This window comes from Citrobacter sp. Ce129, assembly GCF_030334545.1.
GTDB lineage: Bacteria > Pseudomonadota > Gammaproteobacteria > Enterobacterales > Enterobacteriaceae > Citrobacter > Citrobacter europaeus.
This window is the reverse complement of the sequence record NZ_JAOWDS010000070.1, coordinates 1-87,887: the sequence shown is the minus strand read 5'-3', so window position 1 is coordinate 87,887 and position 87,887 is coordinate 1. Positions and strand designations below refer to the sequence as shown.

The 87,887-nt window shown below is 51.0% G+C and carries 88 protein-coding genes and 3 pseudogenes; 51 read left to right on the top strand and 40 right to left on the bottom strand.

Annotated features, from left to right (window positions below):
- Nucleotides 1-167, bottom strand: a pseudogene (locus OGV77_RS18470) (MFS transporter); the annotation flags it as partial.
- Between the two features lie 75 nt (nucleotides 168-242).
- Entirely contained in the window at nucleotides 243-1,301 is a 1,059-nt protein-coding gene (locus OGV77_RS18465) for an alpha/beta hydrolase (protein ID WP_286502948.1), read from the bottom strand.
- Nucleotides 1,302-1,565: 264 nt separating this feature from the next.
- Between OGV77_RS18465 and OGV77_RS18460 the strand changes: the two genes are divergently transcribed.
- From OGV77_RS18460 to OGV77_RS18440, 5 genes are all read left to right on the top strand, one after another.
- On the top strand, nucleotides 1,566-2,450 hold the full coding sequence (locus tag OGV77_RS18460) for a LysR family transcriptional regulator (RefSeq protein ID WP_075146276.1): 885 nt from the start codon (nucleotides 1,566-1,568) through the stop codon (nucleotides 2,448-2,450).
- A gap of 226 nt (nucleotides 2,451-2,676) precedes the next feature.
- Nucleotides 2,677-3,585 (top strand): LysR family transcriptional regulator, encoded by a 909-nt coding sequence (locus OGV77_RS18455; RefSeq protein WP_043016096.1) that lies wholly within the window; start codon nucleotides 2,677-2,679, stop codon nucleotides 3,583-3,585.
- A 133-nt stretch (nucleotides 3,586-3,718) separates the two neighbouring features.
- Nucleotides 3,719-4,225, top strand: a complete 507-nt coding sequence (locus OGV77_RS18450; protein ID WP_043016095.1) for an SRPBCC family protein — start codon at nucleotides 3,719-3,721, stop codon at nucleotides 4,223-4,225.
- 278 nt (nucleotides 4,226-4,503) lie between these two features.
- Nucleotides 4,504-5,355 (top strand): aldo/keto reductase, encoded by an 852-nt coding sequence (locus OGV77_RS18445; RefSeq protein ID WP_087051478.1) that lies wholly within the window; start codon nucleotides 4,504-4,506, stop codon nucleotides 5,353-5,355.
- 26 nt (nucleotides 5,356-5,381) lie between these two features.
- A complete protein-coding gene (locus tag OGV77_RS18440) occupies nucleotides 5,382-6,371 on the top strand; it encodes an aldo/keto reductase (protein ID WP_087051479.1) in 990 nt (329 codons plus the stop codon).
- 34 nt (nucleotides 6,372-6,405) lie between these two features.
- Here the strand turns inward: OGV77_RS18440 and OGV77_RS18435 are convergent, their stop codons facing one another.
- Entirely contained in the window at nucleotides 6,406-7,299 is an 894-nt protein-coding gene (locus OGV77_RS18435; protein ID WP_087051480.1) for a LysR family transcriptional regulator, read from the bottom strand.
- A 147-nt stretch (nucleotides 7,300-7,446) separates the two neighbouring features.
- Between OGV77_RS18435 and OGV77_RS18430 the strand changes: the two genes are divergently transcribed.
- A complete protein-coding gene (locus OGV77_RS18430) occupies nucleotides 7,447-8,214 on the top strand; it encodes an SDR family oxidoreductase (protein ID WP_286502947.1) in 768 nt (255 codons plus the stop codon).
- A 35-nt stretch (nucleotides 8,215-8,249) separates the two neighbouring features.
- On the opposite strand, the gene OGV77_RS18425 is transcribed toward OGV77_RS18430, so the two are convergent.
- The 5 genes from OGV77_RS18425 to ycgZ form a co-directional block, all read right to left on the bottom strand.
- Nucleotides 8,250-8,801 carry a helix-turn-helix domain-containing protein gene (locus OGV77_RS18425; protein WP_075146281.1) on the bottom strand — a complete coding sequence of 184 codons (552 nt, stop codon included), beginning with the start codon at nucleotides 8,799-8,801 and terminating at the stop codon, nucleotides 8,250-8,252.
- Nucleotides 8,802-8,830: 29 nt separating this feature from the next.
- The gene (locus OGV77_RS18420) at nucleotides 8,831-9,046 is read right to left on the bottom strand and encodes a hypothetical protein (protein ID WP_087051484.1); all 216 of its coding nucleotides are present in this window, start codon (nucleotides 9,044-9,046) and stop codon (nucleotides 8,831-8,833) included.
- Between the two features lie 131 nt (nucleotides 9,047-9,177).
- Entirely contained in the window at nucleotides 9,178-9,444 is a 267-nt protein-coding gene (locus OGV77_RS18415; RefSeq protein WP_043016088.1) for a biofilm development regulator YmgB/AriR family protein, read from the bottom strand.
- 34 nt (nucleotides 9,445-9,478) lie between these two features.
- Nucleotides 9,479-9,751 carry a hypothetical protein gene (locus OGV77_RS18410; RefSeq protein WP_043016087.1) on the bottom strand — a complete coding sequence of 91 codons (273 nt, stop codon included), beginning with the start codon at nucleotides 9,749-9,751 and terminating at the stop codon, nucleotides 9,479-9,481.
- 44 nt (nucleotides 9,752-9,795) lie between these two features.
- Nucleotides 9,796-10,032 (bottom strand): regulatory protein YcgZ, encoded by a 237-nt coding sequence (gene ycgZ, locus OGV77_RS18405; RefSeq protein WP_043016086.1) that lies wholly within the window; start codon nucleotides 10,030-10,032, stop codon nucleotides 9,796-9,798.
- Between the two features lie 316 nt (nucleotides 10,033-10,348).
- Between ycgZ and OGV77_RS18400 the strand changes: the two genes are divergently transcribed.
- From OGV77_RS18400 to OGV77_RS18320, 17 genes are all read left to right on the top strand, one after another.
- Nucleotides 10,349-11,560, top strand: coding sequence for a diguanylate phosphodiesterase (locus OGV77_RS18400; RefSeq protein ID WP_043016085.1), 1,212 nt, complete (start codon nucleotides 10,349-10,351; stop codon nucleotides 11,558-11,560).
- A 221-nt stretch (nucleotides 11,561-11,781) separates the two neighbouring features.
- The gene (locus tag OGV77_RS18395) at nucleotides 11,782-12,513 is read left to right on the top strand and encodes a MerR family transcriptional regulator (RefSeq protein ID WP_087051485.1); all 732 of its coding nucleotides are present in this window, start codon (nucleotides 11,782-11,784) and stop codon (nucleotides 12,511-12,513) included.
- 319 nt (nucleotides 12,514-12,832) lie between these two features.
- Nucleotides 12,833-13,363 carry a Csu type fimbrial protein gene (locus OGV77_RS18390; protein ID WP_003833507.1) on the top strand — a complete coding sequence of 177 codons (531 nt, stop codon included), beginning with the start codon at nucleotides 12,833-12,835 and terminating at the stop codon, nucleotides 13,361-13,363.
- Nucleotides 13,364-13,377: 14 nt separating this feature from the next.
- Entirely contained in the window at nucleotides 13,378-14,100 is a 723-nt protein-coding gene (locus tag OGV77_RS18385) for a fimbrial biogenesis chaperone (RefSeq protein ID WP_087051487.1), read from the top strand.
- Between the two features lie 55 nt (nucleotides 14,101-14,155).
- Nucleotides 14,156-16,441 (top strand): fimbria/pilus outer membrane usher protein, encoded by a 2,286-nt coding sequence (locus tag OGV77_RS18380; protein WP_087051488.1) that lies wholly within the window; start codon nucleotides 14,156-14,158, stop codon nucleotides 16,439-16,441.
- A gap of 13 nt (nucleotides 16,442-16,454) precedes the next feature.
- Complete coding sequence (locus OGV77_RS18375; RefSeq protein ID WP_043016081.1) at nucleotides 16,455-17,423, top strand: Csu type fimbrial protein; 969 nt, start codon at nucleotides 16,455-16,457, stop codon at nucleotides 17,421-17,423.
- Nucleotides 17,424-17,745: 322 nt separating this feature from the next.
- The gene (locus tag OGV77_RS18370; protein WP_043016080.1) at nucleotides 17,746-19,020 is read left to right on the top strand and encodes a Glu/Leu/Phe/Val family dehydrogenase; all 1,275 of its coding nucleotides are present in this window, start codon (nucleotides 17,746-17,748) and stop codon (nucleotides 19,018-19,020) included.
- A gap of 327 nt (nucleotides 19,021-19,347) precedes the next feature.
- The gene (gene dhaK, locus OGV77_RS18365; protein ID WP_087051490.1) at nucleotides 19,348-20,418 is read left to right on the top strand and encodes a dihydroxyacetone kinase subunit DhaK; all 1,071 of its coding nucleotides are present in this window, start codon (nucleotides 19,348-19,350) and stop codon (nucleotides 20,416-20,418) included.
- 11 nt (nucleotides 20,419-20,429) lie between these two features.
- A complete protein-coding gene (gene dhaL, locus OGV77_RS18360) occupies nucleotides 20,430-21,062 on the top strand; it encodes a dihydroxyacetone kinase subunit DhaL (protein ID WP_043016078.1) in 633 nt (210 codons plus the stop codon).
- 10 nt (nucleotides 21,063-21,072) lie between these two features.
- Nucleotides 21,073-22,503, top strand: a complete 1,431-nt coding sequence (dhaM, locus tag OGV77_RS18355; RefSeq protein WP_075146285.1) for a dihydroxyacetone kinase phosphoryl donor subunit DhaM — start codon at nucleotides 21,073-21,075, stop codon at nucleotides 22,501-22,503.
- Between the two features lie 172 nt (nucleotides 22,504-22,675).
- A complete protein-coding gene (locus OGV77_RS18350; RefSeq protein ID WP_043016076.1) occupies nucleotides 22,676-24,394 on the top strand; it encodes an alpha,alpha-trehalase in 1,719 nt (572 codons plus the stop codon).
- Nucleotides 24,395-24,602: 208 nt separating this feature from the next.
- Entirely contained in the window at nucleotides 24,603-25,625 is a 1,023-nt protein-coding gene (locus OGV77_RS18345; RefSeq protein ID WP_043016075.1) for an ABC transporter substrate-binding protein, read from the top strand.
- Between the two features lie 26 nt (nucleotides 25,626-25,651).
- A complete protein-coding gene (locus OGV77_RS18340; protein WP_414437096.1) occupies nucleotides 25,652-26,611 on the top strand; it encodes a FecCD family ABC transporter permease in 960 nt (319 codons plus the stop codon).
- Nucleotides 26,608-27,369, top strand: a complete 762-nt coding sequence (locus OGV77_RS18335) for an ABC transporter ATP-binding protein (protein WP_043016073.1) — start codon at nucleotides 26,608-26,610, stop codon at nucleotides 27,367-27,369. The genes OGV77_RS18340 and OGV77_RS18335 overlap by 4 nt, the downstream gene beginning before the upstream one ends.
- A 9-nt stretch (nucleotides 27,370-27,378) precedes the next feature.
- Nucleotides 27,379-28,191, top strand: coding sequence for a class I SAM-dependent methyltransferase (locus tag OGV77_RS18330; protein ID WP_043016072.1), 813 nt, complete (start codon nucleotides 27,379-27,381; stop codon nucleotides 28,189-28,191).
- On the top strand, nucleotides 28,188-29,045 hold the full coding sequence (gene modD, locus OGV77_RS18325) for a ModD protein (protein ID WP_087051492.1): 858 nt from the start codon (nucleotides 28,188-28,190) through the stop codon (nucleotides 29,043-29,045). Before OGV77_RS18330 ends, modD begins: the two co-directional genes overlap by 4 nt.
- Nucleotides 29,046-29,067: 22 nt before the next feature.
- A complete protein-coding gene (locus tag OGV77_RS18320; RefSeq protein WP_080625325.1) occupies nucleotides 29,068-31,038 on the top strand; it encodes a TonB-dependent receptor plug domain-containing protein in 1,971 nt (656 codons plus the stop codon).
- 562 nt (nucleotides 31,039-31,600) lie between these two features.
- Here the strand turns inward: OGV77_RS18320 and OGV77_RS18315 are convergent.
- Nucleotides 31,601-31,855, bottom strand: coding sequence for a GlsB/YeaQ/YmgE family stress response membrane protein (locus OGV77_RS18315; RefSeq protein ID WP_003020908.1), 255 nt, complete (start codon nucleotides 31,853-31,855; stop codon nucleotides 31,601-31,603).
- A 201-nt stretch (nucleotides 31,856-32,056) separates the two neighbouring features.
- On the opposite strand from OGV77_RS18315, the gene ycgR reads away from it, so the two are divergent.
- Entirely contained in the window at nucleotides 32,057-32,791 is a 735-nt protein-coding gene (gene ycgR, locus OGV77_RS18310; RefSeq protein WP_043016069.1) for a flagellar brake protein YcgR, read from the top strand.
- 11 nt (nucleotides 32,792-32,802) lie between these two features.
- On the opposite strand, the gene emtA is transcribed toward ycgR, so the two are convergent.
- The gene (gene emtA, locus OGV77_RS18305; protein WP_016153365.1) at nucleotides 32,803-33,414 is read right to left on the bottom strand and encodes a membrane-bound lytic murein transglycosylase EmtA; all 612 of its coding nucleotides are present in this window, start codon (nucleotides 33,412-33,414) and stop codon (nucleotides 32,803-32,805) included.
- A gap of 98 nt (nucleotides 33,415-33,512) precedes the next feature.
- Here emtA and ldcA point away from each other — a divergent pair, with 98 nt between their 5' ends.
- Together ldcA and OGV77_RS18295 are read left to right on the top strand one after the other, a co-directional pair.
- Complete coding sequence (gene ldcA / locus OGV77_RS18300; protein WP_087050933.1) at nucleotides 33,513-34,427, top strand: muramoyltetrapeptide carboxypeptidase; 915 nt, start codon at nucleotides 33,513-33,515, stop codon at nucleotides 34,425-34,427.
- Nucleotides 34,428-34,524: 97 nt separating this feature from the next.
- Nucleotides 34,525-36,258 (top strand): potassium/proton antiporter, encoded by a 1,734-nt coding sequence (locus OGV77_RS18295; RefSeq protein ID WP_047410620.1) that lies wholly within the window; start codon nucleotides 34,525-34,527, stop codon nucleotides 36,256-36,258.
- Between the two features lie 93 nt (nucleotides 36,259-36,351).
- Here the strand turns inward: OGV77_RS18295 and dadX are convergent, their stop codons facing one another.
- Together dadX and OGV77_RS18285 are read right to left on the bottom strand one after the other, a co-directional pair.
- Nucleotides 36,352-37,422: a catabolic alanine racemase DadX gene (gene dadX / locus OGV77_RS18290; RefSeq protein ID WP_043016066.1), complete on the bottom strand. Its 1,071-nt coding sequence runs from the start codon at nucleotides 37,420-37,422 to the stop codon at nucleotides 36,352-36,354.
- 12 nt (nucleotides 37,423-37,434) lie between these two features.
- Nucleotides 37,435-38,733 carry a D-amino acid dehydrogenase gene (locus tag OGV77_RS18285; RefSeq protein ID WP_043016065.1) on the bottom strand — a complete coding sequence of 433 codons (1,299 nt, stop codon included), beginning with the start codon at nucleotides 38,731-38,733 and terminating at the stop codon, nucleotides 37,435-37,437.
- Nucleotides 38,734-39,055: 322 nt separating this feature from the next.
- On the opposite strand from OGV77_RS18285, the gene OGV77_RS18280 reads away from it, so the two are divergent.
- Nucleotides 39,056-40,588, top strand: coding sequence for a SpoVR family protein (locus tag OGV77_RS18280; RefSeq protein WP_043016064.1), 1,533 nt, complete (start codon nucleotides 39,056-39,058; stop codon nucleotides 40,586-40,588).
- Between the two features lie 31 nt (nucleotides 40,589-40,619).
- Here the strand turns inward: OGV77_RS18280 and fadR are convergent, their stop codons facing one another.
- Nucleotides 40,620-41,339 carry a fatty acid metabolism transcriptional regulator FadR gene (fadR, locus tag OGV77_RS18275; RefSeq protein WP_043016063.1) on the bottom strand — a complete coding sequence of 240 codons (720 nt, stop codon included), beginning with the start codon at nucleotides 41,337-41,339 and terminating at the stop codon, nucleotides 40,620-40,622.
- A 236-nt stretch (nucleotides 41,340-41,575) separates the two neighbouring features.
- Between fadR and nhaB the strand changes: the two genes are divergently transcribed.
- The 3 genes from nhaB (at nucleotide 41,576) to OGV77_RS18260 (ending at nucleotide 44,244) form a co-directional block, all read left to right on the top strand.
- Nucleotides 41,576-43,120, top strand: coding sequence for a Na(+)/H(+) antiporter NhaB (gene nhaB, locus OGV77_RS18270; RefSeq protein WP_286502946.1), 1,545 nt, complete (start codon nucleotides 41,576-41,578; stop codon nucleotides 43,118-43,120).
- Nucleotides 43,121-43,261: 141 nt separating this feature from the next.
- Nucleotides 43,262-43,792, top strand: coding sequence for a disulfide bond formation protein DsbB (dsbB, locus tag OGV77_RS18265; RefSeq protein WP_043016061.1), 531 nt, complete (start codon nucleotides 43,262-43,264; stop codon nucleotides 43,790-43,792).
- A gap of 110 nt (nucleotides 43,793-43,902) precedes the next feature.
- Complete coding sequence (locus OGV77_RS18260) at nucleotides 43,903-44,244, top strand: TehB family protein (RefSeq protein WP_016153372.1); 342 nt, start codon at nucleotides 43,903-43,905, stop codon at nucleotides 44,242-44,244.
- A gap of 29 nt (nucleotides 44,245-44,273) precedes the next feature.
- Here the strand turns inward: OGV77_RS18260 and ycgN are convergent, their stop codons facing one another.
- The 3 genes from ycgN to OGV77_RS18245 all read right to left on the bottom strand — a co-directional run bounded on the left by ycgN (nucleotide 44,274) and on the right by OGV77_RS18245 (nucleotide 45,835).
- A complete protein-coding gene (ycgN, locus tag OGV77_RS18255) occupies nucleotides 44,274-44,720 on the bottom strand; it encodes a cysteine cluster protein YcgN (RefSeq protein WP_003020944.1) in 447 nt (148 codons plus the stop codon).
- A 92-nt stretch (nucleotides 44,721-44,812) separates the two neighbouring features.
- Nucleotides 44,813-45,472, bottom strand: a complete 660-nt coding sequence (locus OGV77_RS18250; RefSeq protein WP_043016060.1) for a fumarylacetoacetate hydrolase family protein — start codon at nucleotides 45,470-45,472, stop codon at nucleotides 44,813-44,815.
- A 69-nt stretch (nucleotides 45,473-45,541) separates the two neighbouring features.
- Nucleotides 45,542-45,835 (bottom strand): YcgL domain-containing protein, encoded by a 294-nt coding sequence (locus OGV77_RS18245; protein WP_043016059.1) that lies wholly within the window; start codon nucleotides 45,833-45,835, stop codon nucleotides 45,542-45,544.
- Nucleotides 45,836-45,961: 126 nt separating this feature from the next.
- On the opposite strand from OGV77_RS18245, the gene minC reads away from it, so the two are divergent.
- The 3 genes from minC to minE are packed head-to-tail and all read left to right on the top strand — an operon-like array spanning nucleotide 45,962 to nucleotide 47,775.
- Nucleotides 45,962-46,669 carry a septum site-determining protein MinC gene (gene minC, locus OGV77_RS18240; RefSeq protein WP_043016058.1) on the top strand — a complete coding sequence of 236 codons (708 nt, stop codon included), beginning with the start codon at nucleotides 45,962-45,964 and terminating at the stop codon, nucleotides 46,667-46,669.
- A 23-nt stretch (nucleotides 46,670-46,692) separates the two neighbouring features.
- Nucleotides 46,693-47,505: a septum site-determining protein MinD gene (gene minD / locus OGV77_RS18235; protein WP_003020956.1), complete on the top strand. Its 813-nt coding sequence runs from the start codon at nucleotides 46,693-46,695 to the stop codon at nucleotides 47,503-47,505.
- A gap of 3 nt (nucleotides 47,506-47,508) precedes the next feature.
- Nucleotides 47,509-47,775, top strand: a complete 267-nt coding sequence (gene minE, locus OGV77_RS18230; RefSeq protein ID WP_001185666.1) for a cell division topological specificity factor MinE — start codon at nucleotides 47,509-47,511, stop codon at nucleotides 47,773-47,775.
- An 86-nt stretch (nucleotides 47,776-47,861) separates the two neighbouring features.
- Here minE and OGV77_RS18225 read toward each other — a convergent pair whose 3' ends face one another.
- A complete protein-coding gene (locus OGV77_RS18225) occupies nucleotides 47,862-48,779 on the bottom strand; it encodes a LysR family transcriptional regulator (RefSeq protein ID WP_043016057.1) in 918 nt (305 codons plus the stop codon).
- 103 nt (nucleotides 48,780-48,882) lie between these two features.
- On the opposite strand from OGV77_RS18225, the gene OGV77_RS18220 reads away from it, so the two are divergent.
- From OGV77_RS18220 to OGV77_RS18205, 4 genes are all read left to right on the top strand, one after another.
- A complete protein-coding gene (locus OGV77_RS18220; RefSeq protein WP_047410579.1) occupies nucleotides 48,883-49,965 on the top strand; it encodes a tartrate dehydrogenase in 1,083 nt (360 codons plus the stop codon).
- A 251-nt stretch (nucleotides 49,966-50,216) separates the two neighbouring features.
- A complete protein-coding gene (locus tag OGV77_RS18215; protein WP_043016055.1) occupies nucleotides 50,217-51,818 on the top strand; it encodes a BCCT family transporter in 1,602 nt (533 codons plus the stop codon).
- 45 nt (nucleotides 51,819-51,863) lie between these two features.
- A complete protein-coding gene (yeaW, locus tag OGV77_RS18210) occupies nucleotides 51,864-52,988 on the top strand; it encodes a carnitine monooxygenase, oxygenase subunit YeaW (protein WP_043016054.1) in 1,125 nt (374 codons plus the stop codon).
- A 71-nt stretch (nucleotides 52,989-53,059) separates the two neighbouring features.
- Nucleotides 53,060-54,025, top strand: coding sequence for a PDR/VanB family oxidoreductase (locus tag OGV77_RS18205; RefSeq protein WP_087050934.1), 966 nt, complete (start codon nucleotides 53,060-53,062; stop codon nucleotides 54,023-54,025).
- 48 nt (nucleotides 54,026-54,073) lie between these two features.
- Here OGV77_RS18205 and rnd read toward each other — a convergent pair whose 3' ends face one another.
- From rnd to yoaA, 5 genes are all read right to left on the bottom strand, one after another.
- A complete protein-coding gene (gene rnd, locus OGV77_RS18200; protein ID WP_043016052.1) occupies nucleotides 54,074-55,189 on the bottom strand; it encodes a ribonuclease D in 1,116 nt (371 codons plus the stop codon).
- 84 nt (nucleotides 55,190-55,273) lie between these two features.
- A complete protein-coding gene (gene fadD / locus OGV77_RS18195; protein ID WP_123915245.1) occupies nucleotides 55,274-56,959 on the bottom strand; it encodes a long-chain-fatty-acid--CoA ligase FadD in 1,686 nt (561 codons plus the stop codon).
- 204 nt (nucleotides 56,960-57,163) lie between these two features.
- The gene (locus OGV77_RS18190) at nucleotides 57,164-57,748 is read right to left on the bottom strand and encodes a Slp family lipoprotein (protein ID WP_043016050.1); all 585 of its coding nucleotides are present in this window, start codon (nucleotides 57,746-57,748) and stop codon (nucleotides 57,164-57,166) included.
- Nucleotides 57,749-57,842: 94 nt separating this feature from the next.
- The gene (tsaB, locus tag OGV77_RS18185) at nucleotides 57,843-58,538 is read right to left on the bottom strand and encodes a tRNA (adenosine(37)-N6)-threonylcarbamoyltransferase complex dimerization subunit type 1 TsaB (protein ID WP_087050936.1); all 696 of its coding nucleotides are present in this window, start codon (nucleotides 58,536-58,538) and stop codon (nucleotides 57,843-57,845) included.
- Between the two features lie 59 nt (nucleotides 58,539-58,597).
- Nucleotides 58,598-60,508 carry a DNA repair helicase YoaA gene (yoaA, locus tag OGV77_RS18180; RefSeq protein ID WP_087050937.1) on the bottom strand — a complete coding sequence of 637 codons (1,911 nt, stop codon included), beginning with the start codon at nucleotides 60,506-60,508 and terminating at the stop codon, nucleotides 58,598-58,600.
- 140 nt (nucleotides 60,509-60,648) lie between these two features.
- Here yoaA and OGV77_RS18175 point away from each other — a divergent pair, with 140 nt between their 5' ends.
- Nucleotides 60,649-60,993 (top strand): RidA family protein, encoded by a 345-nt coding sequence (locus OGV77_RS18175; RefSeq protein ID WP_003020984.1) that lies wholly within the window; start codon nucleotides 60,649-60,651, stop codon nucleotides 60,991-60,993.
- Nucleotides 60,994-60,999: 6 nt separating this feature from the next.
- Here the strand turns inward: OGV77_RS18175 and OGV77_RS18170 are convergent, their stop codons facing one another.
- Complete coding sequence (locus OGV77_RS18170; protein ID WP_003020986.1) at nucleotides 61,000-61,179, bottom strand: YoaH family protein; 180 nt, start codon at nucleotides 61,177-61,179, stop codon at nucleotides 61,000-61,002.
- A gap of 83 nt (nucleotides 61,180-61,262) precedes the next feature.
- Between OGV77_RS18170 and pabB the strand changes: the two genes are divergently transcribed.
- The 4 genes from pabB (at nucleotide 61,263) to pdeD (ending at nucleotide 66,486) form a co-directional block, all read left to right on the top strand.
- Complete coding sequence (gene pabB, locus OGV77_RS18165; protein WP_087050938.1) at nucleotides 61,263-62,624, top strand: aminodeoxychorismate synthase component 1; 1,362 nt, start codon at nucleotides 61,263-61,265, stop codon at nucleotides 62,622-62,624.
- Nucleotides 62,625-62,627: 3 nt separating this feature from the next.
- A complete protein-coding gene (locus tag OGV77_RS18160) occupies nucleotides 62,628-63,206 on the top strand; it encodes a CoA pyrophosphatase (protein ID WP_005122183.1) in 579 nt (192 codons plus the stop codon).
- Nucleotides 63,207-63,389: 183 nt separating this feature from the next.
- The gene (gene sdaA, locus OGV77_RS18155) at nucleotides 63,390-64,754 is read left to right on the top strand and encodes an L-serine ammonia-lyase (protein ID WP_043016046.1); all 1,365 of its coding nucleotides are present in this window, start codon (nucleotides 63,390-63,392) and stop codon (nucleotides 64,752-64,754) included.
- A gap of 130 nt (nucleotides 64,755-64,884) precedes the next feature.
- Nucleotides 64,885-66,486 (top strand): cyclic di-3',5'-guanosine monophosphate phosphodiesterase PdeD, encoded by a 1,602-nt coding sequence (gene pdeD / locus OGV77_RS18150; protein WP_043016045.1) that lies wholly within the window; start codon nucleotides 64,885-64,887, stop codon nucleotides 66,484-66,486.
- A 6-nt stretch (nucleotides 66,487-66,492) separates the two neighbouring features.
- On the opposite strand, the gene yoaE is transcribed toward pdeD, so the two are convergent.
- Both yoaE and OGV77_RS24915 read right to left on the bottom strand, forming a co-directional pair.
- The gene (gene yoaE, locus OGV77_RS18145; protein WP_043016044.1) at nucleotides 66,493-68,052 is read right to left on the bottom strand and encodes a CNNM family cation transport protein YoaE; all 1,560 of its coding nucleotides are present in this window, start codon (nucleotides 68,050-68,052) and stop codon (nucleotides 66,493-66,495) included.
- Nucleotides 68,040-68,198, bottom strand: a complete 159-nt coding sequence (locus tag OGV77_RS24915) for a protein YoaL (RefSeq protein WP_370766360.1) — start codon at nucleotides 68,196-68,198, stop codon at nucleotides 68,040-68,042. Before OGV77_RS24915 ends, yoaE begins: the two co-directional genes overlap by 13 nt.
- A 313-nt stretch (nucleotides 68,199-68,511) precedes the next feature.
- Here OGV77_RS24915 and manX point away from each other — a divergent pair, with 313 nt between their 5' ends.
- The 5 genes from manX (at nucleotide 68,512) to mntP (ending at nucleotide 72,715) form a co-directional block, all read left to right on the top strand.
- Entirely contained in the window at nucleotides 68,512-69,474 is a 963-nt protein-coding gene (gene manX, locus OGV77_RS18140) for a PTS mannose transporter subunit IIAB (RefSeq protein ID WP_005122176.1), read from the top strand.
- Nucleotides 69,475-69,532: 58 nt separating this feature from the next.
- Nucleotides 69,533-70,333 (top strand): PTS mannose/fructose/sorbose transporter subunit IIC, encoded by an 801-nt coding sequence (locus tag OGV77_RS18135; protein ID WP_003021004.1) that lies wholly within the window; start codon nucleotides 69,533-69,535, stop codon nucleotides 70,331-70,333.
- A 12-nt stretch (nucleotides 70,334-70,345) separates the two neighbouring features.
- Nucleotides 70,346-71,197 carry a PTS mannose transporter subunit IID gene (locus OGV77_RS18130; RefSeq protein ID WP_003833769.1) on the top strand — a complete coding sequence of 284 codons (852 nt, stop codon included), beginning with the start codon at nucleotides 70,346-70,348 and terminating at the stop codon, nucleotides 71,195-71,197.
- Between the two features lie 60 nt (nucleotides 71,198-71,257).
- On the top strand, nucleotides 71,258-71,716 hold the full coding sequence (locus OGV77_RS18125; protein WP_047410567.1) for a DUF986 family protein: 459 nt from the start codon (nucleotides 71,258-71,260) through the stop codon (nucleotides 71,714-71,716).
- Between the two features lie 432 nt (nucleotides 71,717-72,148).
- The gene (gene mntP / locus OGV77_RS18120) at nucleotides 72,149-72,715 is read left to right on the top strand and encodes a manganese efflux pump MntP (RefSeq protein WP_141110904.1); all 567 of its coding nucleotides are present in this window, start codon (nucleotides 72,149-72,151) and stop codon (nucleotides 72,713-72,715) included.
- On the opposite strand, the gene rlmA is transcribed toward mntP, so the two are convergent.
- The 6 genes from rlmA to mgrB form a co-directional block, all read right to left on the bottom strand.
- On the bottom strand, nucleotides 72,712-73,521 hold the full coding sequence (gene rlmA / locus OGV77_RS18115; protein ID WP_047410564.1) for a 23S rRNA (guanine(745)-N(1))-methyltransferase: 810 nt from the start codon (nucleotides 73,519-73,521) through the stop codon (nucleotides 72,712-72,714). The two genes, mntP and rlmA, sit on opposite strands and share 4 nt — an antisense overlap.
- 63 nt (nucleotides 73,522-73,584) lie before the next feature.
- Complete coding sequence (ftsI2, locus tag OGV77_RS18110) at nucleotides 73,585-75,330, bottom strand: peptidoglycan DD-transpeptidase FtsI2/PBP3(PARA) (RefSeq protein WP_043016040.1); 1,746 nt, start codon at nucleotides 75,328-75,330, stop codon at nucleotides 73,585-73,587.
- A 219-nt stretch (nucleotides 75,331-75,549) separates the two neighbouring features.
- A complete protein-coding gene (gene cspE / locus OGV77_RS18105) occupies nucleotides 75,550-75,759 on the bottom strand; it encodes a transcription antiterminator/RNA stability regulator CspE (RefSeq protein WP_001062678.1) in 210 nt (69 codons plus the stop codon).
- Nucleotides 75,760-75,771: 12 nt separating this feature from the next.
- Nucleotides 75,772-75,915 (bottom strand): DUF2627 domain-containing protein, encoded by a 144-nt coding sequence (locus OGV77_RS18100; RefSeq protein ID WP_006684179.1) that lies wholly within the window; start codon nucleotides 75,913-75,915, stop codon nucleotides 75,772-75,774.
- 635 nt (nucleotides 75,916-76,550) lie between these two features.
- Nucleotides 76,551-76,835, bottom strand: a complete 285-nt coding sequence (locus OGV77_RS18095; protein ID WP_043016039.1) for a YebO family protein — start codon at nucleotides 76,833-76,835, stop codon at nucleotides 76,551-76,553.
- Nucleotides 76,836-76,909: 74 nt separating this feature from the next.
- The gene (gene mgrB, locus OGV77_RS18090; RefSeq protein WP_003034977.1) at nucleotides 76,910-77,053 is read right to left on the bottom strand and encodes a PhoP/PhoQ regulatory lipoprotein MgrB; all 144 of its coding nucleotides are present in this window, start codon (nucleotides 77,051-77,053) and stop codon (nucleotides 76,910-76,912) included.
- A 164-nt stretch (nucleotides 77,054-77,217) separates the two neighbouring features.
- Between mgrB and OGV77_RS18085 the strand changes: the two genes are divergently transcribed.
- Nucleotides 77,218-77,457, top strand: a complete 240-nt coding sequence (locus tag OGV77_RS18085; protein ID WP_003034975.1) for a YobH family protein — start codon at nucleotides 77,218-77,220, stop codon at nucleotides 77,455-77,457.
- 112 nt (nucleotides 77,458-77,569) lie between these two features.
- Here the strand turns inward: OGV77_RS18085 and kdgR are convergent, their stop codons facing one another.
- Entirely contained in the window at nucleotides 77,570-78,361 is a 792-nt protein-coding gene (kdgR, locus tag OGV77_RS18080; RefSeq protein ID WP_003833778.1) for a DNA-binding transcriptional regulator KdgR, read from the bottom strand.
- Nucleotides 78,362-78,535: 174 nt separating this feature from the next.
- Between kdgR and OGV77_RS18075 the strand changes: the two genes are divergently transcribed.
- The gene (locus tag OGV77_RS18075) at nucleotides 78,536-79,909 is read left to right on the top strand and encodes an MFS transporter (RefSeq protein ID WP_087050941.1); all 1,374 of its coding nucleotides are present in this window, start codon (nucleotides 78,536-78,538) and stop codon (nucleotides 79,907-79,909) included.
- A gap of 50 nt (nucleotides 79,910-79,959) precedes the next feature.
- Here OGV77_RS18075 and OGV77_RS18070 read toward each other — a convergent pair.
- The 4 genes and pseudogenes from OGV77_RS18070 to OGV77_RS24910 form a co-directional block, all read right to left on the bottom strand.
- Nucleotides 79,960-80,127: pseudogene (locus OGV77_RS18070) on the bottom strand (isocitrate/isopropylmalate family dehydrogenase); the annotation flags it as partial.
- A 182-nt stretch (nucleotides 80,128-80,309) separates the two neighbouring features.
- On the bottom strand, nucleotides 80,310-80,522 hold the full coding sequence (locus tag OGV77_RS18065; RefSeq protein WP_286502945.1) for a hypothetical protein: 213 nt from the start codon (nucleotides 80,520-80,522) through the stop codon (nucleotides 80,310-80,312).
- A gap of 243 nt (nucleotides 80,523-80,765) precedes the next feature.
- A complete protein-coding gene (locus OGV77_RS18060) occupies nucleotides 80,766-81,155 on the bottom strand; it encodes a HumD family translesion DNA polymerase (protein ID WP_502873704.1) in 390 nt (129 codons plus the stop codon).
- A gap of 2 nt (nucleotides 81,156-81,157) precedes the next feature.
- Nucleotides 81,158-81,373 (bottom strand): DNA polymerase V, encoded by a 216-nt coding sequence (locus OGV77_RS24910; protein WP_502873705.1) that lies wholly within the window; start codon nucleotides 81,371-81,373, stop codon nucleotides 81,158-81,160.
- Between OGV77_RS24910 and OGV77_RS24905 the strand changes: the two are divergent.
- Nucleotides 81,302-81,717 (top strand): annotated as a pseudogene (locus OGV77_RS24905) (DinI family protein). The gene OGV77_RS24910 and the pseudogene OGV77_RS24905 overlap by 72 nt on opposite strands.
- 324 nt (nucleotides 81,718-82,041) lie before the next feature.
- Nucleotides 82,042-83,982: a tetratricopeptide repeat protein gene (locus tag OGV77_RS18045; protein ID WP_286502944.1), complete on the top strand. Its 1,941-nt coding sequence runs from the start codon at nucleotides 82,042-82,044 to the stop codon at nucleotides 83,980-83,982.
- A gap of 343 nt (nucleotides 83,983-84,325) precedes the next feature.
- On the opposite strand, the gene OGV77_RS18040 is transcribed toward OGV77_RS18045, so the two are convergent.
- The 4 genes from OGV77_RS18040 to OGV77_RS18025 form a co-directional block, all read right to left on the bottom strand.
- Nucleotides 84,326-85,438 (bottom strand): DUF3800 domain-containing protein, encoded by a 1,113-nt coding sequence (locus OGV77_RS18040; protein ID WP_286502943.1) that lies wholly within the window; start codon nucleotides 85,436-85,438, stop codon nucleotides 84,326-84,328.
- Nucleotides 85,439-85,522: 84 nt separating this feature from the next.
- Nucleotides 85,523-86,137, bottom strand: a complete 615-nt coding sequence (locus tag OGV77_RS18035) for a hypothetical protein (RefSeq protein WP_286502942.1) — start codon at nucleotides 86,135-86,137, stop codon at nucleotides 85,523-85,525.
- Between the two features lie 265 nt (nucleotides 86,138-86,402).
- Complete coding sequence (locus OGV77_RS18030; RefSeq protein ID WP_286502941.1) at nucleotides 86,403-87,638, bottom strand: tail fiber domain-containing protein; 1,236 nt, start codon at nucleotides 87,636-87,638, stop codon at nucleotides 86,403-86,405.
- A gap of 9 nt (nucleotides 87,639-87,647) precedes the next feature.
- Nucleotides 87,648-87,887, bottom strand: a 240-nt coding sequence (locus OGV77_RS18025) for a DUF6453 family protein (protein WP_286502940.1), incomplete at its 5' end; no start/stop codon positions are given.

Sequence of the window (87,887 nt, the reverse complement as noted above, 5' to 3'; positions counted from 1 at the left end):
CCTGCCAGCCCCTCCGTCACGCCTAAATCGCGGGCAATCGGCGTGAGCAGGCTGACGGGCATAAATTCAGAAGCAATCAGCACAAACACGCACAGGGTCATGGCAAAAATACCGCCCCAGTATGCGCGCTGATGATGAGATGATGGTGTTTGGTTTAGCGTCGACATAGTGAAATTTCACGAAGATCAGGATAAAAGCCACCCGCCAGAGGCCGGTGGCTTTGCATCAATTCAGGAGAGGGTTTATTTCAGTTTGGTCTGGAAAAATTGTTCGAACTTCGCGAAAGGTATTTTTCCGGCCACGTTATCGTAGAGGTCCACATGATTTGCCCCTGGCACCACTACCAGTTCTTTGTCTTTACTGCCAATCGCCTTGAAAGCATCTTCAGCAAAATAGCGTGAATGCGCTTTCTCACCGGTCACAATAAGCGTTGGGATGGTGATTTCACTGGCGTAGCTCAGCAGCGGCATATTCATAAACGACAGTGGCATCGTTGCCGTCCACGCCCCGGTCGAGTTAACGGAACGCTCGTGGAAGCCGCGCGGCATGCGATAGTAATCGAAGAACTCTTTCAGTATCGGATGCGGATTTGCCGGCAGCGTTTCTGGCAGAACGCGCTCGCCCGCGCTGGCCTTGCCGTTGCTGTCGACGTTAATATCATGAGCACCGTGTGCGAACGTGCCGCTCTGCGCATCCTTCCAGCGCTGTTCATTCAGATATTGCAGAACAGCACGACGGTCGGCGGTGGAATAACGGTCTTTGCCATCCCCCACACCATGGCCCATCGCCCGGCTCATGTCGTACATCACGCTGGTAGCCACCGCTTTAACGCGGGTATCCATCGCGGCATCGTTCAGCGCCATGCCGCCCCAGCCACAAATACCGAGCAGCCCGATACGGTTGCGATCCACCTCTTTTTGCAGCCCTAAGAAATCCACCGCCGCGCTGAAATCTTCAGTGTTGATATCCGGTGAGGCGACGTTTCGCGGATAGCCGCCGCTTTCCCCGGTGTAAGAAGGATCGAACGCCAGGGTAACTAACCCTTGTTCCGCCAGCGTCTGCGCATACAGGCCGCTGGATTGCTCTTTCACCGCGCCAAATGGCCCACTGACCGCAATCGCCGCCAGCTTGCGATCGCCACGGTCTTTAGGCAGGTAAAGATCGCCCACTAAGGTGATGCCATATCGGTTCGGGAACGAGACTTTACGATGTTCGACTTTCTGGCTCTCGGCGAACGTTTTATCCCATTTATCTGTCATGGACACAGGGGCATTAGGATTGGTTGAATCAGCATAACTCATTGTCGTGACTCCACTTAATGATGCGAATAACAGCATGGCCGGCATCGCGGTTTTTAGCGTTAGGGTGAAGGCTTTCATAAAAATCCCCATAAAAAACAACAGAGAGATACAGGTTTCCGACGGACAACGCTGCGGTGCTTTGCTTTGATGGGGTCATTATAGTGAGCAGAATTAGTGCTGATTAGGGGGCGATTACTGCTAAGATTGATACCATATTGTTATAAATCAATACTGAATTTGCTGTCATTCCGGGGGGATTTTTCAATGGCGAAAAGGGAGAACTACAACGAGCTGTACCTGTTTATGCAGGTGGTGCGAGAAGGCAGCTTTACCGCAGCGGCTCAGCGGCTGGGGCTTGCTCAGTCAGGAGTCAGCCGTTCTGTTCGCGAGCTTGAAGAAAGGCTGGGCGTCCAGCTGCTGGTGCGTACCACGCGTAAACTATCGCTGACGCAAGCAGGCGAGCAGCTCTACCAGAAGACGGCATCTGGATTTGATACGTTAGATCTTGGGCTTGCCACGCTGGCGCACTATCGAGAGACGCCCTCCGGTACGGTACGTATCAATGCCAGCCAGCACGCCATTGATAAATGCCTGCTGCCAAAGCTGGCGGTATTTAAACAGCGCTATCCTGATATCAGACTGGAACTGATGAATGAGAGCCGGTTCGTCGATATCATCGAAGAGCGATTCGATGCTGGTGTCCGTCTGGGGCCTGAAGTCGGCCAGGGCATGGTCGCGGTGCGCATCACGCCCGATATGGAGATGGCGATTGTGGGGACTCCGGAACATTTTCGTCGCTACGCTTTTCCGCAAACCCCGACAGATTTAAAGACGCATCCCTGTATCGCCTATCAGTTTGCCGACGGCAGCGTATACCAGTGGGAACTCACTCAGGATGATAAAAAAATCACTCATCAACCCGAAGGGCAATGGGCCTTATCCGACAGCTATATGGAAGCAGAGGCCGCCCGACTGGGCCTCGGATTGGCCTATGTTCCTGTTGAACTGGTCGCGCATGATTTAGAAAGCGGTAAGCTTATCAGGGTGTTGCAGCGTTACAGCCTGCGAATGGAAGGATTGTTTCTCTATTATCCCCATCGCAACGTCTCTCCCGCCCTGCGGATGGTCATTGATACATTGAAAATCTGAACGTTAACAACGCCCGACTCTTCACTGTGCAAAATTGTGTCAGGTAGTCCCTCTGCTTTCAATTCCAAGGTCTGCTTTGAGCTGAAGAGCGGACTTATCCGTACAAGGCCTACCATCCAGAAATGGAAGTTCCCCCAAAAGGAAAACACTCGCAAACCTTCTAGACAACCTTTTCCCGAGCATTTAGCCTGAATTAAAATTTTAATATCTGTCAGGCTAGTTCATTATGAAAAATGATATCAGAACCCTCGACCTTAACCTTCTTAAGGCCCTTGATGCATTACTGGATGAGGGAAGCGTGACTCGGGCTGCACAGCGCCTCTCACTGACGCAGCCTGCCGTCAGTGGTATGCTTATTCGCTTGCGTGATTACTTTGACGATCCACTCTTTGTTCGCACCAGCCACGGTATGGTCCCCACAATGCGGGCCAACGAACTTTCTACGCCGGTAAAACAAATCCTCACCGATATCGCTATCCTGCTGAAACCAAAGAAATTTGATCCCGTGACGGTGGAACTGACTTATACCATCGTCGCAACGGACTATGCACTTAAGGCTGTTGTCGTTCCGTTGATGGCTGAGCTAAAACAACGTGCACCGTATATTAAAATCGCCGTGCGGCCCGTGGACAATGAGCGAATGTATCAGCAGTTATCTCGGGGTGAAGTTGATCTGGCTTTGATAACACCGCAAACAACCCCCGAAGACCTGCATGGAAGAGCGCTCTATGAAGAAGATTATGTCTGCGTAGCACGACGTCATCATCCTCTGGCAGCGAGTTCAGAAATGACGCTCGAACAATTTTGCAAACAGGAACATATTCTGGTGTCTTCAGAAGGTAACTTCACCGGTGTTACAGATGAAGCACTGGCTAAGCTCAGTCTGACACGACGAGTAGGCATGTCAGTTAATAGTTTTCAGGTGATACCTGATATATTACAAGTGACTGATATGATTGCAGTTGTACCTCACCGCATGGTCCTGACTAACAACGATCTCATCATTCTCCCTTTGCCCCTGAAAGTACCCGGCTTTACCAAGAGCATGGCCTGGCATGAGCGAACCCATCGTGACCCAAGTCATCAGTGGATTCGTGCTTTATGCGCAGAAGTAAGCCAACATCCCGCGTCCTGATATAATTTATCTTATTAAGAATATAAATAATGACAATTCGCCTTATAACTCCATTGCACCAATAATCACTGTCATCACGTTACTGCCGTAATGACACACGCAGTGCACTCAACTATAGCAATTGGAGAAATTTATGAACGCGATTAACTGGCCAGAAGGCTTTGTTCCGGGTTTTACCGATAACTTTGTTTCTAATGAAATGATCATCTCAGGTCTGAACGTCAATGATGTCTGGCCGCTCCTGAGTCAGCCATTGCTATGGCCGGAATACTATAAAAATTCCGCCGATGTGCGCTTTTATGACAACAAAGGTCCAGAATTGGAAAATGGGGTTCGCTTCTACTTCAGCACGTTTGGTTTCCCAGTTGAAGCTCAGGTTGTGGAGTTTGTTCCACCTGCTGAAGGTAAACCTGCTCGTCTGGCATGGCACGGATGGGCCGGTGAAAAAGATACCGCTCAACGACTCGATGTCCATCATGCGTGGCTACTGGAGGATCTTTCCGGTCACAGGGTCCGTATCCTAACGCAGGAAACACAGAACGGAGTCCCGGCAAAAGATCTGGCAAATACCCGCCCGAACCCAATGCTTAATGGTCATCAGGAATGGCTTGACGGCCTGATTCGAGCAGCAAAGAAATAATAAACCGCTTTCCACAGTCATATCACTGAGGCTGCACTTCCCCGCAGCCTCAAGAATATTTGCCCGTTTGCTATTGCACTTGATTACAGGTAAATCATGTAACCCCCGCAAGTGACACCGCGCGGCCATATCTGTAATGTCCCCTCCTGGCACAAAGCCGACCTTGAGCCCCTCCAAATTAATGAGCCCACCTAATAAACCCTAGCTAATTACCCCATCTAATCGAATAAATCAGTTTGCGTTATGCTTTTCCAACACAACAACTGAAGGATAACGTCGTGCAAACTGTAAAACTGAACAACGGGATTGAAATGCCCCTGCTGGGCTTCGGTGTCTTTCAGATGACGGATGCCGCTGAATGCGAAAGAGCCGTTATTGATGCCATCGATACTGGATACCGTCTGATCGATACCGCCGCGTCTTACCAGAATGAAACCCAGGTCGGGAACGCGCTGAAACAGACCGGCATCGCCCGTGATGAACTGTTTGTCACCACCAAACTGTGGCTGCAGGATACTAATTATGAAGGCGCGAAAGCCCAGTTCGAACGCTCTCTGAACCGACTGCAGCTTGATTACGTTGACCTGTATCTGATTCACCAGCCTTACGGCGATGTCCATGGGGCATGGCGTGCGATGGAAGAACTGCAGCAGGCTGGCAAAATTCGTGCTATCGGCGTAAGCAACTTCCATCCTGACCGACTGGCCGACCTTATCGCCTTCAACAAAGTTGCCCCTGCGGTGAACCAGATTGAAGTTAACCCCTTCAACCAACAGTTGCATGCGGTTCCATGGAATCAAAGCCGCGGCATTCAGCCGGAAGCCTGGGCACCGTTTGCAGAAGGTAAAAACGGCCTGTTCCAGCACCCGGTGTTGACGGCAATTGGCCAGAAGTACGGCAAAAGCGTAGGCCAGGTTGTGCTGCGCTGGATCTTCCAGCGAGGCATCGTTTCACTGGCAAAATCTGTGCGCAAAGAACGCATGGCAGAGAACATTAACATTCTCGATTTTGAACTCAGCGCTGAAGATATGCTGCAGGTTACCGCTATCGACACCGCAACGAGTGCATTCTTTTCCCATCGCGATCCTGCCAGAGTTGAATGGCTGGCTGGCCGTAAGCTTGATGTTTAAGTCGCGATAAAAGAGGTATTCATACAATGCAAAAACGTTATCTGGGTCAATCCCGACTCGAAGTCTCCGCGCTTGGGCTCGGTTGCATGGGCTTAAGCCACGGCTACGGCCCGGCGACCGATACCCGGCAGGCTATCGAACTCATTCGTGCAGCGGTTGAACGTGGCGTCACCTTCTTCGATACCGCTGAAGTGTATGGCCCCTTCCTTAATGAAGAGGTGGTAGGCGTTGCCTTAAAACCGTTTCGTGACCGCGTGGTTATCGCCACTAAGTTTGGATTTACTTTTGGCGACGACAACAAGCAGCAGATTTTAAACAGCCGTCCGGAGCATATCCGTGAAGCCGTTGAAGGATCATTACGCCGTCTAAAGACTGATGTCATTGATCTGCTGTATCAACACCGTGTCGATCCGGATGTCCCCATTGAAGATGTTGCGGGTACGGTAAAAGACCTGATCGCTGAAGGCAAAGTTAAACATTTCGGTCTGTCCGAGGCGGGTGCGCAAACCATTCGTCGTGCGCATGCCGTGCAACCGGTCACTGCGCTGCAAAGCGAATACTCGATGTGGTGGCGCGAGCCTGAGAAGGAGGTCCTGCCGTTACTGGAGGAACTGGGCATTGGTTTTGTGCCCTTCAGCCCATTAGGCAAAGGCTTCCTGACGGGATCAATTAAGCCAGGAACCACTTTTGGGAAAGATGATTACAGAAGCCAAGTGCCGCGTTTCGCCGAGCAGGCGATTGAAGCCAATGAAAAGCTGGTCTCATTGCTGGGGGAACTGGCGGCAGAGAAAGGCGTGACGTCTGCACAAATCGCGCTGGCATGGCTGCTGGCACAAAAGCCGTGGATTGCTCCTATTCCTGGTACCACCAAACTGCACCAGCTGGAGGAAAACCTGGGGGCTGCCGACATCATCCTTTCGCAGAATGACTCACGGCAGATAACCCAGGCGCTTGAAACGATTAAAATCGTCGGCGAACGTTACTCTCCTGAGCATCAGGCTCGCGTAGGCCGTTAATACCCGAACGGGTCCGCTGAGATTGTCGGACCCGTTATTCCTGGTAGCGAAGTGCATCGATCATCAGCGCAAAAGCGGGTGGATGCTGTTTACGACTCGGGTAATAAAGATAGTATCCGGGGAAAGACGGACACCAGTCCTGCAGAATCTGAATAAGCTCTCCTGACTGTAGATAATCCTGCACCCTGTCTTCAGGTATACAGGCGATACCAAAACCGGATAACGCCGCATCAATTCTTTCCGCCTGCAGATTAAACGTGACCTGCCCTTCCACTCTGACCCGTAACGGTTTCCCATCCTTCTCAAACTCCCAGTGGTAAAGCCCACCGGCCGTCGGCAGGCGCATATTGATGCACCGGTGATTTTGTAGCTCGTGCGGCGTTTCAGGGGCAGGATTTGCAGCGAAATAAGACGGCGCTCCTACCACAGCCATTCTCATGTCAGGGCCAATCCTTACCGCAATCATGTCCTTATCCACACTTTCGCCCAAGCGGATCCCGGCATCAAAACGCCCCTCAACAATATCGACAAAGCCGTTATCCACCACCAGTTCGAGATTGATTTCCGGGTATTCCCTGAGGAAGGGTTTTAGCTTCGGCCATACCAGACTTCGCGCGGCATGCTCCCCGGCAGATAAACGGATATTGCCGGAGGCGGTGCCGTTCAGTTGAACCAGTGATTCCAGCTCCTGCTCAAGATCGGCAATACGCGGTTCAAGGCAGGCAATGATTCTCTCACCGGCTTCCGTAGGGGCAACGCTTCGTGTCGTACGGGTCAGAAGGCGGATATTCAGCCTTTCCTCCAGGGCCTTCATCGCGTGGCTGAGTGCAGACTGAGAAACGCCCAGTTTACCCGCTGCTTTGGTAAAACTTCGCTCCCTTGCCACCACAAGAAAGATTTGCAGTTCATTGAAGTTTTCTTTGAGCATCGGCGATTTCCTTATGGCGCATTCCCTTCATCGCACACTCATGAAGGGTGTTCATAGACACAATCATTTTAGCCCTATTACTGACCATAATGATAATTGATATTCTGACCGTATCGAAAATAAGTCTGAATTATCATAAGGTTTATTATGAAAATACTCGTTGCAGGGGCGACAGGAAGTATTGGCCTTCATGTCGTGAATAGCGCTATTGAAATGGGCCATCAGCCCGTGGCGCTGGTCAGAAATAAACGTAAAGTAAAATTGCTTCCTCGGGGAACGGCTGTTTTTTACGGCGATGTTTCAATGCCTGAAACACTCACCGAATTACCGAAAGTTATTGATGCCATCATCTTTACGCTCGGTTCCGATGGCCAGGGGCGTATAGGTGCCAGAGCGATAGACTACGGCGGAGTACGTAATATTTTACGCATATTTAAGGATACGCCTGTTCGTATCGGCCTGATGACCACGATTGGCGTGACTGAACGGCTCAGCACCTGGAATCAACGCACTGAGGTTCATGACTGGAAAAGACGTGCGGAACGTCTGGTCAGGGCAAGTGGTCATCCCTATACCATCGTCAGACCCGGCTGGTTTGATTACAACAATGATGATGAACACAGAATTGTTATGCTTCAGGGGGATCGTCGCCATACGGGAACACCGGAAGATGGTGTGATATCCCGCGAGCAAATCGCCGAGGTTCTGGTCAGTGCCCTGACCCACGACGAGGCAAAAAATAAAACGTTCGAGCTGATGGCTGAACGAGGTGAAGCACAACAGGATCTTACCCCACTGTTTGCAGGCCTGCGGGCTGATGATCCGCAAAAAAATGATGGGGTTCTGGACATAGACAATATGCCTCTGCGTGAAGAACCTGAGTGCATTATTAACGAGCTGAACCTGTACAGGTAAAAAAATACCGCTCAGCTCGTTAAGATTATCGATGCTCAGGCATGTTCCAGCCAGTTGCGGAATACCTGCGCTCGCAGTATTCCCTGAAAATCAATCAGCCCAGAACAGCCAAGTTTCTTGATCAGATTCTGCCTGGCCTGGTAAATCGTTTTTAAGTGTAGATTTAACAAGGCGGATATCTCAAAAATAGTTCGACCTTCTCCTAACTGCGTTAAAATAAATTTATCTCGTGCGGTCAAAGAGATACATGCTTTCGATTGATTCTCGTGCTCACCACCAGCACGAGTGATATCAATAATAAATTGTTTAATTGAGCCAACGCCAATATCCACTGGAAGTCTGTAAAGTGAAATATCATTGAGATACTGATACTGATGACCATCAATCAACAGTACCAAACGATGCGTATTCAGATCATATTTTTGCTTTTTTACCGCATCAAAGTGATTGGCGGTGAAGAAAACAAGACGCGTCTGGTCATCTTCGAAAAATATATCGGCAAGAATATTCTTTAACCCTTGCCTGATAAAAATATCATCAAGCCATAACTCTGCGTTTCCAACTTGTTCCTGAACGATGTTCATCATTATGGCCTCAATGAAAAATCACAATAAACCTAACCGTGTTGTACTACTTTGTCGGGTTGAAGATGAGCCAAAATCTGTGTATAAAGATCGGTTAAAATCGCATTCTTCTCATTCTTCAACTGAATACTAAAAGCCTGAACAAGAACATCATTATTGATATAACCTTGTTTTAACATTACCTTACGCTCTATATTTTTATACAACGCACAGCAAAAAATAAAGCTTTCCGGAATAGAATTGGCCATATCAACCCCATAAAATGTAGTCATAAAAATGAGAGGGTGCTATGTATAGTCTTAATCAAAAAAATGCTCAGCATGAATGCTTTAAGCATATAACAAAGGTACTGTACATATTATATTAATATGAAAATTTATTAGACATCGTCAGCTGTGTAACGCAACACTATTTCCAGGGTTTTTCTGATAACATCTGCCTGGACAACGTCAACTGTTGACTCCAGAGAACCAATCAGGCTTAAAATGATATTTTTATTATTAACATTATCACCAGCCAGAATTACATTTGTTACCGCCTGCCCCAATACCACAGACTCATCTGCTAATAGCTCACCTGCATTATGGAAGTAACTTGATAAAGCTTTATCCGTCATTACACTGTGGACATTAATTTCATGAAGCATGGTAACCTCGCTTGTATAGTCTGGAAGATTATCTTTAATGTAATTTAGGGTTTTTGCTGGCACTGAAAGCACTCTCATCTCTGGTTTTATCCGGTTTTCTGCTTATCTTTCCCGGATTAATGTTTGTGAAATCATTGATAACGCTGTCAATTAATTGCTTGCGTGCGCTATCCATTTCACTGGCCTGCATAAGTCGCAGTTGCTTAATCACTGCAGCTAACGAAACGTCTGTATGCATTCGCAAAATTTCTAGCACAGCCAAACCTGTAATTTCATGTTTCAAGCGTTCACTGTCAGTTTTATTCATAACGACGTCAGTATTTACTCCGATTCTGTATGTCAGACTTCCTTTTATTCAAAAAGCAAGCCAATTAACGCATTGTAATGTTTCTGTTCGTTCTCCCCTGATGCTTTTTCAAGACGGCTCAGAAGCTTGGTGCAAAGTGATTTGCGGTTCAGATTTCGCCCATCTTTGAGTATCTCAGTGACGATTTCTCCCAATGTTTCCTGTTGGGTTGGCAGATGCGCCTTTGCAAAGTAACGAGAAATCGCGCTTGCAGAATCAGTGCGAACGGTATGCTGCTGCATGTCATGCTCCTGTAACAAAATGCTGGTGAATATTAAGTTTTATAACAGTAGCAAAGTTGTACCAAAAATGTGTACAACGCAGCTCGTTAATTTTTAGCAATAAGTGCTAAGTCAATGTAATCAATGAGTTGTATAAGTTTCATTCTACATGAAATCAAATTCAATTGTACAACACACATCGTTTAACGAATGAATTTGATCATTTTAGGGGTCTTTGTTTGTAAAAATAAAGTTAGAATAATGTATTAAAATCAGGACATAAGCTGGTTTGTCTGATACTGTCCATACCTCTTCCCCCCATGATCCCGGACTGTCCATGCTCACGACCATTATTTACCGTAGCCATCTACGTGATGACGCCCCCCTCAGAGCGCTTGAGGATATGGTGGCAGCCGCAAACCTCAAAAACAGGCGATCTGATGTTACGGGGATTTTACTCTTTAACGGTCGCCACTTTTTCCAACTGCTTGAAGGCCCTGAGGAGCAGGTAAAGGAGATTTATCGTTGTATATGTAACGATCCACGGCACCACAATATCGTTGAGCTGATGTGTGATTACGCGCCTGCAAGAAGATTCGGAAAGGTGGGGATGGAGTTATTTGATTTACAAAAACATGAACGCAATGACGTCCTGCAAGCGGTACTTAACAAGGGAACATCTAAATTTCAGCTCACGTATGATGACAGGGCATTACAGTTTTTCCGCACATTTGTCCTTGCGACGGAAAAATCGAGCTATTTTGAAATACCTGCGCCTGATTACTGGAGTTTTGTTGCCGACGACTCTTGTACTCTCCTGGATGAAAGCACACTCCCGTCCGATATCGATTTCAGCTTTGCTTTTCAACCAATTATCGATCCTATGTCGCAACGCGTCATTGCCCTTGAAGCACTTATTCGTGGTAGAGACGGTGAAACGCCCGCAACTTATTTTGACAACTTAAATCCTGAGGAACTGTATACCGCGGATCTGCAGAGCAAAAAGACTGCTTTTGCAATGGCAAGCGCGCTGGGACTTAACGACAAAATGCTTTCAGTCAATCTGCTCCCCATGACCCTGGTAAATAAACCCGATGCAGTCAGCTTTCTGATAAACGAAATCGCGGCGCACGGACTGGTGCCTGAACAAATCATTGTAGAGTTTACCGAAAGCGAAGTTATTTCTCGTTTTGATACGTTCGCGCAGGCTGTGAAGTCACTCAAGGCTGCGGGGATCTGTGTGGCGATAGATCATTTTGGGGCAGGTTTTGCCGGGCTTCAGCTTCTGTCTCGTTTTCAACCCGACCGAATTAAGATAAGCCGCGAGCTCATCACGGATGTGCATAAAAGTGGACCAAGACAGGCCATCATTCAGGCAATTATCAAATGCTGCACTTCGCTGGAAATCATGATTTCCGCAGTCGGCGTTGAAAAACCTGAAGAGTGGATGTGGCTTGAGTCCGCAGGTATTGAAATCTTCCAGGGTAACCTTTTTGCACAAGCCTGCCTGAATGGTACGCCGTCTGTTGCATGGCCAGAGAAAAAATGATTTCTCAGCATAAGAACACCTAAGACATTGTTAGCAAACAATAATTCTCACCCCCTCTCTCATGCTGAACTTAAAAATTCAGCATTTCACCCTGCGTGATAGTAAAGTAAATCTTAATTTTGCTAGAATTCTCTGTATGTTTTGTACAATTTGATGCATCTTGTACAAAGTAACAGGAACCGCATATCGGTGACGGAGAATCAGGAGTGTCTGGGGGAACTATGGCTTATTACAGCATTGGAGATGTCGCAGAACGTTGCGGGATAAATCCTGTCACCCTCCGGGCATGGCAACGACGTTACGGCTTACTCAAACCTCAACGCAGCGAAGGTGGCCACCGTCTCTTTGATGAAGAAGATATTCAACGTATTGAAGAAATAAAACGTTGGATTAACAGTGGCACACCCGTTGGCAAAGTAAAAGCATTACTGGAAACCAGTACCCGTCAAACTGACGACGACTGGAATCAATTGCAAGAAGAGATGATGAGTATTCTTCGCATGGCGCATCCACCGAAGCTGCGAGCCAAAATTATCGCACTTGGTCGCGTCCATCCCGTAGATGCACTGATTGATCACGTTTATCTTCCCGTACGTCAACGGCTAATGCTTGATCATAATACATCCCGCATTATGAACAGTATGCTTGATGGCGCGTTGATTGAATATGTTGCCACACTGCTGTCTGAAACGCGGCGCAAGTCAGGGAAAGATGCCATCCTGATGGCCTGGGATGTTGAAGACAGAACCCGTCTGTGGCTCGAAGCCTGGCGCTTATCGCAATCTGGCTGGCATATTGCCGTTCTTGCTGAACCCATTGAATCGCCAAGACCAGAACTTTTCCCAGGGCAGACGCTTTTTGTCTGGACCGGTATTACGCCAACCCGCAGACAAAATGAGCTGCTACAACACTGGAATGAGCAAGGTTATAAAGTCGTTTTCCACAGCCCATAACCAACAGGTAATACGGTACTGAATTAAGGAAGATAAAACCTACGATTCTCATATTTTGGGTGGTCATTTGAGTACCATCCACTGAATATGCTGCCCCCTGGCCTTTTGACTAAACACCCGGCATAGCATAAAAACCAAACAACATACTCACCCGTTGGTATTATTTTTTTGTAGACGCCATCACCTTTTTCCTAAGTAAAATTCATTAGATCAACTGGCGTACGCCTAATACTTATTCTAGGGTTAAATTATGTCTTCTTGTGCCACATTATTGTTTTTCTAAAGTAATAAATGTGGTTATTTGAAAAAGGTAAAGGATATGGCTCTAGTCTTAGACAAACGCTTAATTCTTTGTTGCTGCGCCTTTTCCATTATATCAGTGGCAAATGCAGCAACCGTTAACGGAACATTTCAGGTGCTGATGACGATTCAGAAGGCCTGTACCGTAACTGCTGGTTCGGCTTCAAATATCACGCTTGGTCCGGTGAATACCACGGCGACAAATACCAGTGCAAGCAACACTATTTCAATTAATTGCTCAAAAACCACGCCCTATTTTATCGGCCTGGCACCGTCGGCTGCCAATGGAGGGACGACGACGGGCTCAGGCGCCATGTCCTCTGTGGCTAACGCTGCCACCAATACCGACAAAGTGCCCTATCAGCTAAATCGCACGTCAGCAACAGGTCCGGTGTGGGGTAATACCGCCACCGACACCGCGCCTGGAAATGGCGTAGCGGCGACGGGGACCGGTCTGGCGCAAACCTATACTGTTTATGCCACCGCACCGAGCGCCAACTTCACTCCTGACGACTATGCCGACACGGTAACGGTTAACGTTAACTACTAACTTCAGGAAGCTACATGAAAGTAAAACTGCCTGTTAAGCAGTGTGCCTGCGCATGCCTGTTAGGGATGGTGGCGAGCGTTAACCCCGCCGCCGCCAGCGGGCTGCAAATAGCCCCGGTTACATTAACGTTGCAAGCAACGCAAAATGCCGATGGTATCTGGCTGAGTAACGCAGGTGAAAATGTGCTCAACGCCCAGGTTCGGGTTTTTCGCTGGAGCCAGAGCGCTTATGACGACAAACTTTCTCCCTCTCAGGGGCTGGTCATTAGCCCGCCGATGCTGGCATTAGCCCCTGGAGAACGTCAGTTGATTCGTGTTATTCGCACAAGCCCTCCCTCGGTGCATGCCGAAGACGCTTATCGTTTGTCGATAGATGAGTTGCCGCCTGCAAAAGTAGAAAAAAATAAGCTTCAGTTTGTGCTGCATTATTCCGTTCCCGTTTTCATTCAACCGACATCAGCGGCACAAACGCAGGCAAAACTGCAATGGAAATTACAACAACTGAATGGCAAAAAATTTATTGAAGTCAGCAATCAGGGAAATGGGCATGCGCAATTATCCGCTGCAACATTTATAAGCCCTGACGGTGCTAAAAAAGTCATAACACCCGGACTATTAGGCTACGTTTTACCCGGCTCAACAATGCGCTGGATAGTCTCCCCGTCGGCCAGTAATAATCATTATGGCGGGAAAGTTGAAGTCACAATCAATGGCCAAAAAACAGTACAAGATCTGTAACAGATCCTGGCTTCTGGTGAAATATTGCTTTCTCAATGGAGTATTAATTTCGGGAATGGTTTGCGCACAAACGCTGAATAATAACCAGAACGAAAATAGTGTTATTAATAGCACTTCGCAGATTACGGGGGTCGATTTGTATCTCGACGTCACCTTAAATGGAAATCCCGTTGGGCTGGTACATTTTGGCTACGATAATGGAAAGCTTTATGCGGGAGCAGATACCCTGCGTAAAATGGGGTTCCGCTTTGCTCCAGATGCCACTAACGCCGTCTGCCTGAATGTTATCCCCCAGCTAACCATTGACTACAACGTTCAATTGCAAACGCTCTCGCTTACTGTGCCACTCAGTTCACTCGATCTTGCGATCACGCAGCTTAACTCGCCCACTGAAACCTCGCCAACGGCGACAACATCACGCGGGGCGCTCCTCAATTATGATATCTATACCCAACAGGGGGATGAAAGTGCAATCAACACTTTCAGTGAACTTCGCGCCTTCAATGCTGCCGGCGTGCTCAGCACCACCCAGTTGACGCAGTACTCCACCGAGGAATATGCCGATAACAGCTTTGAGCGCCTCGACACCAGTTGGCGTACGTCATTTCCTGATTCGATGTTGGCGCTCACCGTTGGCGATACCCTGACAAGTTCACTCATCTGGTCCCGACCGACGCGTATCGGCGGTATTCAGATAGGAACCGATTTTGGTTTGCAGCCCTATAAGCCAACTACCCCGCTCCCTGCATATCTGGGATCCGCGACGTTGCCGTCAAACGTTGAGCTGTACGTGGACGGCGTCAGGTACTACAACGGAGAAGTCCCCGCAGGTAGTTTTCAGATTAACACCATGCCTAACATCAGCGGCGCGGGTACGGGTCAGGTAATGATGACGGACGCACTGGGCAGAACGAGCGTACAAAATTTCTCGTTCTACAACGATCAGCAACTCCTGCGGGAAGGATTAACTGCCTGGTCGGCTGAATTGGGCACGGTACGCGAAAATTATGGTTACTCCTCTTTTGATTATGCCAGCGCACCGGTATTGAGCGCTACATGGCGCCGCGGGTTTAGCAATACGTTCACCGCCGGGACTCATACGGAAACCAGCGATGGACTGATTAACGCGGGCTTCAGTAACGACTGGATCCCGGGAACCCGCAGCGGCACGTTTTCGACCTCACTTGCCGCAAGTACCGACTCAGGAAAGAACGGGTTTTTGTACAGTTTTGGTTACCGTTGGTCCGGTGAACGGTTTAATTTCAGTACCAGTACCACAGCAACTTCCGGCGATTATCGCGATGTCGCCACCCATTACGGTGAGCCGCCACCGACGCTTAACAGCAACACAGTCATTGGCTATTCGCTGGAAGCTGCCGGTAATGTCAGCCTGAGCTACCTGCAGTTTCGTTATCCACATGAAAATGCGGTGCGCTACGCCAACGCCAGTTGGTTTAAATCTGTTACAGACAACATCTCACTGAATGCCGGATTCAATCAGAACATTGACGATAACCGCGATCGCAGTCTCTATTTGATGGTGACGATCGCTACCGACAACAATCTGAGCGCCAGCAGCACCCTACAACGTACCAACGATGAAACCGGCTACCAGCTCAACGCCAGCCTGACGCCTCCTGCCGACGGTGGGTGGGGCTGGAATCTGGCCGCCAGTCAGCAGGCTTCCCGGCAAAGTGGCCAGGGCGAAGTGGGATATCTGGGGCGTTATGGTAAAGCGTACGCAGGATTTAGCCGTTTACCCGATAACCATTATGGTTATGCAGGCGCAACCGGATCGCTGGTGGCCATGGGAGGCGGCTTGTTTGCAGCAAGAGAAATCAATAATGGTTTTGCCGTCGTATCAACTGACGGTGTGCCTGATGTTCCGGTCAAATTGCAAAATAACCTGATTGGTCGCAGCGACGACCAGGGGCTACTGCTGGTCACGCCCCTCAACAGCTATCAAAAAAACCTGATTAGTATTGACCCAATGGATCTCCCCGCCAATATGCGGATTGCACGCGTTGAGACGAACGCAACGCCTGCCGATCGTTCCGGTACTCTGGTTAGCTTTGGCATCACTCCCGTACGCGCTGCGCAGGTCATCCTCGTCGACAATCAGGGTAAACCAATTCCCGAAGGCAGCATGGCATACGCCGTCAGCACTACGGGCCAGTCGTCTGTCGTTGGTTTTGATGGGATGACCTGGTTCGACACGCTGGAGCAGCACAATACGCTGCGCGTTGATACGGACACCGGCAGTTGTCGCGTGCAATTTGACTATCCCGCGTCAGCAAAAGGGATTGTGCAAATAGGCCCACTGGTTTGCCGATCATACTAACAGGAGTGCGCTCATGAGGTTAAGACATCTGTTACTCATCGCTGCCGTTCTCTTTTTCCCGGCGATCGGTCATGCGGTAACCTGCTCGGTGAGCAACGTGCAGCCCATAAATTTGGGTTCAGTCAATCCGTTGTCTGCGACAGGCGCAACGTCATCAATGACGTTCAATTACACCTGCGCCAAAGAACTTGGCGACACGCTGGCTGGGATCAATCTCTGTTTTAATATTGGCGCCTCAGCTGTCAGTGGCCAGGTTACCCCGCGAAATATGTCGTTAAGCGGTACGCCTGCCAGAACACTGGCATACCAGCTTTACCAGGATGCCGGGCGCACCAGGGTATGGGGGAGCCAGTATCAGTCGGGAACAACTTTTCCCATGGTACAGCTTAGCCTGCTGAATCTGACGCCGGTAACGGGTTCACTGACGGTATCAGCGCAGATCGTCACGCCACAAACTTCAGCCGTCCCCGGAAACTATCAGGATAGCTATACGACGGCGACAGCCCTCGTCACCCTCAATCCCGGATTACTTTTCCCGCCGACCACCTGTGGCGATACCGTTGCCGCCAGGCTTCCTTTCACCGTATCGGCGACTGTCAGCAAGCAGTGCAATATCACCTCTGCAACCGATATTAGCTTTGCGCCAACCAGAGCGACCGGGCGTAACCTTACGGCGTCAAATACCGTGGGCGTAGCATGTTCCAATAACACGCCTTACACCATCGGCCTTCAGCCCTCCAACGGCAATACGGCAGGCAGCGGCGTGATGGCGGGCACGGGGTCAAATACGGATAAAGTCCCCTATCAACTCAGTTCGACTCCGGGACCGTCCGGCACGATCTGGGGCAATACATCACTCAATACCGTCGCGGGCAACGGTACGGGGACAACCACAACCTACCCGGTTTATGCCACCGTTCCCAGCGCGAACTACACACCAGACAACTATGCCGATACTGTCACCATCGCAGTGACCTACTGACGCGCAGCTTAATAGCAATAAAGCAAACACATTTTATTATCATATTATTTACTTTTAGAGGTGCGTCATAAATCTGACAAATTACAATTTTTACAATTCACGCATATTAAGTCATACAAAACGCAAAATAACCGCGATATCGCCACAATAGAAGAATAACTATTCACACTCAAACCAAAGCCCACACTATTCATGCCGATAAGTCGTGTTGGCCAGGCAGGCTGTTCCATGAAAAAAATGTTAAATTTAAGTTTATATGGTGAGATTCACTGTATACCACGGCCAAATTAAGAACATATTACTTTTATAACTAAGGTTTATCATGGATAAGTTATCTTACGCTTCAGATAGCAGCACATCTGCCTGGAATACCTACCTGCAACAAATCGAGCGTGTGGCCCCTTACCTGGGCGAACTTTCCCATTGGGTGGATACCCTGCGCCACCCAAAACGCGCGCTGATTGTCGATATCCCGGTGCAGATGGATGACGGCTCTATCCGTCATTTTGAAGGGTATCGCGTGCAACATAACCTCTCCCGCGGTCCGGGCAAAGGCGGTGTGCGTTATCATCCTGATGTTGATCTTAATGAAGTGATGGCCCTGTCCGCATGGATGACCATCAAATGCGCGGCGTTAAACCTGCCGTACGGCGGCGCTAAAGGTGGCGTGCGCGTCGATCCGTTCTCGCTGTCCGAAGGGGAACTGGAGCGTTTAACCCGCCGTTATACCAGTGAAATTGGTATTATCATTGGGCCGCAGAAAGACATTCCTGCGCCGGATGTAGGTACTAACGGAAAAGTCATGGCCTGGATGATGGATACCTACTCCATGAACCACGGCACCACCGTGACCAGCGTGGTCACCGGTAAACCTATTCACCTCGGCGGCTCGTTAGGCCGTGATAAAGCCACCGGTCGCGGCGTTTTCGTCAGCGGTCTGGAAGTCGCTCGTCGTGCGAACATTGAAGTTGAAGGCGCTCGCGTGGCGGTACAAGGTTTCGGTAACGTCGGCAGCGAAGCCGCCCGCTTGTTCGCCGCAGCGGGTGCGCGTGTAGTCGCGATTCAGGATCACACCGCAACGCTGTTTAACTCAACGGGTATTGATATGGCCGCGTTGTCTGCCTGGCAGTTAGAGCACAAGCAGATTGCCGGTTTCCCGGGCGCTGAGACCATCGCCAGCGAAGCCTTCTGGAGCCTGGAGATGGATATTCTGATCCCGGCCGCACTCGAAGGCCAGATCACCCGTCACCGTGCGGAAACGCTGACCTGTAAACTGGTACTCGAAGGTGCCAACGGACCGACCTATCCGGACGCCGACGACGTTCTGGCCAGCCGCGGTATCGTCGTTGTTCCTGACGTTGTTTGTAACGCCGGCGGCGTAACCGTCAGCTACTTCGAATGGGTTCAGGACATGGCAAGCTTCTTCTGGAGCGAAGAAGAGATCAACAATCGCATGGACAAAATCATGACCGATGCGATGGTGCATGTGTGGGAAAAAGCAGCAGAGAAATCCTGCTCCCTGCGTACCGCTGCCTACATTGTTGCCTGTGAACGCATTCTGCTGGCACGAAAAGATCGCGGAATTTATCCGGGCTAAGGCTGGATCTTTTCCTGTGCATAAACCACCTGCCTCGCAGGTGGTTTTTTTTCAGCAAAATCTGGCGTGTAACTGTTCTACCACCTAACACTGCCCAACATCTCATTTTCGCTGATTTTCGCATCATGACGTTTCAATATGGAACAATAGTTGGTGGTGACGTTTCGTAATGAAACGCTCCGCGCAACAATTTTCTTTTACAAACCCATGTGCAAAATTACCTTATCGGCAGCGAGCGGTCGCCGTGACGTTGTACAAACCGATACCCTACATCAGATGCCTGCCCGAAGCTGGCAGCCATCCAGGACTGTCTGCGGAGCATAAATAATGAAAAAATTGATCAACCGTGTTGAAGACGTACTGAATGAACAACTCGCCGGACTGGCGAAAGCTTACCCCTCCCTGGCACTGCATCAGGACCCCGTGTATGTCACCCGTGCAGATGCGCCGGTGATGGGCAAAGTGGCGCTTCTTTCCGGCGGCGGCAGCGGACACGAGCCTATGCATTGCGGCTTCATTGGTCAGGGCATGCTCTCTGGCGCCTGTCCGGGTGAGATTTTTACCTCACCCACGCCGGATAAAATGTTCGAATGCGCTATGCAAATTGATGGCGGCGAAGGCGTGCTGCTGATAATCAAAAATTACACCGGCGACATTCTTAATTTCGAAACCGCTACCGAGCTGCTGCACGAAAGCGGTGTCAAAGTCACCACCATGGTGGTAGATGACGACGTAGCGGTGAAAGACAGTCTGTATACCGCTGGTCGACGTGGTGTGGCGAATACCATGTTGATCGAAAAACTGGTCGGCGCGGCCGCCGAACGCGGTGACTCACTGGAAGCCTGTGCGGCGCTGGGTCGTAAGCTGAACAACCAGGGCCACTCCATTGGCATAGCCATTGGCGCCTGTACCGTTCCGGCCGCCGGACAACCTTCGTTCACCTTGCAGGATAACGAAATGGAGTTTGGTGTAGGTATCCACGGGGAACCGGGCATAGACCGCCGCGCCTTCTCCTCTCTCGATCAGACCGTTGATGAAATGTTCGATACTCTACTTGAAAACGGCAACTACAGCCGTACGCTGCGCCACTGGGACAACGTCCAGGGCGCGTGGCAGGAAGGTAAAGAAAGCAAACGAGCGTTGCAAAGCGGCGATCGCGTCATTGCGCTGGTTAATAATCTCGGCGCGACGCCGCTGTCAGAACTGTTCGGCGTGTATAACCGCCTCGAAAGCCGTTGCCAGGATGCAGGCATCATCATTGAGCGCAACCTGATCGGCTCTTACTGTACCTCTTTGGATATGACCGGCTTCTCAATCACCCTGTTACAGGTGGATGACGAAACGCTGAGCTTATGGGATGCGCCGGTTCACACCCCTGCTCTCAACTGGGGTAAATAAGGAGATTCATGATGTCCCTCAACAGAACGCAAATTGTTAACTGGCTCTATCGTTGCGGTGAGATCTTCACCACCGAAAGTGATTTTCTCACCGGACTTGACCGGGAGATCGGCGATGCCGACCACGGTCTGAACATGCACCGCGGATTTAGCAAAGTAGTCGAAAAGCTGCCGTCCATCGCCGATAAAGACATCGGTTTTATTTTGAAAAACACCGGTATGGTGCTGCTCTCAAGCGTCGGCGGAGCCAGTGGCCCGCTGTTTGGCACCTTTTTTATCCGCGCCGCCCAGGTGACTCAAGCTCATCAAAGCCTGACGCTTGAAGAGCTGTATCAAATGATTCGTGATGGAGCAGAAGGTGTGGTTAGCCGTGGGAAAGCTGAACCTGGCGACAAAACCATGTGCGATGTCTGGCTGCCGGTTGTGGAATCTTTACGCCAGTCCTGCGAGCAGAAACTGAGCGTACAGGCGGCGCTGGAAGCGGCAAGCCAGCAAGCGGAAGCCGCAGCGCAAAGCACCATCACCATGCAGGCCCGTAAAGGCCGTGCCAGCTATCTTGGTGAGCGCAGCATTGGGCATCAGGATCCTGGCGCAACGTCCGTAATGTTTATGATGCAAATGCTGGCTCAGGCGTCCAGAGAGTAAGGATAAAGCGATGGTAAACCTGGTTATTGTTTCTCACAGCGCCCAACTGGGCGAAGGCGTCGGCGCGCTGGCCCGGCAGATGTTAATGGGTGATGGTTGCAAAATCGCCATTGCCGCAGGCATTGACGACCCTGAAAATCCGATTGGCACCGATCCGATTAAGGTGATGGAAGCCATCGAGTCCGTGGCCGATACGGATCACGTGCTGGTGATGATGGATATCGGTAGTGCGTTACTGAGTGCGGAAACCGCACTGGAACTGCTCGACCCTAACATTGCCGCCAGAGTGCGGCTGTGTGCCGCGCCGCTGGTTGAAGGCACGTTAGCCGCGACGGTTAGCGCCGCCGCGGGCGCTGACGTCGAGCGGGTCATCCGTGACGCCATGAACGCCCTTGACGCCAAATGTGAGCAACTGGGTTTACCTTCGTCATCCACCGCAAAACCGACATCGGCTGAATTTGCGCCGGATGCAAATGCTCATTCAGTTGCCATTGTGGTGAAAAACCCCAACGGCATCCACGTTCGTCCCGCTTCACGGCTGGTTTCCACACTGTCTGGCTTTAACGCCGACATGTGGCTGGAGAAAAATGGCAAGTGCGTGGTCCCAGATAGCCTGAACCAAATAGCTCTGCTGCAGGTGCGTTGTAACGACACGCTGCGCCTGATTGCCAAGGGTGAACAGGCTGAGGATGCGTTGGCCGCATTTAAACAGCTCGCGGCTGAGAATTTCGGTGAATCGCTTGAGCCCGTACATGCTGATAACGTAGCGACTCACGTCCCCTCACTGGCAACGGGGACGGCATTTTGTTACACGCCGTACTCACCACAGGTAAGCCTGCAGCCTGCAGCATCATTGCAGACTGAGCAGCAGCAATTACGGGCCGCCATTCAAAGCACGCTGAATGACTTAAATGCGTTAACCGCACTTGCCGAAGAGAAATATTCCGCCGATATCGCCGCGATTTTCTCCGGTCATCACACGTTGTTAGACGATCCTGAACTGTTTGATATGGCCTGCGGCGTAATGAGTGAAAAGCAGTGCAGCGCCGCCTGGGCATGGCATCAGGTGTTAAGCGAACTCAGCCAGCAGTATTTACAGCTCGACGATCCCTACCTGCAGGCGCGGTACATCGATATTGAAGATTTATTATCTCGTTCTCTTCAGCATTTGACGGGAGAGACCGAGCAAATTCCCGCGTTCATCCGCCCCACTATTCTGGTCGCTGATGTCATTTATCCGTCTACGGTGCTGCAACTGGATCCGAAGGCCATCAGGGGCGTCTGCCTGCGGGACGGCAGCGAAGCATCCCACCCGGCGATTATCGCCCGCGCAATGGGTCTGTGCTGGCTGTGCCAGCAGGGTGATGCTGTCGATAGCATCAAGATGGGTGACACTCTGACCCTTGACGGCGTGGCGAAGCGGATAAGCCTCGCGGGCTGAGGCCATTTGCACGCCCTTTCCCGATAAAGGGTGTGCATCGTTTCTAATCGCGTCGGGAAATGTCTGTTTATTCGCAAAATGGGGAGCCGATCACGCGCAACGGCCGATCCTGAACTAAGGTTTTCTCATGGTAAATGCCGCTACTTCGGCACACCGCTAAGGAGATTAACCGATGATAACGCCAGCAACTCGCCATCCTGGCCTGCTCTCTGTTGCGATAAAACTGACGCTCGCAAGCACCTTTTTTGCCCTTTCCTCTTTTGCCGCCAACGCCGAGGACGCGCCAGCCGCTACGCCTTCGCCGCCTGATATTCTGCTTGGCCCTCTGTTTAACGATGTACAAACGGCCAAACTGTTTCCTGACCAGAAAACCTTTGCAGACGCGGTGCCCAACAGCGATCCATTAATGATCCTTGCCGATTACCGGATGCAGAAAAATCAGTCCGGATTCGACCTACGCCATTTTGTGCAAGTAAATTTCACCTTGCCGAAAGAAGGCGAGAAATACGTCCCCCCGGCAGGGCAATCATTACGCGAACATATTGACGGACTGTGGCCGGTACTCACTCGTTCGACAACCGACGCAGAAAAATGGGACTCGCTGTTGCCGCTCCCGGAGCCGTATGTGGTACCGGGCGGGCGTTTTCGCGAAATCTATTATTGGGACAGCTATTTCACCATGCTGGGGCTTGCCGAGAGCAATCACTGGGATAAAGTCTCCGACATGGTGGCAAACTTCGCTTACGAGATTGATTCCTGGGGACATATTCCTAACGGTAACCGTACCTATTATCTGAGCCGTTCTCAGCCGCCGTTCTTTGCCTTTATGGTTGAACTGCTGGCGCAGCACAACGGGAATGACGCGCTGAAAAAATACCTCCCGCAGATGCTCAAAGAGTACAGCTACTGGATGGAAGGTGTCGAAACGCTCCAGCCCGGTCAGCAAAATAAGCGCGTGGTTAAACTGGATGACGGCACCATTTTGAACCGCTACTGGGATGACCGCGATACGCCAAGGCCAGAGTCCTGGGTGGAAGATATCGCCACTGCCAAAAGCAACCCGAACCGACCGGCCACCGAAATCTACCGCGATCTGCGCTCTGCCGCCGCGTCTGGTTGGGACTTTAGTTCCCGCTGGATGGATAACCCCAGTCAGCTTGGCACCCTGCGCACCACCAGCATCGTTCCGGTCGATCTCAATGCGCTGATGTTCAAAATGGAAAAGATGATCGCCCTCGCCAGCAAAGCCGCCGGTGATGACGCCAAAGCTGCTCAATATGAAGATTTGGCCAATGCCCGACAAAAAGGGATCGAAAAACACCTGTGGAACGACAAAGAAGGCTGGTATGCCGATTACGATCTAAAGAGCCACAAAGTACGCAACCAACTGACTGCCGCCGCCCTGTTCCCGCTGTATGTTAATGCGGCGGCTAAAGATCGCGCCGGTAAAGTCGCCACGGCAACCCAGGCGCACCTGTTGCAACCTGGCGGTCTGGCTACTACATCGGTGAAAAGCGGCCAGCAGTGGGATGCACCCAACGGCTGGGCCCCGCTCCAGTGGGTCGCAGCATCCGGGTTACAGAATTACGGTCAGGATAACGTCGCCATGGACGTAACCTGGCGATTCCTCACCAATGTTCAGCACACCTACGATCGCGAGAAAAAGCTGGTTGAGAAGTATGACGTGAGCACCACAGGCACAGGCGGTGGTGGCGGTGAATATCCGTTGCAGGATGGTTTCGGCTGGACCAACGGCGTAACGCTGAAAATGCTCGACCTGATTTGCGCCAAAGATAAACCCTGTGACAGCGTACCCGCATCACGACCAACCCCAGCAAGTGCCAGTACTCCCCCAGCCGAACCTAAAAAACAGACTCAACCGACGCCTTAAGGTCATTACCTGAGCCGTTTTACGCCCTGAATCCGCGCTATGCCGCGGATTTTTTCTGTCTTATTTTCCGCCATTTAAGCTGTCTCTATGCCCTCTAGCCCTTATGGGGTATCCGGGGTTTTCATCCGTGAGAATTTGATTCTGAACATGTTTTTATTCGCTGTATATGTAAATATATAGCGAATTTGTAACCTTCAGGATACCGATAATGGCACTGACAAGACGGATGTTTGCCCAGCTTGTGGCATCTGCACTGCTGCTACGCCATCTTCCCGCATTGGCGCAAACGCCGCTAACCGTTGCCGTTGGAGGCACGCCAGGGCCGAATATAACCCAACGCGTGGTCAGCGCGGGGGCGCCCGCCGACATACTGCTGCTGGCCGTCGCGCCGGAAAAACTGGTAGGGCTTTCCTCCTTTGATTTATCTCGCCAGACCGCCATCCCGTTCCACGATGATATTCGGGCATTGCCGAAACTGGGCAGGCTGGCTGGGCGCGCCAGTACCCTCTCACTTGAAGCGTTACTGGCGCTTAAACCCAACCTGGTTGTTGACTGCGGCAATGCCGATGAAACCTGGCTTTCTCAGGCCAGACAGGTGAGCGCGCAAACGCAAATTCCCTGGCTGTTGATTAACGGTGAACTGCGACGTACCCCGGAACAGTTACTCGCCGCCGGTGAAGCACTGGGAGTCGACTCGCGGGCCAGAGCTCAGGCCAGACTGGCTCGTCGGTTTATTGATGAAGCACTCGCGTTTTCCCACTCTTCCGGAGCAAAGCTGCGTTTTTATGCCGCGCGCGGCGCCAGAGGGCTTGAGACAGGGTTACAAGGTTCATTGCATACCGAAGCGGCAGAACTGCTGGGCTTACACAATGTGGCGCAAATCCCAGGGCGACAGGGACTCACGCAGGTTTCAATGGAAAATCTGCTGAGCTGGCAGCCCGATATTATTCTGGTGCAGGATGCGGTGACGGCGCAGTACCTGAGGGAAGATCCGGTCTGGCAAGGGGTTAAAGCGGTTGCCAACCAACGCATTCTGTTTCTCAGCGGTCTACCGTTTGGCTGGCTGGATGCGCCTCCTGGCATCAACCGTTTACTGGGATTACGCCGCCTGCACGCCTGGCTTGATCCTCAGGTTAACGCGAGCTTTAAAACCGATATGCAGCGCTACAGCGAACTGTTCTGGCATACCACGCTAAGCGATGCACAGTATCAACGTCTGGTGGCTGTCTGATGAAAACATCTACCCTCGGTTTTCTGATGATTGCTGCGGTGGTACTTTGCGCGAGCGTCGCCGCGGTCTCTGGTGCTTATCGCCTGGATGCACAGCAGGTCGTGAATCTTATTGCCGGTACAGATAGCGTCCCGATGCAGGACAAAATCGTCTTCTGGCAAATCCGTCTGCCGCGCATTCTGGCTGCATTGCTGCTTGGCGCGGCGCTGGCAGGCGCAGGAACCACCTATCAGGGCATGTTCCGCAACCCGCTAGTCTCGCCGGATATCCTCGGCGTGGCGGCGGGTGCAGGTTTAGGTGCCTGTACGGCAATCCTGTTCGGATTACCGATCCTGTTTATTCAACTGTATGCGTTCACAGGCGGTTTATTCGTGGTCGCCGGTGTCTGGTTGATTACCCGGCGAGTCAAGCGCCACGACCCGGTGTTAACGCTGGTTCTGGTCGGGATTGCGCTGGGTACGGTATGTGGCGCGGGGATTTCACTCATCAAAACGCTGGCCGACCCGTATACCCAACTCCCGTCTATCACCTTCTGGCTGCTTGGCGGTTTATCGACGATCACTTCGCACGATCTGTGGTTCTCGGCACCGCTGATCTTCGCAGGGCTGGTCCCGCTATTGCTGCTGCGCTGGCGCATGAACCTGCTCACCCTGTCGGATGATGAAGCACGATCGCTTGGGATCAACGTCTCCCGATTGCGACTGGGACTGATCGTCTGCGCAACGTTAATTACCGCCTGTACCGTCGCCATCGCGGGCATCATCGGCTGGATTGGACTGGTTGTGCCGCACATTGGCAGACTCATCAGTGGCAATAACCATCAGCAGTTGCTCCCCGTGTCCATGGGGATCGGCGCCATTTTGCTGCTGCTTACCGATACCCTCGCCCGTACGCTGAGCAGCACGGAAATTCCGCTGGGGATCCTGACTGCATTTATTGGGGCGCCGTTCTTTTTGCTGCTTTTGCTGCGGGGAAACCGGCCATGACGCTATTAATCGTGCGCCACGCGTCGCTGGGGTACCACAGTCAACAGCCCGTGTTACGCGATGTCTCATTTCAGGTTTCGCCCGGCTCCGTCTGTTGTCTGATTGGCGCCAACGGCAGTGGAAAAACGACCCTGATGCGCACCATTCTCGGGGTTCTTCCGCCGCTTCACGGTGACATTCTTCTTGATGGCATCGCGGTGAATCATCTCAACGATCGGCAACGCGCCGCGGCCATCGCCTGGGTTCCTCAGGCGCATGACGGCGCATTTGCCTTCAGCGCGCTGGACATGGTGATGATGGGACTGGCCCCGCAACTGGCGGCATTTGCGGTTCCCGGGGCTAAAGAACATGAAATTGCCCATCAACAGCTGGCGATGCTGGGGATCTCTCACCTGGCGTCTCGACGCTGGAACACACTGAGCGGCGGAGAGCGGCAGTTGGTGTTAATTGCCCGCGCGTTGGCGCAACGTCCGCGCCTTTTATTGCTGGATGAACCTGCTTCCAGCCTGGATTTTGGGCATCAAATCCGCCTGCTCGACACGTTGGTGACGCTGAAAAATTCGGGTATGGCCCTGCTGATGTCGACCCATCACCCGCTGCATGCCCGGGCAATCGCCGACAGCGTGGTACGCGTCGAGCCAGACGGTGAAGTGTCGCAGGGACGTCCTGAACACCAGCTCGCCGCAGATCGTCTGGCTGAATTGTATCGCGTTACACCGTCACAAATTGCTCACCACCTCTTTGGCTCACATAATTAAGGGATAAGAATGCTCATTGACGACATTGATTTTGCCGATCTTTACCGTAAACAGTTACAACTGGCGAACAGAACCGAGAAAAAGCCGGAGCACTGGGATAAACGTGCGGAAAAAATGGCGGAGAATTGCGCCTCATTAACCGACAGCTATCTGCTGCAGCTGTTGGGGAAGATCGACCTGAAAGGCGCAGAGTCGCTGTTTGATATGGGCTGCGGGCCCGGTACGGTCTCGCTGGCGCTGGCTAAAAAGATGCCAATAATTTACGGCGTAGATTACAGCCAGGGAATGCTTAGCGTAGCTACCCGCCGCGCCGTACAAATGAATGCCCATCACGTACAGTGGGTGCAGAGGGCCTGGGAAGAGCACTGGGATGATTTACCCCAGTGCGATATCGCCGTCGCCTCGCGCTCCACGCTGGTTGCCGATATGCGCCAGGCGATGACCAAACTGAATAATCAGGCCCGGCTGCGGGTTTATACCACTCATCTCGTCAGTTCATCTTTCGTTTCCCCCACCATTCAACGTGCGCTGGGCCGCGAAGTGATTGAGCTTCCCAACTATATCTATGCGCTTAATGTCCTGTATCAGATGGGGATCCACGCGCACGTTGATTTTATCCGCGGACCCAACTGCCAGCAGGACAACAGCACCTGGACACGTTTTCTCGAAAACGTGCGCTGGAGTATGGGGGAGCTGAGCGCCGACGAGATCGAACGTCTGGAAGCCTGGTATCAGCAGCAGGATCCTCGCGCGATTGCCCCCGCCAGTCGTGACTGGGCGCTTATCTGGTGGGACAGCGTACCGCAGGAGGCGCTGAGATGATCTACTTTTCGCAGGCGCAAACCGACGCGCTGCTGCTGGAAGATATTCAGGGCGGGGATCTGACCACCCGCGCGCTGGGTATCGACGCGCAACCTGGCGTTATGGCGTTTTACCATCGCCAGGGCGGATGCGTTAGCGGCACCGCCGTTGCCAGACAAATGCTCACCTCATTAGGTTTAACCGTCAGCGACGGGGTGGCCGATGGTGAACAGGTCAGCGCCGGACAGCAATTGATTCGCGCGCACGGAAATGCGGCGGCGCTGCACCAGGGTTGGAAAGCGGTACAAAATGTCCTGGAGTGGAGCTGCGGGGTTTCGGCCTATCTTGAGAGCATGTTGAGCCAACTACGCCAACGCTATCCTGATGGGCAGATTGCCTGCACCCGCAAAGCCATACCCGGCACGCGTTTGTTGGCGACTCAGGCAATACTCGCCGCCGGGGGCATTATCCATCGCGGAGGATGCGCCGAGACGGTACTGCTGTTCGCTAATCACCGCCGTTTTCTTACCAACTCAAACGACTGGACAGGCGCGATTGCGCGCTTACGCAGCCATGCGCCAGAAAAAAAGATCGTCGTCGAAGCGGATACGCCAGCTGAAGCATTAGCCGCGCTACGTGCCGCCCCCGATGTTCTGCAACTCGACAAATTTACCCCTGAGCAGGCAACAGAAATTGTCCGTCTGGCCCCTTCTCTGGCCCCCCATTGCACGCTGGCGCTGACTGGCGGCATTACCCTCGCCTCGCTGGCGAGTTATCTCGACTGTGGCATCAGACTTTTCATCACTTCCGCGCCTTACTACGCTCCGCCTGCGGATATCAAAGTTAGCCTGAGCCCGGACACACGTGGCATATAACATTTATAAATGGACTAAAAGAATGAATTTCAACAAAAGTTGTCTTTACACAGCCCTGTCGTTTGCTTTCGCGCATAGTGCTTTTGCTGGGCAGGAAAGCGAAACCATGACCGTCTGGTCAAGCCCGGCCTCCGCGGCAACCACTACGGTTCTCGGCCAGGAAACGATCCAACAGCTGGATAAACAAAACGTGGCGCAGGCGCTGAGCGTCGTCCCCGGCGTAGTGCTGCAAAAATCAGGCAACCGTAATGAGCAGCAGGTAAAGGTGCGCGGGTTTGACAGCCGTCAGGTTCCCGTCTTTTTTGACGGTGTGCCGGTGTACATCCCCTATGACGGCAACCTCGATTTAGGCCGTTTCCTGACATCCGATATCGCTTCGGTTGAAGTCTCCAAAGGCTACTCGTCTCTGCTACAAGGGCCTAACCAGATGGGCGGCGCTATTAATATCACCACCAAAAAGCCCACTAAACCAATTGAAGGCAGTATTGGTTATCGTCAGGGCTGGAGTCGTAGCAAAGACAACGCCCACGATATGCACGCTTCATTTGGCGCCAGTAACGATCTGGGTTACATCCAGCTCAGCGGCAGCCAGCTGAAGCAGGATTTCCTTGGCTTACCGCACGGCGTGGACAATCCGGTTGCGGGCAGTCACGGCAAGATTGCCAACTCCTCCGCCGATGATAAACGCGGCATCGTGAAGCTGGGCTTTACCCCTCGCGGCGATGATGAGTATGTGTTGACCTATATTAATCAGGACGGTGAAAAAGATAACCCACCGTACGCCGGAACCAGCAGTCAGAAATCACGCTACTGGCAATGGCCGCAGTACGATAAAGAGAGCTATTACTATCAGGGAACTACCCATCTGGGCGACCGTTTTACCCTGAAAAGCCGTCTGTATCGCGATACTTTTGAAAATACGCTGATGATGTATAACTCGCTTGCCGATCTGAAAAATAAGAAAGGCAGCTATAGCCATTATTCGGACTACAGCGATGGGGCTGGCCTGCAGCTCACTGCGGATATGCGTGAAAACGATCTGCTCTCTTTCGCCGTAAACTGGAAGGATGATGTTCACCGCGAGAAAGGGGCGCCGAATGCGGCTTACGACCGTTACGAAGACCGTACCTGGTCTGTTGCCAGTGAATACCAGTGGGCAGCCGCGGACAATGTCGATGTGGTGGCGGGAATAAGCTATGACTGGCGCGACAGTCTGGAAGGCATGAAACACGAGAAAAACGGCAGCGTCACTCACTACGATGACAACAATCAGTCGGCCTTTAACTGGCAGGTGATGACCAAATACCACTTTGAAAATTCAGACACACTGGCGCTGTCCTACTCTGACAGAACGCGTTTCCCAACGTTGAAAGAGCGCTACACGACCTCAAAACCGGCTTATAACCAGGTGGCGCTGGTCAATCCGCAGTTGAAACCGGAACGCGCCCGCAGCGTAGACCTGACCTGGAATGGTTCACTTAGCCAGAACTGGGGCTTTGAAGCCAGCGTCTATTACAACCGCATCAGCGACGCGATTCTGTCGCACAACATTGATGCCGACACTATCCAGAATCAGAACAGTGGTCGGGTGGATTACACCGGCCTTGATGCCGGTGTTAAAGGTAAGGTCTTTGATATGCTGGACGTCGGGCTGAGCTATGGCCTTATCCATGCAGACGTCAAACGCAGCGACATCGGCAAAATAACCGATTTGCCGACGCAAACCCTGACCGCCTGGATGACGCTGAAACCGTGGGATCCGCTGAGCATTACGCTTTCTGAAGAAGCCCGCTCGTCGAGCTATAGCAATAGCGACGGCTCGCAGAAAGCCGCGGGTTTCGCCATTACCCATTTACGCGCTGACTACGCCATCGGTCACGGGTTTAGCGTTAACGCTTCGGTCAATAATCTGTTCGATACGCAGTACGTTTATAGTGAAGGATTTATTGAAGAAGGCCGCAATTACTGGGCGGGGATTGAGTATCAATTCTGATATAGCGATGCAGAGAAAAGGCCCCTCTCGGAGTAATGCTGTTCAGTTAACGCCTTAGTTTCAGAAAGTATCGCCTGTGTGGGTAGAAGTTATGAATATGCACTCTCAGATAAAGGGTTCCGTTCACCTCATATCCATAGTTTCTCTGAAACGCCGATTTCTGTGAACGTGTAAAGGGCGTTCTTCGCCACGCCCTTTACAATCCCGGCTCCCGGCGGGAAAATCGATGAGTCGTTGACGGCTGACCGGGTCTGTCCGCAGGGATGCGGACAGAGGGGACGGCCTAAGACGAATGACAAAATTGCCAGGAGCAATTTTGAACAGCGCTTGCGCTGGCCCCCAAGGGGTGAGCCCCAAGGATGGGGCGAATAATCGCGCAGCGACGATTTTCCCGCCGGGAGCCTGGGATGCAAGGGAAGTGGCGGCGAGCCTCCCTTGCACGTACACGGGTGTCTGCGGTTCAGAGAAATGACACCGTTGAGGTGAACGGAACCCTGAGCAAGAATCACATGTTCACCTTACATGCTTAACTGAACGGCATTACCGCTCGGGGGCCGTTCGATTAATCTCGTCGTACAAGCCGGAAGACACCCAGCACGACAATCGCGCCGACCACGGCCACCAGGAAGCTGTGGAGATTAAACCCGCTGACATCGCCGCCGATACCAAACATCGTTGCCAGCCATCCACCGACCACAGCACCGACAACACCCAGAATACAGGTCAGGATAAATCCACCGCCATCGCGCCCCGGCATAATCAGTTTGGCGATAACCCCCGCAATCAGACCAAAAATAATCCAGGCAATAATTCCCATTTTCAGGCCCTCTTTCCAGTGAACGCACGCGCAAGACATTCCTGCGCCAGCCTTTAAAGTATAGGCAAACCATCGCTATATGCTGTTTTCACGCAGACTTAATTCATTGGCGTTGGTAAAAAATTTCATCCATTTGTATTAAGTTCCGTTGATTGATGCCGATAATCCAACGATAAACCAGGCATCCAGGAGTCATTAGGTGTGAGTAACTACAATGAGCAGTTCCTGAAGCAAAATCCGTTAGCGGTGTTAGGCGTACTCCGGGACTTAAATTCGCAGCAGGTTCCGCTGCGTATCTCCTGGGCGGGTGGCCAGTTCATCAGCAAAATATTGGCGGTCAACCCAGACGAACTGATCATGGATTTTGGCAGTCAGGAATACGAAAACCAGGCCGTGCAGCGTGCCAGCCAGATAACAATTATCGCCGAAACGCAGGGAGCCAAAGTGGAGTTCACCCTGCCACAGCTGAAAAAAGGCGAATACCAGCGACTACCCGCATTTATCTCATCGTTACCGCCTTCCCTGTGGTTCGTCCAGCGTCGGGAATATTTCCGCATCGGCGCTCCGCTGCATCCTCCCTATCGTTGTACGGTAAAAATGCCGGACAACAGCACACTCTGTTTTCGCTTATTCGATTTGTCGCTTGGCGGTATGGGCGGGCTGTTAGAAACGCCGAAACCAGAGGGGCTGGTAGAAGGCATGCGCTTCTCGCAGGTTGAACTGAACATGGAGCAATGGGGGGTGTATAACGTTGACGCTCAGCTTATTTCCATTAGCGAACGCAAAGTTATCGACAGTAAAAACGAAACCATTACCACTCCCCGCCTGAGCTTTCGTTTTCTCAACGTCGGCCCGGCGGTGGAGCGGAACTTACAGCGGATTATTTTTTCCCTTGAGCGCGAAGCCCGGGAAAAATCGAACAAAGTGCGCGATTAACATCACCTGAATTACATTACATCCAGCGCCTGCTGAAGCTTCCAGATATAGCGCGGAGCCTGCGGCGCCGGATGATTGTCCGCAACATGTTCAATAAATTCATCCGGACTGAGATCGTTGATCTTATTGATGGCTTTCTTCCTGTCGGAAGAGAACGTTCGCAGCAGTGCCCCCGCGCCGTTGGCGTACGATACCACCAGCGCATATTGCATCACCTGCGGATCTTCGATCCCGGCCAGCGGCCCGGTCTCCAGAATGCTCAGGTAGGCGGCCCCCATCGAGATATTGCGCTCAGGATTTTTCAATTCGCTGGTCGACGGTTCTCCGCTCCATCCCATACGACGATAAACATCGCGTCCTGAAGTAGAGGCTTTTAACTGCATCAGGCCGATCGCATTAGACTTACTGACCGCATTCGGGTTACCGCCTGATTCAATAGCGATGATGGCGGTAATCAATTGTGGACTGACACCCCAGGCCGCACCGGCTTTTTCGCTAATCGGCATCCATTGCATTGCGCGTTTAACCGGAACTTCAGCATTCCACGGCGGATTTTTGTAATCCTGTTTTGAACTACAGCCCGCAAGTAATACAACCAAAAAAGCAAACCATCTCAATTTCACGTCATCTATCCTTATAGCCGGAACCTGTCGCTGAGGTGACAACGACATACCTACGCGGCATGATATACATTTGGTTTTAGTTGTAGCAAGGAAATGCCATGTCCCGGTTTCACTTAATTGCCCCGTCGGGCTACTGTATCAACCAGCAGGCCGCCTTACGCGGGCTTGCGCGTCTTACTGAGGCCGGTCATCAGGTCGACAATTCAGCGGTTATTGCGCGCCGCAGCCAGCGTTTTGCGGGTACAGAAGCAGAGCGTCTGGCTGATGTGAACTCGCTGGTAAATCTGAAAACGCCCGATACCATTGTGATGGCGGTACGCGGCGGCTATGGCGCGAGCCGTTTACTGGAAGATATTGACTGGCAGGCGCTGGCGGACCGCCAGCAACACAACCCGCTGCTGCTGTGCGGGCACAGCGATTTTACGGCGATCCAGTGTGGTCTGCTGGCGCAGGGGAATGTGATTAGCTTCAGCGGCCCGATGCTGGCGGCTAACTTCGGCGCCGAGGAGATGAACGCATTCACCGAGCACCATTTCTGGCAGGCTCTACGCAATGCCCAATTCACCCTCGAATGGCAGGGTAACGGCCCGGCGTGTGCGACAGAAGGGACGCTATGGGGCGGAAACCTGGCGATGCTTATTTCGCTGATGGGTACGCCGTGGATGCCGGCTATCAAAAACGGCGTTTTGGTGCTGGAAGATATTAACGAGCATCCGTTTCGCATTGAGCGCATGCTGCTGCAACTGTATCACGCGGGAATACTGGCCCAGCAAAACGCCATTATCCTCGGCAGTTTTAGCGGCAGCGCGCCTAATGATTACGACGCAGGTTACAATCTTGATTCAGTTTGTGATTTTCTGCGCGCCAGGCTGGCGGTTCCGTTGATCGACGGCCTTGATTTTGGCCATGAACAACGCACTGTCACCCTGCCTTTGGGAGCCAGAGCGATGCTGAAAAACGATAAAAACGGCACTCAGCTCACTATTAGTGGGCATCCGGTATTAAAATCGTAAAAAAAGCGGTTAAGAGGGCTAAGTAAAACGCTGTTTCTGTCGTTAATATGTTAGGGTTTATTAATACGAAACAGCGTAATTCAGGAGTAACCGAACGTTGGATGCCGCAGCAATTATCAGCCTTTTTATTTTGGGTTCCGTTCTCGTCACCTGCAGTATCTTACTCAGTTCATTTTCATCACGTCTTGGTATCCCTATTCTGGTGATATTTCTCGCTATCGGTATGTTAGCGGGCGTCGACGGCGTGGGCGGTATTCCTTTCGATAATTACCCTTTTGCCTACATGGTGAGTAACCTGGCGCTGGCGGTTATCCTCCTCGACGGCGGGATGCGCACCCAGGCCAGCTCTTTTCGCGTCGCTTTAGGCCCGGCGCTATCGTTGGCAACCGTCGGGGTGCTGATTACCTCCGGACTCACTGGCATGATGGCCGCGTGGCTGTTCCATCTGGATCTTATCGAAGGGCTGCTGATTGGCGCGATTGTGGGTTCAACCGACGCAGCGGCGGTCTTTTCCCTGCTTGGCGGTAAGGGTCTTAACGAACGTGTTGGCTCTACGCTGGAAATTGAATCCGGTAGTAATGATCCGATGGCGGTTTTTTTGACCATCACGCTTATCGCCATGATCCAAAATCACGAGACCGGTTTAAGCTGGATGTTTGCGGTGCATATTATCCAGCAGTTTGGCTTAGGCATCATGCTGGGACTCGGCGGCGGCTATCTGCTCCAGCAAATGATTAACCGTATTTCGCTGCCTGCCGGACTTTATCCGCTACTGGCGTTAAGCGGAGGGATCCTGATCTTTGCCCTGACCACTGCGCTGGAAGGCAGCGGTATTCTGGCCGTTTATCTGTGTGGTTTCCTGCTGGGTAATCGCCCCATCCGCAACCGGTTTGGTATTTTGCAAAACTTCGACGGTCTGGCCTGGCTGGCGCAAATCGCCATGTTCCTGGTGCTCGGACTGCTGGTTACGCCGTCTGACCTGCTGCCTATTGCAATCCCTGCGTTAATTTTGTCTGCGTGGATGATATTTATTGCCCGCCCGCTTTCGGTGTTCGCCGGACTGCTGCCATTTCGAGGCTTCAATCTGCGCGAGCGCATTTTCATCAGTTGGGTGGGTCTGCGCGGCGCAGTTCCGATCATCCTCGCCGTCTTCCCAATGATGGCAGGTCTGGAAAACGCGCGCCTTTTCTTTAACGTCGCATTCTTCGTGGTTCTGATCTCGCTGCTGTTTCAGGGAACGTCGCTTTCGTGGGCCGCTAAAAAAGCCAAAGTGGTGGTCCCTCCGGTCGGCTGGCCCGTGTCGCGCATTGGTCTGGATATTCATCCGGATAATCCCTGGGAGCAGTTTGTTTATCAGCTCAGCGCGGATAAGTGGTGTGTGGGCGCCGCGCTGCGCGACCTGCATATGCCGGAAGAAACGCGAATTGCCGCCCTGTTTCGTGACAACGTGCTATTTCACCCCTCCGGCAGTACGCGCCTGCGCGAAGGCGATGTATTGTGTGTTATTGGCCGCGAGCGCGATCTCCCTGCTCTCGGCAAGCTGTTCAGCCAGTCCCCGCCGGTGTCGTTGGACCAGCGCTTCTTCGGTGACTTTATTCTTGAAGCCAGCGCAAAATATGCCGATGTGGCGCTGATTTATGGCCTGGATGATGGCACAGAGTATCGTGATAAGCAGCAAACGCTGGGGGATATTGTCCAGCATCTGCTTGGCGCCGCGCCGGTCGTCGGTGACCAGGTTGAATTCGCTGGCATGATCTGGACGGTTGCCGAGAAAGAAGATAATGCGGTACTGAAGGTCGGTGTTCGCGTTGCTGAAGATGAGGATGAGTAACGCGGATATTTTTTGCCGGGTAGCGGCTGCGCCGTACCCGGCCTACAAAATGAGGCCTGATAAGCGCATCGCTATCAGGCAGTCCTACAAAAGTTACACCGTCACCACCGGCACGCGCAGCGCCAGAGAACACATCAATTCGTAACCTACCGTACCCGCGGCGCTGGCTACATCGTCAATTTTAATCTCTTTGCCCCACAGCTCTACCGGCGTCCCTATCCCCGCCTGCGGACACGGCGTCAGGTCTACCGCCAGCATATCCATTGAGACTGTTCCCACCGTAGTGGTACGTACGCCATCCACCAGCACCGGTGTCCCGCCTGGCGCATGGCGCGGATAACCGTCTGCATAGCCGGTCGCTACAATGCCAATACGCTGCTCACCGATGGCGGTGTAGCGTCCTCCGTAACCCACCCGGTCTCCGGCTTTCAGCGTTTGTATGCCGATTATCTCGCTGCTCAGAGTCATCACCGGTTTGAGGCCGGTATTGGCGATGTCCTGCCATTGTCCCGACGGCGATGCGCCATACAAGATAATACCCGGACGAACCCAGTCATAATGTGCTTCAGGGTGCCACAACGTGGCGGCCGAATTGGACAGCGAGCGTCTGCACTCCAGCCCTTCTGTCGCCTGCGCAATACGCGCCATGGCCTCCCGGATACCTTCCGGGTGCTCTGCATCGGCAAAGTGTGACATCAGCGTCATTTCACCAACGTTGGGCATCGCCCGCAGCTGTTGCCAGACCGTAGAAACTCTGTCCGGTAAGAAACCCAGCCGGTTCATGCCGCTGTTCACCTTCAGGTAAACATCCAGCGGCGCGTTGAGGCGCGCATTCTGCAACGCTTTTAGCTGCCAGTTACTGTGTACACAGGTGGTCAGACGATATTTGTCATACACCGTTAAATCTTCGGCGTGGAAAAAACCCTCCAGCATGAGTATCGGGCCTTTCCATCCGCGCTCGCGCAGGGTTATCGCTTCTTCAAGATTGAGCATGGCAAAACCGTCGGTTGTGCCCAGCGCATTCCAGACGCGTTCAATGCCGTGTCCGTACGCATTGGCTTTCACCACCGACCAGACGCGAGCGTCCGGCGCGGCCTGGCGGGTGATGCTCAGGTTTTGTTTCAACGCCTGCAGGTCAATGCTGGCCAGTATCGGGCGAGTCATCTCACGTCCTTATCAGTTATGTGCGCCATGTAAATGCCGTGGGCGAGATGGAGTAAACCCCGGGCTGTAGCGCGCCACGCTCAGATCGTCGTAAGGAATGGCTGGTGTGCGGCCAGAAAGAATGTCGCTCAGCAACTGACCCGAGCCGCAGGCCATAGTCCAGCCCAGCGTACCGTGGCCGGTGTTGAGTAGTAGATTCTTAAAGCGGGTTCGCCCAACCACCGGTGTACCGTCCGGAGTCATCGGACGAAGCCCGGTCCAGAAAGTTGCCTGTTCCACATGACCACCACGCGGGAAGAGATCGCGTACAACCATCTCCAGCGTTTCACGACGAGGTTGTAGCAATTCCGTATTGAAGCCGACAATTTCCGCCATGCCGCCCACACGAATACGGTTATCAAAGCGGGTAATGGCGATTTTGTAAGTCTCATCAAGGATAGTAGAAACCGGCGCGCCGTCATCTTGCGCCACCGGAATGGTCAACGAATAGCCTTTGAGCGGATAGACCGGAATATCAACGATGCCTTTCAGCATCGCCGTAGAGTACGAGCCAAACGCCATTACATAGGCATCTGCTTTGACTATCTCTTCGCCGCACTGAACGCCGTAAATCTGCTCACCATCGCTCAGCAGCTTATCGACCGGCGTATTAAAACGAAACTTAACGCCAGCCTGCTCCGCCATCAGCGCCAGACGCTGGGTAAACAGCTGACAGTCACCCGTTTCATCATTCGGTAAACGCAGACCGCCCGTCAGCTTGTGCGCCACTTCCGCCAGCGCCGGCTCGACTTCAGCCAGGCGGCTTGCTTCCAGCAACTGATAGGGTACGCCAGCGTCTTCGAGCACGGCGATGTCGCGGGTGGCGTTCTCATACTGTTGAGCGGTACGGAAAAGTTGCAGGGTTCCGCCCTGGCGCCCTTCGTACTCAATACCGGTAGAAGCGCGCAGCGCTTTCAGGCAATCACGGCTGTATTCCGCCAGACGCACCATGCGTCCTTTGTTTTCCATGTAATGGCTGGTGTCGCAGTTGCGCAGCATTTGCCACATCCATTTCAACTGGAACTGGGTCCCGTCGAGGCGCACGGCCAGCGGAGCATGGCGCTGAAACATCCATTTAATTGCCTTCAGCGGTACACCTGGCGCCGCCCATGGTGCTGCATAACCTGGAGAGATTTGCCCCGCGTTCGCCGCACTGGTTTCCAGTGCCGGACCGGGCTCACGATCAATGACGGTGACATCGTGTCCAGCCTGACTTAAGTACCAGGCGCTGGTCACGCCAACGACACCACTTCCCAGTATGACAACTCGCATAGCCACTCCGTTAACAGTAAAAGAACAATCATCTAATTACATCTTGATAACTCAGTTGAAAATATTATTCAACATATGGCTTTTTTATGGTGACTTATCTCACATATAGCGGTGACAGCGGGGAACTCCCTGCTTTGGCATCTCCTGCTGTGCGTTATTTTTATCCAGCATAAAATTTTGCGACCATACCGTTTTTCGACGCCTCGCTAACGAGAAATCGCAAAGAAAAAATTTCAGCCGCAGCACGTTTTTTAACACCATGATCTATGCTTGAAATGAGGTACTCCAGACAGAGAGTGCCGCCAACAATGAGGGTGCGCGAATGGCTACGATTGATTCCATGAACAAGGACAGCACACGGTTAAGCGATGGACCCGACTGGACGTTTGATCTGCTGGATGTCTATCTGGCGGAAATAGACCGCGTGGCGAAACTCTACAAACTGGATACCTACCCGCACCAAATCGAGGTAATCACCTCCGAACAGATGATGGACGCTTACTCCAGCGTCGGGATGCCAATCAACTATCCGCACTGGTCGTTTGGTAAAAAGTTTATCGAAACCGAGCGCTTGTATAAGCATGGTCAGCAGGGGCTGGCCTATGAGATCGTTATCAACTCCAATCCGTGTATCGCGTATCTGATGGAGGAGAACACCATCACCATGCAGGCGCTGGTGATGGCGCATGCCTGCTACGGACATAACTCCTTCTTCAAAAACAACTACCTGTTCCGTAGCTGGACGGATGCCAGTTCCATCGTCGATTACCTGATCTTCGCGCGAAACTATATTACCCAGTGTGAAGAGCGTTATGGCGTGGATGAAGTCGAAAAGCTTCTCGACTCCTGTCATGCGCTGATGAACTACGGCGTGGACCGCTACAAGCGTCCACAAAAAATCTCGCTACAGGAAGAGAAAGCCCGGCAGAAAAGTCGTGAAGAGTATCTACAAAGTCAGGTGAATATGTTATGGCGCACGCTGCCGAAGAAAGAAGAAGAGAAAACCGTTTCACAAGCCCGGCGTTATCCTTCTGAGCCACAGGAGAACCTGCTGTACTTCATGGAAAAGAACGCCCCACTGCTGGAATCCTGGCAACGCGAAGTCCTGCGTATTGTGCGTAAGGTCAGCCAGTATTTTTACCCGCAGAAACAGACGCAGGTGATGAACGAAGGTTGGGCTACTTTCTGGCATTACACCATCCTGAACCACCTTTATGATGAAGGTAAAGTCACCGAACGGTTTATGCTGGAGTTTTTGCATAGCCATACCAACGTGGTGTTCCAGCCGCCGTACAACAGCCCGTGGTATAGCGGGATAAACCCGTATGCCCTGGGTTTTGCGATGTTCCAGGATATCAAACGTATTTGTCAGTCGCCGACCGAAGAGGACAAATACTGGTTCCCGGATATAGCGGGCTCAGACTGGCTGGAAACTCTGCACTTCGCGATGCGTGATTTCAAAGATGAGAGCTTCATTAGCCAGTTCCTGTCACCGAAGGTTATGCGTGATTTCCGCTTGTTTACCGTACTGGATGACGATCGTCATAATTATCTGGAGATTTCAGCGATCCACAACGAGGAAGGATATCGCGAAATCCGCAACAGGCTGTCGTCGCAATATAACCTGAGCAACCTGGAGCCGAATATTCAAATCTGGAACGTCGATCTGCGCGGCGATCGCTCGCTCACCTTGCGCTATATTCCGCATAACCGCGCTCCGCTGGATAAAGGACGCAAAGAGGTGCTTAAGCATGTGCACCGGCTATGGGGTTTTGACGTGATGCTGGAGCAGCAGAATGAAGATGGTAGCGTGGAGTTGCTGGAGCGTTGCCCGCCGAGGATGAACGGTCTGTAAAAACAAAACCCCTCGAATGAGGGGTTTTTAATTAGCGTCCCTGAATAGCTAAATCGCCCGGCAGGTTCTTCTGCATACGATGCCAAATCTCGCCGCTGTCGTGACCATAGCGACGCACCGTTTCATAAACCTGCTCATGAGCGCCATGCTCGCACAGTTCTGACAGCTTATGGTAGAAGCTCAGCGCCAGCGCGCGCGCTTCCGGATTGGCAAAATAATGGCGGCCAATGCGGGTATATAATCCTTTCATACCATTAAGGATCAAACCGTAAATCGGATTACCGGAGGCAAATGCCAGACCGCGGAAAATGTTATAGTCCAGATCGGCGAACGCATCAGCATGGTCGGCCACCTGATTTGCCGTCGCCAGAACCTCCTGCGCTTTATCAGGATGCTGGCGAAACGCGGTACGAATAAAGATCGTCGAGATGTTGGTACGCACGGACAGCAGATTATCGATAAGCTGCGGAACGCTCTCGTGATCGAGACGCGCCAGCGTTTCAAGGATATTCAGCCCGGAGGTTTCCCAGAAGTTATTCACCTTCGTCGGTTTGCCGTGTTGAATGGTCAACCAACCGTCACGCGCCAGACGCTGTAATACCTCGCGTAACGTGGTACGTGTCACTCCGATCAGTTCAGAGAGTTCACGTTCAGCAGGCAAAATAGTGCCAGGTGGGAAGCGGTTATTCCAGATACTTTCAATGATGTACTCTTCCGCGAACCCAGCCGGGCTTTGCGCCTTAATGACCATAGTAATAATTCCATTACACAGCAAAACATAGTTACAGTTATCATACCAGACGGGTTACATAGCTGATAGCTGACGCAATGAAGAAAAAGTAGATCAAGGCTTCATTTTCCAGATAACGCTAAAGCGCAGCCAGCCTTGCCCGTCGCGTGAATAGCTTGCCTGTACTCCCTCCTCCCGCTAAGCTTTGCGGTCAAACATAAAAATATGATTTCATTTTTAAAGGTAGGGAAATCACCATGGAGCTATCATGGGGTCGCGCTATGTGGCGCAATTTTTTAGGTCAATCACCTGACTGGTACAAACTTGCACTGCTCGTCTTCTTAGTCGTTAACCCGATTATATTTTTTATTAATCCTTTTATTGCGGGCTGGCTGTTGGTGGCCGAGTTCATCTTTACGCTGGCGATGGCGTTAAAATGTTATCCGCTGCTACCAGGTGGGCTGTTAGCTATCGAAGCAGTCATCATCGGTATGACCAGCGCCACGCATGTGCGTGAAGAGGTTGCCGCTAACCTTGAGGTGTTATTGCTGCTGATGTTTATGGTGGCTGGCATCTACTTTATGAAACAGCTGCTGCTGTTTATTTTCACCCGCCTGCTGCTTACGATTCGCTCCAAAACGCTGCTGTCGCTGGCTTTTTGCGTTGCTGCCGCCTTCCTTTCTGCGTTTCTTGATGCGCTGACCGTCGTTGCCGTGGTGATCAGCGTCGCGGTCGGTTTCTATGGTATTTACCATCGCGTCGCCTCTTCCCGCGCGGAAGACAACAACATGCTCGATGACAGCCATATCGATCAGCACAATAAGGTCGTACTGGAGCAGTTTCGTGGTTTTCTGCGTAGCTTGATGATGCACGCGGGCGTCGGTACGGCGTTAGGCGGCGTAATGACGATGGTCGGCGAACCGCAAAACCTGATTATCGCCAAAGCGGCGGGCTGGCATTTTGGTGACTTCTTCCTGCGCATGTCGCCGGTCACCGTACCTGTGCTGATTTGCGGCCTGTTAACCTGTGTGCTGGTCGAGAAATTACGCTGGTTTGGCTATGGCGAAACGCTGCCGGAGACCGTCCGCGATGTCCTGCAACAATTTGACGATCAAAGCCGTCAGCAACGTACTCGTCAGGATAAAATCAAACTGATTGTTCAGGCTAATATCGGCGTCTGGCTGGTGGTTGCTCTGGCCCTGCATCTGGCAGAGGTTGGATTAATTGGCCTGTCCGTCATCATTCTGGCAACGTCGTTGACCGGCGTTACAGACGAACATGCTATTGGCAAAGCGTTTACCGAGTCGCTGCCGTTCACCGCCCTGCTGACCGTGTTCTTCTCTATTGTTGCGGTTATTATCGATCAACAGCTCTTCTCGCCTATCATTCAGTTCGTATTGCAGTCCTCTGAGCATGCTCAGTTGACGCTGTTCTATCTCTTTAACGGCCTGCTGTCTTCAATCTCTGATAACGTTTTTGTCGGCACCATCTATATTAACGAAGCCAAAGCAGCGCTGGAACAAGGGACCATCAGCCTCAACCAGTACGAACTGTTAGCGGTAGCGATTAATACCGGGACCAACCTGCCTTCCGTGGCTACACCAAACGGTCAGGCGGCATTCCTGTTCCTGCTGACCTCCGCGCTGGCACCATTGATTCGCCTCTCTTATGGCCGCATGGTGTGGATGGCTCTGCCGTATACTCTCGTCCTGACGCTCGTTGGTCTGCTTTGCGTCGAGTTCACGCTGGTACCGGTGACCGAGTGGATGACTCAAACGGGCTGGTTAGCTACACTTTCATAACAATTAACCGGGCAAATCACTGCCCGGTTTGACTTTTTGCATGATAATTATCCGATTACGCAAATTTTCAATTCCCGCTAGTGGCGCATAAATTGAATTGGTTTAAACTGCGGTCTCTACGCATGTTGCAGGGAAATTATTATGTTGCGATTTTTAAACCAATGCTCCCGAGGTCGTGGAGCATGGTTATTGTTGGCGTTAACCGCCTTTGCGCTGGAACTCGTTGCGCTGTGGTTCCAGCACGTCATGCTGCTAAAACCTTGCGTGTTGTGTATTTACGAACGTAGCGCATTATTCGGCGTGATGGGTGCGGGGCTGGTGGGGGCTATCGCGCCAAAGACACCGCTGCGCTATGTGGCGATGATAATCTGGATTTACAGTGCCTGGCGTGGGCTTCAGTTAGCGTATGAGCACACCATGATTCAGTTGCACCCATCACCGTTCATGACCTGTGATTTTGCAGCCCGCTTCCCGAGCTGGCTGCCGCTGGACAAATGGCTGCCGCAGGTGTTTTTAGCATCCGGTGACTGTGCTGAACGCCAGTGGTCTTTTTTAACCCTGGAAATGCCACAGTGGCTGTTGGGGATCTTCGCCGCTTACCTGGTGGTCGCCGTGCTGGTATTCATAGCACAGCCGTTTAAACCGAAAAAACGTGACCTCTTCGGTCGCTAACAGAGACGCTCCTTCGGGAGCGTTTTTTTTGCCTTAAATCCATTGCCTGCTGGCATCCATAAGATGTATATTAAATATATCTTATAGATGCCACACGAAGGAGATGTCTTATGTCCCATTTACGCATCCCGGCAAACTGGAAAGTGAAACGCTCTACTCCCTTCTTTACCAAAGACAACGTCCCGGCAGCACTTCTTTCTCACCATAACACCGCAGCAGGCGTGTTTGGTCAGCTCTGTGTAATGGAAGGTACGGTAACGTATTATGGCTTTGCCAATGAAGACGCAAAAGAGCCCGAAGTGAAGGTAGTGATTAATGCCGGTCAGTTCGCGACCAGCCCACCGCAGTACTGGCATCGTGTTGAATTAAGCGACGACGCACAATTCAACATTAACTTCTGGGTGGAAGATGACAACCACTCCGATGAGATGTATCAGGCGAAAAAGTCTTAAACCTTAACGCCTGCTAATCGATGGGCGGCTCAGTCCGCCCATGAAGGTTTGTTCAGGATATGATCCTGCCAGTCACGTACTTCCGATTCTTTCACCGCAATATGACGAACTGAGATACGTTCACCGTGCATCGCCGCTTTAGACCCCGTCAGCAACGGATGCCACTCCGGCAGCCCTTTACCTTCCGCGAGCAGACGATAAGCGCAGGTCATTGGCAACCATTCAAAAGTCGGCAAATTATCGCGCGTCAGTTTGATGCAGTCAGGCTCGTACTCGAATCGACGTTCGTAATTACGGCACTGACAGGTTTTGATATTGAGTTGCTTACACGCGACGTTGGTAAAGTAGATTTCGTCGGTGTCTTCATCCATCAGCTTATGCAGGCAGCATTGACCACATCCGTCACATAATGACTCCCACTCGGCATCGGTCATTTCATCAAGGGTTTTACTTTGCCAGAAAGGTATGTCGCTCATCAGGGTTTCCGCTATTGCATTAAAGCTGCACCTTATAACCAGTCTGGCACGCTGATGCAAGTTTTGCCGCCCGAAAAGGCGGCAAGCAGAGATTACAGTACGCGGGTCGTCAGCGTTTGACCGTTAAAACTGATCGCCAGTTCATCACCGCTGCTTAATGGCCCCACGCCTGCTGGCGTGCCCGTCAGCACAACATCACCCGCTTTGAGGGTAAAGAAACGACTCATATAGGCAATCAAAGGAACGATTTGATGGATCATATCCGCCGTGGAGCCGTGCTGACGCTGTTCACCGTTGACCGTCAACCCGAGCATCGTATCCTGTGGATCGCCGTTAAATTCCGCTACGGGAATAAATCCTGACAGCGGGCAAGAGTTATCAAAACCCTTCGCTTTTTCCCATGGCTGCCCCGCTTTCTTCATTTTGCCCTGGATATCGCGCAGGGTCAGATCCAGTGCGACGCCATAACCCGCGATGGCTTTGCGCACATGATCTTCCGTCGCCTGTCGCAGGGTCGCGCCAATCAGCACAGCCAGCTCAACTTCATGGTGAACCGACCCCATATCAGATGGGATCACCAGCGGCTGGCGTAAATCGCACAGTGCGGTTTCCGGTTTAATAAACAGCACCGGCTCTTCGGGGGGGGTTCCGCCCATCTCTTTAATATGGTTAGCATAGTTACTTCCTACGCAAACCACCTTACTCACCGGATAATCCAGCAGAGCACCATGCCAGTTGTGATGTTGATACATTACTTTCCCCTAACGTAGTCATAGATTTCAGGTACTGCATCGATGGAACGTGCTGCTGGCGGATGCAGTTTAACGTTTAGCGTCTGGTGTATTTTGTTTTGTCGCAGCCAGATGCTGTTTAAGTAAATCTTCTGGCGGCGGTGGTATTTGTAAATAATAGCCCTGCTCGGCCAGGGCCTGTTTTACTTTTTCAAGATCGGCATTAACCAATTTTTTTCGACCATCAAGCGGTAACATCATTGCCAGCGTCGGCTGACCAAATCCTTTCATCAGTTCTTCAGGAACGCGTGAGAAATCGTCTTTTTTTTCGACATATAAATAGGTCTGGTCACGTTTGCTGCTTCGGTAGATCACACAAAACATATCTTTTACTCTGAATTCACGGAATGGTGGCTTGCCTCAATATAATACTGACTATAACATGCCTTATAGTCTTCGGAATATCACCCCGCGCTGGGGATGATAAATAGCAAATTGAGTAAGGCCAGGATGTCAAACACGCCAATCGAGCTTAAAGGCAGTAGCTTCACCTTATCAGTGGTTCATTTACATGAAGCAGAACCCGAGGTTATTCGTCAGGCGTTGGAAGACAAAATCGCGCAGGCGCCGGCTTTTTTAAAACATGCTCCCGTGGTGGTTAACGTGAGTGGTCTTGAAAGCCCGGTCAACTGGTCAGCGCTGCAGAAAGTTGTTACGTCTACCGGATTGCGCATTATTGGCGTTAGCGGATGCAAAGACGCCAGACTCAAGGCTGAAATCGACGAAATGGGCCTTCCTTTACTGACTGAAGGTAAAGAAAAAGCTATTCGTTCTGCACCTGTTGAGACCCCGGCTCCCGTTGCTCCGCCGCAAAACGTTACTCCCATCACAAAAACACGATTAATAAATGTGCCGGTTCGTTCCGGTCAGCGCATTTATGCTCCACAATGTGATCTGATTGTTACAAGCCACGTCAGTGCAGGCGCAGAGCTTATCGCTGATGGTAATATTCATGTTTATGGCATGATGAGAGGCCGTGCGCTGGCAGGCGCAAGCGGCGATCGGGAAGCGCAAATTTTTTGTACCCATCTGACGGCAGAACTGGTGTCTATCGCAGGTGTTTATTGGCTGAGTGATAAAATCCCAGCAGAATTTTATGGCAAAGCGGCCCGTCTGCAATTAGCAGAGAACGCTTTGACAGTTCAACCGTTGAATTGATCCCTTTTTAACAAGGAATTTCTATGGCACGCATTATTGTTGTTACTTCGGGTAAAGGGGGCGTTGGCAAAACCACCTCCAGCGCGGCCATCGCTACAGGTTTGGCCCAGAAGGGAAAGAAAACTGTCGTTATTGATTTTGATATCGGCCTGCGTAACCTTGATCTGATTATGGGTTGTGAACGCCGCGTCGTTTATGACTTCGTCAACGTTATTCAGGGCGATGCGTCGTTAAATCAGGCGTTAATCAAAGATAAGCGTACCGAAAATCTCTTTATTCTTCCGGCCTCACAGACTCGCGATAAAGACGCGCTGACGCGTGAAGGCGTCGCGAAAGTTCTGGACGACCTGAAAACGATGGAATTCGACTTCATCGTCTGCGACTCCCCGGCGGGTATTGAAACCGGTGCGCTGATGGCCCTGTATTTTGCCGATGAAGCGATTATCACCACTAACCCGGAAGTTTCCTCTGTACGTGACTCTGACCGTATTCTGGGTATTCTGGCGTCGAAATCTCGTCGTGCGGAAAACGGTGAAGATCCGATTAAAGAGCATTTGTTGCTGACGCGCTACAACCCTGGCCGCGTAAATAAAGGTGACATGCTGAGCATGGAAGACGTACTGGAAATTCTGCGAATCAAGCTGGTTGGCGTGATTCCTGAAGATCAGTCAGTCCTGCGCGCGTCTAACCAGGGTGAGCCGGTTATTCTCGACATCAATGCCGATGCCGGTAAAGCCTATGCTGATACCGTAGACCGTCTGTTGGGAGAAGAACGTCCTTTCCGCTTCATTGAAGAAGAGAAGAAAGGTTTCCTCAAACGCCTGTTCGGAGGATAAGTTATGGCATTACTGGATTTTTTTCTCTCGCGGAAAAAGAGCACAGCGAACATCGCTAAAGAGCGACTGCAGATTATTGTTGCGGAACGCCGTCGTAGTGACGCCGAGCCACATTATTTACCGCAGTTGAGGAAAGATATTCTCGAGGTTATCTGCAAGTATGTACAAATTGATCCTGAAATGGTCACTGTACAGCTTGAGCAAAAAGACGGCGATATTTCTATCCTCGAACTTAACGTGACATTACCTGAAGCCGAAGAATCTAAATAACGGCTTTGCTCAGAGAGTCATCGTTACAAAAAAGGCAGATTATTCTGCCTTTTTTATTTTCTGTTTCTTGCCAGGCTGCTGCACCTTTATTCCAAAGTAAACTTTGGATAGTTTTCGGTAAAATAGCGGCGCAAATACTCAACCGTAATACGGATTTTTGCCGACGTCGCCAGCCGGGAAACATAAACCGCCCAAATATTTGCTGGTTGATAATACTCGGGCAATATGTGTATCAGGTTGCCGCTGGCAATGTTGTCGCAAACGTCCCACCATGACCGCAGAGCTATTCCCTGCCCATCAAGGCACCACTGATGTACCACTTCGCCATGATTAGACGACAGAGGCCCCGTAACTTTAATCGAATGCGCGCCCTCTTTATTGCGCATTTGCCAGATACCAAACGGATGGTCGCGCTCTTTGATGACCAGACAAGGAAAAGTGGAGAGATCGTTGAGTTGCTTCGGCGTCCCATGCTGCCTCACAAATTCCGGCGAGGCGCACAGAATACGGTAGTTAGTCGCCAGCTTGCGGGCAATCAGGTTCGGCGCGATATCATCCCCGATACGAATATCAAGATCGACGCCCTCATTCACCATATCCACCAGGCGGTCTTCAACATCGAACCGCAGTTCTAATTGCGGATACTCTTTTGCCAGCGCAGACAGCGCCGGAGCCACCACCCGGCGGCCAAAACCAAAGCTACTAATAATACGTAGCATCCCCTGCGGGATCTGCCTGGCATCTGATAGCTCATCCATCATCTGATCGACATCCTGCAGGATCCGCTGCGCCCATTCGTAGATCCGCTCCCCCTCTTCCGTGATGGTTACGCGCCGCGTTGTCCGGTGCAGCAGCACTACATTCAGCGTTTGCTCCAGCAGGGCAACGCGCTTACTGATAAAAGCAGGTGAGACGCCCAGCTCTTCGGCAACGGCGGCAAATCCAGCACGACGGGCAACCAGCATAAAGACGCGTAAATCATTTAGCAGCGGAAGATTATTCATGATCTGTGTTTTATGTTTCACCAGTTAGGGGGATTAACTATTAATCAGTCAATTATAGGATAAGGGGAAAGTCAATTTTGATGGCGTACAAGTGAGAGCTGCTATGAAGAAAACCTGGCGTATCGCCGCTATCCCCGGAGATGGCATTGGTAAAGAAGTTCTGCCTGAGGGCATTCATGTGTTGCAGGCAGCCGCCGAGCGTTGGGGGTTGTCGCTCAGCTTTGAGCAAATGGAATGGGCCAGCTGCGAATACTACGCCCATCACGGCAAGATGATGCCGGATGACTGGCATGAGCAGCTGCAATCCTTTGATGCTATCTATTTTGGCGCGGTTGGCTGGCCGGACACCGTGCCTGACCACATCTCATTATGGGGTTCGCTGCTTAAGTTTCGTCGCGAATTCGACCAGTACGTCAACCTGCGCCCGGTGCGCCTGTTTCCGGGCGTCCCTTGCCCACTGGCTGGCAAGCAGCCAGGCGACATTGATTTCTACGTCGTACGCGAAAACACCGAGGGAGAATACTCTGCCCTCGGCGGACGCGTGAGCGAAGGTACCGAACACGAAGTGGTTATCCAGGAATCGGTCTTCACCCGTCGTGGCGTGGATCGTATCTTGCGTTACGCTTTCGAGTTGGCGCAAAACCGCCCACGCAAAACCCTGACCTCAGCAACCAAATCGAACGGCCTGGCCATCAGCATGCCTTACTGGGACGAACGCGTGGAAGCAATGGCGGCTAACTATCCCGAGATCCGCTGGGATAAACAGCATATCGATATATTGTGCGCCCGCTTTGTGATGCAGCCGGAGCGTTTTGACGTCGTGGTTGCCTCCAACCTGTTTGGCGACATCCTCTCCGATCTTGGCCCGGCCTGTACCGGAACGATTGGCATTGCGCCTTCTGCCAACTTAAATCCGGAGCGCACCTTCCCGTCGCTGTTCGAGCCGGTACACGGTTCGGCCCCCGATATCTACGGCAAGAATATCGCCAACCCTATTGCGACTATCTGGGCTGGCGCCATGATGCTCGACTTCCTTGGCAACGGTGATGCCAGCTACAAAGCCGCCCACGACGGTATTCTGGCGGCAATTGAGCAGGTCATTGCCAGCGGCCCGAAAACGCCAGATATGAAAGGCAACGCCACCACCCAACAGGTTGGTGAAGCCATCGCTCAGGCACTGCGTTAGAGGTCAAACCACGAAATATGAGCCGCGTCACTGACGCGGCTTTTTTATGCGTTTTATGCCGCCAATAACCTGCGCCAATTCACCTTTTATTATTTCCGTTCCGTGTTTTATTGCTTCACGCATCGGGCAATTGTTTAATTCATGTAAAAAACAAATAATAAAATTGTTAAATACAAAATCACTGATTCCCTACAGCATGATAACAACGACAGGCTAATGCCATACGCGGGCAACTGTGCCCAGGAGATCCCATGTTGAGCAACGTAAAGAAAAAAGACATGCCGCTGATAGCCATCAGCCTGGTGGCTATTCTTTTCATCGCCGCCACGCTTAGTCTCTTCCCTCAGCAGTCTGCACAAGTCGCAAATACTCTTTTTAACGGCGTTACCCGGATGCTGGGTTCCGCCGTGCAGATCCTCGTTCTGATGGCGATGGGTCTGGTCGTCTGGCTGGCTACCAGCAAATACGGCAACATTCGTCTGGGTGAAGGGAAAGCGGAATACAGCACGCTGTCCTGGCTGTTTATGTTTATATGTGCCGGATTAGGCTCCTCAACACTCTATTGGGGTGTTGCTGAGTGGGCCTATTATTACCAGACTCCGGGTCTGAATATCGCGCCGCATTCGCAAAAAGCGCTGGAATATAGCTTACCCTACTCCTTTTTCCATTGGGGGATCAGCGCCTGGGCGACTTATACCCTGGCCTCACTAACAATGGCCTACCACTTTCATGTGCGTAAAAACAAAGGGCTGAGCCTGTCCGGAATTATTGCCGCTATCACCGGCGTCCATCCGCAGGGCGTGTGGGGTCGCCTGGTTGATTTGATGTTCCTGATCGCAACAGTTGGCGCGTTAACCATCTCTCTGGTTGTCACCGCCGCCACCTTTACCCGCGGTTTATCTGCCCTCACGGGTTTGCCGGATAACTTCACCATGCAGGCGTTTGTGATCCTATTCTCTGGCGGCATTTTCTGCATGAGCTCCTGGATTGGCATCAATAACGGTTTGCAACGTCTGAGCAAAATGGTCGGCTGGGGGGCATTCTTACTGCCGCTGCTGGTGCTGATCGTCGGCCCGACCGAATTTATCACCAATAACATCATCAACGCCATTGGTCTGACGACACAAAACTTTTTGCAGATGAGCCTGTTCACCGATCCACTTGGCAACGGTGAGTTCACCCGCAACTGGACGGTGTTCTACTGGCTGTGGTGGATCTCCTACACCCCAGGCGTGGCAATGTTTGTCACTCGCGTATCCCGTGGTCGCAAAATCAAAGAGGTTATCTGGGCGTTAATCCTCGGTAGTACCGTTGGCTGCTGGTTCTTCTTCGGCGTGATGGAAAGCTACTCAATCCACCAGTTTGTGAACGGTGTGATCGACGTACCGCAGGTTATGGCGACACTGGGCGGTGAAACGGCCGTACAGCAAGTGTTGATGTCGTTGCCAGCCGGGAAACTATTCCTGGTGGCGTATCTGGCGATCATGATTATTTTCCTTGCCTCGCACATGGATGCCGTCGCCTATACCATGGCCGCCACCAGCACGCGTAACCTGCAGGAAGGGGAAGATCCGCAGCGTAGCTTACGACTGTTCTGGTGCGTGGTCATCACCCTGATCCCCTTATCGATTTTATTCACCGGCGCATCCCTGGAAACCATGAAGACCACGGTGGTTCTGACCGCACTTCCCTTCCTCGCCATTCTGTTGGTGAAAGTCGGCGGTTTTCTTCGCTGGGTACGGCAGGACTATGCCCACGTTCCTGCGCATCAAATTGAAAGTCATCTTCCCGAAACGCCAGTTAACGCCCCCGTTGCGCCACCGGCCGGGACATTACTCAAAGGCGACAATTAAGCGCCAGTATAAAACCCTCTTACTCACAAATTAAAAGGTATTCCAATGAGCAATCTAAGCCCTGAGTTTATTCTGCCGCAAAATTTCTGTGCCAACCCGCAGGATGCCTGGACTATCCCTGCCCGGTTTTATACCGACCACCAGGCCTTCGAGCACGAACAAGAGAAAGTGTTTGCTAAAAGCTGGATTTGCGTCGCCCACAGTAGCGAGCTGGCAAAGCCCAATGATTATGTTACCCGTGAAGTGATTGGCGAGAACATCGTGCTGGTACGGGGTCGCGATAACGTGCTGCGCGCGTTCTACAACGTTTGTCCGCATCGCGGTCATCAGCTGTTGAGCGGCGAAGGGAAAGCGAAAAATGTAATTACCTGCCCTTACCACGCATGGGCGTTCAAACTTGACGGCAATCTGGCGCATGCGCGTAACTGCGAAAATGTCGCCAACTTCGACAGCGAAAAAGCGCACCTTACCCCTGTACGTCTGGAAGAGTATGCCGGATTCGTGTTTATCAACATGGATCCGAACGCAGGCAGCGTAGAAGAACAACTCCCTGGTCTTGCAGACAAAGTTATCGAAGCCTGCCCTGACGTGCATGATCTGAAACTGGCGGCGCGCTTTACGACCCGTACCCCGGCAAACTGGAAGAATATTGTCGACAACTATCTGGAGTGCTACCACTGCGGCCCGGCCCACCCAGGTTTTTCCGACTCGGTTCAGGTTGACCGTTACTGGCACACCATGCACGGCAACTGGACGCTGCAACACGGTTTCGCCAAACCGTCAGAGCAGTCATTTAAGTTCGAAGAAGGTGTTGATGCCGCCTTCCACGGTTTCTGGCTGTGGCCATGCACCATGCTCAACGTCACGCCAATCAAAGGCATGATGACCGTTATCTATGAATTCCCGGTGGATGCGGAAACCACGCTGCAAAACTATGACATTTACTTCACCAACGAAGAGCTGACCGAAGAGCAGAAACAACTGATTGAATGGTATCGCAACGTCTTTCGTCCTGAAGATTTACGTCTGGTTGAAAGCGTGCAAAAGGGGCTGAAATCGCGCGGGTATCGCGGTCAGGGCCGCATTATGGCGGACACCAGCGGCAGCGGCATCTCCGAGCATGGCATTGCCCATTTCCATAACCTGGTCGCGCAGGTGTTTCAGGAATAACCCGGGGCTGTAACGACAGACACCGGCGCGTAGTTGAACCGCGCCGGACAGATTTTTTAGGGAGTGCCGCAATGTCTGATTATCAAATGCAAGAAGTCCGGGTCAGTCGGATTGAGACCATTACCGCGCAGGTAAAACGCTTCACCCTAATGGCGACCTCAGGCCAGCCGTTGCCTGCGTTTCAGGGTGGCAGCCATATCATCGTACAGATGCGCGATGGCGAGAACCTATACAGCAATGCGTACTCGCTGATGAGTTCACCCTTCGATACCAGCGCCTGGCAAATCGCCGTACGACTGGAGGAGGCGTCCAAAGGCGGCTCGCGATATCTGCATCAAAAGGTGAAACCCGGCGACACGCTCACGATCTCCACGCCAAACAATCTGTTCGCCCTCGCCCCTCAGGCACAACAACATCTGTTGATTGCCGGAGGTATCGGCATCACACCGTTTTTATCGCAGATCCCGGAGCTGGAACACTCTCAGGCAGAATGGCAGCTACATTATTGCTCTCCCAGCCTGGACAACTGTGCATTTCATGACGAACTCCTGCAGTACCCCAGCGCCGGTCGCATTCATCTGCACCTCTCAAGCGCAGGCACCCGCCTTGATTTAGCACGCCTGCTGGCCGATGTTGAACCCGGCACGCATATTTATACCTGTGGCCCAGCGGTGCTCAACGATGCCGTCAGAGAAGCGGCTTCCAGCCATGGGCTGGACAGCAATACGCTACATTTCGAACAATTTGCGCTGGAAGATAAAAGCGGCGACGCCTTCACCCTGGTGCTGGCGCGTTCCGGGCGCGAGTTTGTGGTTCCGGAAGAGATGACCATTTTGCAGGTTATCGAAAATAACAAAGCTGCACGCGTTGAGTGTCTGTGCCGGGAAGGCGTGTGCGGCACCTGCGAAACAACGATTCTTGAAGGGGAAGCGGATCACCGCGATCAATACTTTAGCGACGACGAAAAAGCCAGCCAGCAGAGCATGCTCATTTGCTGCTCTCGCGCCAAAGGTAAGCGCCTGGTACTTGATTTGTAGCGTTCGCAGGCCGGGTCAGCAATGGCGCGACCCGGCGAGTCTGGTGACTTACTGCGGATATTCCTGCAGCAGCGCGTTGAGACGATCGGACATCAGTTCGCCACGCCAGCCGGAAACCAGCTCCGGCAGGGTCTGCTGCGGCTTTAATTTCCAGTGCCAGTTGAGCAACTGGTTGATCTGACGGCGGGAAGCCAACAGTTCGACGCTAAGATTTTGTTCCGCACTCACTTCGGCAACCAGCGCCTTGATGGCTTTGAACGCCTTGCGATATCCTGGCATATCCATCAAATTCAGTAGCGGCTGCGGCAACGACTCTTCAGGTAAAGCCTGGGCCTTTTCTACCAGCGAGATCAGCGTTTTGCCGTGGAAGCGAATTTCGCTTCCGGAAAGACCCAGGCTATCCAGTTCACCCAGGCTGCCCGGCATATAACGTGCCACCGCCCACAGATGTTCTTCACGCACCACGAAGTTTACCGCCAGATCGCGCTCGCGCGCTTTACGCAGCCGCCAGTCGGCAAGCAGTTGCAGGCAGGCTAACTGACGGGTACGAAGTTGCCAGGCGTTGGTGATGTCGCGCCAGGCATCTTCAGGTGCCAGAATCTCCTGGCGACGCTGTTGCATCAAGCGGCATTCGTCCAGCGCGGCTGGCAGCCAACCGCTGGTTTCAGTTTCAGCCATCAGCTTTGAGGTGATCGGTAACAGATACCAGACGTCAGCCGCCGCATATTCGCACTGACGTTCGGTCAGCGGTCTGGCCAGCCAGTCGGTACGCGACTCGCTTTTGTCGAGCGCCACGCCCGTAAACTCTTCCACCATCGCGGCAAAGCCCCACGACAGCGGACGACCGCAAAAAGCGGCCAGAATTTGTGTATCAATTAACGGCTGCGGAAGTTCGCCAAAAGCGTTGAGGAACACTTCCAGGTCTTCACTGCCCGCATGCAGGAATTTGGTGATGGCGGTATCACGCAGAATATCGCGCAACGGCGACCAGTCGGTGATCCCCTGCGGATCAATCAGAGCAACGTGTTTGCCATCAAACAGCTGGATCAGCCCCAACTGCGGATAATAGGTACGTGTGCGAACAAATTCGGTATCCAGGGCTATCGCCGGAAATTCACGGACGGCTTCGCACAGCGTGGCCAACGCGTCGTCCGTGGTGATCATTTGATAATTCAAATCGTGCTCTCTTAGGTTTACGCCAAAAAAAACGCCGGATTACCCGGCGTTTTCTGCTGGCTGACTTAACGCTCAGCCTTTATTGTCCACTTTGGCGCGCGCTTCGTCACGTAATTCTCGTCGCAAAATTTTACCGACGTTAGATTTCGGCAACTCATCGCGAAACTCAACCAGCTTCGGTACTTTATAGCCCGTCAGGTGACGACGACAGAAAGTAACCAGCGCTTCATCGGTTAACGAGGCGTCTTTCTTCACCACGAAAATTTTCACCGCTTCACCGCTGCTGCCGGACGGAACGCCAACTGCAGCTACTTCCTGCACGCCAGGATGTTGCATAACCACGTCTTCAATTTCGTTCGGATAAACGTTAAAGCCGGAGACCAGGATCATATCTTTCTTACGATCGACAATACGCAGGAAGCCTTCGTCATCCATCACCGCAATATCGCCAGTGTGCAGCCAGCCATCTTTGACGATTTCGTCAGTGGCGTCTGGTCGCTGCCAGTAGCCCAGCATCACCTGCGGACCTTTCACGCACAGTTCGCCCGGTTCTCCCGGCGGCACTTCGTTGTCGTCGTCATCCACCAGTTTGACCTCGGTGGAAGGAACCGGTAACCCGATACTGCCGCTATGGTAGTCGATATCGTGAGGGTTGACGCTCACCAGCGGGGCGCACTCCGTCAGACCATAGCCTTCCAGCAGATACTGCCCCGTCAGCTTCACCCAACGTTCAGCTACCGCTTGTTGAACCGGCATGCCGCCGCCTGCTGAAAGGTGCAGTGACGAGAAATCCAGTTGCTGAAACTCTTTGTTATTCAGCAGCGCGTTAAACAGCGTATTGACGCCGGTCATCGCGGTAAACGGATACTTCGCCAGCTCTTTGACCAGTCCTGGGATATCACGCGGGTTAGTAATCAGCAGGTTTTGACCACCCAGCTCAATAAACAGCAGGCAATTCATCGTCAGCGCAAAAATGTGATACAGCGGTAGAGCCGTTACCACCAGTTCTTTGCCCGGATGCAGCAACGGGCCGTAGGTGGCGTTAACCTGCTCCAGGTTAGCCAGCATGTTGCGGTGCGTGAGCATCGCGCCTTTCGCCACGCCGGTTGTCCCGCCGGTATATTGCAGGAACGCCAGATCTTCCGACACCACTTCGGGTTTCACATACTGCATGCGATAACCGTTTTGCAGCGCACTGCGAAACGAGATGGCATCCGGCAGGTTATATTTCGGCACCAGCCGTTTGATATACTTGACGACAAAGTTGACCAGCGTCCCTTTTGCGGTCGACAGCTGATCGCCCATACGCGTCAGGATCACGTGTTGTACCGACGTTTTGTCGACCACTTTTTCCAACGTGTGGGCAAAGTTGGACACGATGACAATCGCCGACGCGCCGCTGTCATTAAGCTGATGTTCCAGCTCGCGAGGCGTGTAAAGCGGGTTAACGTTCACGACGATCATGCCGGCACGTAAAATCCCAAACAGTGCGACCGGATATTGCAGCAGGTTCGGCATCATCAGCGCGACGCGATCGCCCTTTTTCAGCCCCAGGCCTTGTTGTAAATAGGCCGCAAATGCCCGGCTCCGCTCTTCAAGCTTGCGGAAGGTCATCACCTCCCCCATGTTTACGAACGCGGGCTGATCGGCATACCGTCTTACTGAGTGTTCAAAGAGTTCCACCAGGGATTGATAACGGTCAGGATTGATCTCCGCAGGAACACCAGCGGGATAACGGTTAAGCCAAACCTTTTTCAATACATCACCTCTAAAATGCGTATTCGTCGTCATCACAACCCCAGGCAATAAACAAACTGTTAACATAATATTAACTCAGCGTACCAGTTTGTTTATTACACAACGACAAGGTTGCGAAGCACGTCACTATTTATTTTTCTTATATCCACGTTAATGCAGAAACAGCGGACGAGCCGCTGTTTCTTTTACCAATAAAACAAAGAGTTACTCAGTGACTATGGTCTGAACCTGTGCCGGGCCAGGATTGTACCATCCCCATCCGCCGTAGCCACCGTAAGGCCAGCCACGCGCACCGTAGAACCAGGGGTCGATAGGCTGAGGCGGCATAACAATTTGCTGAGTAATATGCCAGCGTTTATAACCGGTTACCTGCATCAGCATGAATTTATACGGCGTATTACCGATTTTTCCGTCCACCGTACCGCTAATCGGACCGACGACGGTAACCAGTTGCCCGCGAAAGTCCACCGGGTCGAGGAAGCCATTTACATCAGCATATATCCGCCCGCGGGAGGCTTCGCCCAGCACGGGTCGCGCTCCGCTATCAAGAGGAACGGTGGCTATTTCCAGACGAGATTTCCCCTGCTGGTTCTGAATATCCACCACTTTGCCGCCGAAACGCGCCTCCTGACCGACATACAGCTGCGGCGCATTCATTACCCGCACCAGATCCTGCTGCGGCGTTGGGCTCGAACCTTTAATTGCGTCCGGGATGGTGACGCAGCCGCTAAGCATTAACGCTAATGCTCCCGCCAACACACCTTTCAAGAACTGCTTTTGCACCGCCATATTGCGACTCCCTTTTCTTAGCTTCTGCCCCGGCCTGTTCACCATGTTGCGTACTGACGCCTGCGCGAATTAACCGGGGATGTACTACTAAGATTCATTCTTTACCGGGAAGTTTCTTCCACGCGACGGTGTTACGTAAATAAACCGGTTCAGCATGTTCAACCGCCACGGTGTTACCGGCAGCCAGCATTTGCGTGGCAACAGGCAGCATATCTTCAGCGGCCGGAAGCAAAACGTCGCCATCGCGGAGCATCAGACCGCTATCTTTGCCAAGTTCAGGCCACGCAGGCCAGCCCGTGCCGACCGTTACCCACTCGCCAGACAGCTGCAGTAAACGCTCATGCACCTGCTCGGGGGTTAACACCGCTTCGGTTTCTTCGCCGCGCCAGTTTCCGTTGTCATCACGCTGGTATTCAGCCCAGTAGACTTCGCCCATTCGCGCGTCAATTGCAGCCAGTACACGGGTCGTACCCGACTTACGCCAGGCTCCCTGCGCCATTGTCGCCAGGGTGGAGACGCCGATCATGGGTAAATTCGCGCCTAACGCCAGCCCCTGAGCAATGCCAATCCCAATACGTACGCCGGTGAAACTGCCGGGACCGCGACCAAACGCCAGGGCGTCGATATCGGTTAACGTAAGATCGCCAGCGGCCAGGATTTCCTGGACCATCGGTAAAATTCGTTGGGTGTGTTCTCGTGGGCAAAGCTCGAAATGAGCCTTGACAGTACCGTCATTCCACAGGGCAACAGAGCACGCCTCTGTGGCGGTATCGATAGCCAGAATTCGCATGGGTGTTTATGATCAGGTCAAATAAATTTGGCGCGCATCTTACCACACTCCGTTACAAATTACTCAGTCGTTGGTATGGCAAGAAAGCGAACAGCGCGAGCAATGTCACGCGTACGCGGCGCAGGAGGAAGGCTCGCCAGGAAGGTGGCGCCGTAAGGCCGCATCACCAGACGATTGTCGCAAATCACCAGCACTCCACGATCGTCGGCGTCACGAATCAAACGGCCTACCCCCTGTTTCAGGGTGATGACCGCATCCGGCAACTGAACGTCTTCAAACGGATCGCCGCCGCGCAAACGACAGTCTTCCATCCGTGCTTTTAACAACGGGTCGTCCGGCGAGGTGAACGGTAGTTTATCGATAATTACCAGCGACAGCGTATCGCCACGCACGTCCACGCCTTCCCAGAAGCTGCTGGTGGCAACCAGTAACGCATTACCTGCGCTGACAAATTGCTGTAGCAGTTGTCCTTTGCTGGTTTCGCCCTGCAGCAGTACAGGGAGCGTCATGGTGGCGCGGAATTGTTCAGCCAGATCGCGCATCATCGCGTGTGAGGTACACAGCATAAAGCAGCGACCGTTATTCGCTTCGATAATGGGACGCAGCATGGATGCCAACTGACGCGCAGCCCCCGGCTGATTGGTTTGCGGGAGATTACGCGGCACGCACAGCAGCGCCTGGCGGGTGTAATCAAATGGACTTGGCAGCAGCATCGACTCGGCATCTTCAATACCCAGCCGCGCGGTGAAGTGGTGAAGATCATCGTTTACCGACAGCGTCGCGGAGGTAAAAATCCAGCAGCCCGGCTTTTGTTCCATCACTTCTTTAAATTTATCCGCCACCGTGAGCGGCGTCAGCGCAAGGGTGAAATGGCGGGAGGTGCATTCATACCAGTAGCTGAAGCCCGGCTGGTTGATCTCTTTCAGGCGCTTCAGACGAGCGCGGTAAAGCGTGGCGCGTTCAAACGCGGCATCCAGCAAGGCCGAACGTCCGAGAGACAGTTTCGCCACGTCGTAACACAGCTCCAGCGTGTCATCGAGCAACAAAAACGCGCGTTGTACGCGCTGGTCAGCCAACAGTTCCCGCAGGTTTCCACGATAGCCCGGCTCGCCAAGCTGTAGGCGAAAGTCCTGAGCGCTTTGCGCCAGACGGTCGGCGCATTTTTGCAGCTGCTGAGTGTCTTTCAGCTCGGTGCGATAGGCAATGGTGATGTCTTTCGCCAGATCCAGCAGTTGGCGACTGGAGAGCGATTGACCAAAGTACTGGCTGGCAATATCCGGTAACTGGTGAGCTTCATCGAAGATCATCACCTCCGCTTCAGGGATCAGCTCGCCAAACCCACTCTCCTTCACCACCATGTCAGCGAGAAACAGATGGTGGTTTACCACAACCACATCTGCCTCCATTGCTTTTTTGCGCGCTTTAACGACAAAGCACTCTTTATATAGCGGGCAGTCGCTGCCAAGACAATTGTCGTTAGTGCTGGTCACCAGCGGCCAGGCCTGAGAGTCTTCCGCCACGCTAACGCAGGTGCTGATGTCGCCATCAAGGGTTTGATTTGACCATGAGCGCAGAAGGATGACGTCGCTCAAAGTTTGCACCGGCAGGTCGCCGCCCGCCAGCGCCTGTTGTTCGAGACGCTCAAGGCACAGATAATTTGAACGCCCTTTCAGCAGCGCCAGTTTACCGGTGAACTCCAGCGCTTTCGCCACGGTGGGTAAATCCCGGCTGTAAAGCTGATCCTGTAACGCCTTCGAGCCCGTGGAGACAATCACCTTCTTTCCGGCACGCAGCGCAGGGGCAAGATAAGCGTAGGTTTTACCCGTTCCGGTTCCGGCTTCTACAACAAGCGGCTGTGATTGTTCGATAGCATGACTGACTGCGAAAGCCATCTGCCGCTGTGGTTCACGCGGTTTAAAACCGGGTATCGCTTTAGCCAACTGACCGTCTGCTGCAAAATCGTCCGTCACACTGCCCCCTGTTCATTTGAACAGGGATTATGTCAGGCCAGCGGCTCTTTCGCCAGTTGAAGAGGTGACGTGGGCACAACATTATGGCAGTCTTGGCGCAACCCAAAGCTATTTAAAAACCCGTAAATGAGGAATGATTTATGACGATTGTGCGCATTGATGCCGAAGCGCGTTGGTCCGACGTGGTAATCCACAACAACACGCTGTATTACACCGGCGTGCCGGAAAATCTGGATGCAGACGCCTTTGAACAAACGGCAAATACGCTGGCGCAAATTGATGCGGTGCTGGAAAAACAGGGCAGCAACAAGTCACGTATTCTTGATGCCACCCTGTTCCTGGCGGATAAAAACGATTTTGCCGCCATGAACAAAGCCTGGGACGCGTGGGTTGTTGCGGGTCACGCGCCGGTACGTTGTACCGTTCAGGCCGGGTTAATGAACCCGAAATATAAAGTTGAGATCAAGATTATCGCTGCGGTATAAGCGGCGTTACTCGTCTTCATCTTCAAAACGCGCCACAATCCGCTCGCCGGTATGGCTGGCGCGTAACTCTTCAGCAACCAGAGCAATGGCTTGTCCGCTGCTCATCCCCTGCGACATCAGCTCCTGAATACGCTCTACCGCTTTTTGCTGCTGCTCATGACTGAGTGAAGGTAAACCTGCAAACATTGTTAACTCCTGCTAAATTGTCTGCGCTAATTATTTCATGCTACCGCGCAGTTAGCCAGTAGCGTAGCAACGAGTCAGGACTGATGAAGACGTTATCTCCCGCAGTAATCACATTACCCTGGCGTCAGGACGCCGCTGAACGCTATTTTTCGACCTTAAGCCATCTGCCCTGGGCGATGCTGTTGCATTCTGGTCACGCCGACCATCCGCATAGCCGCTTTGATATTCTGGTGGCTGACCCAGTCGCCACGTTGGTTACGCAGGCTGAAGAGACCGTTGTGGATGACGGAGACGCCACCGTACGCACGCTTGATGATCCGATGACGGTATTGCAGTCAGTTCTTAGCGCACGCAAGATCACCCCTGATTATCACCCGGACCTGCCGTTTCAGGGCGGCGCGTTAGGCCTGTTTGGCTACGATCTTGGCCGACGCTTTGAGTCTCTGCCCGCTATTGCCGGGCGCGATATTGCACTTGCGGATATGGCGATAGGCATTTACGACTGGGCGCTGATTGTCGATCATCAGTTGCAGACCGTATCCCTGCTCAGCCATACCGATGTTGAAGCGCGGCTGCAATGGCTCAACGCGCAACAATCATCAATAGGTGAGCCATTTACATTAACCTCGGCGTGGCAGTCCAATATGAGCCGTGCCCAGTACGGCGTAAAATTCCGCCAGGTACAGCGCTACCTGCACAGCGGCGACTGCTATCAGGTCAACCTTGCCCAACGTTTTCAGGCGCATTATCAGGGCGATGAGTGGCAGGCATTTGTCAGACTCAATCGCGCCAACCGCGCCCCGTTTAGCGCGTTTATTCGTCTTGAGGAAGGCGCAATCCTCAGCCTTTCGCCGGAACGATTTATTCTGCTGGAAAACCAGCACATCCAGACGCGTCCGATTAAAGGCACGCTACCGAGGCTTGAAGATACCGATGCCGATCGAGAGCAGGCCCGGAGGCTGGCGAACTCGCCGAAAGATCGTGCGGAGAACCTGATGATCGTCGATTTGATGCGTAATGATATTGGCCGCGTTGCTGAACCGGGTTCGGTACAGGTTCCGGAGCTGTTTGTGGTCGAACCGTTCCCTGCTGTTCATCATTTGGTCAGCACCATTACCGCGCGTCTGCCAGAGTCATTACACGCCACCGACCTGCTGCGCGCCGCCTTCCCTGGCGGCTCTATTACCGGTGCGCCGAAAGTGCGGGCGATGGAAATTATTGACGAACTGGAGCCGCAAAGACGCAACGCCTGGTGCGGCAGCATTGGTTATCTGAGCTTTTGCGGCAATATGGATACCAGCATCACCATTCGCACGCTGACGGCCACAGACGGACAAATTTATTGTTCCGCTGGCGGTGGCATTGTGGCGGACAGTCAGGAAGACGCGGAGTATCAGGAAACGTTTGATAAAGTGAATCGTATTTTGCACCAACTGGAGAACTGAGACGTGGAATACAGCAGCCTGACGCTTGATGATTTTTTATCGCGCTTCCAACTCCTGCGCCCGCAGGTCAACCATGCCGCGTTAAACCAGCGCCAGGCCGCCGTACTGATCCCTGTCGTACGTCGTGCGCAGCCTGGGTTGCTGTTAACCCAACGATCCGTTCATCTGCGCAAGCACGCCGGACAGGTCGCCTTTCCCGGCGGTGCGGTGGATAGCAGCGACGCCTCGTTGATTGCCGCCGCCCTTCGCGAAGCGCAGGAAGAAGTGGCGATCCCCCCTTCTTGCGTTGAGGTGATTGGCGTTCTGCCACCGGTCGACAGCGTGACCGGCTTCCAGGTCACACCGGTGGTAGGGATTATCCCGCCAAATTTGCCGTATCGCGCAAGTGAAGACGAAGTTTCCGCCGTGTTCGAAATGCCGCTGGCGCAGGCCCTGCATTTAGGTCGTTATCACCCGTTGGATATCTACCGCCGCGGCGATTCACATCGTGTATGGCTTTCCTGGTATGAGCAATATTTCGTCTGGGGAATGACCGCCGGAATAATTCGTGAGCTGGCGCTGCAAATTGGCGTCAAGCCCTGACTATACTTATCTTTACGCGCTCCATAGACAACTTGAAACTCAGGTCACAACATTAGTAAAACCGCGGTTATCTATTAGTTTAATTCATGTGAATAGTTAAGCCGATCGCCGCGTTCCCTCTTACACTATGCGCAGTTATAACATCGTTACTGGAAACCCCAGTCGCCCTGTAGGAGTATTATCGTGATTAGTCTATTCGACATGTTTAAGGTGGGGATTGGTCCCTCATCTTCCCATACCGTAGGGCCTATGAAGGCGGGTAAACAGTTCGTCGATGACCTGGTCGAAAAAGGATTACTGGACAGCGTTACTCGTGTCGCCGTCGACGTGTATGGTTCACTGTCGCTCACGGGTAAAGGTCACCACACCGATATCGCCATTATTATGGGTCTGGCAGGCAATGAACCTGCTACCGTGGATATTGACAGCATCCCCGGATTTATCCGCGACGTAGAAACGCGTGGACGCCTGCTGCTTGCGCAGGGGCAGCACGAAGTGGATTTCCCGCAGAATGACGGGATGCGTTTTCACAATGGCAACCTGCCGCTGCATGAAAACGGGATGCAGATCCATGCGTACAATGGCGAAACCGTCATTTACAGCAAAACTTACTACTCCATCGGCGGTGGATTCATCGTTGATGAAGAACATTTTGGTCAGGATGCCGCGGGCGAGGTCAGCGTGCCTTATCCGTTCAAATCCGCCACTGAAATGCTGGAATACTGCAACACCACCGGCCTGTCTCTCTCTGGTATGGCGATGCAGAACGAACTTGCTCTGCACAGTAAAAAAGAGATCGAAGAGTACTTTGGCAACGTCTGGCAGACCATGCAGGCCTGTATCGATCGCGGTATGAACACCGAAGGCGTACTGCCGGGTCCACTGCGCGTTCCTCGTCGTGCTTCAGCTTTGCGTCGTATGCTGGTTTCCAGTGATAAGCTGTCCAACGATCCGATGAACGTGATCGACTGGGTAAACATGTTCGCGCTGGCCGTAAACGAAGAAAACGCCGCGGGTGGTCGCGTAGTGACTGCGCCAACCAACGGTGCCTGCGGAATCGTGCCTGCGGTACTGGCCTATTACGATCATTTCATCGAGTCCGTCAGCCCGGATATCTATACCCGTTATTTCCTGGCCGCCGGCGCGATTGGCGCGTTGTACAAAATGAACGCGTCTATCTCCGGTGCAGAAGTCGGTTGTCAGGGTGAAGTGGGCGTAGCCTGCTCCATGGCTGCCGCAGGTCTGGCTGAACTGTTAGGCGCAAGCCCTGAACAGGTGTGTGTTGCTGCCGAAATCGGTATGGAACATAACCTCGGCTTAACCTGCGATCCGGTTGCCGGTCAGGTACAGGTTCCGTGCATTGAGCGTAATGCCATTGCTTCAGTGAAGGCGATCAACGCTGCGCGTATGGCAATGCGCCGTACCAGCGCTCCGCGCGTCTCGCTGGATAAAGTCATTGAGACCATGTACGAAACAGGTAAAGACATGAATGCCAAATACCGCGAAACGTCACGCGGTGGCCTGGCAATCAAAGTTCAGTGTGACTAATACTTAATTTTCGCCCATCTGCGACGGATGGGCGAATTTGCCCTCTCGCCCTCGTCTGCCGTAATTTTCCCCACTACACTTGCTCTGTTGCTGTTGGCTACTGTGACCAACGGCTTATCGGGCGGCCCGCATGCAAACAGCACAACGGATCATCAAAAACTATCGCCGGAATCGCTTAATCGTCTGCACATTATGTGCACTACTGACGCTCATCCTCACATTAGCTGTCCGATTTATTTCGGAGCGTAATTTAAATCATCATAATACCGTCACCTTTGCCAACCACGCCGTTGAAGAGTTGGATGACATACTTTTACCCCTACAGACCGGACGCGATATGCTGTTGCCGTTGATTGGTCTCCCCTGCTCAGTTGCACGTTTACCCCTGAGCAAACATGCTGCCAGGCTACAAACGGTACGCTCTATCAGCCTGATTCAAAGCGGGATCCTTTATTGCTCCAGCATTTTTGGTTATCGCAATGTGCCTGTTCGTCAACTGGAGCCTGAATTACCCAGCCGGGAGCCGCAGCTGCTGCTGTCTACCGACCACTCGCTGATTAAAGGCAGTCCGATTCTGACGCAATGGTATCCATCCTCTGCCGATGGCGAAGATGGCGTACTGGAAATCGTTAATATTGATTTATTATCGTCGATGCTGCTTGAACCCCAGCCGCCGCAAATCACCAATGCCAGCTTAACCGTCGGTAATCGCCATTTGCTATACGGACAAGGTGTTGTCGATACGCTCCCTGAACTGAATAATGAAAAACGCTACCAGCTCTCATCGCAGCATTTCCCCTTTACCATCAGCGTCACCGGTCCTGGCGCCAGCGAACTGGCGATTAAACATCTGCCAACACAGCTTCCGCTGGCAGTGATCCTGAGTTTATTAGTGGGCTACCTGGCATGGCTGGCAACCGCCAGCAGAATGAGCTTCTCCTGGGAGATCAATCTGGCCCTTGCGGCACGGGAATTTGAGCTGTTTTGCCAGCCGCTGCTCAACGCGCAAACCCAGCAATGCATGGGCGTGGAAATCCTTTTACGCTGGAATAACCCGCGCCAGGGTTGGATCTCTCCCGAAGTATTTATTCCCATCGCTGAGGAACACAACCTGATAGTGCCACTTACCCGTCATGTCATCGCAGAAACCATTCAGCAGCGGCACGTTTTCCCGATGAGCAGCCAGTTTCATATTGGAATTAATGTTGCCGCCAGCCATTTTCGTAACGGTACGCTGCTAAAAGATCTCAACCAGTACTGGTTCAGCCAGCACCCTATTCAGCAGTTGGTTATCGAACTCACCGAACGCGATGCGTTACTGGATGTGGATTATCGGGTCGTGCGCGAATTAAATCGGCTGGGCGTAAAGCTGGCAATTGATGATTTCGGCACCGGCAACAGCTCTCTCTCCTGGCTGGAAAAGCTCCGCCCGGATGTGCTGAAGATTGATAAATCATTTACTTCTGCGATTGGAACAGACGCCGTAAATTCAACCGTCACAGACATCATTATCGCGTTGGGTAAAAAACTGAACATTGAACTGGTGGCGGAAGGCGTTGAGACACAGGCGCAGGCACAGCATTTGCGCCGACACGGCGTACATTTATTGCAAGGTTTTTTGTATGCGAAGCCGATGCCGTTGCGCGATTTTCCAAAATGGCTGGCGGGCAGCACGCCGCCGCCCACCCGGCATAACGGGCGGCACAGTATGCCCGTCATGCCGTTTCGCTAAACCCGATTACTCGTCTTCGTCGTGAGCGGGTTGTTCTTTAACAATGCGAACCAAATCCACACGATAGTCATTCGCTTCGACAATCGTAATGCTCAGCGGCGGAACGTCGATAACATCACCTACGCGTGGAATATGGCCGTTAGCCGCAATGACTAAACCTGCCACCGTGGCGATGTCTTCATCTTCATTCACTAACGTATCTACGTCCAGCGCCTGCTGCAACGCATGCAGATCGGTACCGCCTTTCACCAACCAACCACCTGCATCAGCAATAATTTCAGGGGTTTCATCGGCGTCCGGGAATTCACCGGCGATGGCTTCTAATACGTCCAGCGGCGTGACCAGACCCTGTACTACGCCAAACTCGTTAGTGACGATGACAAAGCTGCCGCGGGCACGGCGCAGAACGCCTAACAGATTGATTGGATCCAGCGTTTCCGGGACAACGATAGCCGGAGACGCAGAGGCAATCGCCGCCACATCTACACCGTCTTCCAGCGCCACCAGCAGCTCTTTAGCACGCACAATACCGATGATTTCGTCCAGTTCACCGCGACATACCGGGAACAGGCTGTGAGGTGAAGAAAGCAACTGCTCGCGTATTTCCGCCACGCTCAGGTCGGCATCAACCCAGCTAATTTCACCCCGCGGCGTCATAATGCCACGTAATGAACGCGACGCCAGAGAGAGGACGCCGTTGATCATATAGCGTTCTTCTTCCACAAATGCGCCTTCCGGAACGGGAACCGGCACCGGGTTGTCGGATTCCATCTGCGCGCTGGCCTGGCGTTTACCGCCCATCAGACGCAGGATGGCATCGGCAGTACGCGCACGCAATGGCAGTGTTGACTGGTGACGAATAAAGTTACGACGGGCAATCTGGTTAAACAGCTCAATGATGATCGAGAAACCAATCGCCGCATACAGATAGCCTTTCGGAATGTGGAAGCCAAACCCTTCGGCAACCAGGCTCAGACCGATCATCAACAGGAAGCTCAAACACAGCACCACCACCGTCGGGTGTTGGTTCACAAATCGGGTCAGCGGCTTAGAGGCCAACAGCATCACGGCCATGGCAATCACTACTGCCGCCATCATCACTGGCAGATGGTTGACCATACCGACCGCCGTAATAACAGCATCCAGCGAGAACACGGCATCGAGGATGACAATCTGCGTGACGACAACCCAAAAGCTCGCATACCCTTTCGTCTGCCCGGTATCATGTTCACGGTTTTCCAGCCGCTCATGCAGCTCTGTCGTAGCCTTGAACAAGAGGAAGATACCCCCCAGCAGCATAATCAGATCGCGCCCCGAGAACGCATAGTCCATTACCGTAAACAGCGGCTTTGTCAGCGTCACCATCCACGAAATCACGGACAACAAGCCCAGACGCATAATCAGTGCCAGTGACAAACCGATTAAACGCGCTTTGTCTCGCTGTTTCGGCGGCAGCTTATCAGCCAGGATCGCAATGAAGACCAGGTTATCAATACCCAGAACAATTTCGAGAACGACAAGCGTGAGCAAACCCACCCAAATCTGCGGGTCCATTAATAATTCCATGACAAGCTCCTGCTTAAGGAATGACCAAACTGCGCGCTGAGGATCTCAGGCGTTAAAGCGATATGCAGAGAAAATTTGTGGCAAAAAGTGCCAATCTGACAGGCTTGATACGGCCTGAAGGTGAAATGACGTCGGTGACGATCCATATGGTGGGCTACTGCCCTATACTCCTGAGTAATTAAACAGATGCTAAACATAACAGAGACAACCGGTTTTTAGCAAAGATTTACCTTCCTTTGCAATAAGTTGTTTCGGAGATATTTTACCCTTCGAAATTTCTTTTCATCGGAAGTTAAATTACGGATCTTCATCACATAAAATATTTTTTTCGATATCTAAAATAATTCACGAAAATCATAGGTTTTTCTTTGTAACCCTTATCTGAATCGATTCGATTGCGGACGACGATTCAAATACATCTTCACGTTGATGTGTTAACGATAATAAAGGAGGTAGCAAGTGACCATTGCTATTGTAATAGGCACACATGGTTGGGCTGCAGAGCAGTTACTTAAGACGGCAGAAATGCTGTTAGGCGAGCAGGAAAACGTCGGCTGGATCGATTTCGTTCCAGGCGAAAATGCCGAAACGCTGATTGAAAAGTACAACGCTCAGTTAGCAAAACTCGATACCAGTAAAGGCGTGCTGTTTCTCGTTGACACATGGGGAGGCAGCCCGTTTAACGCTGCGAGCCGCATTGTCGTCGATAAAGAGCATTACGAAGTTATCGCCGGTGTGAACATTCCCATGCTGGTTGAAACCTTCATGGCGCGTGATGACAACCCGAGCTTCGATGAATTAGTGGCACTGGCCGTTGAAACCGGTAGCGAAGGCGTGAAAGCGCTGAAAGCGAAACCGGTGGAAAAAGCCGCTCCTGCCCCAGTCGCAGCCCCTAAAGCAGCAGCCCCCGCGAAACCGATGGGTCCGAACGATTATATGCAGATCGGCCTGGCGCGTATTGATGACCGCTTAATCCATGGTCAGGTGGCAACTCGCTGGACCAAAGAAACCAACGTAACACGCATTATCGTCGTCAGTGATGAAGTTGCCGCCGATACCGTGCGTAAAACGCTGCTGACTCAGGTAGCACCTCCGGGTGTGACGGCGCATGTGGTTGATGTCGCGAAAATGATCCGCGTCTACAACAACCCGAAATATGCAGGTGAGCGTGTGATGCTGTTGTTCACCAACCCTACCGACGTAGAACGTATCGTGGAAGGTGGTGTGAAAATTACCTCTGTAAACATTGGCGGTATGGCTTTCCGTCAGGGTAAAACACAGGTAAACAACGCAATTTCTGTCGATGAAAAAGACATCGAAGCCTTCAAGAAACTCAATGAACGCGGTATTGAGCTCGAAGCGCGTAAAGTTTCTACCGATCAGAAACTGAAAATGATGGATTTGATTGCCAAGGCGAAATAACTCCCTGGCATTTACTTAGTTTTCACACTTAAGTCTGTATAGCAATAGGAGAAGTACAATGGAGATTACCACTCTTCAGATTGTGCTGGTGTTCATCGTCGCATGTATCGCGGGTATGGAGTCGGTACTCGATGAATTTCAGTTCCACCGTCCGTTGGTGGCCTGTACGCTGATTGGCGCCGTTCTCGGGGATATGAAAACCGGTATCATCATCGGTGGTACCCTGGAAATGATCGCCCTGGGTTGGATGAACATCGGTGCTGCGGTTGCGCCTGATGCCGCACTGGCCTCAATTATCTCTACCGTTCTGGTTATCGCGGGTCACCAAAGTATCGGTGCAGGTATCGCGCTGGCTATCCCGCTGGCAGCAGCAGGCCAGGTACTGACCATCATCGTTCGTACTATCACCGTAGCATTCCAGCACGCGGCGGATAAGGCGGCGGAAAACGGTAACCTGACGGCGCTCTCCTGGCTGCACGTGTCCTCCCTGTTCCTGCAGGCTATGCGTATCGCTATTCCGGCGGTAATCGTGGCGATTTCTGTTGGTACCAGTGAAGTTCAAAGCATGCTTAACGCCATTCCGGAAGTTGTGACCGGTGGTCTGAACATCGCAGGCGGTATGATCGTCGTGGTCGGTTATGCGATGGTCATCAACATGATGCGCGCAGGCTACCTGATGCCATTCTTCTACCTTGGCTTCGTCACCGCGGCATTTACTAACTTCAACCTGGTTGCTCTGGGTGTGATTGGCGCAGTAATGGCGATCCTCTACATTCAGCTGAGCCCGAAATATAACCGTGTAGCCGGTGCACCTGCTGCTGCGGCTGGCAATAACGATCTCGATAACGAACTGGACTAGCAGGTGAGCGAAATGGTTGATATGACTAAAACTACCACCGAGAAAAAACTCACTCCGAGTGACATTCGTGGCGTGTTCATTCGTTCTAACCTGTTTCAGGGTTCATGGAACTTCGAACGTATGCAGGCGCTGGGTTTCTGTTTCTCCATGGTGCCGGCTATCCGCCGCTTGTACCCGGAAAACAACGACGCACGTAAGCAGGCTATTAAGCGTCACCTGGAATTCTTTAACACCCATCCGTACGTAGCCGCTCCAGTACTGGGCGTTACGCTGGCGATGGAAGAACAGCGTGCAAACGGCGCAGAGATTGACGATGGTGCCATCAACGGTATCAAAGTTGGTCTGATGGGGCCGCTGGCAGGCGTGGGTGACCCGATCTTCTGGGGTACGGTTCGTCCGGTATTCGCCGCACTCGGCGCAGGGATCGCGATGAGCGGCAGTCTGCTTGGGCCTTTGCTGTTCTTCATCCTGTTTAACCTGGTACGTCTGGCAACCCGTTATTACGGTGTGGCATATGGCTACCGTAAAGGTGTCGATATCGTAAAAGATATGGGCGGCGGCTTCCTGCAGAAACTGACTGAGGGGGCGTCAATCCTCGGCCTGTTTGTCATGGGGGCATTGGTTAACAAGTGGACGCACGTAAACATCCCGCTGGTGGTTTCCACTATTACCGGCCAGGATGGTCAGACTCGCGTCACCACCGTGCAGACTATCCTTGACCAGCTGATGCCGGGTCTGGTTCCTCTGCTGCTGACATTCGCCTGTATGTGGCTGCTGCGTAAGAAAGTGAACCCGCTGTGGATCATCGTTGGCTTCTTCGTCATCGGTATCGCGGGCTACGCTGTCGGACTGCTCGGCCTGTAAGACTGTTGTACATCGCCGGGGGCTTGCCCCCGGTTTTTCTATTTAGAGGGTTGAGGATTCATGACTATCACGGACCTGGTGCTGGTTCTATTTATCTTTTCGCTGCTGGCGTATGCCATTTACGATCAGTTCATCATGCCCCGCCGTAATGGCCCCACTCTGCTGACTGTCGCCCTGCTTCCCCGCAGCAGAGTCGACAGCGTTATCTTCCTTGGCTTGGTAGCTATTCTTATCTACAACAACGTCACCAGCCATGGCGCGCAATTTACCACATGGTTATTATGTGCTCTGGTATTGATGGGGTTGTATCTGTTCTGGATCCGTACACCCAAAATCATCTTCAAGCAGAAAGGTTTTTTCTTCGCCAACGTCTGGATTGAATATAACCGCATTAAAGAGATGAATTTATCTGAAGACGGTGTATTAGTGATGCAATTAGAACATAGACGATTGCTGATTCGCGTACGAAATATAGACGATCTCGAGAGAATATATAAACTTTTAATTTCAAATCAGTAAGTTACAAATATAGCCTGAACTATGTTTTTATATATCAACTTAAAAACAAACATAGCCAAGGCTATATTACACCGCTCATAATGTTATTTGTTTTAACGTTTTATTGATAAATAAATCTAAATGAAAATCGTTTTCAATTAGAAGTCAAATATTATTTCTCCATTTCTTGTTTTATATTCTCAATATATGTTAAGGTTGCGCCCGTCGTTGGGGAGTAGCCGATTTCCAGACTCCGGAAATGTACGTGTCAACATACTCGTTGAAAAACGTGGCGCGTACGGACTGAACTTACAGGTTCCGTCAGGCGAGACCATAGGCACATCAACTGCATTGCATATCTGAATGGCGCTGTATTCACAGTGATTCCAGCCTGTATGCATGGTTACTGGGGGCAGTGATGTGTTTTATGGATACCCCGGTCAGGACGCTGTTATGAATCTCACCGCTACCGTTCTTCTCGCTTTCGGCATGTCGATGGATGCTTTCGCCGCGTCAATTGGCAAAGGCGCCACCCTGCATAAACCTAAATTTTCTGAAGCACTGCGGACTGGCCTTATATTCGGCGCAGTTGAAACGCTTACGCCGCTGATTGGCTGGGGCATGGGGATGCTGGCCAGCAAATTCGTGCTGGAGTGGAACCACTGGATCGCCTTCATTCTGCTGATCTTTTTAGGCGGGCGAATGATAATCGAAGGCTTTCGTGACAACGATGATGAAGATGAAGAGCCGCAGCGCCGTCACGGTTTCTGGCTGCTGGTCACCACTGCCATTGCGACCAGTCTCGACGCGATGGCTGTCGGGGTGGGCCTGGCTTTTCTGCAGGTCAACATTATTGCCACTGCGCTGGCCATCGGCTGCGCCACGTTGATTATGTCCACACTTGGCATGATGATCGGTCGTTTCATAGGCCCGATACTGGGCAAGCGGGCTGAAATTTTAGGCGGGGTGGTACTGATTGGTATCGGCGCCCAGATCCTCTGGGCACACTTCCACGGTTAATTCAGGCGCTGCCAGATATGAATACTAAAGTCAGTCTGGCAGTCAAACTTCGTTTTCCCCGCTAGCGTTTCCCACACTTCCGGCTTTGCCCGCCAGGCGAACGGCGTCATTTGCAATAACGCAACGGCCTCGCTGCCCTGAAGCTGCATCTGATACCCCAGCGCAATACTCTGTTGCAGCACAAAACCGTCCAGTTGCTCTGCGTGTGGCGCATGCAACCGCACCTCATCATAAATCAGCCCTTTCAGCTCCATCAAATGACGCGGACCCGGCGTGGCGGTGATTACCCATCCACCGGGTTTTACCACGCGGGCCAACTCTTGCGCTTTACAGGGCGCGTAGATCCTGATGATGGCATCCATTGACTCATCTGCAAACGGCAGACGATGGCTGGAGGCAACGCAAAAGGTCACCTGCGGATAGCGTCGGGCCGCGGCTTTAATTGCCACTTTGGCGACATCAAGACCAAAAGTTTTACAGCCCGCCAGCGCATCAGCAAACGCATGGGTGTAATACCCTTCCCCACAACCAATATCCAGGATCGCCGCATCTTCTGTAATCTGCCTCTGTGTGAGCGCATCCACAATAGCATCACGCAGCGGCTGATAGTGTCCGGCATCAAGAAATGCCCGTCGCGCCTGCATCATCTCAGCGCTGTCACCCGGATCGCGCGATCGCTTATGCTGAACCGGCAGTAAGTTGACATACCCTTCTTTCGCCACGTCAAACTGATGCCGCTCCGGGCAGACAAAACTGTTATTCACTTGTGTAAGAGGCTGGTGGCAAAGAGGACAGGAAAACGACATGACAACTCCGGCTGATGATTTAAGGGCGCAAGTGTAACGCGAATCGCGCCCCTGGAAAATAACTTACATCGACGGCGAGGATACGCTACTGCCGTGCATCACCAACAGATGATCGGAGTCGGCTGGCATGCCGTCCGGTTTGACGTTTTCCAGACGCAGGACATCGCCCATAATCTGGCTGAATACAGGCGCGGAGACTGCCCCCCCATAATATGCACCGTTTTGCGGGTTATTAATCACCACGACCAGCGCGAATTTCGGGTCGCTCGCTGGCGCGACGCCCGCCGTATAGGCCACGTATTTATCGACATATTTGCCATCATCGCCAATTTTCTTTGCCGTTCCGGTCTTAACCGCTACACGATAATCTCTGACTGCAGCCTTGGTTCCCCCGCCACCAGGTAGCGCGACGCTTTCCATCATATGTTCAACCTGGTGAACCAGAGCCTCCGGCATCACCCGTGTACCTATTACCGGCGGATCGATACGTGTAATAGAAAGCGGGCGGTAAATACCGAAGCTGCCGATGGTGGCATACACATGCGCCAGCTGGAGCGGCGTCACCATTAACCCATAACCAAATGCGAAAGTTGCCCGGTCCAGATCGCTCCAGTAGCGACGTTGAGGCATTAAACCGCTACTTTCCCCGGTTAACCCCAGTCCGGTTGGATCGCCAAAGCCAAAGCTTTTATAGGTATCAAGGAGTTTCTGTACCGGCATTGCCAGCGAAAGGTGTGATACGCCGGTATCGCTGGATTTCTGCAAAATTCCGGTCAGGGATAACTCCGGGTAAAACCCGACGTCGCGGATGCGATGTCCATCAACGTTAAAAGGATGGGTATCAATCACGCTGTCCGGTTGCACAATCCCCTGCTGTAGAGCGGTCATGATCACCAGAGGCTTAACTGTTGAGCCGGGTTCGAAGGTGTCGCTAATTGCACGGTTACGAAAATCATCCAGGACCGCACCATCACGGTTATTGGGATTGAAGTCGGGAAAGCTTGCCATGGAAAGTATTTCGCCGGTGGCAATATTGACCAGAACAGCGGCCCCGGATTCCGCCTTATTCCACGTTACGGCATTATCCAGCGCGTCTTCAGTAACCGTCTGCAAACGCTCATCAATGCTGAGCTGTAATTCATGCGCCGGTACCGGCATCACTTCGGTGATATTTTCGATGACATGGCCAAATTTGTCTTTCCGTACCAGGCGGGAGCCGGGTTTGCCCATCAGTTGGCTATTGAAGCTTTTCTCCAGCCCTTCAATACCCTGCCCGTCAATGTTGGTGAAACCAATCAGATTAGCTGCAACATGTCCGGCGGGATAAAAGCGGCGGGACTCTTCACGCAGATTGATCCCCGGTAGATCCAGTTTATCGACCCATTCAGCCTGCTGAGGAGAGATTTGACGCGCCAGGTAGATAAACCGCCCGGCCGGATTGCTGTTAACGCGTTCAGCCAGCGTGGTGAGCGAAATATGCAGCGTCTTTGCTAACGCTTGCCAGCGTTCGTTATAGCCAACACCCCCCTTGCTAACGATCGTCTTCGGGTCGGCCCAGACGGCGTTAACCGGAACGCTAACTGCCAGCGGTCGCCCTTCTCTATCGGTAATCATTCCGCGCGGCGAAGCGATGGACACCTCGCGTAAGGAACGCATGTCTTCCTGTTTGACCAGATTCGTCGGCGTGACAATTTGCAGCCACGCAACCCGACCCAGCAGCAATCCAAGACTCAATAATATTGCCACGCAAAGCAGGGCAAAACGGACGGGAGTAAAATTGCGCGCATCTATGTCGTTTTTCTTTTTCACCTGGACTCCCGCATGATAGTTTTTCAGGTGACTGATTTAACGGGAAATGCCGTAAGAAAGCGGGGAAAACTATGCTACGAACATCACGCCTTTGCAACAAAGCGCTAATGGATGGTCATTCAGTAATATTTTGACGTAATTTGAATTAAAAAGCCCCGCATAAGCGAGGCTTTATATCTGAATTGGTTGCGCCTGAGCGCTTCAAATCAGTGGTATCGATCAGATAGCTGTTACGTTAACAGCAGCCGGACCTTTCTGGCCGTCCTGAATTTCGAACTCAACGTTCTGGCCTTCAGCCAGAGTTTTGAAGCCGTTACCCTGGATAGCGGAGAAGTGTACGAACACGTCTTTGCTGCCATCAGCCGGAGTAATGAAGCCAAAACCTTTAGACTCGTTGAACCACTTAACTTGACCTTTAATCTTTGCCATTTGCAAAATTCCTTAGAGTATTTTCTTCGCCCGCGGGCATAACATAGATAAAACTGAGACATTACTGCTTGAGGCACTAATATAAGGTTCGGCAGAGAAGCGGTATTCAACGTCAACGTGTTTACTCAGGACTTCTTTACTGAAAATGCCACACATAAACAGAACTGTACCTCGTTTAACCCAAAACGTGTTATCACATACAACGTAAATAATGGCAAGCCATTTTTAAACGTGTCTCGATCGGTCGCACAAATCCCATCGTTCATCAAACAGCAACTGCACAGTTATGCGCCATCTCGAGAAGAGATATATTCACGCGCCTCCCCTCATCCCCCGCCTGGCTTGCGCCAACGCTGGGACATTTCTACCATAGCTCAATAGCTTCGGTTGTTCCAGGTTATCTGTTACGGGTTCTGCCAGATATCATTTTTTATGCTTAGTAATGCATAAAATGTCACAAGCGTAAAAATGAGATCCGCCTTCTGGTTTTGCACCAAAATAATGAAAGAATGATGACAAGGCACAAAAAAAGTAAGAGAAACGTTTCGCTGTTAATAAGACGATCGTTATCACAAAAATGACATAATCATATTTTTAACGTATGGGAGATTATATTTATATCAGACCGGGGATAAGATATTAATTAGTCGGAGCATCTGAAAATACTGAGAATACATACCGGTCCGACCGCTAATTGCAGGACGAGGGTAGAAGAAAATAGTCTGACGCACTGATGACAGGATGAAGCAACTGAGAACAACATCAGCAGTACCTCATCCTGCCAGACTTTTTTACCGCTCAGCTACCAGGCGGATGATGTCATCGTCTTCATCCCTGGCGGGCTCTGCGGTAGGCTCTGCAGCTTTCTCAGGTTCATTAGCTTCACAAAGGCGACGGAGTAAAGCATTCTGTCTTTTTTGCTGATCTAACAATGCCTCAAGCAGCTCAATCTGCTCGTTAGTACGCGAACTTGCCCGATTGATGAAAAACCAAAGAACAAGCCCGACAATCAGAACCACCACCGATACCGCTAAAGACGCAAAACTTAACGCGCCAGAATTCAAAACTTCGTTCATTTCACCACCTCAATGTAGACAGTGTAGTTTACCACTGCCGCACAAGAAGGTAATCAACTGTTGCGAAAATGCGCTTACCAGGGAATAAATTTATTGATGGCACAAATACCACTGAAAAATTGTACGTCCTGATCGCACATGATGTTGAACACCTGCGCCCACATCAGTATGCATACCAGCACAACAACAATCAGCACTACCCAGCGAATTTTTTTCACTCCAGCTCCACTCTTCAACCCTACATCTTATGTCTATAAATTATCATGCGTTACCTAAACCCAGCGTTAACTGTATCGGCATTCAATCTTTTTAGGAATGATTGACTTGTTTCATCCCGTGTACAGGCTAATCTAAGAATAACGAGAAAAGATAAGAGGTTGTAATGCGTCTGATTATCCGCGCTATTGTGTTGTTAGCTCTGGTTTGGATCGGTTTATTACTGAGCGGCTATGGAATTTTAATTGGAAGTAAAGAGAATGCTGCCGGTCTGGGCCTGCAATGCCAATATCTGACCGCCCGCGGAACCAGCACCGCACAATACGTCCACACCAATAGTGGTATCATTGGCCTGTCGGATTGTCCCCTGCTCAGGAAAAGCACGGTCATAATTGATAACGGTTAATATCGCAGCAATACATTCGATACGTTATTTACGCCTGGTAACGTTATGACTGTTCACAAAAAACCCCGGGTACAAAATACCTGGGGTTTTTAGCATTCGCGATTACGTCAGATTAGAACGGATAGTCGTTATAGCCCATTTGTTCTGAAATCTTACGCGCCGCCGTATGCAGCATCGCCACATACTCGTGTAAACGCTCTTCTGAGAAACGCAGCGTTGGGAATGAAATACTCAGACCCGCAATCACCACGCCGAAACGGTCAAACACCGGTACGCCGATGCAGCGCAGGCCTTCTTCCTGTTCTTCGTTATCTTCGCCGTAGCCCTGCTCACGCACTTTATCCAGCAATACCAGCAATTCATCAGTATTCGTAATAGTACGATCGGTACTACGTTTGTACTCAATGCCATCCAGAATCTGCTTCACTTCATCGCGGTCACGCCATGCCAGCAGAACTTTACCGATAGCCGTACTGTACAGCGGATTACGACGACCAACGCGGGAATACATGCGCAGATTGTACATGGAGTCGATTTTGTGAATGTAGACAATGCTGTCTTCATCCAGCGCACCGAGGTGTACTGTTTCTTTAGTCAGACGCGAAAGTTCGCGCATCTGGATATCAGCACTACGGATAAGATCGACGTTTTGCAACGCGCGCGCGCCCAACTCGAATAATTTCAGGGTCAGCGAGTATTTCTCAGACTCACCTTCTTGTGCCACATAACCCAGCGTTTTCATGGTCTGCAAAAAGCGATAAACGGTGCTTTTCGACATCATGACGCGTTGCGACAATTCGGTAATACCAATTTCGCGCTCTTCACCCAGCGCCTGCAGAATGCCAAAAACTTTCAGCACGGAAGATACAGAATCGGGTTGCTTATCCAGATCTGCGATTGCCATTTATCACCCCTTTCGAGTGTTTTATAAAAATCAGAACCGGTTTTTATTATAATTTCACGTATCCCCCCTCGCAATCGCTCTTTGCTTACTTAGTTACAAATCTGCGACCTAACGCCTGAATATCAATGCTAAAATTATTATTCTCATCATAAATTCCGACAATATTGACTTCCTATGGAAAAAACTCAGACCGATGGTCTGCCATTGCCCCAGCGATATGGAGCAATTTTAACCATTGTTATTGGCATCTCTATGGCAGTGCTCGACGGCGCAATCGCGAACGTAGCCCTGCCAACTATCGCAGCCGATCTTCAGGCCTCACCAGCCAGCTCAATCTGGATCGTGAACGCCTATCAAATCGCGATCGTGGTTTCGCTCCTGTCGTTCTCTTTTTTAGGTGATATGTTCGGTTACCGGCGCATTTATAAGTGCGGCCTGGTCGTGTTCCTGCTGGCATCGCTATTCTGTGCTTTGTCAGATTCGCTGCACATGCTGACACTGGCGCGCGTCGCTCAGGGTTTTGGCGGCGCGGCGCTGATGAGCGTCAATACGGCATTGATCCGACTCATTTATCCTCAGCGTCAGCTTGGGCGAGGTATGGGGATCAACTCCTTTATTGTCGCGGTCTCTTCGGCAGCGGGTCCGACCATTGCCGCAGCAATTCTCTCTGTTGGCTCGTGGAAATGGCTGTTTCTGATCAACGTCCCGCTGGGAATAATCGCCCTGCTGCTGGCTATGCGTTTTTTGCCACCCAATGCGTCCCGCGGTAATAAACCACGCTTTGATCTGCCAAGTGCGGTCATGAATGCCTTAACGTTTGGCTTACTAATCACCGCGCTCAGCGGGTTTGCACAAGGGCAGTCGCTAAAACTGATTGGCGCCGAACTTGTGGCGCTTATCGTGGTGGGTTATTTCTTCATCCGCCGTCAGCTTGCGCTGCCGGTTCCGTTATTGCCGGTTGACCTGCTACGCATTCCACTGTTTTCACTCTCGATCTGTACCTCGATATGTTCCTTCAGCGCACAAATGCTGGCATTGGTTTCCCTGCCCTTCTTTATGCAAACGGTACTTGGCCGCAGCGAGGTTGAAACGGGGCTGCTACTGACGCCATGGCCACTGGCAACCATGGTGATGGCTCCGCTGGCGGGATATCTGATTGAACGCGTTCACGCCGGACTATTGGGCGCGTTGGGCATGGCGGTAATGGCAAGCGGGCTGTTTTCGCTGGTGCTGCTGCCCGCTTCTCCCTCGGATGTTAATATCATCTGGCCGATGATACTGTGCGGCGCGGGTTTTGGCTTGTTTCAGTCACCGAATAACCACACCATTATCACCTCCGCGCCGCGTGAACGCAGCGGTGGTGCGAGCGGTATGCTGGGGACGGCGCGCTTGCTGGGTCAGAGTACCGGAGCCGCACTGGTCGCGCTGATGCTAAACCAGTTTGGCGACAGTGGCACCCACGTCTCGCTGATAACCGCTGGCATTCTGGCCTCGCTGGCAGCAATCGTGAGCGGCTTACGTATTACGCAACCGCGAGTTAAGGCATAAAAAAAACGGGAACCACTCGGTTCCCGTTCTCATACAACCCAGGATCTGGATTACATGTTTTCGATGATCGCGTCACCAAACTCTGAACATTTCAGCAGCTTAGCGCCGTCCATCAGACGTTCGAAGTCATAGGTTACGGTCTTGGCGTTGATCGCGCCTTCCATACCTTTAACGATCAGGTCAGCCGCTTCCACCCAACCCATGTGGCGCAGCAGTAGTTAGATGGTTCAGATATATCCATCTGTTAAACAAAGACAATTTCAGGATCCCCCCATTAAAACATTTACTTTTACCTTTCCTCTAACCTATTGATTATCAATATTTGTTTTTTGGTTTTGATAACCGTTTCAGAGGGTAAAACAGCTGCTAGTATTTATCAGACACTACACATAAAATTGCACTATCCAAGCCAGATTCCTGACATCAGAATCTGCACAAGCTTAACCCTATCGTTATAATAATAAGTTTTCCCAAGCGCAAACATGTGGGCGTTTTGTTCGTTTCTCTCAAGCCCTTTTACTTTCAAATAATCACGAAATTCATCTCTAATAGCGTTACGTTCAGCTGATTCTCTGGCAATTTTTGCATAGTCAGCCGCAGTTTTAGGTCTCATACAGACTCCTTTTTTGTGGTGTGCAAAGTATACTTCAGCCATCAATCAAGATTTTGTACCGTACATGCTTATCCCCGTCATGGGGTGTCGGGGGTCGGAGGTTCAAATCCTCTCGTGCCGACCAAAAATCCTCGAAGAACCAGCCTGTTACGGCTGGTTTTTTTATGCCTGTTTTCTGAACGGGGAATAATCGGGGAAAAACCCCGACTCAAAACATCGACTTTATCGTAAAGTTTCAACTATTCACATCACCGGGCAGTCATCAAATTCCGCATTCCTGGCATCATTAATGATGTACGTGATAACTCCAAATATTGCGTGTGAGGAATTGTAGCCATCACCATCTTCTTGCAGCGCTTCCCTTCTCCCGTTCTCCAGATTTATCAGGTGGGGCTGAGGGTGAGTTTGGTATCGCTTGATCCTGAATTCCCCATCTATCGCGCATATCAGCAGCGAGCCATCACAGGCTGAAAGCGACGCGTCCACAACAAGTAGCGCCCCCTGGATTATCCCTTCCCTGAAATGTGAACGCGATGCCCGCATGAAATAAGTCGCTGCGGGCTGGCTGATTAGCTGCTGAGCGAGGGAGATCCTTGTTTCAACGTAATCACTGGCAGGTGAAGGGAAGCCCATAGCTAAAGTCCTCCGTTTGGATTGAACAGCTGAAATGTGCGGTTCTCGCCTTCCTGCGTTGATACATCGCGGAATGTCGTCACATACCACTCGACCCATTCGTTGGCCTGCTTCATCGTCCAGTTCCAGTTAACCTTGCTCAGTTCCTGGACAAAACGCTGCGTGGTGACGGTCTTCCGGCCATTCGGTTCTTGCTGTATCGAAGCATACCAGGCCATTTCAATATCGCTACGTCGTGGCATCATTTAGCCCCTCTTGAATACAGGATAAAAACACAGTATAAATACTGTATATCCATCCAGTAAAGAGGCAATGGGCAATGTTCGTGGAACTCGTTTATGACAAAAGGAATTTTGATGGTCTGCCCGGGGCAAAAGATATCATTCTGGGCGAATTGACCAGGAGGATTCACCGGATTTTCCCGGATGCTGATGTTCGGGTTAAACCGATGATGACACTGCCGGCGATCAACACTGACGCCAGCAAGCACGAGAAAGAACAGATAAGCCGAACGGTGCAGGAAATGTTTGAAGAGGCTGATATGTGGCTGGTTTCAGATTAAACGCCTTGAACCATCATATTGCTTGAGTAGTGTTAGCTCAGACCTGAGCTGACAGTCTTATGGCACAGAGTCAAAGCTAACCTGACGGTCCACTCTGTGCCAGGAGCGGACAAAGCTGACATCATCATGTACCAATTAACGCGGCGTCAGCCAGCTAGTTCGTGATGGTAGTGAGTTGTCAAAAGTTGTAGCCCCCTACCAGCGCCATCGGAGATTCTTGAGTGTAGCCGCCCTAAATTAAAGATGCTTCGAACAGTTGCCAAAATACTGAGATCGAGTTTAATAAGGGATGATATCTCAGCACACAGTTTACAGGGACAGAAAATGCAGCATTTGAATGATTTACCCAAAAGAGATAGAAACCATCGGATTGAAAGACTTGCAATATCAGCTTTTGAAAATTTCCTTAGAGATTCAAATGATTTTTTTATTCAAAGTCAGGATATAAATGATTACGGCGTAGATTATCAACTCGAAATCACTATAGCTGGTCAGGCAACTAACATTAGATTATTTGTTCAACTAAAAGGTACCGAGCAAAATTTAAATAGTGATGGTTCGATTAGCATATCAGTTAATAGAGCAAACTTGAATTATCTATTAATGCACCCCTATTCATTTTATGTATGTTTTCATGCTCCAAGTAATAGTCTAAAAATAAAATTTGCTGAAAGCGTAGTTCGAAACTACGAACAGTCTGAAAAGCAATGGATTGAGCAAGAGACACTTACTATTAAATTTACTGAAGGTATTTCCGATTCTCGCTTGCATGAAATTGCAGAGGTGGCTAGATTTAATGCCATAAATAACCGCAACGCTAGAATTGATGTGATAACAAAGCATGTTTCAAATGTTAGCGAAATAATTAATAAAGCTATACCGAAGATACATATACCAGAAGATAAAGAAATAGTTCATGAATTGCTTAATTCATTATATAAAAATAATCATGATGATGTGATAAGTGATAATTTTGATGAATTTTTAGCTATTTTGGGGTCTGACCACCCGGCGATGATAATTCCATATATGTCGGAAATAAATAAAGCTATGGACAGAGTTAATGGGAATGAAGAAAGGGTTTTGAATGGTATACAGTATCTTAGAGATAGGTTGGAAGAGGGTAAAATAACCAAGGGAAGTTTATACTATTCAATAGGTAATGGATTTACGGCTCTTGACATGGATAGAGAAGCTATTCAAGAGTACAAGACTGCTCTTGAACATATAATAGAAGCAGAGAAATTAGTTGCGCAATGCTACAAAAATATGGGTAGTAGTTACTCAAAGCTTGGGAATGAACATGAAGCATATGAATGCTATAAAAAGGCACTTGAGTTAGAACCAAACTTAAGTGAGGCTAACTTAGCTGTGGGCGTAATTCATAATCGCAGGGGGGAGTATGAATTGGCGTTAGAATATTTAGATAGGGTACTTTTCCCAGGGAATCATCCGCATAAACTCATCTATGCTGAAAAATGGAGAATAAATACTCTTTTCAATTTGGGTGATTATCGTTCAGCATATAGAGAGATTAATAATCTATTAACTCGAAATGATAATAAAGATGGCTTATGGAAATGGTGCTTAATGCTAGTTGCAACGTTCTGCCGAACTTCGACTGCTTCCGCTAAGCTAAGCTTGCCTTTTTGGACGCGTTTTTTAGAAATGTATCCGAATCACCCTGATGCATCTAGAGAAATTCTTTTGGCGAAAAATTACTTAAGAGCAAATGATAATTTAACAAAGTATTCGTACCAAGATTTTAAGAGAGAATTTGAACTACGAATAAGTAATGTTAACAATGAAGATAGTGCTTTCCTGTGGGATCGTATAGGTCATTGGGCACAGGATGAAGACGAGTGGGAAGATGCAGAGATGCATTTCCGTAAAGCTTATGAAATTGCTGGGGGAGAATATGGATATTGTCTCGGAGTTGCTCTGAATCATCTAGGTCGCTTCAATGAAAGCTTGCCTATTCTGGTTGAACAAGCTGAAAAAATCCAACCGGATGATTTTAGCTGGTTCCAAGTAGCTGTAGCCTACGAATTTCAAGGATATATTCAAGAGGCAATCGATTCTTATGAAAAATGCTTATCAATAAATGAGAAAAACGAATTGGCATTGTTCAATCTTGGAGGCCTTTACTGGAATTCGCGAAATTATGATGAGGCAAGTCGTGTTTGGAAACTAGCAGTAGAGTATTATCCAGAACATGAGCTTTCGCATAAACTTCGAAAAGATATTCCATTCATTTTGAATTGATCTTATTAATAAGCGACGAGCTAAATGCAGTAATTAGTATAAAAAACATGAGTATAAGTTAAAGGCTCGTTGCTACAGAATAGAACGGAAATTTTAGTTTTGAATCTAAATTTCGCACTGTTGTGGTGTCACTTGATTAGGAATTTATTTTCAGGACAGAATATAGTCAAAAAAATATGAGTGTACTTTTGGTGGTGTCTAGCAAAGTGAATTAAATGTAACAAATTTAAAATCAATTAGTTATGATATTGTGACTTGTTCCGATTATCGTCCGCTTTTTGCTCATATTGGACCTGAGGACCAGTTGGTTGGTCCCCTCCGTGCCAAAAGTAGACTTTAACCCTTACAATTTTACACCATGTAAAAACAGATTATTTCTTCGTTGCTCTCCTTCACTACTAACTACATTAAAAAATCCTCTGCTAACATCATCAGAAACATCAATAATGTGTTTTAATGCAGAAAGTGTCTTAATTTGCATGCTAGTTAAGTCTGCCTTATCAAGCACTAATTGATCATCATTTACATCTTTTAAGTAAGAAAAATACTTACCCAAAAAACCTGCGATAACATCAGACAATTGAACAGCTTCTGAGTTGTGGGATTTAACAAATTCATGATTCTTAATTGGTATACCATTTTCAGTTAACGGGAAATCTTTAATTTCATCCTGAATGTTTTTCTCTTCATCAAATATGTGAATGGAATTTTTAAATAGATATAAGTTTCTTAAATAAAATACCATAAAGCTACCGATCAGTTCTCGACCATGAAATCCAGATATGAACGGTAGTTTTTCGATTCTCAGAGATTCTTTAACCAAATTTTCGAGTATATTTGCTCTAAAATCCGACAACATAGAACTGTGCATGCTTGTAAAATCAATTAGCCATAGACAAAATCCATGAACTTTTTCTTCTGGAATATCTGGGTAGTTAAATTCATGCAGAGTATTCAGGAAAACATCAGAATTGCTATTGGCAAGCTCATAAAAATCACTCTTAAGTTCCATGTGATTCATTCGATAAAACGGATGATGTAACTCACCAATAATAGAATCAATTATGTCAATAACGGACCAGTATGTAATATTAAGATTAAAATAATGGATATAGAATTTGTTTTCGATGAGCCAGTTTAGAATAATTAAAAGCTTATCAGACTTAAGCATATCCAAAAAACCACCCTTTGCAATATGCTTGAGTTTTAACTCATGGGCACTTTTTTGAATATTAAGCATTTGAAATAGATTTGAAAAATCACTACCGCTGCTTAACCCTTCGTGTAATATCCCAGCAAGAATGAAATTATCAGTCTTGTTAACATTAAAGCCAGAACCTTTTAAATATAGCTTTCTGATATTATTAGTTTCATCATAATAAAACGTATAGACTTTATCAGTATTTTGAAGACTATTACGCTGGATGATAATCTCTCTAAGTTCTTTGACATCCATTTCTCACCCCTTAAGCAATTTTCAAAAGAAGGTCAACCTCAGTAATCATCATATAAACCACCTAATTCAAGAGTCGTTTATGAATTATTTATTGAGCATTCTAAAACCTTCTGCAGAGAATATAAAAAGGATTTCTTTAGTTAATTCTTCGTTTATTTCTGGTATTATATTTTGAAGTGACTTTCCCTCCATCATTTTTTTATAAAGCTTCTCATTTATTTGTATTGCATGTGTAACAAGAAGGTTTTCAGTTGCACCAATAACGCCGAAAAAAGGATAGCCCCCATCAGATGCAGTTACTTTTACAGCATTTATACCTTTGCAAGTACTCATATTTAACAGTAAGGTATTATTACTAAGAGCATTCACTTCTTCAAGATGCTCGGCAAGATCTTCCCATGCTACAATTTCACTTCCAACTTTAATTCCATCTTCGCATCCATGCCCAACGAATTGCAAAAAGTATTTCGTTCCTTCTTTTGTCCAGTCCCGCATTTGATTAAAAGAAGATATTAATTCGTCTTTATTATTTGGGAAGGCCAATGCAACAGGTAGTGACTCATTATCGAGCGTCTGTTTCAATTTCTCCGTTATTTTATATTTATTTCTATCAGCCTCAGGTAAAAAATCCAGAATAAAAACAGAATCATAGTCAGCATCTAATTCGGGGGTAACATACTGATATTTATTTTCTGACATACCACACACCTGTAATTATTTATTTTAATCTTGACTAGTTTAAACTCAATCAACCACTCCAGTACCTCATATATTTTCACTGATTTCAAACAAAATCTACACTTGATCACGAGCACAACGTCTGCTGTTCGCTCAAAGCGGACTGTCAATCATTCAATACTCGCACTATCGGACGTTCGCCAGTTGGCCGCAGCCATGCACATGGTATGGTTGCGGCACTGTTATTTCGCTTTATGACATTGCACGTTGATGGTTCAGAGTAGAATTATCTGGCAGTGAGCTGTTCTACAATTTTCTTCAGCGCCTCCATGTCTGCTTTCAGTTGATTGATTTCTTTCTGCTGCGCTTCATTTTCATCCATCAGAGAAATAATGGTTGCGTGATGAACAGCGGCCAGTACGCCGGAATCGCCAGCCTGTACAGATAAGGCATCCTTAACAACAGTACCGTCCCGTAGTTCGATATCACCGGCAGTAACTTTCGCCTCCGGGTACGCCTCATACAGCCCTTCAGCCAGAACACCGATACCGAAACGCCCGTCAGCATTTTTTGTTTTCAGTCGCCAGGTACATGCGCGGATTATCCGCATCGTTTCGCGCGGATTCTGGATGTCTTCGACTTTCTCTTTAATTTTGACTGTCGAGCCGCCGTTAACCCAGTTTCCGGTAGCGGTGGCGTTACCATTAGTGCCATTAAACCGCCACATATGTGGCGTGGTTCCCGCTTCATAAGTCCAGGAGAGCACATACTCCGGATTATTGCTGTTAGCCCACGCGGACCATGTAAACACTCCGCCATAGTTGCCAGGCCAGTACAGTTTGAAGCTGGAGTGAGGATACAGATAGCCTGCACCTTGTACATTCATCTGTTCCTGGTAGAGACCGTAGTTGCGGTTTCCGGCATAGAGGGAGTCAAAGCTTCCCGGCAATGCGTTGACCTTTCCAAACGGGCTGGTTATCTGGCCTCCGGATTTGCCGCCAATGGTGTTTAGGCGGACATCATTCCCCTCACAGAAAGAACCTGACCCTGCCCCAAAGGGACTGGACAGCCCCGTCCCGCCCTGTGCTTTTGGCACCACGCCGTCAACTTTTGTGGCCATATTATCAGCAAGGTATTTCCAGGATGGGCCTGTAAACGTTGATTGGTCGGGTAACTTTACAGTTATTGTCCCGGTACCACTGAATACCTGCTGCCAGTTCTGTTTGTCGTAGTTCAGACCGAGAAGCGCCTGGGTATTCTGAACGACCATTGCGGCAGTGACCATATTCAGCGCCACGCGGGGAACGGCAGACCAGGCGGCTCCTGTCGCTCGCGGCCCGGTGTAATTACTGACCAGCGTCAGCCGTGTATTGCTGTTAACTTCCAGTACGGGAAGTGTGAAAGGCACACCACCCACGACAACCACAATAAAATCACCTGCAGCTAACTCAGTGGTGAAAGTGGTGTCAGTTCCGGCAACCGAGGCTGAGTTATTGTTAAGGGTTAAGGTTCCTGCTGACATGGGGTTTCCTCAGTACATGTTCGGAATAATGAGAATGGGCATGTTGATATTTCTGTTCCGGCTCATATCCCATGAACCGGAGTTGTGGTTAGCAAAGACTTTGTTGTAGGCTGACCTGACATTACCACCGGACATCACGACCCCCTTCGTCCGTATATTTCCGTAACCACCATCCATACGGACCTGCACGCCGGTATAAACTATCTGGCAGAACCCGCCGCCAATATTCTGGAAAGCATCGGTGATCTG

Excerpts from the sequence above, each read along its gene's own strand:
- OGV77_RS18465 (WP_286502948.1), bottom strand. The coding sequence starts at position 1,301 with ATGAGTTATGCTGATTCAACCAATCCTAATGCCCCTGTGTCCATGACA.
- OGV77_RS18460 (WP_075146276.1), top strand. The coding sequence starts at position 1,566 with ATGGCGAAAAGGGAGAACTACAACGAGCTGTACCTGTTTATGCAGGTG.
- OGV77_RS18455 (WP_043016096.1), top strand. The coding sequence starts at position 2,677 with ATGAAAAATGATATCAGAACCCTCGACCTTAACCTTCTTAAGGCCCTT.
- OGV77_RS18450 (WP_043016095.1), top strand. The coding sequence starts at position 3,719 with ATGAACGCGATTAACTGGCCAGAAGGCTTTGTTCCGGGTTTTACCGAT.
- OGV77_RS18440 (WP_087051479.1), top strand. The coding sequence starts at position 5,382 with ATGCAAAAACGTTATCTGGGTCAATCCCGACTCGAAGTCTCCGCGCTT.
- OGV77_RS18435 (WP_087051480.1), bottom strand. The coding sequence starts at position 7,299 with ATGCTCAAAGAAAACTTCAATGAACTGCAAATCTTTCTTGTGGTGGCA.
- OGV77_RS18430 (WP_286502947.1), top strand. The coding sequence starts at position 7,447 with ATGAAAATACTCGTTGCAGGGGCGACAGGAAGTATTGGCCTTCATGTC.
- OGV77_RS18425 (WP_075146281.1), bottom strand. The coding sequence starts at position 8,801 with ATGATGAACATCGTTCAGGAACAAGTTGGAAACGCAGAGTTATGGCTT.
- OGV77_RS18420 (WP_087051484.1), bottom strand. The coding sequence starts at position 9,046 with ATGGCCAATTCTATTCCGGAAAGCTTTATTTTTTGCTGTGCGTTGTAT.
- OGV77_RS18415 (WP_043016088.1), bottom strand. The coding sequence starts at position 9,444 with ATGCTTCATGAAATTAATGTCCACAGTGTAATGACGGATAAAGCTTTA.
- OGV77_RS18410 (WP_043016087.1), bottom strand. The coding sequence starts at position 9,751 with ATGAATAAAACTGACAGTGAACGCTTGAAACATGAAATTACAGGTTTG.
- ycgZ (WP_043016086.1), bottom strand. The coding sequence starts at position 10,032 with ATGCAGCAGCATACCGTTCGCACTGATTCTGCAAGCGCGATTTCTCGT.
- OGV77_RS18400 (WP_043016085.1), top strand. The coding sequence starts at position 10,349 with ATGCTCACGACCATTATTTACCGTAGCCATCTACGTGATGACGCCCCC.
- OGV77_RS18395 (WP_087051485.1), top strand. The coding sequence starts at position 11,782 with ATGGCTTATTACAGCATTGGAGATGTCGCAGAACGTTGCGGGATAAAT.
- OGV77_RS18390 (WP_003833507.1), top strand. The coding sequence starts at position 12,833 with ATGGCTCTAGTCTTAGACAAACGCTTAATTCTTTGTTGCTGCGCCTTT.
- OGV77_RS18385 (WP_087051487.1), top strand. The coding sequence starts at position 13,378 with ATGAAAGTAAAACTGCCTGTTAAGCAGTGTGCCTGCGCATGCCTGTTA.
- OGV77_RS18380 (WP_087051488.1), top strand. The coding sequence starts at position 14,156 with ATGGTTTGCGCACAAACGCTGAATAATAACCAGAACGAAAATAGTGTT.
- OGV77_RS18375 (WP_043016081.1), top strand. The coding sequence starts at position 16,455 with ATGAGGTTAAGACATCTGTTACTCATCGCTGCCGTTCTCTTTTTCCCG.
- OGV77_RS18370 (WP_043016080.1), top strand. The coding sequence starts at position 17,746 with ATGGATAAGTTATCTTACGCTTCAGATAGCAGCACATCTGCCTGGAAT.
- dhaK (WP_087051490.1), top strand. The coding sequence starts at position 19,348 with ATGAAAAAATTGATCAACCGTGTTGAAGACGTACTGAATGAACAACTC.
- dhaL (WP_043016078.1), top strand. The coding sequence starts at position 20,430 with ATGTCCCTCAACAGAACGCAAATTGTTAACTGGCTCTATCGTTGCGGT.
- dhaM (WP_075146285.1), top strand. The coding sequence starts at position 21,073 with ATGGTAAACCTGGTTATTGTTTCTCACAGCGCCCAACTGGGCGAAGGC.
- OGV77_RS18350 (WP_043016076.1), top strand. The coding sequence starts at position 22,676 with ATGATAACGCCAGCAACTCGCCATCCTGGCCTGCTCTCTGTTGCGATA.
- OGV77_RS18345 (WP_043016075.1), top strand. The coding sequence starts at position 24,603 with ATGGCACTGACAAGACGGATGTTTGCCCAGCTTGTGGCATCTGCACTG.
- OGV77_RS18340 (WP_414437096.1), top strand. The coding sequence starts at position 25,652 with ATGATTGCTGCGGTGGTACTTTGCGCGAGCGTCGCCGCGGTCTCTGGT.
- OGV77_RS18335 (WP_043016073.1), top strand. The coding sequence starts at position 26,608 with ATGACGCTATTAATCGTGCGCCACGCGTCGCTGGGGTACCACAGTCAA.
- OGV77_RS18330 (WP_043016072.1), top strand. The coding sequence starts at position 27,379 with ATGCTCATTGACGACATTGATTTTGCCGATCTTTACCGTAAACAGTTA.
- modD (WP_087051492.1), top strand. The coding sequence starts at position 28,188 with ATGATCTACTTTTCGCAGGCGCAAACCGACGCGCTGCTGCTGGAAGAT.
- OGV77_RS18320 (WP_080625325.1), top strand. The coding sequence starts at position 29,068 with ATGAATTTCAACAAAAGTTGTCTTTACACAGCCCTGTCGTTTGCTTTC.
- OGV77_RS18315 (WP_003020908.1), bottom strand. The coding sequence starts at position 31,855 with ATGGGAATTATTGCCTGGATTATTTTTGGTCTGATTGCGGGGGTTATC.
- ldcA (WP_087050933.1), top strand. The coding sequence starts at position 33,513 with ATGTCCCGGTTTCACTTAATTGCCCCGTCGGGCTACTGTATCAACCAG.
- dadX (WP_043016066.1), bottom strand. The coding sequence starts at position 37,422 with ATGACTCGCCCGATACTGGCCAGCATTGACCTGCAGGCGTTGAAACAA.
- OGV77_RS18285 (WP_043016065.1), bottom strand. The coding sequence starts at position 38,733 with ATGCGAGTTGTCATACTGGGAAGTGGTGTCGTTGGCGTGACCAGCGCC.
- OGV77_RS18280 (WP_043016064.1), top strand. The coding sequence starts at position 39,056 with ATGGCTACGATTGATTCCATGAACAAGGACAGCACACGGTTAAGCGAT.
- fadR (WP_043016063.1), bottom strand. The coding sequence starts at position 41,339 with ATGGTCATTAAGGCGCAAAGCCCGGCTGGGTTCGCGGAAGAGTACATC.
- nhaB (WP_286502946.1), top strand. The coding sequence starts at position 41,576 with ATGGAGCTATCATGGGGTCGCGCTATGTGGCGCAATTTTTTAGGTCAA.
- dsbB (WP_043016061.1), top strand. The coding sequence starts at position 43,262 with ATGTTGCGATTTTTAAACCAATGCTCCCGAGGTCGTGGAGCATGGTTA.
- OGV77_RS18260 (WP_016153372.1), top strand. The coding sequence starts at position 43,903 with ATGTCCCATTTACGCATCCCGGCAAACTGGAAAGTGAAACGCTCTACT.
- ycgN (WP_003020944.1), bottom strand. The coding sequence starts at position 44,720 with ATGAGCGACATACCTTTCTGGCAAAGTAAAACCCTTGATGAAATGACC.
- OGV77_RS18250 (WP_043016060.1), bottom strand. The coding sequence starts at position 45,472 with ATGTATCAACATCACAACTGGCATGGTGCTCTGCTGGATTATCCGGTG.
- OGV77_RS18245 (WP_043016059.1), bottom strand. The coding sequence starts at position 45,835 with ATGTTTTGTGTGATCTACCGAAGCAGCAAACGTGACCAGACCTATTTA.
- minC (WP_043016058.1), top strand. The coding sequence starts at position 45,962 with ATGTCAAACACGCCAATCGAGCTTAAAGGCAGTAGCTTCACCTTATCA.
- minD (WP_003020956.1), top strand. The coding sequence starts at position 46,693 with ATGGCACGCATTATTGTTGTTACTTCGGGTAAAGGGGGCGTTGGCAAA.
- minE (WP_001185666.1), top strand. The coding sequence starts at position 47,509 with ATGGCATTACTGGATTTTTTTCTCTCGCGGAAAAAGAGCACAGCGAAC.
- OGV77_RS18225 (WP_043016057.1), bottom strand. The coding sequence starts at position 48,779 with ATGAATAATCTTCCGCTGCTAAATGATTTACGCGTCTTTATGCTGGTT.
- OGV77_RS18220 (WP_047410579.1), top strand. The coding sequence starts at position 48,883 with ATGAAGAAAACCTGGCGTATCGCCGCTATCCCCGGAGATGGCATTGGT.
- OGV77_RS18215 (WP_043016055.1), top strand. The coding sequence starts at position 50,217 with ATGTTGAGCAACGTAAAGAAAAAAGACATGCCGCTGATAGCCATCAGC.
- yeaW (WP_043016054.1), top strand. The coding sequence starts at position 51,864 with ATGAGCAATCTAAGCCCTGAGTTTATTCTGCCGCAAAATTTCTGTGCC.
- OGV77_RS18205 (WP_087050934.1), top strand. The coding sequence starts at position 53,060 with ATGTCTGATTATCAAATGCAAGAAGTCCGGGTCAGTCGGATTGAGACC.
- rnd (WP_043016052.1), bottom strand. The coding sequence starts at position 55,189 with ATGATCACCACGGACGACGCGTTGGCCACGCTGTGCGAAGCCGTCCGT.
- OGV77_RS18190 (WP_043016050.1), bottom strand. The coding sequence starts at position 57,748 with ATGGCGGTGCAAAAGCAGTTCTTGAAAGGTGTGTTGGCGGGAGCATTA.
- tsaB (WP_087050936.1), bottom strand. The coding sequence starts at position 58,538 with ATGCGAATTCTGGCTATCGATACCGCCACAGAGGCGTGCTCTGTTGCC.
- OGV77_RS18175 (WP_003020984.1), top strand. The coding sequence starts at position 60,649 with ATGACGATTGTGCGCATTGATGCCGAAGCGCGTTGGTCCGACGTGGTA.
- OGV77_RS18170 (WP_003020986.1), bottom strand. The coding sequence starts at position 61,179 with ATGTTTGCAGGTTTACCTTCACTCAGTCATGAGCAGCAGCAAAAAGCG.
- pabB (WP_087050938.1), top strand. The coding sequence starts at position 61,263 with ATGAAGACGTTATCTCCCGCAGTAATCACATTACCCTGGCGTCAGGAC.
- pdeD (WP_043016045.1), top strand. The coding sequence starts at position 64,885 with ATGCAAACAGCACAACGGATCATCAAAAACTATCGCCGGAATCGCTTA.
- yoaE (WP_043016044.1), bottom strand. The coding sequence starts at position 68,052 with ATGGAATTATTAATGGACCCGCAGATTTGGGTGGGTTTGCTCACGCTT.
- OGV77_RS24915 (WP_370766360.1), bottom strand. The coding sequence starts at position 68,198 with ATGGATCGTCACCGACGTCATTTCACCTTCAGGCCGTATCAAGCCTGT.
- OGV77_RS18135 (WP_003021004.1), top strand. The coding sequence starts at position 69,533 with ATGGAGATTACCACTCTTCAGATTGTGCTGGTGTTCATCGTCGCATGT.
- OGV77_RS18130 (WP_003833769.1), top strand. The coding sequence starts at position 70,346 with ATGGTTGATATGACTAAAACTACCACCGAGAAAAAACTCACTCCGAGT.
- OGV77_RS18125 (WP_047410567.1), top strand. The coding sequence starts at position 71,258 with ATGACTATCACGGACCTGGTGCTGGTTCTATTTATCTTTTCGCTGCTG.
- mntP (WP_141110904.1), top strand. The coding sequence starts at position 72,149 with ATGAATCTCACCGCTACCGTTCTTCTCGCTTTCGGCATGTCGATGGAT.
- rlmA (WP_047410564.1), bottom strand. The coding sequence starts at position 73,521 with ATGTCGTTTTCCTGTCCTCTTTGCCACCAGCCTCTTACACAAGTGAAT.
- cspE (WP_001062678.1), bottom strand. The coding sequence starts at position 75,759 with ATGGCAAAGATTAAAGGTCAAGTTAAGTGGTTCAACGAGTCTAAAGGT.
- OGV77_RS18100 (WP_006684179.1), bottom strand. The coding sequence starts at position 75,915 with ATGTGTGGCATTTTCAGTAAAGAAGTCCTGAGTAAACACGTTGACGTT.
- OGV77_RS18095 (WP_043016039.1), bottom strand. The coding sequence starts at position 76,835 with ATGAACGAAGTTTTGAATTCTGGCGCGTTAAGTTTTGCGTCTTTAGCG.
- OGV77_RS18085 (WP_003034975.1), top strand. The coding sequence starts at position 77,218 with ATGCGTCTGATTATCCGCGCTATTGTGTTGTTAGCTCTGGTTTGGATC.
- kdgR (WP_003833778.1), bottom strand. The coding sequence starts at position 78,361 with ATGGCAATCGCAGATCTGGATAAGCAACCCGATTCTGTATCTTCCGTG.
- OGV77_RS18075 (WP_087050941.1), top strand. The coding sequence starts at position 78,536 with ATGGAAAAAACTCAGACCGATGGTCTGCCATTGCCCCAGCGATATGGA.
- OGV77_RS18065 (WP_286502945.1), bottom strand. The coding sequence starts at position 80,522 with ATGAGACCTAAAACTGCGGCTGACTATGCAAAAATTGCCAGAGAATCA.
- OGV77_RS18060 (WP_502873704.1), bottom strand. The coding sequence starts at position 81,155 with ATGGGCTTCCCTTCACCTGCCAGTGATTACGTTGAAACAAGGATCTCC.
- OGV77_RS24910 (WP_502873705.1), bottom strand. The coding sequence starts at position 81,373 with ATGGCCTGGTATGCTTCGATACAGCAAGAACCGAATGGCCGGAAGACC.
- OGV77_RS18045 (WP_286502944.1), top strand. The coding sequence starts at position 82,042 with ATGCAGCATTTGAATGATTTACCCAAAAGAGATAGAAACCATCGGATT.
- OGV77_RS18040 (WP_286502943.1), bottom strand. The coding sequence starts at position 85,438 with ATGGATGTCAAAGAACTTAGAGAGATTATCATCCAGCGTAATAGTCTT.
- OGV77_RS18035 (WP_286502942.1), bottom strand. The coding sequence starts at position 86,137 with ATGTCAGAAAATAAATATCAGTATGTTACCCCCGAATTAGATGCTGAC.
- OGV77_RS18030 (WP_286502941.1), bottom strand. The coding sequence starts at position 87,638 with ATGTCAGCAGGAACCTTAACCCTTAACAATAACTCAGCCTCGGTTGCC.